The sequence below is a fragment of the Marinimicrobium hydrolyticum genome (assembly GCF_030848505.1).
GTDB lineage: Bacteria > Pseudomonadota > Gammaproteobacteria > Pseudomonadales > Cellvibrionaceae > JAVDDU01.
The window spans coordinates 173014-279928 of the sequence record NZ_JAVDDU010000005.1 but is presented as its reverse complement, the minus strand read 5'-3'; the positions used below and the strand labels follow the sequence as shown (position 1 = coordinate 279928).

The following is a 106915-nucleotide window of genomic DNA, read 5'->3' as shown; positions in this document are numbered from 1 at the left end:
TGAACAAACAGATTACCGCTTAGGCGCCGTAAACGGTAGGCGATCATTGATGTCTTTCAAGAAATCACCCGTGCTGTTCAGGCTGCGGATAATTTGTTCCATGGCACGGAACTGAGCTTCCTGGCGGGCTCGGAAGGCTTCGCTGCGTCGGTCTACCTTTTCCCTATCTTCGTCAACTTCCTTCAAGCTATCCCGAATATTACTTTCACGCTCGCTGAGCAGCCCAGAATTCCGCAGATAGGTGTCCATCATGGTCGCCATATTACTGCCGAAGCCGCCAGAAAAGTTCACTGTGGCTGTGGTGGCGCCCGGCGCGATCAGCATACTCAAACCTTCGGCCGGTGTTCCCACCGCGCCGCGCAAGACATTTCCGAAGCCGAACGCATCTTTGCCATTAATCGTGCCTTGAACATCCTTACCTACGACACCGTTGCCAACTTCAATACCCAATTCGGCCGCATCGGCGCCCACCGCCCTGAATGACACACGGCTTTCTCGGCCGTACATTCTCGATTCAAAGGTCAACTGCTGAGTATCTTGATCAAAAACAACATTCACGGCCGCATTAGCGCTTTTCAGATTGCTGTCCAAATTAATCAGCGTCTGCAACTCCGCTGCCAACTCCTCACCATTGTCGAACACTCGGCCTTCTGGAATCGAAATTTCAGCATCCTTTCCATTCACACGAATCGTAAAACTGTAATCTTTTCCTGTAGTGTCCAACGGGAACCCAGCCGTCACTGGGTTGGCTTGCAGGGCGCCCCGTGTGGCCTGCTGGGTAATTTCAACTTCGTAATTACCTGGCTGAGTCCGCCGACTATGGCCGGTGACTTCTACCCTAGAATTGTCCGACGATGTGGTGGGTACAAACAACCTGCGGACCATATCGAAGTTGTTGTCCATAGCCGCACGAAAATCTGTATTGCTACCGTTCTCTACGATCTCCAAGCTACCGTTAAGTTTGGTGCGAATGCCCAGGCTAGCCAATGTATTAAAGCCATCTTCAATGCCCGGCACGGCGCTACCCATCATGCCCCGAACGGTTTGCATTAGGTTTCGCGCCAAAGAGTCGTTGCGCAAAGCACCCTCGGTCCCCTCTTCTGAGTTAAACCCCGTGAGCTTGCTCATCTCTTTTTGAAAGATGTTGTACGCTTCCACAAAATTACGAATGGCTTCTTCCGCCGTGCTTCGGTCGGCGGTGATGTTGATATTGATTTCTTCGTTGGGATTGCTGTTGAAAATGTCAAACTCAACCCCATCGATCACGTCGGTAATGGTATTGCTGTCACGGGTTACTTGAAACCCGTTCAGAGTCATAATGGCGTCCAACCCTTGCTGATGTTGGGTCAGGTTTTGACTGTCAGTATTGAAGTTAAAAGCGGCTAGACCGGGCTCACCCGGTGTTTCCTCGGCGGTGATTTCCAGCTCATTGGTGGCGCCAGTGGGGCTAGTGAGCAACAACTGGTAACTGCCTTCCTTACCCACGATACTGGCCTGTACGCCGATGCCGGATTTGTTGATAGCATCCCGCAGACCCGCCAGGGTGTTGTTACTTGAATCAATATTGATGGTCGCACCGGTTTTGCTCGGATCGACCGTAAAACTTTCGTTTTCCCAGCCGCCTAAACGCAGTGTGAGGCTGCCCTCACCGATAGGGGCGTTCAGGCTTTCAAATGCTCCCGAACTCACTGAATGGGATTGAGCCACTTGCTCGATACGCAACCGGTAGTTGCCGGGTACTGAATCTGCCCCCAGCTTGGAAATGGCCATAAGGTTGGTGTTAGGGATAGCCGCCTGCTTGGCGTCAAACGTCTCCGGGTCGGCCAGTGGGCCTAGAGCGGTCTGCAGCTCGTCCATGGCGCTGCGCAGCATGCCAATACCGGAAATCTGCGCTTCCAGCCGCTCTTCTCGTGCGTCGAGGCGCTGGTCCTGGGGAGCTCGCTCCAGCTTCACCAGATCATCCACCAACTGGCGGGTGTTGATGCCGGAGGAATTGCCACCAATCTGGTTAAGTATATTTCCGACGCTATCGACCATGACGGACTCCAATGCTGGGTTTGCCTGCTACTGAGCTAGCGGCAGTTTCTGTATAAACTTTAGGCACACTTTTCAAACCATGGATTCCCGCTTGCGCGGGAATGACGATCAGCAAGTGTATGCCGTCCAGGCACTACTCAACCCTTGTCTTCCCCGCGTACGCGGGGATCCAGGAGTAGGCTCCCTCAGAGCCGCCGACCGAGCACCACAAAAAAAAGGGTGCCCACTGGGCACCCTTTCAAGAGGTTCGGCAAGCCAGCGTGCTGGTTGCCTTTAACTGCCAAACTAAGCCTGGCTACTAAAAAGCTGCACCGGTTCATTCACATTCAAGTTTCGAGCCAACTTCAGGAAGATTTCGTCAGGTATCTGCCGAATGACCTCCTTGGTTTGTCGATCCAAAACACGAACAACAGTGCTGCTCAGTTCTTCATCGTAGCTAAACTGCAGGTCCCGCTGGGTAGACTGAACATATTCGTTCATTTGCGCTACCGCAGAACGAAGGCTTTCGCGGATGTTCTCCAGAGCCTCCTTATTCTGAACTGCCGTACTGGGCTTAGCTGGAGCTGGTACCGGCGGCAAAGATTTGCCGCTTGCGCCGGCCCCGGATTTGGCAGATGAGGGTGAAGCCTGGGTGCTCGCGGTGTTGATCGCTGCACTGATGCTAGACACGTCACTCATAACCTAATCCTCTCAATGGAGATTCCGCCGGGGTTGCCCCCGGCGGAGTTCCGCTCCGTTATTACTGCAGCAACTGCAGTACTTGCTGGGGACGGGCGTTAGCCTGAGCCAGCATGGCCGAAGCCGCTTGTTGCAGTACTTGTGACCGGCTCAAGGCAGCCGTTTCAGCAGCAAAGTCGGCGTCCATGATCCGCGACTTAGCGGCAGACGTCTTCTCGCTGATGTTAGCCAAGTTAGAGACGGTGAAATCCAGGCGGTTGTTGATCGCACCCAGGTCAGCTCGAGTGTCGTTGATGGCGGTCAATGCACGGTCGATGGTGTCGATAGCGCGCTGAGCACCGGCTTGAGTGGAGATATCCAGATCGGCGATGGAGTTGCCCAAGGTGGCGGCGTCGTTGGTGACCAGAAGACCGGTATTTTCAGTGGTCGCTGCTCCACTCAAAGAGATTGACATTTCTTTGCCGTCAACTGAGTTAAGAACCAGGTTGTTATTGTCACCTACGGAAGCAACAACACCAGTCTCGGATGAGAGCTTGTTAATGGCTTCGGCAATTTTAGCGGCATGGTCGGCACCACTTGCTTGCGTCACATCTCCCGGATCGGTCCCGTCTTGCGTAGCCGTTGTATCAGCGACAGCGCCAATACTGACCCCGTTGATCACCAGGTCGCCTTCGGCGAAGCCCGCGAGAGTACTCGTGGTTCCATCACCAGCCGTGTCGGGGCCGTCGTTGATCATAAAGCCACTGATATCGCCGCCGCTTCGAGCATTAACACCAATCGCCTGTGCTGCGGCCACGTCATCGCCGTCATTCACCCCTTCGAACGCAATATCGACATTCTTAATGTTGCTGTCGGTGATGGTGAATACGAGTTGGGCTTCTTGTGTTGTACCAATTACTTGCTCGTTATTATCGGCGTCAAGTATTGGGTCACCGTCTCCGTCTACTAGTATTACGCTTCCGTCGATTCCAAGCGCACTCAACGCGGCGTCACCTGTCACGTTAATGCTACCGCCTTCGGCGTTGCTCAGAACCAAACGGCCACTGTCGTTAATTTCTGCTTTGATCTGGCCGCCGGTTTTGGCATTGATTTTGTCAACCAGCTCACTCATGCTACCGGTATTACCGATTTCGAAAGTTTGCGCCTGGCCATCTGGATCATTCAGTGTCAAGGTCACCACATCGGACCCGCGCAGCACGCCGTCACCTTCCGCACCAGCCGTCATTTCTGTAAAGGCACTAGCCTCCACGCCAGCGATATTACTGTTGATGATGGACAGGGCTTCGGCCAGGTTGTCTGCACCGCTAAGGTCACCGACAGACTGTCCGTTGATGGTCATAATAACCCCGTCTTCACCCACTTCTGGTTGCCCAGTTATGAGATTAAGCGCAGCCGCCAGCCCATCGGTAGCAGCCGCACCAATCACATCACCAGTGGTCATGCCACCAAGAGTCTTGGAGTCCATCGCACCCACTTCTACGCTGATCACCTGGTTGGACTCAGAGCCCACTTGCAGGTTGACCTGACCCAGAGTTCCGTCCAGCAGTTTTTGACCGTTGAAGGAGGTTGAGGTAGAGATGCGGTCCATCTCTGCAACCAGCTGAGCCACCTCGGCATTCAGAGTGGCGCGGTCGCCGTCTGAGTAGATGCCGTTAGCGGACTGAATGGCCAGTTCGCGCATACGCTGGAGGATGTTGGTGGTTTCCTGCAGAGCACCTTCGGCGGTTTGAATCATGGACACGCCGTCGTTGGCGTTACGGATCGCTTGATCCAAGCCACGGGTCTGTGAGGTCATACGGTTGGCAATGGCGAGGCCGGCGGCGTCGTCTTTTGCTGAGTTGATGCGGTTACCCGAAGACAGACGCTCAGTGGCCTGGTCCAGGGCGTTACCTGATTGCATCAGCTGACGCTGTGAATTCAGGGAGGCAACGTTGGTATTGATTACTAGAGACATAATGTTTCTCCTAATTTTTGTTCCTGTTCACAGGCCTTAGCAGCCGTGGGACAAGTCGGACACTGAAGCCTGGGAAAGCATGAGTGCCAGGTCTTCTGTAAAGCTTATCGACAGAAAACGGGTGGGCTTTAGAAAAAAAGTTGCTTAGGAGGGGAACTTGGGGGATATTTCTTATAAATCAGTAGGTTAGAGAGTCTCTGGATTCCCGCACTGCGGTCCGAAATAAATAATCGAATTAGCAGCTTCGTAAGCTGGCCCTCGGGCCGCGCAGGGTGAGTGTTCAGCAAACGTCGTGAACCCCTCCCTGGGGACTGCCTCAAAAGGTCCCTCTTTTGAGGCTTGCTGAACACTCACCCTGCACGCCCCTGGTAGTCTCAGACTACCGAGTTCTTTTCGCCTAGAGTGTCGTTTAGCAGAGCCGAAGGAAAGGATAGCCTGAGGCTTGAGACCCTCAGAGGCAGGAAGCCGACGCGGAGCGTACATGGACGACTCGCAGGGAAGCGAGGTGCCCCGAAGCGCCGGGAGCGCGTAGGGGCCTTATGTGCAGCGTGTCTCAAACCACCGGGTATCCGTTCCGTGCCGGTGATCAAAGTTAACAACAATCAAGGCCTTACTCAACGCCCTGCCTTACCCGCCTCATAAGCCTGAATGCCCTTCTCTGCCAATTGGCTTTCCTTGAGATCCGCACTGATCTGGGCTTTGCTCTGTTCCGCCAGCTCAACGATTTGATCATTCAGCTCTTGTATATCGGCAATGCCCTGGCGCAGCTCGTCAGCGCAGTCGGCTTTGGCCACGGCGATCAGAAACTGGCTCTCGGTCAGCACTGACAAGCCCGCTTCACGCTCGGCCAGACGCTCCTCGAAAGTGGCCCAGTCACCCGCGTGAGCCAGAGCCAAGAGCTCAACGGAGCGCTTGTGAAACTCGTGCAGCGGGGCCAGTAATGCCTCCACGTCATCGGGCATGTGAGTACACCTTATCGGGTTGTGCGGTTCACCAAATGGCTAGCAGGCTGTTGAATAACGTATTCTTACAACAGCCTGCTGGACCGCGATTACATATAGTTGAACAGTGACATACTGCTGACTTTCATAAAACTTTGCTGAGCGGCACTGAGCACAAAACTCTCCATGGCCAAGCGCGTGGACGCTTCGGCGTAATCCAGATCCTGTATGTCCGCTAGCACCTTCTCATTATGGAGTTTGGCATCCGCATTGAGTTCACGCGAACTTTCCAGTGTATTAAGCCGCGCGCCCACCTCGCCTTGTACCGAAATCACATTGGTTAAGGCATTGTCCAGGTTGGACAGCGTTTTCGCTACCACCTCGCTTAAAGCGTTCTTACTTTCTGGGTTGTCTTCCACATTGCGCATGGCATGACTCAGCCGTGACAAAGTGGTCAGCAAGCCTTGTTTGTCCGTGGTTTGAACATGAAACACGTCACCGGGCTGGGCTCGTTGGCCGTTGGTGGCAGTGGTGCCTTCGTTCTGCGTGGCAAAACCAAAAGCAGTATCTGTATCTGCTGTGCCGCTGGTGACGCTGATATCCAGACCCCGATCGGAGCTAAAGCCGAGTTCGCTGACGCTCACACCGAGGTTGGCCAGCTTGGCGCTGTTGGCGGCGGCACCGCTTCCTGGGACCGTTTCCACACTACTATTCAGCGCCGCAGCAAGCTCTGTGGCGTTGGTGACGTTGCGATCCAGCACCAGCGTTTCCGTTACACCACCCACCCGAACTCGGACGGTGGCGGGCGCTGCCGTAAAATCAACCGTTCCCACAACACCAAAATCAATAGTGGCAGGCTGAGCGGCCACGCCCGGCATGGGCTGGCCAGTGATATCAAATTGCATGCCGTGCAATTCAATGGTGTCACCGTGGCTGTATGGCTCATTGGCCATCAGCACTTTGCCGCTGGCGCGTTCGGTAATGGTGAAGTTGGCCTGGGGCGGATCCAGAGCTTCGTCAGCATTAAAGGTGATTTTTAGGTCCCGCGGATAAAACTGGTCAAACGCTTCCTGATCGATCACCTGCCCAACACTGATACCGGCCGGTGGATTCGCCCGATTGCTGCTACTGGGAAAGGTATCAAAGGTGTTGTGGCTGCTTTTAATATCCACAAACAGACGCTTACCGGAATCACTGACCGGCACTGTGACATTCTCAGAGGCCTGAAGGCGCAACTGACCTTCATCGCCGTGATACGAATAGTTGCCTCCACCATCAGCCACAAACGGTCGGGTACTGCCCTGGTGACCCGCAAAAATATACTGGCCGGAGCTGTTGCGAGTATTTTGTAGGTTAAGCAGCTCCTCAAGTCGGCTGTCCACCTCGGCGGCCAGTGCCTGGTAGTCATTCCTGGTCAGCACACCTGTGTTACCCGCTTGAACCGAAAGCTCCTTCATACGTTGCAGCAGGTTGACGATACCGTCAAGGGCCACTTCTTCCTGGTTGAGTGCGTGTTCGGCAGCACTGATGTTTTTATCAAATTGATCTGCGCGCGCCAATTCCTGGTTCAACCGCAGGATCTTTGTAGCTGCCACGGGATCGTCGGCAGGCGACAACACACGTTTGCCGGTGCTGATCTGCTCGTTGGTTCTGTTCACCGCCGACTGAGCATTGGTCATGCTAATGTTAGCGAGGTTATAAATTTGTGAGGTGGAAACGCGCATGGTTTGGCCTCTGTTTAAACCGCATTCAAGAGCGTGTCGAACAAATCCCGCGCCACGGAGATCATGCGCGAGTTAGCATTGTAAATCTGTTCGTACTTGATCATGTTGGCCGCTTCTTCATCCAGGTTCACGCCGGACACACTGTCGCGCAAACTTTGGGTTTGCTCCATCAGACTTTTGGCGGCCTGGGTATTTTTGCGCGCGGAGCCGCTTTGGGTGCCCACTTCTTCCACCAGCCGGCCATAGTCATCCCCGAAGCTCAGTTTACCGCCCATCACTTTGGCGGTTTCAAGGGCCGCCATATTCAGTGCGTTGCGGTTATCGTTGCTGGCATCCAGGTTGAAATCCACGGTAAAGGTATCGCCCGCTTGCGGCTGACCTTTAATAGCGATTTGGTAGCCCAAGTAGGAGGCCTGCGCAAACCCTACCGCACTGGAGTCGCCAAACAACTGGCTGCTTTCCGGCGCAGTGGTCATGTTCACGCCGTCCGCTAAAGTGACATCCACTCGTCCGCCCACGGTCACGGTAGACTGGTTGCCAGCGCCCGCACCCTCGAGGCGTACATTCGGGTTGCCGCTGCTGTCGTTGACATCCATGGAATTGGAGGCGTTGTTAGCCTGCAGGCGAATATCCAGATTTACCCCGGAAGACGCCACCAGTTGCAGCTCGGGCGCGCCGCTAACTTCACTGCCAGCGCTGACCGCTCGCAGGCCCAGCGCATTCAGGTTTTCGTTTTCACTGATTCGCTGTACCAGATAGTCGTTAAACGCTGCCGGGTCGGTTTGCGGATTAGGTACGCTGTTGCTGAGCACGCCATTTTGGTACTCGAGTAAATCTTCACCGTTAATGGTGATCTGAAACGGGCTGGAAAAATCTTCAGCACGAATGTTGGACAGAGTCGCACTGGTAAACGCCGTGGCGGAAACGCCCGGTACATTGGTCAACTGCTGGGCGATATGGGCAGCCGATGCGCCCGCGCTGGTATTGACCGCCTGAGTAGCCCGCTCCCCGGTATGGGGGTTTTGCCAGGAAAAACTCATTTGCTCGGCCGGGTACCCATTACTTTGAGCCGGCCCGCCCACGGCAACAGTTTGTGAAATTCTTCCATCAGGCAAGCCCATCAGCGGACCATTGCCAGCCACACGCCGCTCTCCCGGATCGGAGGCAAAAATGGCGTTGTCCCGCCCCGGAATAAAAATTTGCTCACGAATGGGCGGGTCCAACGGACGCGGATTGCTGGGATCAGAGTTGTCCAAAACCTCGTAGGTGGTGGGTGAGGTAAAACGCACAATAACCGGCGGCGATAGCTGACCCGCCTCGGCAAAGGCCGGCAAGAAATTTCCGTTCGCGTCGGTGAGGCTGAGTACCTGCCCCTGACTCACCGCACCGGTTCCCAAGTTACTGGATGTGGTGCCGGTACGCAGCGGTGCCGCCAGCGCCAGATCTTCGGTTCGGGTTAGTTGCGCCTGGATGTTTTGCGCACCATTGACTGTGGGGCGCAGAATAAAGCTGTCGCCACCCTGGAAGCTGCCACTTTGCATATGCAGAGTCAGCCCATCGAACTCGATGGTGGCAGGATAAGTTCCCGCAATAACACCTTCCTGAATCACCTGATCGTCGCCTAGGCGAGTGATGCGGTAATTGCTGGTGCCTGGAACAATCTGAAATTGGTAATCGCTGGTGGTCAGACGTGCTGTGTCAGTAATTTCCAAGGCCAGTTCCCGGTCATCCGGGCCGGCGTTTTGGCCGTGGACCACGCGCTGGCTCATAGCGGCGGGCGTGTTAATGTCCCGAAACATCAGGGCGCCGTATTCACCGTTGAGATCCAGGCCCTGTTGTTGGGCCAAGTTCATTTGATCCGCCAATACCAGCGCCAAGCGGCCGATATCGTTTAACGCCGGCGCTATGACATCCTGTTTGAAGTTCATCAAACCGCCCAGCTTGCCACCACTGACATCGTCAGAAATATTTCGCGTGCGACTGCCGGACGTCAAGTACAACTCGCCCTGCTCGCGCACTTCTACCCGGTTGGCGGTGTTGCCAAGCACCAGTGAATGGCCTTTACCCAGGAAGATGCTGACACTGCCATCGCCCTGCTTGACGGTTTCGATGCCCACCAGTTCAGCCAGCTCTCGAATGGCTTGATCACGCTGATCGAGAAGGTCATTGGGATTGCCGTGAGTGCCAGCGCTCTGCACTATGGCTTGGTTAAGTTTGGCAATGTCTCCAGCCAAACGATTGACGCTAGAGGAAACGGTCCTAAGCTCTGTGTCCACGCCGTTTTCGATGGCGGTAAAGCGGCTGTACAGTTCATTAAAGCGTACGCTTAAACTTTCCGCCTCGCTCAGCACCAATTGTCGAGCCGGTGTTGAAGAGGGATCGTCGGCGGCGTTTTGCAGTGCCGCGAAAAAGCGCTGCATACCAGCGGACAGACCGGTATTTTCATCGGCTAACAGCCGATCCAGTTTTCCAATATTGGTATTGAAGGCGTCCAGTTGGTGGAAAGCGGACGTGTCCATCACCAATTGCCGATTCACAAACTCATCGACAATGCGCTCAATCGAGCGTGTGGTTACCCCGGAGCCAATATACCCCGGCCCAATATTATTCGCGGGCCTGGCAACGTCCTCCACCCGCTGGCGGCTGTACCCCGGCGTGTTGGCGTTGGAGATATTGTGGCCCGTGGTGCGCAGGGCGTTTTGACTGGCCTGCAAACCGGAGATGGCGTTGGAAAGTAACCCGGACATACTGTGTACCTACTGGGCTTAATAAATCAGGCTTCGTTGTTAAGGTCATCCGCGCTAGCGTCGGAGGCCATACGTATGGCGTCGCTGTTTAGCAGACGCTTAATCTTATTGGCGTATTCCGGGTCCGTGGCATAACCCGCCTTCTGCAACTCTTCCGCGTAAGCGGCTGAATCTCCGCCCATTTCCAGCGCGCGTTGGTAACGGGGATTGTTTTGCAGGAAGACTATATAGTCGGCAAAGCTTTCAGCGTAGCTTTCGTAGCGACGAAAATCCGCCCGCTCCGGTGCTGCCAAACCATCGCGGTATTCCAGAGTGGAGACGTTAACGCTGTCTCCATCCCAGCGACGATCCGCTTTGATGTTGAACAAGTTGTGGCTGCTCTGCCCATCACCGGTATGGATAACGTGACGTCCCCAACCGGTTTCCAGTGCGGCTTGCGCCAACAACACATCGGCGTTGACATTCAGCGCTGCCGCCGCTTCTTCAGCGTAGGGCTTCAAGGCGGTAACAAACTCTTCCGGGGATTTAGCCATCCGGGTTTTACCACCGGTGGCGGCAGCTGGGCCGACCCAATCTCGCTGGAAGGGGTTACCCGCAGGAGCTTGGGCTTGAGACTCAGACTCAGGCGCATCAAGGTGGTGGCCGTAGGCTTGCAGCATCTGCTGATACAAGGCGTCAGCCAAACCCAGGCCACGGCCGGCGGTCATTTCCAAAGAGAGTTGCTGATCGAACATCTCCTGATGAAACTGGGTTTCACTGCTGTTCAGGAAATTGTCTTGCCCAAACACTTCATTGGCCGCGCGCATGTTCTTCAGCATTTGATGGATGAACATGGATTCAAACTGACGCGCAACTTCCCGCAGCGCTTCCGGATCGCGATCCCGCCCCATGGCGCGAATGGATTCCATGCCCTGCCCGTTCAAGTGGGTATCGCGCAGGTGTTGGACAGCCTGTGAGTTATCAATCGATTTCATCAGATCACCATTAGCTGAGCTTTGAGGGCGCCGGATTGCTGCAATGCTTCAAGAATGGCCATTAGATCCCCCGGAGACGCACCCACGTTATTCACTGAGCGTACGATGTCTTCCAGAGTCGAGCCGGGCGCAAACTTAAACATGGGGTTGGTTTCTTCAACGATTTCCACTTCCGAACCTGGGAGTATGGCTGTCTGACCTTCGCCAAAGGGCTGAGGCTGGACGGCGGCGTAGTCTTCAGAAATGGTCACGGTCAAACTGCCGTGCGTCACGGCAACAGGAGAGACACGCACATGCTGCCCCACTACGATGGTACCGGTGCGGGAATTGATAACCACTTTGGCCGCTTCCTCGCCAGGTTCAACTTCGATGTTTTCCAACAAGGAAATGAAGTCGACCCGGTGGGAAGGATCCTGAGGTGCGTCCACGGCGATGGAAACGGAGTCTTGAGCACGAGCGACGCCGGAGCCGAGCATTTCATTAATGGCTTGTGCCACGCGATTGGCGGTCGTGAAATCCGCCCGGTTAAGATTGAGTACAATCGGTGCGCCCGCGGCAAAGTTGTTTGGCACTTCACGCTCCACGGTAGCACCATTGGGAATGCGGCCAACGCTGGGAACATTTACGGTAATGCGCGATCCATCACGGCCTTGGGCACCAAAGCCACCGACGATCAGGTTACCTTGAGCCAAGGCGTAAACCTGACCGTCCGGCCCTTTGAGAGGTGCCATTAACAGGCTGCCTCCGCGGAGGCTCGTAGCATTGCTCACAGACGAAACCGTGATGTCGATGGTTTGACCCGGTTTGGCAAAAGCCGGCAGTTCCGCCTGAACCATAACGGCGGCCACGTTACGCATTTGCATGCGTGTGCCTTCGGGTACGGTGATACCAAACTGTTTAAGCATGTTATTGAAAGACTGAGTGGTAAACGGTGATTGGTTGGTCTGATCACCCGTGCCATCCAGCCCCACCACCAGGCCGTAGCCCACCAGTGCATTTGAGCGTACACCCGCGACTGTGGCGATGTCTTTGATGCGTTCCGCCTGCGCGAGCCCCGAGGCTACAACGAGGAAAAAGGCCAAGATTAAACGATGTGCGAACATAGTCGGTTCCCCGATTAAAAAGGCCAGTAAGCGCTGTTAAAGAAGCGGGACATCCAACCCATGGACTGGGAGTCCGCGAGCGTGCCGGTACCGCTGTAAGAGATCTGTGCATTGGCCAAACGCGTGGACGGCACGGTGTTGCTTTGGGAGATGTCGTCCGGTCGCACTATGCCGCTGATGCGAATAAATTCGTCACCGCGGTTAAGCGTCATCCACTTTTCCCCCCGCACCACCAGGGCGCCGTTGGGTAGCACTTCGGCCACAGTGACGGTGATATTGCCTTCCAATCGGTTGCTCTGATCGGCGCCTGCATCACCACTGAAATCGCGACTTTGGGACAGGTTGGTTTCCAAGGTATTACCGCGAAAGGTGGGCACACTGCCTAACAAGGGGCCAGCACCGAATTCCAGGCTGCTGTCTTTCTGAACCGACACTCCGGAACTCTTACTGGACACAGTGCGTTCACTCAGGGTTACCGTAATAATATCCCCAACGTTGTGAGCTTTTCGGTCGTTAAACAGTGCCATGCCGTAACTACCCTGATAGAGAGATCCGGGTGTGTTTTGTGGCAAAGAGGCCGCAGGCGAAATTGTCGGAGCGTAGTATGGATCGCCCGGCTTGGGGCGTTCGTAGGTGACGCAGGCCTGCATGCTGGCCGCCAAAAACACCAGTATTCCGAGTCTGAGTTTTGAGCCAAAAAGCCGTGAAAGTTGCATGCCGGTCACCTCACTGTGTTATAGGGTTTGGCTGATGTACTGCAGCATTTGATCCGCCGTGGAAACCACTTTGGAGTTCAGCTCGTACGCGCGCTGAGTGGAGATCATGTTGACCATCTCTTCCACAATATCCACGTTGGAATTTTCCAGGGCACCCTGCAGCAATTTACCCATCCCCTGTTGCGCTGGCGCACCTACTACGGGGTTGCCACTGGCCACAGTTTCCACGAACAAGTTGCCGCCTATGGCTTGTAGACCGGATGGGTTAACAAAGTCCGCCAGAATGATATCGCCCAACTGCTGCGGTTGAGGATCGCCGGCAAAATGGGCGTTCACTACGCCGTCCTGACTGATGGTGACCTGATTGGCGTCCTCGGGAATAACAATGCCCGGCTCAATCAGTAGGCCGTTGCTGGTCACCAACTCCCCTTGGCCGTTAATCTGCAATTGGCCGTTACGGGTGTAGCCGATGGTGCCGTCCGGCTGCAGCACCTGCAAAAAGCCACGGCCGTTGATCGCTACGTCCAATGGCTGATCGGTGATTTGCAAACTGCCTTCGGTAAATTGCTTTTGAGTAGACACCACACGTACACCGGTACCTAACTGCAAACCAGAAGGCAGCTCAGTGTCCTGAGTGGTTTGACCACCGGGCTGGCGCTGAATCTGATACAGCAGGTCTTCAAACTGTGCGCTATCGCGCTTGAAACCGACAGTGCCCACGTTGGCCAAGTTATTGGAAATCGTGGTCAGTTGTTTGTCCTGCGCACTGAGCCCGGTTTTGCTGACGTAGAGTGCTGCGTGCATGTGGGTAACCTCTGCTATCCTGTGTTCTTGTTAGGTCGTAGCGGCAAGGGTTGTCCGCTTCGGTCTTTTAAAGTTGGCGGTATTCGCTGCTGTTTCGCCTTTATTGACGGACTTTAGCCGCTTTCCGCTGGGCTACTATGACTACCTACGATATTTGCAAGAGCCGTGCCGAATGCTCTGAATTTTCTTTTACCGTGCTCATTAATTTCAGTTGCATCTCGTATTGCCGAGACAGACTGAGAATCTGGGTAAACTCGTGAATCGCATTCACGTTACTGCCTTCCAGGGATCCAGACACAACAGTCACCGCCGCGTCGGGAAAGGCGTCTCCGCCGACGATCTGACGAAATAAACCGTCCTCGCCTTTGGTCATGTTCTGCAAATCGGGATTGACCAGTTTGATTCGATCAATCTCCACCATCGCTTCCGGCCCCTGGCCTTGCGCGACTATGGACAGAGTGCCGTCGATGCCGATTTCCATTTTTTGTAGCGCCGGCAAGGCAATGGGACCATCGTTGCCCATTACCGCCAAACCAGCGCTGTTGCGCAGGATGCCGTTGGGGTCTATCGACAAGCTGCCGGCGCGGGTGTAGGCCTCGGTACCATCGGGGGCCTGTACGGCAATAAATCCATCGCCCTGAATGGCAATGTCGAGGTCCCTACCCGTCTGCTTCATGGGCCCGGGGCTAAAGTCGGTGGCCGGTGATTCGGTCAGAGCAAAGGCCCGCGTGGGATGACCATCGCCGTAGTAGACGGGCATGCTGCGCGCCTGAGCGAAGTCAGCCCGAAAGCCGTCAGTGCTCAGGTTCGCCATATTATTGGCGTGGTTGGTCTGGGCCATCATGTTGTGCTTGGCTCCAGTCATGGCAATGTAAAGTGCTTTGTCCATGGGCTACTCCGCGTGGTCAAGTGGGCATAAAGTTGCCGCTTAACAGGTGTACTGCAAGAGGGATGCCAAGAACAAAATAATGGGGTTCAGAGGTATTGGGTAGCTGGGGGGATGGGAGTAATTTGAAAGTGTCGGGAAAGGATATCTTGCGGGTTGAGACAGGTTGGCTGTAGTTCCGAGCGAGTCATGGAGGGGCTCGGTAAGGGGTACAGGGGTTCGAGACACGCGGTAAATACATCCCTGTAGCTTGTTTCGGGCATCCATGCCCTCTACAGTCCCGAACCCCTGTACCCCTCACCGAGCTTGAGCTTGGGATGCTGATTTTGAGTTCGTATGACGATGGACTTGGGTTGTACTTTTGTTTGAGGATGTAGCCAAGCTCAAACTGAGCGCCGCACTCGCAGTTACCGCTGAGCCGGGAGGGGAATCTAACTTCCGGGACTGTAGAGGGCAGGACGCCCGAAACAAGCTACAGGGATGTATTTACCGCGTGTCTCGGAAGTTAGATTCCCCTTCCGGCGGAGTAACCTTACAAAGCTCCAAGCTTGCCACGACTAAAAACAAAGCTTTGAAGTGTCAGTGAAGTCAATAACGCGAAGAACCACTGATCCGGGGCTTACCGCCCCGGATCAGTGATTTAACTAGCGAAGGTTAATAATAGTTTGAGTAGTCTGGTTAGCCGTCTCGATGGTTTTTGAGCTGGCCTGGAAGTTGCGCTGGGCAATGATCAGGTTCACCAACTGCTCCGACAAATCCACGTTGGACTCCTCAAGAGCACCCGCGGTGATGCTGCCCAGAGACGCCGTGCCAGGACCACCGATCACCGCTTCACCGGTGGCGGCGGTCTGCGCCCACATGGTATTACCCACCGGACGTAAACCTTCCACGTTATTGAAGTTTGCCAGCGCCACTTGCCCAAGCACCTGAGCCTCGCCATTGGTAAAGCGGGCAAAAATGATCCCGTCTTCAGCGATATCCAGGCCTGACAAGCGACCCGTGGTATAACCATTCTGACTTTGTGACTCGACACCGAACTGAGCGCCGAACTGAGTAGTGGAACTCAAGTCAATTTCAAAGTTTGAACTGGTGGGCGGATCCTGAACGGGTATCTGCCCACCTTGCAATACATTCAATGGGCCTAAAGCACCGGCGGCCGTACCATCCTCACTGCGCGGCCTCCAATTGGATACCAGCATAGAATCGGTCAATACCGTGTTCAAACTACCATCCCGATTAAAGTGTACATTGTACGACGCCATAGTCGGCTCAATGTTTTGCGGAGAGGGTAGCGTCGGATCCGGATCACCCACGTTCTGACCATCAACTTGCACGTACATCACCCAGTGATTCGGTGAAGTGGAAGCATCGCTCGGATCGTACGGCTGGCGAACAAAATACTGCTCCAGTGTGTGCGCATTACCCAGGCTATCGAAAACCGTAGACGTAGTAGCGTGGTTGTAAGTGCCCTGATCATTAGGGTCAAACGCGTTGATGGGCATGGGTGTAAAGCTGGCATCAGTCAAGGGCGCAAACAAGTTACCCACCTCCGGCGAGGCGCTGGCAACACTGTACCCTTCAGCCATCACCAGAGAAATATTACCACCGACAACGGCGGCATCGTTCCGGCTATTGACGGTCTGAGTACCCGTGCCGGAGCGCCCCGCCACCTCAATGTTACCGGCTGGTTGGCTGCCACTGAACCCAAAACGAAGGTCCGTGCCGACACGGGATACAATCTCCAGGTCGCCTGTTGTATTCACTTCAGCGGTTATGCTTGCCAGAGAAGAAGTACTGAGATTGTTAATCTCATTGGCGATGCCGTCCAAGGTAGTCGCGCTCAAGGTCACACCGTTAAGCGTCAAGTTGCCGTTACTGTTATCGAAGGATCCGGCCATGATGCGCGCCTCAGTGCGTGCAGAAGCGGTGATACCCCCGAGCGCGTTTAGCTCCGAGGCGGACTGAGCCGCAGAAGCACCGCGTTCACTGGTAAACGTGGAAGTACTGCCGTCGGGACCTTCGAATTCAATGGTTTGCGCCAGATAGCCGTTATCCACTGCTCGGATACCCGCCACGGAGGCAGGCGCTCCGGAGAGTGCATTGGATAAGTTGTTGGTACCCGTAACATTACTTAGATCAATATTGGAGCTAACACCCGTGGTTAGGTCTCGAAACTCCAGATTACCAGCATTCACAACGGCCTGAGCATTAATTGGAGCCGCCGCGCCGAAGATCGCACTGTTGATTAAGTTTGCAATATCTTGCATGGAGTTGGCAGTGGAACTGTCCAGCACCACGTTAACCGTACCGTTGCCAGAAGCGGGCGAGGAACCTGACAGAGTGATATCGAAACTGGTGGGATTAGTGCCGAAATTGATGGGCGTAGTGACTGCGCCGACGTTCATTGTGGTGGTGGTAGCCTCCCGCAAACCGAATTGTGGAACGCCGATAGCGGCACCATCGGTCTCAAAACTGGCCCCCACCGTCTCCAACACCGCTTCGTTGGCATTGAGATTAAAGCTGCCTTGAGTCAGAGTGGTTTGCCGAGGCGCCTGAGTGCTGACATCCACCCGCAGGTTGCTCAGAGTACCGCCAAGGTTGCCATTGGCATCGGCGGAAAACCCCTGCAGATTGGCGCCGGTATTACTGACAACGAAACCTTCGTTGTCAAGGCCAAAAGCACCAGCACGCGTATAGAGGCGATCACCTGCATCGCTAAGGACAAAGAAACCTTGGCCATTCACCGCTAAGTCCAAGTCATTGGAGGTGAAATTGCGGTTGCCCTGACTGAATTGCTGACGAATGGTTTGCAAGTTGACGCCGCTACCGGGACTGTTGCTACCGCTACCCAAAATGGAACCCGCGTATACATCACCAAATTCCGCCCGCGAGGATTTGAAACCCGTGGTGCTGGCATTGGCAATGTTATTACCGGTCACTTGCAGGTCGGTATTCGCGGCGCGTATGCCGCTAAGTGCAGTATTGAAAGGCATAACCCTATCCTCGCTGGTCAGTTACGGCACGAGGTGTGCCACAACAAATAAAATCAGTTAAATTGTTTTACGTCGGCGATATTAACGGCACCGATGCCTGCCAAATTCAGGGTCAACTTACCATCGGCCCCCATGGTCACACTGTTGACGTTGGCACTGAGCGCGGTTTGCATTTGCTGTTGTTCACCGTTTTGGTTGCCCATCACTTCAAACCGGTAATCGCCTGCTGGCATTGGTTGCTCCGCCCGCCACTTCAGAAGTTTTCCATTGACTTCCATATTTTGTCCGTCCCAACGGAAAACCATCTCTCCCCTGGGTTGGTCGCCTGCGGGCACCTGAGCGACCAACGAACCTTTGTCGTTGTAGATATTGATCGCCACCCCGCCTGTAGAGCTCTCAAGTAGAGCGCTGCCGGAGACAATGCCGCCTTCCATCAGCTTGGTGGTGTCCGTTTCCACTGAAACCGAAGTACCCACCAAAGACGAAGCCTGCAATGCCTGATTGGACATAAAATTGTTGGTAAAACCTTCGAAGTTTTTATTCAGCCGCTCCAAACCTTCCACGGAACTGAACTGCGCCAACTGGGCGACAAACTCGGTGTTATCTTGGGGTGACAGAGGATCCTGGTGATTCATTTGCGCGATCATCAGCTCCAGAAAAGCGGTTTGCCCCAAGCTGTTATCAGTCTTTTCCTTTTGGTTCTTTTGAGTGATATTCAGATGACTGAGTATACTGCTCACGGGTTTGTCATTATCAACCTGACTCACGGCTCAGCTCCTTTTTATTGGCCCAGGGTCAGCACGCGCTGAACCATTTGTTTGGCGGAATTCATGACCTCGACGTTCATTTGAAAGGAGCGTGAGGCGGAAATCATATTGGTCATTTCTTCCACCGGGTTAACGTTGGGGTAAAACACATAACCTTCTTCATTGGCCTGGGGATGATTGGGCTCGTAACGCGGCTGTAAAGGCGCATCGCTTTCAACAATACCCATTACCCGGACGCCGGCACTACTGCCGTTGTCGAAACCGGTATCAAAACCCGCGCCCATATGCCCGGCCTGCCGCCCTTCCATACCCAGCGCCATGGCCCGCTGCTGAATGCTGGCGAAGACGGCGTGGCGACCGCGATAGACTTGATCCGCACTGGAGCTGGCAGTCTGAGCGTTGGCGAGATTACTAGCGGTAGTATTAAGCCGAACGCTCTGGGCGTTCATGGCAGAACCGGCAACGTCAAAAATATTTCCAAGGGCCATGATGTCTACTCCGGGTCACGTAAGTTGGGGTTATTCACCGCGCAGGGCGCTCATCAGCCCTTTAAAACGGCTGTTCAAGAAGGTGAAACTCGCTTGCAGTTGCAGAGCGTTTTTCATGTATTCGCTGTGCTCCACCTGCTCTTCCACGGTGTTACCGTCGATGGAAGGCTGGTGCGGCGTCCGGTACAGAACTTCCGGACCTGTCTGGCCGGAAGCGCCCAGTGAGAGGTGGCGGGCATTGGTGGCACGCATGGTGAACGAGCTATTGGCCCCAGACTCATTGGCCAGTACTTGCCTAAAGTCCAGGTCACGGGCCTTAAAGTTTGGGGTATCGGCGTTGGCCAGGTTGTTGGCCAGTACCTCGGCACGCTTGCCGCGCAGCTTCAGAGCCGATTCGTGAATACCCAACGCTGATTCAAAAGAGATTGCCATTTGCTTTACGTCCATTCCGGTTTAACGGTGTTGTAGACATCAAAGCAAGCGCTGTGCCAGAAGTGGAAAATTGCTGCAGGCGACTGATTTAAAAGGAATTTCTTTAACTTAGAGAAGGAAAAGAGGCGTTTGAGGAGGGGATAAAAGCGGAAGCTGGAAGGCAAAGCGGCAAGGGTTTACCGCTACGATGGCAAGGCAAATAGAAAGGGAGAAGGGCCGCGGCAAGCGCCCTTCCCGTCTCCCTTTGCTCTTAAACTACCCGTACTGAGATTACATGCTCGACAGACTGGATCGCTGACAGAACCGCCTCCGAGGGCGGAACCTCTACATCAATGATGTTGTAGGCAATTTCACCGCGGCTTTTATTGACCATATCAATAACGTTCACTTTTTGATCGGCCAGAACCGAGAGTACATGGCCCAAAACGCCGGAGACGTTATCGTTGCAGAAGGTGATGCGCGCTCCCCGGTTGCCGTTGCGCTCCATGCTGACGGCCGGAAAGTTGACCGAGTTCTTCACGTTGCCGTTTTCCAGGTAGTCCATCAACTGGTCGGCGACCATCACCGCGCAGTTCTCTTCCGCCTCCAGAGTGCTGGCACCGATGTGCGGCATGGCGTACACATCCGATCGGTTGAGCAAGCAAGGCTCGGGAAAGTCGCAGATGTAGCGGCCCAGTTGGCCCTTGTCCAGACTCTCCACCACGGCGTGAGCGTCCACGATGGACTCACGAGCAAAGTTAAGCAGCACAGCACCGGTTTTTACGCCTTTGAGCGAGTCGCTGTTGATCATATGGCGAGTGGGTTCAATGGCCGGAACGTGAATGCTGATGTAGTCCGCGCGTGCCAGCAAAGCCTGCAGGTTTTCCATGCGGCCCACTTGGCTGGGCAAGCGCCAGGCCGCTTCAACAGACAGCGCTGGGTCAAACCCGACCACGTTCATACCCAGTGACAGAGCCATTTCCGCCACCAGTGAGCCGATAGCCCCCAGCCCTACTACGCCCAGGGTTTTACCCTGAAGTTCGCTGCCGGCGAATTTGGACTTTTGTTTCTCCAGCAGTTTACCCATGGCGTCGGCGTCGTCCATGTCCGTTAGAGTCTGTACATACTCCATGCCCGGCAAAATGCCCCGGCTACCCAGCAGCATGCCGGCCAGCACCAGCTCTTTCACCGCATTGGCGTTGGCGCCGGGAGCGTTAAACACGACCACGCCTTTTTTGGTGTACTCGTCTACAGGTACGTTGTTTACACCGGCACCGGCACGGGCTACGACGCATACCGATTCCGGCAGCGGCTCGCCGTGCAGCTTGTGGCTACGCAGAATGTAGGCGTCCGGTTGATTGATGTCGCTGGCGACTTCGTACTTATCACGGCCGAAGCGGTTCAGGCCTTTCACAGAAATTTGATTGTAGGTTTTTACTTTAAACATCTTGGAGTCCTTGCGTTCGTTGCGCCAGCCCGCCTTCAGTGAAGGCGAGCTATTCATTCATCACTCAGCGGTTTGCTCATAGGCCCAGGTCAGCCAGGGCACAAGGGCTTCCAGATCGGCCGCCTCAACGGTGGCACCGCACCAAATGCGCAGGCCCGGCGGTGCGTCCCGATAGGCGCCGATATCGTAGGCTACGCCTTCTTTATCCAGCAACTTGACCATGGCCTTCACCTGATCCGGGCTCGCCTTTAGGGTAAAGCACACGCTGGTGTTGGAGCGGGTCTCGGCGGTCTGAGGCAAAAATTCGATCCAGTCGTTTTCGTCGACGAATTTCTCCAGTACCGCCAGATTGGCTTCGGAGCGTGCGATAGCGGCATCCACACCGCCAATGGAGTCGATCCACTGCAGGGCGTCCAGATAGTCCGCCACACACAACATGGACGGAGTATTAATGGTTTCACCACGGAAAATGCCTTCAATTAGCTCGCCGCCCTTGGTCATACGGAACAGCTTCGGAAGCGGCCAAGGCGGCGTGTAGGATTCCAGGCGCTCTACCGCGCGCGGGCCCAGGATCAGCATGCCGTGGGCACCTTCACCGCCCAGGACTTTCTGCCAGCTGAACGTAACCACATCCAGCTTTTCCCAGGGCAGCTCCATGGCAAACACCGCGGAGGTGGCGTCGCAAATGGTCAAACCGGTGCGGTCATCGGCTATCCAGTCACCGTTGGGGACTTTTACGCCGGAGGTGGTGCCGTTCCAGGTAAACACCACGTCGTGGTCAAAATTAACTTTGCTCAGATCCGGCAGCAGGCCGTAGTCCGCTTCCAGAGCGGTGACGTCTTTCAATTTGAGCTGCTTGGTCACATCGGTCAGCCAGCCTTTACCGAAGGACTCCCATTGCAGTATGTCCACCGGGCGCTGGCCCAGCATGGACCATAGGGCCATTTCCACGGCGCCGGTATCCGAACCAGGCACGACACCAACGCGGTAACCTTCCGGCAGCTTGAGCAGGCGCGCGGTCTCGGAACAGGCGCGCCCAAGTGCGTCTTTGCCCACAGCGGAGCGGTGAGAGCGCCCCAGGGTGGCAATATCCAGCTGGCCCAGATCGTAACCGGGGCGCTTGCTGCAGGGACCGGAGGAGAAATTTGGATTACGGGGTTTGACCTGTGGTTGCATGGATTCCTCTGCTTTTGGAGACGTTAGGGGCGTACGCCTGGATACCGTATGCCGGTGGTTTAATCGCGGGCAGATTATGCCAGTAATGGCTTCGAACCACTAGCAGTGCGCTTCCAAGCACGAGCTGTATGCCGAAACCAACCGAAGAAACGAAAAAAGCCCTTCACACAGTGAAGGGCAAGAGGGAGACCTCGATGCATCAACCAGACATCGAGGGTGAGAGATCATTCCAGGAGCACTAAACTACCCCACAAAGCTGAAATAGTAAGGTTTATTGACAGCGCTGTCAATAGATTTTAAACTCCAACCTCAAGATTTAGGGGCGCGAAGCTCTCCTCACTTAAACGACACAAGGATTCCCATGAGCTCTATATTGGTTGCGGACATTGGCGGTACAAACGCGCGCTTTGGTTTGGTGGATATTGCCGGGACCAAACAGCCCAACCCCGACTACACAGCACAGTCACAAATAACGCTGCGGTGCGCCAACTACCCCACCATCGCCCAAATGATTCGGGCTTACGGTGAAGAGATCGGCACTCCCCTACCCGCGTTCGCCTGCCTGGCGATTGCTGGCCCCATCCAAAAAGGCCGCGTACGCATGACCAACCTCCAATGGGAATTTGGCATTGCCGAGTTGCAAAAAGAACTGGGGATGGATGCGCTGGATGTCATCAACGATTTCGCCGCCCTGGCCTACGCTATGCCGCACTTGACCGGCACTGAGCTGCATCAGTTTCACGCCGCTGAGGCGGACCCGGAAGCGCCCAAGCTGGCCTTAGGGCCCGGCACCGGGTTTGGCATGGCCGGTCTGGTACCCTGCGCCGGGCGCTGGAAAATCGTTGCCACCGAGGGCGGCCACACCAACTTTGCGCCCGGCACTCTCGAGGAAGTCGAGATTCTGAAATACCTGCTGGAGCGTCAGCCCCATGTGTCCGTGGAAAACCTGATTTCGGGCAATGGCTTGGTCACTTTGTACAAAGCACTGGCGGGCGTTTCCGGCCAAAAGGCCGAAGACTACAGCCCGGCCGATGTAAACCAGCACGGCCAGGCAGGCACGGACCCCTTGTGCCGCTCGGCGCTGGATACCTTTTGTGGGATTCTGGGTAGCGTGGCCGGCGATAAAGCCCTGTCTACCGGCGCGCGTGGCGGGGTTTATGTGGGCGGCGGCATTGTGCCCCGGTTGGTGAATTACATTCCGCAAACCACATTTTTGCAGCGCTACACAAACAAAGGGCCCATGACCGGTTATGTGCAGGGGATTCCTTTGAATGCGATCATCAAGGACACGGCCGCACTGGTAGGAACAGCGGCTTGGTTGTTGGACACGGTTCCCGCTCTGGCAGACTAACTCAGAGTTTTTAGTCGCATAAAAAAAGCGCCCTTGAGGCGCTTTTTTTGACCTTCTTAAAATGCTGCCCCTTTATTTCGGCGCCGGCCCTGTGGAGTCACGAAGAATTAAGCTCGAATCGAGATTGGACTGAGCTTGCACCTGCTTGCCCTGCACTTGGGTGAGAAGCAGCTCAGCAGCCATCTTGGCCATAGCCTGGATCGGCTGGCGCACGGTGGAAAGTGAAGGCCAAATTTGATGTGCCACGGGCGTATCGTCAAAACCGGCCACGGACACTTCGGCGGGAACATTCAACCCCATGCGGTGGGCGACCATCATGGCCCCCGCCGCCATATCATCGTTAGCGGCAAAAATGGCGGTGGGGCGCGGCGTCAAGGCGAGCAGTTTTTGAGCCGCCAGCTCTCCGGATTCGAAAGAGTTGTAACCTTGCTCCACCAAGTCCTCTACAACCTCAAGCCCTTGGTCCCGCAGAGCGTCACCATAACCTTCATAGCGGCAGGCAACCGCCCGGTGATCCGGGTGCCCGCTGATAAACCCTATGCGGCTGTGGCCCAAAGAGAGCAGTTGCTGGGTCATTTGGTAAGCGGCGTTTCGGTCGTTGGTTTCTACGTAGGGAGACAGGTGTTTATCGACCGTAGGAGCCAGACGTACAAAAGGCGTCCCGCTGGCGCTGAGCACCTCCAACACGGCAGCCATGTCGGACAAAGGTGGAGTCAGAATCAAACCATCAACCCGAGGCTGTCGAAGCAGATCAGCGACTTCCTCAGCCACATCCGGGTCGCGATGATTGCAGGGGTGAATCAGCAGGTCATAACCTTGCGCACGACTGGCCGCGAGCACACCATCCTGAACATCAATAACGTAGTTGGCGCTGGGGTTATCGTACAAAAGCCCAATAACGTAGGAGCGGTTGCCCGCTAAGCTGCGGGCGGAAAGGTTGGGACGGTAATCCAGTTCCGCCACGGCGCGCAGTACTTTATCGCGCGTGGAGGGGCGAACATTGGGCTCGTTGTTGACCACCCGTGACACGGTTTTTATGGACACGCCTGCCCGTTCCGCCACATGATCAATGGTTGCTTTGCCCACCGACGCACTCCCAACCGTTAAGGGGTTATTCCCAACAACTCGCGAATCCAGGCCACCAGCGCTTCATCACCGACCTCGGCGCTGATGTTTTCAGGCACCGAGCGCACATACCAGCGTACTTGCCAATCCAACACTTCTCCCGGAGCCAGTTGCGTTAGCGGCCCCTGCTGTTCAATTTCAATGTAGGTTTTGGCCGCGTTGGTGTATATCTCAATCTCCCCTTCTCCCGGCGCGTTCAGCTCGGCGGGCACATCGGGAAATTGCTTGATCAGGGCGACGCCCTCGTTGATGTAGGCAAGCCACCCTTCGGCCCCGTCGGTCATCAGCTTGTGGTCGCCGTCGATTCGCTCGGGCTCATAAAGATACCAAGTAATACCGTGGGAGCTTTGCGTCGGTAAGGGTTTAAATTGGCCGCTGATCGCCTTGGTGTCACCGGTAGGGAATAGCGCTAGGCCACTAGGCGGAACGCGGGTGATTTCCCAGGCCGCCACTGTGCGCTTCTCGCGGCTGCGATTATGGATCTGGTAGTCGATTACCAAGGCATCGGCATGGGTATCAAAACCGTAGGTTTTAACAAACTGGTAACCCGTCTCCGGTGCCACCCCACTGATGAGAGTCAGTGCATCGCCACTTAACTCCACTTCATACGGTTTGTGATCAAGCACCGGCTCGGGCGGCCAGCCCCAATCGCTTTGTGGGCTAGGCCACAGAACGTTGCCCCAATTAAGCCCTTCGTTACGATCGGTTTCCAGCAACACTTCCTGGCCCCGGTACTGAACCGATCCAATACGCCCACCCACCTCCGGCACAATCTCTAAGTCCAGATGACCGTGGCGAAGCCGATACTGATTTCCGTCGGATTGAATGGACATGGTGGTGCTTTCCTGTTGGAGCGGTTTCTGTTTTTCCCCCTGGGGTGCACATGCCACTAGGCACGTTACCGTCATCAGAACAATAAGCGGGGTCTGAGGAATGTTCATAGGTATTGGCGTATGCTCAATACAGCAGTGTGAATAATTTACGCTGATATTCCGCCGCCAAAGGATCCCCTTTGCCGAGGCTGGCCACTATGTCCATCAAGGCTTTTTTGCTTTGTCCCTCGGCGTGGTTCAGGTCTTTCTGCAGTATACCCATCAACAGCTCTAACGCTTGGCGATGATAGCCTTCCTGGTTCAGTTGCAATGCCAGTTTGTGGGCCAGTTCCAAATTGTCCGGATCCTGCTCCAGTTGTTTTTCGAGGGCTTCAATTTCTGGGGTTTTGGCGGCTTGTTTTTTCAGTTCCAGTTGCGCCAGTACTTGCTGGTACAGCGCGTCCTGATCCGCGAGTTTGATGGCGCCCAGTATTGGCTCAGCCTCTTCCACACGATTGAGTTCTATCAGAGCCTGAGCCAGTAGACAGCCAATTGCGGGAGTTTGCGCGGACTCCTCGTAAGCCTGACGCAATAGCGGCAAGGCGCCGGCAAAGTCTTGTTCCGCCATCAGAGCCTGCGCCTGGGCAAGGGTTTGTTCCCAAGCTTTCGGTAGGTATTTTTCCAATAGTTGACGGATTTGCGGCTCTGGTTGTGCGCCGGTAAAGCCGTCCAGAGGTTGGCCGTCTTTTATCAGCATGACGGTGGGCAGGCTGCGCACGCCAAATTGGCCTGCTAGTGGCTGCTGTTCGTCGGCGTTGATACGCGCGAGTAAAAATTGACCCTGAAACTCCGCTGCCAGTTTTTCCAAAATGGGCATGAGCGTTTTACAGGGGCCACACCAGTCAGCCCAGAAATCCACCACTACTAAGCGCTGGAAGGATTCGTCGATAATCATTTGCTGGGCGTTGTCCAAAGTGACATCAACGCTGTGCATGGGCAAGTTCTCCTCGTTGCCGTTGTGAGTAATTCGTTCCCGCCTGACCGTCGCTCCCACCTTGATAGAACGTGCTGGCGTTACCCGCATTACTAATCATTCTACCCCGTCATTCCCGCGAATGCTTACTGCTGTATGGAAAACAATAATCGAGCTGCCCTCTTCGTAAGCAAGCCCTCGGGCCGCGCAGGGTAAGTGTTCAGCAAACGTCGTAAACCCATCCATGGGGACTGCCTCAAAAGGTCCCTCTTTTGAGGCTTGCTGAACACTCACCCTGCACCCCCCGCCTTAGAATCACGCTACGGAGTTCTTTTCCTTCAACCACCCACCCAGTGTCGTCATTCCCGCGAAAGCGGGAATCCAAGGTAAGAATGCCTTAGTTGCGGCAACCGAGGTGATTCGCAGGAGGCTTTTCGAAACTCTCACAAGAGGGATCTTGCGGCCGGCGCTCCGGTGGGAGAGCCCCCATGGACGACTCGCAGGGAAGCGAGGAGTGTCCCGAAGCGCCGGGAGCGCGTAGGGACCTGGTTTACGGCGTTTTCGAAAAGCCTCCTGCGAAGCGCCTGGGATGGACCTTACGAAGTTCATCACCTACAACTACGTTCTGAGTTCGGGCCCCGCCTTCGCGGGGATGACGAGTCTTGAGGGCCTTATGTGGACCCCTACTTACTGTACTTCCGGCCGCATGTGCGGGAACAGTAGCACGTCACGAATGGAAGGCGCATCGGCCAACAGCATCACTAGCCGGTCGATGCCAATGCCCTCTCCCGCTGTGGGCGGCAAGCCGTATTCCAGTGCGCGTATGTAGTCTGCATCATAATGCATGGCTTCGTTGTCGCCGGCTTCTTTTTCCGCCACTTGTTCACGGAAGCGCTCTGCTTGGTCTTCCGCATCGTTGAGCTCGGAAAAGCCATTGGCGATTTCGCGGCCGCCGACGAAAAACTCGAAGCGTTCGGTCACTTCCGGGTTGCTGTCGCTGCGACGCGCCAGGGGCGAGACCTCTGTTGGGTATTCGGTAATGAACGTAGGCTGTTCCAGGCGCGCTTCCACCGTGGCTTCAAACAGTTCGATCTGTATTTTACCGACGCCCCAAGATTCTTTGACGGGAATGTTCATTTTCTCCGCCACTTTGCGTATGGATGCCAGATCGCTGATCTCACCCGCACTCAACTCCGGGTTGTATTCCAGAATTGCGTCGAACACGGACAGGCGACGGAAAGGCGCGCCGAAGTCGAATTCGGCACCCTGGTATTGAATCGTCGTGGTGCCTTTTACGGTTTGGCACAAGTCGCGCAGCATGCCTTCGGTCAGGTTCATCAGGTCCTGGTAATCAGCATAGGCCTGGTACCACTCCAGCATGGTGAACTCGGGGTTATGCCGAGTGGAGAGGCCTTCATTGCGGAAGTTGCGGTTGATTTCGTAGACCCGCTCAAAGCCGCCGACTACCAGGCGCTTGAGGTACAGCTCCGGCGCTATGCGCAGGTACATGTCGATGTCCAGGGCGTTGTGGTGGGTCACAAACGGGCGCGCCGTGGCGCCGCCGGGAATCACCTGCAGCATGGGTGTTTCCACTTCCATGAAGTCGCGGTTGTTTAAATACTGACGAATAAAGTCGATGCAGCGCGAGCGCAGGCGAAAGGTATCGCGTACCTCAGGATTTACAATCAAATCCACATAGCGCTGGCGGTAGCGTTGCTCTTGATCATTCAAGCCGTGGTATTTTTCTGGCAGCGGGCGCAAGGATTTGGTGAGCAACTGGTAGTGCTCCATTTTTACGTACAGGTCACCACGACCGGATTTATGCAGAGCTCCTTTGGCACCGACGATATCACCTACGTCCCACTGCCCCCAGGTGTCTTTAATAATTTTTTGGGTGTCTTTATCGGCGTACAGTTGAACGGTGCCGCTGACATCCTGCAACACCATAAACGGGCCTCGCTTGGCCATGATTCGACCGGCCACGCTGACTTTGTGATCCAGCGCTTCCAGCTCTTCCTTGGTTTTTTCACCGTGATCTTTTTGCAACACCTCGCAACTGTGCTCGCGGCGAAAATCGTTGGGGAAGGCATTGCCGTTTTCGCGAATGGCGGTCAACTTGCCGCGACGTTCGGCAATGAGTTTGTTCTCGTCCTGCTGGGCGTTCTGGTCGTTGCTCATGATCTCGGTTACCGGGTCAGGGTGTGGAAAACTACTGTAAATTAAGCGGCGTTACAGCCCCGCTTTCAGGCTGGCGACAATGAAAGGGTCCAAGGCGCCATCCAGCACTGGCTGGCAATTGCTGGTTTGCACGCCGGTGCGCAGGTCCTTGATGCGTTGGTCGTCCAGCACATAAGAGCGAATCTGACTGCCCCAGCCGATGTCGGCTTTGTTGTCTTCCATGGCCTGTTTTTCGGCGTTGCGTTTGAGCATTTCCTGCTCATACATCTTGGCGCGCAGCATGTTCATGGCGCGGTCGCGGTTCTGGTGTTGGGAGCGTTCACTCTGACAGCTCACCACAATCCCGGTGGGCACGTGGGTAATCCGCACGGCCGAGTCGGTCTTGTTGACGTGCTGACCGCCGGCGCCGCTGGCGCGGTAGGTGTCGGTGCGCAGATCGCCAGGGTTGATGTCGATGTCGATGTTTTCGTCCACTTCGGGAGCCACAAAGACTGAGCAGAAAGAGGTGTGACGGCGATTACCGGAGTCAAACGGAGATTTACGCACCAATCGGTGTACGCCAGTTTCCGTGCGCAACCAGCCAAAGGCGTATTCGCCCTCAAAGCGAATGGTCGCGCTTTTGATACCAGCAACGTCGCCTGGGGAGGCCTCTTCAAGGGTGGTTTTAAACCCCTTACTTTCACCCCAGCGCAGGTACATGCGCAGAACCATCTCCGCCCAGTCCTGGGCTTCGGTGCCGCCGGAGCCGGATTGGATATCCAGAAAAGCGTTGTTGGGGTCCATTTCGCCGGAGAACATGCGGCGGAATTCGAGGGTTTGCAGTTGACCGTCCAGGCGTTCGATTTCCGTGGCCACATCCGCCACGCTTTCCTCATCGCCCTCTTCGTTGGCCATGTCGAGCAATTCGCGGCAGTCGCTAACGCCGCTTTCCAGCTCATCGATGGTATTTACCACCATTTCCAAGGAGGCGCGTTCACGGCCCAGGGCTTGGGCGCGTTCGGGGTCTTCCCAGACGGAGGGTTCACCCAGCTCCAGTTCGACTTCGGTCAGACGCTCTTTCTTCTGAACGTAGTCAAAGATACCCCCTGAGCACCTGAGTACGCTCGGCTAAATCTTTGAGGCTATTCAACAGCGGATTAATTTCCATACTCACCCTTGGCCCGAGCGGGCCAGACAATTTACGAAGGCGCGCATTCTACCTCAGAAGCACCCTGAGCGGGAACCGATCCGCTCAGGGTTTGGTGTCCACCAGAGTGAAGCTCATGCCCGGTGCAGCGGCCTGTGCCAAGTCATCGATAATGGCGCATTCGGACTGCTGATCTCCCGGGCAACGCTGAGCCATGTCCAGCAAGGTGTCACGCATGCTGGTCAGGTTTTGCAGTTGCTCTTCCAGCTGCTCCACGTGGGACATGACCAGCGCTTTTACCTGGGCGCTCTGACGGCTCGGATCCCGGTACAAATCCAGCAACTCACGGCACTGCGCCAGACTAAACCCCACTTGGCGGGCGCGGCGCAAAAATCGCAACTGGCCCACATCTACGTCGCTGTAGTCACGGTAGTCGTTATCCTGCTGTCGCTTGGGAACAATCAGATCAACCGACTCATAGTATCGAATGGTTTTGCTGGGAAGCCCGCTCAGTGCGGACGCCTGTCCGATGTTCATGACCTGGCTCCTAAAATGGCAACTCTATTTAACGTTAAAGCTTACAGTAACTGTAAGGTCAAGGGGAGATAAACCCTACAAACGGCGTCCAAACCATCGAAATATAGATTGGCCCACAACACGAACAAAACTTCTTTTTAGTATATTTATCATATAGTTAAAAGATCTACTTGACAAACGTAATTAATAATACACAATAACTAACAGGCAACGCCCTACCCCCTGTTGCGGGCCATAGCGAACCATTGCCTGAAAAGTCGTAATAAGAACGGCGCGAAAGCGGCACACAAGCGCAAAAGATAAGCTGAACAGCAAAAGCTAGGGACCGTGACATGGAATATCTGACGATGACCCACCCGCAGTGGCAAACCATGTGGGACGAGCTCGCCAAAGACAAGCGTAACCAGGGAGACGCCGTGTGCGCCTACGCCGGTCACGCTTGGGAGTATATGGGCTCAACGACTGACCACCACCACTTCCGCCACGCCTGCCATCCCGGCACGGAAAAAGCCGAATACGCCTATATAGAGCGAGCCTGGGCCTGCGTCGCCTGGGCTTGAGGTAAGCTGCTGGCGGGCTCAGGAGCCCGCCGGAGGATGGGTTAAATACCCATATTTTTGAGGGTTTCCACCAGTTGCCGCATCACGATAGCGGTTTTGGGATGATCCACCGCCATCTCTTCCACCAATCTCTCCAACGTTTCCAGCGGTACGGGGTCCGGCTCATCCTCTGATCCGGCTGGATGTACATGCCGCTCCAGGTCGGCAAGCAGCTGCGCCTGCTGTGGGCTGACCTGATCGTCCCCATAAATATCGTGCAACTCGGAAATTAGATTCTGTATTTTTTCTTGTGGCATATGAAAAACCTCGCCTGTTACTCGGATGAATCATGAATTGCTGTTATCTTAAGGGCACCCTGACCTAAAGCATAGCACTGCAAGGAAACCACGGCGAAAATGCGCCGTTTTCTTGGCTGCGCATTACACGAACAATAAACCGCTGGCCAAACGCAGATCCAAGGAGTGAGGCATGGAGTTTTCGCGACGTGTCGCTTTCGTACAAAAGCGCCCCCCAGAGGCTGTATGCTTTCTGCTGGTTGGCGGCCTAGCCACCAGCATTCAATACACGCTATTGATAAGTCTGGTGGAGTTGTCGTTACTGGCGCCCGTGGCGGCCTCGCTCACCGGGTACATGACAGCGGCGCTGATCAACTACCTGCTTAATTACTATTTCACGTTTAGCAGCAGCGCCGATCACCGGGTCGCCATGGTGCGGTTTCTTGCTGTGGTCGGTGTTGGCCTCAGTGCCAACGGCGGCATCATGTACTTGGGTACTGAAGTTCTGCAGCTGCACTATTTAGCGGTGCAGCTAAGCGCAACTCTGGTGATCCTGATGTGGAACTTCCTGGCCCACAAGCTCTGGACCTACCAAAGCGAGCCAGTGACGGTCAGCGCCGAAGACGCCTAACCGGCTTCTCGCAACACCACCGCCGGCGGTGTGGTGACGACTCCACGGCAACTGATCGCACCCAGTGTCCCCACGCACACAGCGCCCAAAATCGGCCCGAGCACCCAGAACGTCGGGTGCGCACGCACTGGAATATCCAGCACCCAATACTGCAGATTCCACAGCAGGATTTCCGCCCCAATAACGCCGACCAGCCCTGCCAGAAAGCCAAGTATGGAAAACTCGGCCCAGATGCTGCCTATAACCAAACGGCGGGGGCTGCCCAGAGCGCGCAGTAATCCCGCTTCTCGTTTGCGCCCATCAATGCTGCTGGTCACGGCCGCAAACAGCACTAAACCGCCGCCCAACAGCGTCAACCAGAGCACCAATTGCACACCCTGGCTGACCTGATCCACGATGGAGCGGATTTGCTCGAAAACGCGATCCAGCTCAATCACCAGAATATTGGGGTAAGCCCGCAGCAACTCGTTAATGAGGGGTTTCTTGTCGTTGGGTAAATAGGCACTGGTGATGTAAGTCGCGGAAAAATCATCCAGAGCACCCGGCTCGAAGATAAAAAAGAAATTGGGATTCATGGACTGCCAATCAAGGCTTCGCAGGCTGGCCACTTCCACCTCAATGGGCAAACCACCCAGCGAGAACTCCAGTCGGGTACCGACGGAAAGCCCCAGCTGTTCAGCCAAACCCTCTTCCACCGAAACCCCAGGCAGCCCTGTCTCGGAGGACCACTCATCCCACCAGGCCCCGGCCTGAATCTCATTGTCGTCGCCCAGGGTGTCCGTCCAGGTCAGGTTGGCTTCCCGGTTCATACCCAGGCTGCGGTCCCGCTCCTCGCCATTAATGTGCGTCAGTCGCCCGAGTACCATTGGGTACAGAGGCTCCCGATCCACACCCTCCTGATCCAGGAAACTCTGCACGGCTTCCACGTTCTGCGGAGCAATATTGACCAGGAAGTGATTGGGCGCGTTCTCTGGCAGCTGCATACGCCAGTCTTCGATAAGCGAGGTACGCACCGCCGTCAGCGTCAACAGCAACATGATGGCGATAGAGAAAATCACCATTTGCACCAAACTCTGGCCGCGTTGACGCTGTAAGTTGGCGACCGCTAGGCGCCAGATGCTGCCGGCGTTAGTGCTCAGGCGCCGACTGAACTTGAGCAGTACAAAGCCGATGCCTGCCGACATGACCAGAATACCGGTCAGCGCTGCCATAACGCTCAAGGACAACCCAAGCTGACGGCTAAAGAGCGATACCAGCAAAAAGATGGCCGCGAGGGCCAGGACCACCTGAATCCACAGTTGAGTTTGGTTCACGGCCAACTCACGCCGCAGGATTTTTAACGGCGGCACCTGAGGCAGAAACCACAGGGCGGGCAAGGCAAAGAACATCAGGCACACCAGCCCGCTAAAAAAGCTCAATACGTAGGCGTAAATGGCCGGTGCAGCCAAGGCGACGTTAAAGAAAGATTGCAGGCTGCTGGCCACGCCGCGCTGAATACCTTCGCCGAGTACCAGCCCCACCAGGGAGGCGAGTGTGGCCAGGATCAGCAACTGCCCGGCGTAGAGCTGGCGAATGCGCCCTGCCCCTGCACCCAAGCTTTTCATCAACGCGACCTGATCCACGTGGCGGGCGGCGAATTGGCGCGCGGCCAAGCCAATGGCGACACCAGCCAGCAGGACACCCACTACCGCCGCCAACAATAAAAACCGTTCACCGGTTTCCAGCGTTTGCGCCAACTGGCGCTGAGAGGAATCGATATCGCGGATGCGATCATGGTCCGTGAGCCGCTCCTGAAGCCATTCGCGAAAGGCTGCCAAGTTGCCGGAGTCGTCCGAGGCCACCAACCACTGGTAATCGATCCGGCTGCCAGGCTGCACCACCTGGGTTTGCTCCAGGTCGGCCAAATTCATCAACACCCGGGCACCGGTCATGGCAAAACCACTCTCCCCCGGCTGACGCACTAAAATCCGGGTTGTGGTCAGGGTATGCTCCCCGACTTCGATGTCGTCCCCTAACTCGATGTTTAATAGGGGCAAAAGTCGGCCGTCCACCCAAACCTCTCCTGCGGGTGGTATGGAATCCGCCCGAACAGGCGGTTGCTGGGAATAGGCTTCGTGGCTGGTCTCCACGTAACCTCTCAGTGGATAGCCTTCAGCCACCGCGCGGATGGATGCCAGATGAAGCTCATCGCCGGAGAACACCATGGAGGAGAACTCCACCACCCGGGTTTGCTCTATTCCCCGGTTCTCGGCTTCTTCACTCCAGGCTTGTCTATGAGGCTGGGTGCCGCTGACAATTAGATCAGCGCCCAAAAAGGCATTGCTTTGCTGAACCAGGGTGGTATCGAGCCGATCCGCGAAAATCGCGATACCGCTGACCACCGCCACCGCCAGAACCAGTGCTACCGCCAGTAACTTAACTTCCCCACTGCGCCAATTGCGCCACAACAATCTCAGTGCCAACATTGAATCCATTTACCTCATAGCGCCGGAGACAGCTCGGCTTCGGGTTCCGCCAGGGCTCCGGCAACCAGCTCCACTCGGCGCTGGCAGCGTAGCGCCAGGCGCTCTTCGTGAGTAATCAGCACCAGGGTTGTGCCCTGCTCACGGTTTAATTCAAACAGTAAATCAATTACATGGGCGCCGGTATGCATATCGAGATTGCCGGTGGGCTCGTCCGCGAACAGAACTCGGGGTTCGCTGGCAAAGGCGCGGGCAATAGCCACTCGTTGCTGCTCCCCACCAGACAATTGTTGCGGGTAATGGCTCAAACGCTCGCTCAGCCCCACACGTGCCAGAAAATCGCTGGCTTTTTGTCGAGCATCTCCAGCGCCGTGCAACTCCAGGGGCAGCATTACGTTTTCAAGCGCGGTGAGTCCGGGCAGTAACTGAAAAGATTGAAACACAAAGCCGACATGATCAGCGCGCACCTTAGCCCGCCCTTCTTCATCCATCGCGGTGAGCTTGTGCCCGGCTAGAATCACCTCCCCAGAACTGGGCAGATCCAACCCGGCAAGGATTCCCAGCAAAGTGGATTTACCAGAACCCGACGGGCCGGTGATCGCTAAACTGTCGCCAGAACTAACACTGAGGGACACCTCGTGCAAAATAGATAGGGTTCCCTCGGCGCTGGCAACGTCCTTGCGGACAGCACGGGCCTCGACCACGGCTTGTGACATGTGTGACTCCTTTGAATTCAAGATGCACTGGCATCCTCAGGGGAAAGGGAAATGCTGTCAAAAGCATTGACAATTCTTTACTGTGTCCACATTCGGAAAATTCTTATAACCATCGCATCAGTTATCCGAGCGCTGGGCACGGATTGTATCCCAAAGGCAGGCAAAAACCTGTTTGCGGCAAGGAAATGAGCGCCAAAGGGAATAACGGTCTATAATTGACATCGATTTATACCCGCTTAATAATTGGCTGGCATTACGTCCATCGCAGGAGGCACGTGGTACACAGATAACAATAGAGCCAAGTCACTTGGCCCAAGAGGTTTCAGCATGAAAGAGAGCAGACCCACCTCGTTCGATATTGCCTATCGAGCAGGCGTTTCGCAATCGACTGTGTCCCGAGCACTACGCAACAGCCCACTGGTCAGCGAGGAGACTCGTTGCAAGATCCAGGAGATCGCGCTGGAACTGAACTACAAAGTCGACAAAAATGCCCGCAACCTGCGCGCGCGGAGCACCTGCACTATCGCGCTTCTATTGTGCGAAGATCACGGCACTGCCAATTCAGTCATTAATCCGTTTTTTCTGTCAATGCTAGGCAGCATCACCCGTGCTTGTGCCAATCAGGGTTACGACCTCCTGGTCTCGTTTCAACAAGCAAGTGAAGACTGGAACTCCGACTATGTTGATGCCAACCGAGCGGACGGCATCATTTTTCTCGGGTATGGCGACTACGTAACCTACGTTGAAAAGCTCAACCGGCTGACTGACGCTGGCGCTCAATACATTACCTGGGGGCCGGTGCTTCCTGGACAACCGGGCTTTTCAATCGGCTGCGACAATTTCAACAGCGCCTGCAAAGCCACCAAACACTTGATTAAGTTGGGCTATAGCAACATCGCCTTTATCGGAGACATCTCGGAGCACAGCCCGGAATTCAGTGCTCGCTACGAAGGCTACTGCAAGGCACTTAGGGCTGCAGGCATCGACGTTAACCCGCAGTTACAGGTAACCGCAGAAACTTTTGAAGACTCGGGTTATCAGGCGATAAAAATTCTGCAGGAGCGCGGAGTTGAGTATGACGCGGTGTTTGGTGCGAGTGATTTGATTGCTATCGGCTGCATGATGGCATTGGAGGAATTTGGCTATATCATTCCAGACGACATTGCCGTGATGGGCTTCGACGACATTCCCATGTCTGCCTATACCCACCCGCCCTTATCCACCGTACGCCAGGACACAAACAAAGCTGGAGAACTGCTGGTAGAGAACCTGTTGCAACTGGTCTCCGGGGAAGTGATTGAGTCAAAACTATTGCCTGCCGAGCTGATCGTGCGCGGCTCTTGCGGCGCCAAAAAAGGCGGCCGCAAGCAGAACCCCGCCGCTTAATCGCAGTTAACGAGGGCTAGCGGGAATTCGCAATGCTTCCAGTCGTTCGGCCAGCTCAGGGTTGTTAACCGGGCTATCAAAGGTTAATACGCGTACACCGTGGGCCGGCACTTCAAGTACAACAGTGGGGTCGGCGCGATCAACGTTGACCACAGCATTGCCTCCTAATTCTTCCCAGCGCCCACTGCTAATGAGTTCTTCAGCTCTCACCTCAGTAGGTTGGTCGCCCTTATTCAGCAACACCAACGCAGTCTCGGTAACGCCATCGACCTGATAGACGCGCAAAAACGACGCCGTATCACCGGCAAACTCTAAATTCACCTGTAAACCTTTTTGCAAGGCAATGGACTGCTGGCGAATGTGGGCGATATGGCGCAGCGCCTCCGCAATGGGATGCCCGTCCGCACGCGCAATGTTCTCTTCCCCGTAATAGTTTCTATTACCGTAATGTTCGGCTAAGCCTGACTGAAAGCCAATTTCAGAACCGTAATACACGACGGGAATACCGCGAGAGGTAAAGAGCCAGTTATTGGCGCTCATGTAACCACCCGTATCGGCGTTCAAACGACTCATATCGTGGTTATCGTAAAAAATCGCCAATTCGTATGGGTTTCGGTAAGGGCTGTTTTCCAGGTGCAGATAACCCAAAATCTCGGAGAAATCGCTGCCTGGGTTTTCAAAGACCTGGGTCATGTGCTGGCGACCGGGAAAGTCGATCACACTCACACCGCCGTTTTCCGGGTAAGTGTGTTCAGCAATTTCGGCCGCCTCAAAACTCCAACTCTCTCCAAACATAAAGAAGTCTGGATGCTCAGCGCGAATACGCCCGACAAACTCTTTCCAGAAGTGATGCGGTTGATGCTTGATGGTGTCGATGCGAAACGCTGCCGCGCCCTGGTCGATCCACTGCAAGTAGGCATTGACAAAGTAGTCCATTACTTCGGGGTTATCCGGGTCTAGGTTGGCCAGCTCGGCAATATCTTGCTCGGGCAGGAACCAACGCTGCAAAGGGTTATTGTCTGGGTCCAGATCATGGGGGTGAACATTGCCGTGATCAGCCAACAGCTCCCCATCGGGGCCGTATATCTGACCAAAGTTGCCGTGCGGCTCGGGCATGCCCCACGCGGGAGAACCGTGGTTGGCAACAATATCGAGCACCAGTTTCAAGCCATAATCCTCGTCCAAGGCTTGGGTAAGATCGGCGAATGTCAGATCATCTGATTCCAGGTGCTGATCGACCTTATAAAAGTTAACGCCCCAGTAGCCGTGATACCCGGTTTTCCCGCCATCACCACTGCCACCATAGGTGACTTTGTCACCACCACTGAAGGCTGCATTGGGGTTATCGACGATGGGCGTGACCCAAACCGACGTAAAACCCAAATCACGAATGTACTGGGCGTTATTAAGCAGGCCTTTAAAATCGCCCCCCATGTAGCCTATAAAGGCCTCTTTACCGTCCGGTCCCTCAAGGCGCCCTTCCCAACTGGGGTAAGCTCCGCCCTGATCCTCAAAATTGTTACTCGAATCCCCATCCACGAAACGGTCAGTCATTACGAAATAGATCGCTTCGCGAGCCCACGGCTCGCGCGTACCGTAATACTCCGCATCAGGGCTAACCGCTGCAGACTCTGTGCTGCGTTCGTTGGCGCAGCCGGTAACCATCACCGCTGTCAGTGGCAACAACGCAATACTTTTCCAAAGATTCATAATCGCTTACCTCACAGGAACGCTGCTGCGCCCTTCGCCGTCTGCTAAACCTAATGTACCTTCATCTTCAATAGAAGCTTCCGCACCCTCGTCTTCGACAAATTGGGTAGCAGCCGCTGCAAGAAAGAAACACACTCCCGCGAGCACCAGCACGTATATGGCCTGGCCACCAAAAAGATCGCGCACCAGCATCCCCAGAATACTCACGGCCAGAATCTGCGGAATCACGATAAAAAAGTTAAATATCCCCATAAATATACCCAACTTGTGGGCCGGCAGAGAGCAGGAAAGGATGGCGTAAGGCATCGACAGGATAGAGGCCCAGGCAATACCAACACCGACCATCGACAGCATGAGCCAAGCGGGGTCACGGATCAGTAAAAGCGAGATCATACCCAAGCCACCCATAGTCAAATTGACCATGTGGGTGTGTTTACGGGAGATCAGTTTAGCAACCACCGGGATTAGGAAGGCGGCCATCGCGGCGAAGATGTTGTAGGACGCAAAGAGTACGCCTACCCAGTCAGCACCTTCGTTATAAGCCAAAGAGGCCGTATCGCTGGTGCCGTAATGGTAACTCGTGATCGCCGGAGTGGCGTATATCCATAGGCAAAACAGACCAAACCACGAGAAAAACTGTACCACCGCCAGCTGCTTCATGGTCTTGGGCATGTGAAAAAAGTCATGCGTAAAATGATAAAAACCATTGTTTACCTTGCCGTTGCCTAGCATGTAAGCGCTGATCAACTGCAAGATGCCGAACACGCACACGCCGCCGGCAATAATCTGTAGCCGCCAGTCCAACTCAAAGCCTGCAATAACCGCCACCATAACCACACCGACGGCAAACCAAAGCTTGCCACCGCGAGCGTACTGGCTATGGGTTCGATTCTCCGCGAGAATTTCTACGGTGCGGCTTTTCTTCAGACTATCGTCGTAAGCGGCGAATGCCTGAATCTGCTCAGGGCTGTATTCTTTTGTGGTCATTACCGTCCAGAGCACAGCGAAAAAGAACACCCCAGCGCCCACATAGAACGCATACATGACCGAAGGCGGAATCACCCCCGCCGCCGCCGTATTGGCGACATCAAACCAGTTAGTCAGCATCCACGGCAAAGCTGAAGCCACCACCGAACCGATACCAATAAAGAAGCTTTGCATGGCGAAGCCTGCTGTGCGCTGCTTCTCCGGCAGCATGTCGCCGACAAACGCCCGAAATGGCTCCATTGACACATTAATGGACGCATCGAGAATCCAGAGCATCCCCGCCGCAACCCACAGGTAAGGCGAATGCGGCATAACGATCAACGCCAGGCTGGCTGCAATAGCGCCGTACAGAAAATAAGGCCGGCGACGGCCCAGGCCAGTCCAGGTTCGATCGCTAAAGTAGCCAATAATCGGTTGGACGATCAGTCCCGTCATTGGGGCCGCTAACCACAGGATGGGAAGTGTATCCACATCTGCGCCGAGGGTTTGAAATATTCGGCTGACATTCGAGTTCTGCAAGGCGAAGCCAAACTGGATGCCGAGAAAGCCAAAACTCATGTTCCAGATTTGCCAGAAGCTGAGCTGGGGTTTTTTTATCATGGTCAGGTACTGCCTGTTCAGCGGATGTAATGATTATTAACGACTAACAATAGTAGTCCAGCCCCCGTCGCACAAGGCATTGCATACGTATTCAGACATTTTTTCTCCCGCTCAGCCTGATGCATACGTATGCATCGGCGTTTTGGCAATGCATACGTATGCAGTCTATTGCGATGAGAGAAGTGCCAGGCGTATGTTAGATCAACAGTTAATTTATACAGGCTTCGGTATACCCAGGGACGAGGCAGCCTGAACAACAAACAATCACAATAGGTTTTCAGTACTATGCAAACTAACCCTTGGTGGCGCGGCGCCGTTATCTATCAGGTCTATCCCCGCAGTCTGATGGACAGCAACGGCGATGGCATCGGTGACTTGCCGGGCATTATCAGCAAGCTAGACTACATCGCCAGCCTGGGTGTTGATGCCGTATGGATCTCACCGTTTTTCAAGTCTCCGATGAAAGACTTTGGATACGACATCAGCGACTATCGCGACATCGATCCGATTTTCGGCACGCTTGACGACTTTGATCGCCTGATCGCTGAAGCACACGATCGCGATATTCGAATTATTATAGACCAGGTATTAAGCCATACCTCGGACCAGCATCCCTGGTTTGAACAGAGCCGTCAGTGTCGCAAGAATGACAAAGCAGATTGGTATGTCTGGGCCGATCCGGCGGAGGACGGCACCCCACCCAATAACTGGCTTTCCATCTTCGGCGGTGTTGCCTGGGAGTGGGAGCCGCGTCGTTGCCAATATTATTTGCACAATTTCTTAAAGAGTCAGCCTGACCTTAACTTCCATAACCCAGAAGTTCAAAACGAAATCCTGTCCGAGGTTGAATTTTGGCTCAAAAGAGGCGTGGACGGTTTCCGCTTGGACGCAATCAACTTTTGTTTTCACGATCAACAGTTGCGCAACAACCCCTCAAAACCAGAAGCTGAGCGCAAGGGTCGGGGTTTTACTACTGACAACCCTTACGCCTACCAACGCCACCTTTATGACAATACCCGGCCGGAAAACCTCAGCTTCCTGAAACGCTTGCGCCAGCTGATTGATAAGCACCCAGGGGTGGTAACTCTGGGCGAAATATCCTCTGAAGATTCTCTCAAAACCATGGCCGATTACACCGCTGGCAACGAACGCCTGCACATGGCTTACAGTTTTGAGTTATTGGCAGAAGATCTCTGCCCGCAGTACGTGCGCAACACGGTCTCGACTCTTGAATCAGGTCTCGGTGAGGGTTGGCCCTGCTGGGCAATCGGAAACCACGATGTGGTTCGAGTGATGAGTCGTTGGGGTAACACGCCCTATAACCCCGAACAGGCAAAAATGCTCAATGCGCTACAACTTTCACTGCGCGGTAGTGTATGCACCTACCAAGGTGAAGAACTTGGTTTGACCGAGGCCGAAATTCTTCAAGATCAACTTCAAGATCCTTACGGCATTGCCTTTTGGCCGCGGTTTAAAGGCCGGGACGGTTGCCGAACTCCAATGCCGTGGAAAAAATCTGCGCCACAAGCTGGATTTAGCGAAGCAGTTCACACTTGGCTGCCGATACCAGCGACACATAGAGCACTGGCCGTTGACCAGCAAGCTGAAAAACATGATTCAATACTGAATCACTACCGGTGCTTTGTTCGATGGCGCAAACAACAACCCGGACTGATTTTTGGTGACATAGATTTTGTGCACGCGGATAACAACATTCTTGTGTTTACGCGCACAACCGAGCACCAGAAATTATTGGTTGCGTTTAATTTTAGTCAAGAACCCGGGGCATATGACACGAACGATCAGCCAATTAAGCAGTTGCTGGACGGTCATGGCCTGGTACCGGGACAGTGGGATGGAAAGACCGTCACGCTTCCCGGATACGGTGCAGCATTTGCCCTGCTCCACTCACGTTAACCCAAAACGAAAGTTATAATAACCGACGAGGAAAGCTTATCATGATTAAAAGCAAACGATTGTTACTGCCATCAGCCATTGGCTGCATTATGGCCGGCGCTATGAGTGTACCGGCTGTTGCCCAAGACGACGGGCTAACGACCATGGAAGAAGTGGTTGTTACCGGTATTCGCCGCAGCCTAATGAACTCACTGAACATCAAACAGGAGTCCAGCTCAGTCGTTGAAGCGGTATCCGCGGAAGACATTGGCAAGCTGCCTGACACCAGTATTGCCGAGTCCTTGGCGCGCCTACCCGGCCTGGCCGGCGAGCGGGTCAATGGCCGTACCAGCGGTGTTTCTGTACGCGGCTTTAACGAAGACTATGTTGCCACCACCATGAATGGCCGCGAGCTGTTGGGTATTGGTGATAACCGGGGTGTTGAATACGACCTTTACCCTTCCGAAATTGTTACCAGCGCACTGGTTTACAAGTCACCCGACGCCAGTCTGATTAATCAGGGCCTGGGTGGCATCGTCGACCTGCGTACCCTACGCCCGCTCGACAACGAGCGTATTATCGCCATCAACGCCAATATCGAACAGAACGGCATGAGCTCCGCTAACCCGGACTTCAGCGATCGCGGACACCGCTTAGCGTTCACGTTCTCTGACACGTTTAACGATGGCACCATGGGTTTTGCCGTTACTCTGGCCACAATGGATTCTCCGAGCCAAGAGCAGCAGGTACGCATGTGGGGCTTTCCAGACGGTGACGAAGCTGGAGACTGGGCCGAACTGGGCGGCCCCCAGTTCGATGCGCATCCAGATGCTGAATATATCATGGGCGGCCACGACACTTACGTGCGTTCCGGCTCCATGCAGCGCGACACCCTGTCCTCCATCTTTCAGTGGGCACCAAACGACCGACTGACCATGACAGCTGACCTGCTCTATATCGACTTTAAAGAAGAAAAGGTCTTCCGCGGTCTTGAAGAAGGTGGGCCAGTATGGGGCGGCACCAATTTTGAAGTTTTCTCCGTAGAAGATGGTCTGGTAACCAGTGGCCAGTTTGATGGCTTCCACAGCGTAATCCGCAACGACGCGGAAGAAAAAACCGGTGACCTGACAGCGGTAGGCTTTAACGCCGAGTATCTTCTCAATAACGATTGGACGCTGACCTTAGATGCCGCGCGCAGCGAATCTACCAAGAGCTTTATCAACATGGAAAGCTACTCGGGTGTCGGTCGCGCACGCACACCAACTCAGGGGGATCCCGCTGCTCGTTCCTGGACTCACACCGGCGATGCCGGAATTATGTTCGGCCCCCATAACAGCGTTTCCATGCCCGATTACACCGATCCCAATGTCATTCGCTTAGCCGGTCCACAAAACTGGGGCGGAGCTATTGCGGATTTGGTTGGAACCGACAACGCCCAGGACGGGTTTATTAACCAGCCAATGTTTGATGAAGATTTAACGACTTTGCGCTTGAGTGCCGACGGTGACATTAACCTGGGCATCTTTAACCGTGCTGAAGTAGGCATTAACTACTCTGACCGCAGTAAGTCTAAGGTCAATTATGGTGCCTATCTGGTAGGCCCGGGCTTTACCGACAACCAGCCTCCCGAATCCCAAACCGACGTAACGGTTCCGGAGGAGTTCCGAGTGGGCAACACTGATTTGAGCTTTGTCGGATTGGGTGAAATGCTGGCCTACGATAGTGTCAGCCTTTATCAAAGCGGTTTTTATCGCGAAATCGATGCGACTCGGTACGAAGCCGATCGACTGGGCGATACTTGGACTGTGGACGAAAAAATTACCACTCTCTACGGTATGCTTGACTTCGAACACGGCTTCATTAGCGGTAACATCGGTTTGCAAGCGATTCACTCTGACCAGTGGGCCAGCGGTTTCGACACTCAAACCGAGCGAGTTGATGGTGTAGCCACAGTAGTAGCAACCCCAACCGAAGGTGGAGACGATTTCTGGAACTTCCTGCCCAGCTTAAACATGACCTTCGCTGTGACTGACAATCAGTACGTTCGCTTTGCTGCTTCACAAACCATGTCTCGCGCGCGCCTGGACGATATGCGGCCTAACACTACAATCGGCTTTGACTTTGACGACTCTGTGCGCCAGTCAACTGATCCCGAGCGCAGTGCCTGGAGCGGTACGTCCGGTAGCCCTGAACTGCGTCCCCTGCGCGCGTACCAAGCCGACCTGGGTTACGAGTGGTACTTTGCTGATGAGGGCGTACTCGCCGCAGGCGTCTTCTACAAAGACCTACGTAACTGGCACTTCACCCGCCAGGAGTTGACTGACTTCAGTGAGTACATCATCGAAGGCTATCACGACAACGGCATCGACGAGCTGCGCTCCACTCAGGGCTTCACTAGCCACATGGCCGAAGCTGGCTCTGGCAGCGTGAAAGGTCTTGAGCTACAAGCAAGCGTACCCTTCTACCTGTTCAGCGACATCCTCGATGGTTTTGGCTTTACCGCCAGCGCCACCTTCCTGGATGGAGAGATCACTGACGTAGACGAAGCTGGAGAAACAGTGACCGCGGATATCCCGGGGCTTTCTGAGCGTATCTATCAAGCAACTCTGTACTACGAGAAAAACGGCTTTGAGGCACGGATCAGCGGTCGCTATCGCGACAAATATGCCACCGAATTCTACGGCTTGAGTATGGCCCTCACTCCGACGACCGATCAAGGTGCGGAGATCTGGGATGCTCAAATTGGATACGACTTCGGAGCAGCTGGCCATACTCGCTTGGACGGCTTAAGTGTAACCCTGCAGGCTCAGAACCTGACCAACGAGAGCACCATCTCTGCGTCAGAAGAAGATTCCCGCCGGGTTAACACCTACCAAAGCTTTGGTGCAAACTACATGCTGGGTGTGAACTACCGGTTCTAAACCTAGGCTCTAGGAAGCCCCTGCTATGGTAACCCTGTAGCAGGGGCTTTTTTTTGCCAGGGATGGCATATATGCCGACAATGCAGGAGCAACTTGTCGGCGTTTGCCAGGGATGGCATATATGCAGACAATGCAAGAGCAACTTGTCGGCGCTTGCCAACGATGGCATATATGCCGAATGCAGGAGCAATTAATCGGTTTTCGCCAGGAGCAAACCCATGAACACCCAACAACCCATTAGGAAAGTCATAATTGTCGGTGGTGGTTCGTCCGGCTGGATGGCGGCCGCAATGCTCTGCCGCTTTCTCGGTCAGCAACTGGATATTACTCTGATTGAGTCCAGTGCTATCGGCACTGTCGGGGTAGGTGAAGCGACCATCCCACCAATACGCACGTTTAACAATGTCCTCGGCATTGACGAAAACGACTTTCTGCGACGCACTGGTGGCACGATTAAACTTGGTATTGAATTCGAAAACTGGGGCCAGTATGGCGACCGCTACATGCACGCCTTTGGAGATATTGGCCGCAATCTGGGGTTTACCAGTTTCCACCACTACTGGTTGCGTGGAAAAGAACACGGCATTGACGAAGATTACTGGCATTACTCATTAAACTATCGTGCGGCCAAGGATTATCGTTTTCAACCACTCGACACTATCCCGAACACGCCGCTCTGTGGTCTGGTGCACGCCTATCATTTTGATGCCGGACTCTATGCTCAACTTTTGCGCGAGTACAGTGAAGTCCGAGGAGTGAAGCGCATTGACGGGACCATTCAACAAGTTCATCAGCACCCAGACACAGGAGCCATTACCGGAGTTACGCTAGAGAATGAAAAACTCCTAGAAGCAGAGCTATTTATTGACTGCTCAGGCTTTCGCGGGCTACTGATCAACGAAACACTAAACGTCGACTTCGAAAACTGGTCTCATTGGCTACCTTGCAACCGGGCCCTGGCAGTCCCCAGCGAAACCGCCGTCAAAACCACCCCCTATACCCGAGCCATTGCCCATGAGGGCGGCTGGCAGTGGCGTATTCCTTTACAGCACCGCAACGGAAATGGACTCGTTTATTGCAGCAATCACCTATCGGACGATCAGGCCAGTGCATTACTGCTTGATAACTTGGATACCCCAGAACTGGGACAGCCTACGCCGATCCGTTTTACCACCGGCCGACGACAACAGCAATGGTGCAAAAATGTCATCGCTCTGGGCTTATCAAGTGGCTTTCTTGAACCGCTGGAGTCTACCAGCCTGCACTTAGTGCAGTCAGGCATCGTACGCTTGATAAAACACTTCCCGCATTGCGGTTTACAAACAGCAGCCATCGACGAGTACAACCGTCAGTCACAAGAGGAATTTGAAAAAATTCGTGATTTCATCATCCTTCACTACCACCTGAATCAAAAAGACGATAGCCCCTTTTGGCAAGAGTGCCGCGCAACAAAGAAACCGGATTCACTGCTACGCCGGATCGAACTTTTTCGCACCAGTGGTCTCGTGTTCCGGGAACAAGACGAGCTGTTTAGCGAATCCGCTTGGCAACAAGTATTTATTGGCCAAGGCCTAATACCTAACGACTACCATCCTCTCGCCAACGAACTGTCGACCTCTCAGCTTAAGGAGTTTCTCCAAAACCTAGGAACCACCTTTGAACGCACTACGGCCCAAATCACCGACCACGATTCTTACCTTAACCAACACGCAAAAACCGACTTATGAGATCTAAACACCTTATCCTGCCTTTAGGTCAGGGTAATCCTGAACAAATTGAAGTCGAGTAGATCTCGATATACAGCGATTCTACCAGGCCTGGTAGAATCTGATTCGAGCACAGTCCTACTGTCCGGAAACCATTTATTTTCCGCCTCGCATGTAATTGCGCCCGCTCGTCAGGCGATAATCATTGCTCTCAATCTATAGGTGTTGGTTAGTGCAAATGAACCTAACGAAACAGGTTTATAGTCTATTTTAGTTCGCTCTTCAGACCGCCTACCGAACAGGAATTTTCTCTCTTCCCGATGCATACGTATGCATCGCATGCATACGTATGCAAGCTATTGTTAGTTCAGCGTCATCACCCTAGTATGAACTCAACGTTGAATAAAAATGGCGACGTAAAAAAGGTACTCCCATGGTCCTTTATCGCAAGCATAAAACGTATCGAATTCCGGACAATTAAGTCCACTGGCGACGACTTGAGGCCGCGCCAAAACCAGTAACCTATCTACAACTCTCCGTGTGTATGTGTTGGGACTCCTCTGTCAGGAGGATTTTTTAGGCGCAGTTTACTGCGCCCTTTTTTTATCCCAAGAACGCAACTATTCCAAAACTGCATCCCTTACAAGAGAAAACCACCCCAAAGGAGCAATAATAATGAAGACTCTGTTACGCAATATAGGTATCGCTAGTTTAGCGAGCATGCTCAGTATTCACGTTAGCGCCAGCCATACGAATGAACCCGAAACCGTCGCCCTAGTTGGCAGCGTTCAAGAGGCGCTGGGTTGTCCCGGCGATTGGCAACCTGAGTGCAGTGACACTCTTCTGGAAAACACCGAGGGCGACATCTGGTTTGGTAGCTTTGACGTACCGGCCGGAGAGTACGAAATTAAGATTGCCATTAACGGCAGTTGGAACGAGAACTACGGGGCCGGCGGCGCACAAGACGGCCCGAACATACCTCTTGACGTCGAAGAAGATCAGGTAATCGATTTTTACTACGACCACGGCAACCACCGTTTGTACATCGGCGAGATGAGTGCCGGCGATTTGACCGCCGCTACTGCTCATTGGATCAGCGCCGACACCTTCGCCTGGGATGCCCCAGCCGAGGCCGACGTATCCTTGCATTACGCTGACGACGCCGGCATTTCCATCACACCCGAGAATACCGTCGATGGCAGCGAATCCATTTCATTGGCACTCACAGGCGATACGGTAAGCGGCGAACTGGCTGAACGCTTCCCTCACCTATCGAACCTGCCCACATTTACGCTGCCGGAAGCTGTTCACGAGCAGATTCCTTCACTGTTGAGACAGCAAATTGTTCTGGTGGCCACCAACGACGAAGATCAAGTAGTCGATGCCACCGGCTTGCAAATTCCCGGCGTGCTCGATGATGTCTTTGGCTACGATGGCGAGCTGGGTCCGGTGTACAACGACGCAGGCATTCACGCCAAAGTCTGGGCGCCAACGGCACGCTCGGTCAATCTGCAGGTCTTTGCCGACGGCCACCCGGAAACCAACCCGGTGGCCCACGCTATGACCCGCGATGACGACACGGGCGTCTGGTCCGTATCCGGCGGTGAGGGTTGGGACCGTATGTATTACTTGTACGAAGTGGAAGTCTATGTGCCACTGACCCAGCGTATTGAAACCACCATCAGCACAGACCCCTACACGGTGAGTGCCGCAACTGACGGCAAACGCAGCCAGTTTGTCAATCTGGCAGACGCCGACCTCAAACCTGAAGGCTGGGACGAGCTAGAGAAGCCGAGTCTGGAACGCATTGCCGATGCCATCATCTACGAAATCCACGTACGCGACTTCAGCGTTCACGATCCCGAGGTTCCAGAAGAGCATCGCGGTAAGTTCACCGCTTTTACCCTCGATGGCACCCACGGTGTTGAGCATTTGAAAAAATTGGTCGATGCGGGCATGACCCACATACACCTGCTACCCGTAAACGACTGTGCGACTATTCCCGAAGACCCGGAAGATCGTGTTGACGAGCGCGAACTCGGTTTGGATACCTACGGTCCGGCCAGTGAGCAACAACAGGCGATTATCTGGGAAATCCGCGACCAAAACGCTTTCAACTGGTGCTACGACCCACATCACTTCAATCTGCCCGAAGGTAGCTACTCTTCCGATCCAGACGGTGTAGCTCGCATCATCGAGTTCCGCCAGATGGTTCAGGCCCTGAATGCGTTAGGGCTGCGCGTAGTGGTTGACGTAGTGTATAACCACACTAATAGCGCCGGCCTCGGCGAGAAATCCGTCTTCGATAAAATCGTTCCCGGCTACTATCACCGCCTCGAAGGCTCTGGCGGTGTTGCCATGAGTACTTGCTGCCCTGGCACCGCGACAGAACACAGCATGATGGAGAAGTTTATGATCGACTCCATCGCTCTATGGGCTGAGGCGTACAAAGTTGACGGTTTCCGCTTTGATCTGATGGGTCACCACTCGCTCGACAATATGCGCAAAGTTCGTGAAGCACTCGACGGCATGACCGAAGAAGATCACGGCATTGACGGCGCGAAAGTGCTGCTCTACGGAGAAGGCTGGAACTTTGGTGAAGTCGCTGATAACGCCCGCTTTATCCAGGCCACTCAGAACAACATGGCCGGTGAAGATATTGCCGCGACCTTTAATGATCGGTTCCGCGACGCCATCCGAGGTGGCAGCCCGTTTGACAGCGGCGTCAACCATGTGCGCAACCAGGTTTTTGTCAACGGTTTGTACTTGGCGCCCAACCATGAAACAGGTGACGCAACCTTACAACAGCTGCTGCGCAATAAAGACTCTCTGCGAATAGGTTTGGCGGGTTCTCTGCGCGACTTCACCATTATGGATCACGAGGGCAACACCACAGAAGGCCGCAACGTCTTCCACCACGGCCAGGCCGGTTACGCCCACTCCCCGCTCGACGTAATCAACTACGCTGGCAAGCACGACAACGAAACCCTGTTCGACATCAATCAGTACAAGCTCCCCCTAGAAACCAGTATTGAAGATCGCGCGCGGGTGCAAGTTGTCGCCAACAGTCTGGTATTAATGGCTCAGGGCACACCCTTTATGCAGGCAGGCCAGGAGTTGCTGCGCTCCAAATCCATGGATCGTAACACCTACAACTCGGGTGATTGGTTCAACGTGCTCGACTTCACCTATGAAACCAATGGCTGGGGACGCGGCCTCCCGGTAGCCAACGAAAATGAAGCCAGCTGGGACGTCATTCGTCCACGCCTGGAAGACTCGGACTTGGCAGTCAGCAGCGCTGAAATTACCCACGCCTTTGACGCTACCACCGCTCTGCTACGCATCCGCGCCTCCTCGCCGCTGTTCAGCCTGGAAACGGCTGAACAAGTGATGGACGTGGTCAACTTCAACAACACAGGTGCCGAGCAAGTTCCCGGCCTGATCGTCATGAGTCTGACCGACGTGCTTGAGATTGATGCCAATTACGAGGAAATCGTTGTAGTTTTCAACGCAGCCACCGAAACCCAAAGCTTTGAGTGGACTGCCAACGATAACGCCTTCGAACTGCACCCGATTCAAGCCGCCTCGGGCGACAGCGCACTGGAAGACGTCCACTTTGATGGCAGCTTCAACGTACCGGCTCGCACTACCGCGGTGTTCGTCAGCACCGGCCCTGCCGAAGACAATGGCAACGGCGACGCCGATGGTAACGGCGATAGTGACCCAGCAACCCCCAGCCGCCGAAGCGGTAGCATCTCCGGATTTGGCGTGCTGATGCTGCTCATGATGTTTGGCGCACTAATGGTTAACCGTCAACAGCAACGGAGGCAGTAAACATGAAGACCTTGCACAAACTGTTACTACCGGTTGTGCTGGGCGCACTGGTGGGCTGCGGAAGCAGCTCGCCAGGCCGCGCTCCCACAGACGGGAATGGGAATGGCGACGACAATATTGGGAATGGCGATAGTAATGGCCATGACCCCGTTGCCGTGCTGAGTTGCGATACCCCCACCTATGAAACCGCCAAAAGCCTGCGTATTTATCAGGTGATGACCGAAGCCTTTATTAATGGCAACCCCTCCATTGGACACGGCGAAGGCTACGGCACCAGCCACCATATGGGCGACATTCAAGGCATTTCCGACAGCCTTGAATACATTGCCGATATGGGGTTTAACGCCATCTGGATGACCCCGATCTTCGACGCTGTGCCAATTCCCGGACAGGACATCTGGGCCGACCGCCTGGATGCCACCGGTTATTACGCCAGTAACTACTTCGCGATTGACCCCCGCTTCGGCACTTTGGATGAGGCGCGGGAAATGGTAGAGAAAGCGCACGAGCTGGGACTGTACGTGTTTTTTGACGGTGTCTTTGGTCACTTCAAACAAAACGCCCATGAATACCCCTCCATTAACGATCTGATCGTGAGTACGGAGGGAGAGCTGCGCTCCGGTGTTGGCCGCCAAGCCATTTACCCGGACGACTTGGAGTTCTTTAAGGAAGTCGCCACCTACTGGATCAAGGAGCTGAAGATCGACGGTTGGCGTCTCGACCAAGCCTACGAAGTACCGCTAGACGGCTGGCGAGCTATTCGCGCAGCGGTTGAGGAAGCGTCCGCGTCAGTTTCCTACACCAACGCCGATGGAGAAGCCGTCAACCCGCTGGGTTACATGGTCGCCGAAATCTGGAGCGGCGCTGATGAAATTGCCTCTGACGCCTATGGCCCGGAAGACGATCCGGCCCTGTGCTCAGCGTTCGACTTCCCTGTGCGCTACTCGCTGGTACAAACCCTTGCGGTTGAGGAAAGTGGCCAAAGCAACGCTACCGCCACTAACCTCAACGCCGGCATCGTCAGCGCCCATGGCCAATACCCAAGCCACGCAATTCCTAATGGCTTTATCGGCAACCACGACCTGGTACGCTTTGGCGACTTACTTCAGCGGGGCAACATTGCTGAACCTGAAGATGCGGACTATTGGCAGCGCCATAAGGCCGCCTTCAGCTTCCTAGCCTCCTACACTGGTCCGATTACACTCTACTATGGGGAAGAGATCGGCGATGAGGTGCCAGGATTTGCCGAGCAGGTTACCGACAACTGTGCCGCCCAGGGCCTGTGTGATGATCATGTGGCACGCAACAGCGGCAAAATCGAAGGTTTGCCCAGCGGCGTAGAGCACGACGTGTTTACCGCCAATGAGCAACAAGCTGATTTGCGCGACTACCTGCGCGACCTGATGCACATGCGGGCCAACAACCCGGCTCTCTATCGAGGGGAGCGCACTCAAGTGGCTGTACCTGCCGGCGCCTCCAGTGACTTGTATGCCGCACACAAAGCCGATGAAGATTCAGCCGTACTCTACCTGCTCAATGTCAGCGACGAACCCTTGGAGGTAACCTTTGACGCTTGTGCAATTGGCAGCAATGGCGCTCTTGCGGACCTGATGAGTGATGAGACCGTCGACGCCGATGACGAGAGCTACACGATTCAGATCCCTCCTCTCAGTGGTCGCTTCCTGAATATCGAGGCCCCCACGGAGCGCAACCCTGGCTGTGACTCGGGCAGCATTGTGGGCGAAGGTCCATTGGCTGCCTGTGACCTCCCCGATGCCGAAGGTAGTGGTCCACTGGATCAGACTCTGTATATTCGCGGGACTTACCCTGGCGGTAACGGCTTTGATGCGACACCGGGATACCGAGCATTCAGCTACAAAGGAGACAACCTGTATCAGGTCGTTGTTGACGAAGCCGAAGGCAGCTTTTCCTTTAAGTTTGCCAGCAGTACCTGGAGCCAAGAGTACGCCGTGGCGGGCAGCGCGCCGGTCATCCTAGGCACCGAGCAGCCTATGGCCATCGCCGCAGGGCCGGGCACCGAATCCTCAATTAGCCTTCCCGAGGCCGGCGACTACGTCTACAGCTTTGTGATCGAGGACAGTCTCGAAGAGGGCACCATGATGGTCAGCCGTTGTGCGGAATGACTGCTGATGGACGCGGTTAACCTTGGGGGCCTTTTTGGCCCCCTTTTTTTTTGACAATTCTTTACTCTCCGTGCCACCGCCCTAACCTGCCGGTGATGGGGCTCACTATGCTAAACTTTTCCTCTGGCGCTGAAGCCTTTCGCCCTCTCGTTAATGGAGACGCTGCTGTGGAACCCCTGAAACGTTGTCTGTTCCTGTGTTTTTCATTAGTACTGGCATTCAATACGTGGGCTTCGGAGAATGATCGGCCAGTCATCCTCGTGATGGGGGACAGCTTGAGCGCCGGCTACGGGATAGACTTGGATGAGGGCTGGGTCAGCCTGTTACAAGCCAGGCTCGATGACCACAATTACCGGCATAGAGTTGTCAATGCCAGCGTCAGTGGTGAAACCACTACGGGCGGTTTGGCACGGCTGCCAACCTTGCTGGAGCGACACCAACCCAGCTTGGTTATTTTGGAGTTGGGCGGCAACGATGGCTTGCGCGGCCACCCTATCAGTGCATTGCGCAACAACCTCAACGAAATGATTAAATTAAGTCAGGATGCGGGTGCCCAAGTTCTTTTGGTGGGCATGCAAATTCCGCCCAGTTACGGCCGCCGCTACGCGGACCAGTTCGCTGAAGTCTATCCCGCCCTGGCTGAGCAACACGAAATTCCGTTGGTAGGGTTTCTACTTGAAGGCGTAGCCACAGATCTAAACCTGATGCAGCGCGACGGCATTCACCCAAAAGCCGAGGCTCAACCGCGAATTTTGGAAAACGTCTGGCCAGATTTGCTGCCCCTGCTGCAGGAAACCGCGCAATTAGGCAGCGTCGTTAATCTTCGTCCACAACCATAAGAAAAACAACCCGATTGCGGCGCCCTTCTTCGTCCTGCGCATCGAACGGCAATACCAACTCTTCGATGCCAGCGTGGTCAAGATCCATTACTCTAGCGCGCGCGCCATCCCGCGGTAATGACATTGAGAACGTCGTGGGCCTGCGTTCGAAGAGCCCATCCTGAACAGGAGCATAAACAGCGAGCTCACTGCGCCCCTCACCAACCAATAGACTTTTTCGGCCGCTATTGTCGAAGCGCGCCACTTTTACCAATGGCAAATCGACTCGTCCTGAACCAATACTAACGTCCGCACTGGCCCGATGTCGGTAAGTCGGCTCTCTAGGGAAATTTCGCGACTCATCCATCATATAAAATTCAATGTCGAGACGAGCACTGCCGCGTAACAACGCGCGAATAATAGTACCCACACCAAACTGAGCGCTGGGCGTATAGAAATCTTTGCGGCCATTGCCGTTAATGTCTTCGAACACCGGCTCGAATTGAATGCCTGATGTCGCAATTCGTGTATCCGGCTCAGCGGCAAATTCAAGCCCAGCCTCTCCTTCCCTCCCGTAATGAATACGATAGGTATAATCCTGCTCAACGGCCGACGCAAAGGATTCTTCCCGAACCACCAGATCGGCCAAACCGTCGCCATCCAGATCCTGAAACTCGTGCATGCGGTAGATTCGTAGGCCTGCGAAATCGCGGCCGTCTCCCGCGCGGATATTAGCCTCGTGATCTGGCGAGATGCCAACCCCCGGGTCAATGACCATTGGATCCTCAGAGAAGGTGCCGTCCTCTCGCTGAAAAAACGCCAACAGCTTTCCGTCCCGCACAAAGACCACATCTGTTTTACCATTCAAACTCATATCCACCAGATAGGGTCGTCGCGGTGTAAACTGTGCATTGGTATCCGTAGTTCTGACCTGGGCATCAACATTCAGACGAAAAGATTCAAACTCTCCGTTTGCCTGTTGAATAATGAGGTGATAGAACTTAAAGTCAGGAATAAGAAGATCACTTAGTCCGGAGCCGGTAACATCCCGTGCAAAGTCTTTAAACCGCAAGCGTTGCCGGTCAGCTAACGGGTATATGGAACTGAATTCGACCAGTGCGCGATGTTGTTCGTGTTGCGGCGAAAAGGCTCGAAGCCCCTCCTGAGTGAGAAAGACCAGTTGCTCGTTTGCTTCGTCCGCGAGTTTCATCCGACCGAAAAACTGCGCATCCGAAGGGATCTCAACGGACAAATGCGAAAAGTCATCCAAACCAATTAACGATAACCAGCGGTTTTCAGCCGAGTGGCCAGAAACTGCAAGATACTCCCCTACCCGTTCGACATCTCCGTTAGCCGGATGCCCCAGGGAAATCGATGTAGTACTGAGCGTCTGCCCCATGGCGGAGGTTGCGATAAACCCGGCCAACAGGCACAGTTTTGGTAAAATCCTGCTCATAAGTCCCTATCGCTGCTGAAAAATAGTCATTTCGAGCAGTGTACCCTACTCTGCCATGCACACCTACCCGAGACGCCAGGGTTTACACAGGGTGATTGGCCGGCACCCAAAGTCACATTGCCACGGCTTCTAGTTTACTTATTGCTGGCCCGCCGCTTCATTCAGAAGCTGTTTAATGTCCTTTGGCAACTGTTGCCTGGCATCTTCCAACTCACCAGAGTCAATCGCTTCTGCTATGGTACCCAATACCGCGCGCGCGTGGACGGTCGCTGTATCCAAGTCCACACCTTCTCGATCACAGACGCGGCGCATAAATTCATCGAAGCCAAAGCGCTCTCCCTTGCCCGCACTTTCACCTTGTAAAAACTCTTCCAATCCCTGCGGCAACTGGGCTGCCAAGTGGTTCGGCTCATTGCCTCTCAAACGCTCCGCCAGCGTCACCAGGGTCGCCCTTGTCGCATTAAGGACGGCATCCTGAGACGATAAATTACCACTGTGCTGAACCTGATTGAGAAACTCGTGAAGTTGCATGATCACCTCCCTTTCGACACCTGTGGAACAAGTACATTCATCGCACAGCGCTCGCGACTTGGCGTGCACTCGGATGCCCGTGCACTTGGACAGCGCTCGGCAGGCTGGATCTCCCCGCCCGACTCAATTGACGCGTTTGGGATCCAAACCGTGCCCACCCACAAACGCCAGACATAAAAAAAGCGGCACCGAAGTGCCGCTTTTTTTAACCGTTCGGGGTTTGCATTGCGCGAACCCCTAGGCGGTTTAGTCCTGCCGATAGTGATCAGTAACCTCAGTCTCGGACAGATCGTCACTACGAACGTAGGTACGCACCAGAGTGTAGCCGCTGTTCGCATTACCGGCGATGTCATGAACCGCGCCAGGTGCAACACGCAGAATTTCCACGGAACGCTCGTACTCGTCCAGGCTGTAGGGCAGTACGCGCATACCTTCGGATTCCAACGAACTCTGCAGTTCGTCGAAGTCGGTGCCTGCACCTTCGCGGAACTCATACACTACCGTGGTGGTTCTGGGCCCTACGGGCGTACCACGCCATGCAAAATGCGCTTGCTCCAGATCCTCGCCAGTGTAAAGAACGACAGGACGCGGGTCATTCGGTGCATCTCCTGGCAACAAGTAGTGAGAGTAAGCGGGCAGAACTCTGGCCGAACCCGGACGAGATCGGTCGTCGTTTTGGGTCAGCTGACTCAGAGTAGAAGCGGACAGATCGGTTGGTTCAGTCCAGAACTCATCCACACCATTAATGGCCAACTGCGTCAAAGACTCCACTCGGTGTGAAATTCTGAAATGACGATGATCCACATTGAGTGTGACGCTGCCCAACAGTGCCGGACTCACTCCACTCAATGCCCACTGCGCTGCAGCTCCATAAGCGTGGTCATCCACGTTAACACCATCAGCATCGGCGGCATCAATCCACGGTGCGTTGCTGGCACTACTGTTATTGCCTTCGTCGTGATAAAAGTTCAGCAAAGCTGTGATGCTGTGACAAACACCGCTTGGGCCGGTAAAGACGTAGTGCGTGTCGGTGTCATCATCAAACACCACTTCGTCATCACCCAAGTCAATAGTGTTGACGCTCAGAGCCAAGGGAATACCGTCCTCGTAATGATCAGAGTTCAGGCTGAAAAGATTGCCCGCGTCGTTGGCCACAGTCATACACAGGCCGGTACTCAAAGGCGGCAGAATATTCACCTGCTCGTATTCTACGTAGTCAGCGTCATCCAGCGCTTGATCGATTCCGTCAATAGTAATGCCATTCCAACCCGTGCGAATTCTGCCCAGGGTTTCATTGGCAAGATCATCAAATGAGGGAATGGCAATGGCGCTGCTCAGCTCAACTTCAATGAACGTATCGCCAGCGGCAGCTACTACTTCCACGACGTCAATCGCTTCGTCGTCTCCATTGGGCAACAATACTGAAATACTTGCGCCACTTTCGTCGGCCAACTCACGAATCTGTTCGCTCACATCCAGCACAAACTCTGTACCGGACACATCCACTTGGTCATCGTTTGAGGAAACAATAAAACGCGGGCTGACAGTGTCGGTAACAGGACCTACCACTTCGCTGTAATCACTTTCAATGCCGTCAGCATTAACAGCAGTTACCTTGAAGTAAACGGCCATGGGGTTACCGTTGCTGGAGTTCAGCTCCGCCGCGGTGCTGTAGCGCGCCGTGGTGATCTCATCCTCTTCCCAGTAGCCGGGCAGATAACTGGTCACGTCCGGATTCAATTCTACGCGCTGGGTGTACACGCGATAGGCTCGAGCATGGTCTACCGGCGCCCATTGAAGAACGATTTCGTCCACACTGTCCACCGCCGAATACACCAAAGCGGGCTCAGGAACTTCAGGGCTTCCATCACCACGTGTGGTGAACTCAACGCGCGGGTTGGCGATGGTATTGTTACTACCCCAGTTGTTTAGCCGAGCCTGACGATTGGCACTGTCAACCAGCTTGTTTGCGCCCTCGGCGCCGCTGATATCTACCGTGTAGCGTGCGGCGTCAGCCAAGTTTCTCAAGCTCACAACCAGAACGGTGTAGTCACTTTCCCAGTGCAGCGTGTAGTTGGGGCCGGGCTCATCATCACTTGGACGCAGAGCGCCGTGATCAAGTTTGGTGCCGTCGTAAGTCACTTCAACATCCGCGTACAGCCCTTGAATAGCGGAGCTGGAAGGATCAAGTGCAGTGGCGTAGTTGTTGGCACGAACTGGGCGATTGAATGTGTAGCGAACCTCTACGGTGCCGTCAGACAGAGACAGGTCACTGTAGTTTTCCGGCGTCACACTGCGGAGAATCGGACCTTGGTTCTCCAGCAACTCTAACTGCAGTGCGTTCGAACGAAGACCGCCTGCTGAATGCCCATCCAGCAAAGTGAAGCGAAGCTCCTGGCCATCTCTCTGCGGAGCGCTAAAACTGCTTGAGCTGTAGTACTCATCGCCGTAGTCGTCCTCATAGAACGCCCGCAAAGTGAGACCCACCCCAGCTTCAATGTTTGCAAAGGAGAAGTTACCGTTTTCGTCGGTTTGTGTTTCGGCCACGACGCGGTTACTGCGCGCGGTGCTGGCAGTTTGCTCAAGATACACCGTAACGCCGGCAACGGGGGCGTGAGGCTCAAGATTGAGTTGATTCAAGGCACCAACCACGCGACCCGAAACACGAGTGGACAGTTTACCCACCTGCATATCGTGCGCGGATACCAAGCCGGAAATCACCTGATGAAAGGTACCCTGCTGGAAATTCTCGCCCGCCATTTCCTGAGCTTCAATGGGCGTGAAACGGCCGAAAGTAACTTCAGCGGTATCGTAGTAAAAATCTGGATAAGGGTAGTCGGAACCGGAACTGGCCTCACGGAGGTCAATACTTACCTGGTAAACCTCGTTGCCACCACCATCAGACGTAGGCGTGGTTACAGGAACGTCTTCAATAACGTACTGACCGTGCTCGTTGGTTTCTGTTGAACGCAAACCGATGCTGATCACAGCACCTTCAATGGGATTTCCGGTAACGCGGTCACGCAAAACACCCTGAATTACACCGGTAATCTGGCGCTCGGATTCCACTTCGTGAACGGGATTGGTTACTGTCTGGGCATTGGAGTTTGATGTAGAGGTTGACGTTGATTCATCCCCTTCCACCAAACAACCACTAAGACCAAATGTAACGGCGATTATTGACGTGCTCAACAGTGAGCGGCGAAATCCGCGCACACTAGCAAGACTGGATAAGCGCATAGCAAGTTCTCCATTTTTCTTTTCAGAATTGTCCGTCTTCCCCATCTATACAACCCGTTTTACGAATGAAACAGCTAGGCGGGATAGCGGTCCGGCGGCGATATTAGCAACGGCAAATACAAACGACAAGGTAAAATTTTTTGCCATTTTATTAGCAAGATAAAAACAAAATTTATTTTTTTTCTAAAAAAAAGGCACAGAAAACCCATCAGAATTTTTATCAAAATTCTTGAGTTATATGAGCAACATTATCGGATTTGGAATACAGGATTCTGGTTAACTCCACTTAACATGTTCAATAGGAGCTAAGAATGGAAATCGAGTAAACCAAGAAAAATATTAGAAAGGCGGAGGGCGATCCAACCAGACATTTAAATAGGTGCAGGAAGAAGGGAAAATCGTATCCATAGTTTTACTAATCCATGTGTTCGCTGTTGTAACGGTTGTCGTTATTTTTATGTGGAACGCGGATTGGGTATCCGCAGCAAGCACAAGTACCGTCGAACCAGGTGCCAGCGGCGGCAATTAAAAACCAATTGTAAAGTTTTGTACAGAGCGAAATTAGCGCCATTCCAAAAATGTGAACCAGTTCACATACAAAATTTTCAACGTACCTCCCCCTTGCCTCGGAAGAGTTAGCACGAAGTACTCAATCTGGAGCAACTCAAAGTCAGTGCAAACAGGACCACCGGGACCAAGATTCCAAAGGCCCATTTTCACCAAATTAAACTAACAAAATGTTCGCGCTACCATGGTTGTTATTTGTTTGGGCGACAGAGGTTTTCCCCACTTACAAAATAAAATTGACTACCAGAATTGATTAAAACATTTAAGAATTCGAACGGATATTAAGACAGTGATCGCGCTATCATGGCGCAACTATTGGCTGTAATTTTTGAAGTGATCAAGCGTGGAGGGTTACAACTATGCAGCGTTGGGGGAGAAACATTCCAAATATTCCACGATCAACTGCACACTGGCCCGGCCACGAAATTCGTTCACGTCGAGACGGTAAGCCAGTCGAACCCTTTGTGCTTGGGGATTAGGCCATTGGGTGAGATCGACGTTGAAGGCGATGGCGTCCACCACTTGCTGGCCTTTGGGATCTTGGGACAGGGTCATTTTTAGATGTTTTTCGCCCACGAGCTTTTGCTGTAGCACGAAAAACTCGCCATCGAACATGGGTTCTGGAAAGTGTTGACCCCAGGGCCCCCCATCACGCAACTGTTCTGCGACGGGCAGGCAGAGTTCATTGGGAGCAAGGCCACCGTCAGTGACCAAAACAGCTTCTAGGTCGTCGATCTTGAGTTGCCGGCGCACTTCCGCATCAAAGGCTTGCTTGAAATCGTCTAGGCGATGACTGTCCAGACTCATGCCGGCAGCCATGGCGTGACCGCCAAACTTTTGCAACAAGTCGGGATGACGCGCCGCGACTGCATCCAATGCATCACGGATATGTAAGCCAGCAATGGAACGGGCGGAGCCTTTAACTTGCCCATTGCCCGCATCGGCAAACACAATCACCGGGCGATGCAGGCGGTCTTTAATACGAGAGGCGAGTATGCCAATGACACCTTGATGCCATCCAGGATCGTAAAGGCAAAGGCCCCAGGGTAGTTCGTCGCCCTCCCCCACGTCGAGTTTTTCCAGCATGGTTAAAGCTTCCTGCTGCATGCCACTCTCAATGGATTTTCGATCCTGATTCAGATCGTCCAACGCCAGAGCCATTTCTCTGGCCAGTGACTCGCTGTCGCAGAGCAGGCATTGAATACCCAGGGACATATCATCCAGACGACCGGCGGCATTCAACCGTGGTCCCAGTGCAAACCCCAGATCCGAAGCGACGATGCGATAGGGTTTTCGCCCGGCGATTTCCAGCATCGCCAGAATACCCGGCCGGGCCATGCCTGCGCGGATGCGCTTTAATCCTTGAGCGACGAGTATTCGGTTGTTGTAATCCAGAGGCACCACATCAGCGACGGTACCCAAGGCAACCAAATCCAGAAAGTTGGCCATTTTTGGTTCAGGCAAGTGCGGCCCAAACCAATCCCGCGCACGCAGCTCCGCACGCAGAGCGTTCATCACGTAAAAAATGACGCCCACACCCGCGAGATTTTTACTGGGAAATTCACAGCCGGGCTGATTGGGATTAACAATGGCATCGGCTTCGGGCAACTGCTCTGCAGGCAGGTGGTGATCGGTCACCACCACGGCTATGCCCAACGCTTTCGCCGCCCTGACGCCTTCAATACTTGATATGCCATTATCGACGGTAACAATCACATCCGGCGCCATGGCGGAGGCCACTTGCACGATCTCCGGTGTGAGGCCATAACCGTATTCGAAACGGTTGGGCACCAAAAAATCCACCGACTGCAGTCCCATGGCCCGCAAAGCGGAAACCGCCAAGGCGCAACTGGTCGCGCCGTCGGCATCAAAGTCGCCCAGAATCAAAATATTCGCACCGGCCTCAACCGCATCCGCCAACAATTCCACAGCCGCCGCGAGCCCCTTTAATTCGGGTTTGTGCAGGTGTGCCAGACGGTGCTCCAGCTCCTCCGCTCGCCCGACACCTCGACAGCGGTAAATACGCTCCAGCAGTGGGGGAAGATCAGCGCTCAGAGGTTCAGAAGCGATAGATTCGCGGCGACGAATAGTTTTTTGCATGGCAGGGAAACTTTCACAAGAAAACAATTGAAAGCAGACCAATTAGCATTGGCCGCCAAAGGCTAGAACGATACTCTCAGCACCTGAAACAACGCGGGATTCAAGTTCCCGCGCCCTTCCACTCTAATCGCTTCAGATAACGGGACGCTGGCCTGGCGAATCCTACTGCGGGACACGCTGTGAATACATCCCTGTAAGCTCGACGTCGGCATCCTGCCTCCGACGGTCCCGCAGCAGGCTTCGCCAGGCCAGCTTAGTGTCACCCAACGAGCTTTTAAGCCCTATCTTGAGTTAAGAGCGAATACGCTGCTGCATGAAGGACTGTACCGCGCTCAGGTCCTGAGGCAACACCTCAAACCGTTCCTCACGCTCAAACAAATCGTTCATATGGTGAGGCAACTGCGGATCGGTTTCCTGGCCGGCTTTGCGTACCGCTTCCGGGAATTTCGCCGGATGTGCCGTGGCCAGACAAATCATAGGAATATCCTGCCGGCGGCGAGTCGCACGCGCAGCACGAATTCCGATCGCCGTGTGAGGATCCACCAGATACTCGCAGGTTTCGAACAGTTCATTGATGGTAGCCAGGGTTTCGTCATCGTCCAGCTTGTAGCTGCTGAACAATTCTCGCGCTTTACTCAAGGCGCTCTCGTCAAGATTCATAGAGCCCGACTTGAAGTCTTCCATCAAGTTGCGAATGGCGTCGCCATCGCGATCGTACAAATCAAACAACATACGCTCAAAGTTGCTGGACACCATGATGTCCATACTGGGCGACAAGGTATGCACCAATTGATGTTTGCTGTGATCATTGTCACTTAGGCAGCGATGCAGAATATCGTTGCTATTAGTACCAATCACCAGTTGATCGATGGGCAGACCCATGCGCTTGGCCAGATAACCGGCGAATATGTCCCCAAAATTCCCCGTAGGCACAGAGAACGACACCGGCCGCGCTGGCGAACCCAGGGCCAAACCGGCGTAAAAGTAGTAAACGATCTGAGCCATAATGCGGGCCCAGTTGATGGAGTTCACCGCAACCAACTGACGGCCTTCGGGCAGGAAGGATTGATCACCAAAACTGGCTTTAACCATGTTCTGGCAATCGTCGAAATTACCTTCCAGCGCAATATTGTGCACATTGTCCGCGATCACCGTCGTCATTTGCCGGCGTTGCACGTCGGATACTCGGTTGTGCGGGTGCAAAATAAACGTGTCTATGTTGTCGCAATTGCGGCAGCCTTCAATGGCGGCTGAGCCGGTATCGCCAGAAGTCGCGCCCATCACCACCACTTTTTGATTGCGCTTTTCCAGCAGGTGATCCAGCAAGTGCCCCAGGAACTGTAGCGCGAAATCTTTAAAGGCCAGGGTGGGCCCTTGAAACAATTCCAACACCCACTCGTTGTGCCCAGTTTGCACCAGTGGTGCAATGGCTTGATGGCGGAATTTGCTGTACGACTCGGCGATAATCGTTTTCAGTTCTGCATCGGGCACAGCCCCATCCACGAACGGCGCCATAATTTTAAACGCCAGTTCTTCATAGGACAGTGCACTCCAGGAAGCGATTTCTTCCTGACTGAAGTGCGGCAGAGTTTCCGGCACATAAAGACCGCCGTCGGGTGCCAGCCCAGTAAGAACCACGTCTTCAAAGGACAGTGCTGGCGCTTGTCCACGGGTGCTGATGTATTTCACGCGCTTACCTGTTTGTAAAGGTTAATCGGTACACTTACTTGAGCGGTTCCACACGAATACGGGTGATGGGACCGGTAATAGAACTCAGTGATTCAATCTTAATGATCGCTTCCACCAACTGTTTTTCCACGGCGCGATTGGTCAAGAGAATCAGTGGCACAATCTCCTGCTCGTCTTTGGCCTCTTTTTGAATCAAGGCTTCAATACTGATGCCGGAGTCGCTAAGAATCTGAGCAACTTGAGACAGAACGCCTGGTTTGTCCAAAGCGGACATGCGCAAGTAGTAAGCCGTTTCCACGTCTTCAATAGCGAGGATCGCTTTGTCGCGCAGGTTTTCCTGCTGAAAACCCAAATAGGGAACCCGGTGTTCTGGACTGGCAGTCAAAGTCCGAGCCACATCAATGATGTCCGCCAATACCGCTGAAGCGGTCGGCTCAGCACCGGCGCCAGCGCCGTAGTAAAGCGTGGGGCCAACCGCGTCGCCCTTCACCAGGATGGCATTCATAACGCCATCGACGTTCGCCAACAGACGGCTTTTGGGAATCAGCGTCGGGTGAACGCGCAATTCAATACCTTCGGGCCCACGCCGGGCGATACCCAGGTGTTTAATTCCGTAGCCCAGCTCCTGAGCGTAAACCACATCCTGAGGCGATATCCGGCTGATACCTTCGGTAAAGACTTTGTCGAATTGCAGCGGAATGCCGAACGCGATAGAAGCGAGAATCACCAGTTTGTGCGCCGCGTCTATGCCTTCAACGTCAAACGTGGGATCCGCTTCGGCATAGCCCAGCTCCTGAGCTTCTTCCAAAACTTCCGAGAAGCCACGGCCCTTATCGCGCATTTCCGTCAGAATGAAATTACCGGTGCCATTGATGATGCCGGCCAGCCATTCGATATTGTTGGCGGATAAGCCTTCGCGGATTGCCTTAATAATGGGGATGCCGCCGGCCACGGCCGCCTCAAACGCTACGGTCACACCTTTTTCATTGGCGGCCGCAAAGATTTCATTGCCATGCTCAGCAATCAGTGCCTTGTTGGCAGTGACCACGTGTTTGCCATTGGCGATGGCCCTGAGAATTAGCTCGCGGGCCGAATCAATACCGCCGATCAGCTCCACCAGAATATCGATTTCGGGGTTGTCCGCCACCTCAAAAATGTCGTTGGTGACGTTCAGACCATCCAGACTGCAATTGACGTCGTTGCGCCGTGTGGCCACCTGGGCGATAACCATTTCGCTTCCGGCCCGGGCGTTAATCACGCGGCTGTTGCGGGTCAACACATTTACGGTGCCGCTACCTACGGTGCCGAGTCCGCATATACCAATTTTTACCGGTTTCAAACGTCAATCTCCAATGTGAGTGTGTCATGCTGTCGCCGCAACCCAAGCGGGAGTGCGGCGACGCAAAAGACGGCAACCTTACTGAGCCAACCTGAGAGTGTCAATAAGCGCCAAAATCAGTCCAATTCCAACATGCGGGCTAAATCAGCGGGGGGCAGATAGCCCGCCACTAGACGACCATCGGGCATCAACAACGCCGGAGTACCGGAAACGCCAAGATCTGCTCCCAGCCGGAAGTGTTTGGCCACCGGGTGATCGTCGCAGGACTTCCCAGGAACGGGCTGCATATGCTTTAAACGATCCATGGTGCCTTGCTGATCGTCGGCACACCAGGCGGTAACCAGCTTTTCGCCAGAACTGCTGTTGACCCCGGCACGGGGGTAAGCCAGGTAACGAATTTCGATGCCCAGGTCCCGATAACCGGGTAGCTCCCGGCCTCCGTCACGGTAGGCTTCAATTTGTTGGTGCAACCGGCGGCAGTAACCACAATCCACGTCGGTGAATACATAGACCACCGCTTTGGTCTCACCTTCTGGTTTAAAGTCAATGGATTCCGAAGGATCAAGCGCGGCCAGTGCCTCTTGGCGCTTCTCTACCAGATAGGGATCTTCGACCCGGCTGAAGCCACCGGGACCAATGGCCAGCAGATCGCCCGCGATCATCATGTCACCTTTGGGAGTGACATACAGTATCGGGCCGCCGACCACCTGCACTTGATACAACCCTTCAATGGGAGAAGGCCTGACCTCGCCGAGGTTCAAATCTGGCCGCGCCTCCAATAGGCGCTCGCGAATCACTTCCGGCGCCTGACCAGAGTTTTGCTGCCCCTCGGATTTTTGCTCTGCACAGGCCACATTCAACATCAGCAATCCCAGCAGCGCGATGATCGATTTATTCAACATACAATTTCACCAACTAGTTTCAGAACGGATTACGGATCTGGGAAAGGATACCCAGCGAAACGCCAACTATCCTTTTCCTGCCTTTCAATTTTGCTAGCCCCGCGGATGATGCTGAGCGTGCTGTTCTTTCATTCGAGCGCGCGCCACGTGGGTGTAAATCTGGGTGGTGGATAGGTCGCTGTGCCCAAGCAGTAACTGTACCACACGTAAATCGGCCCCGTGATTTAGCAGGTGGGTAGCGAAGGCGTGACGCAGCGTGTGCGGCGACAGTGGTTTATCAATGCCCGCCACCTGAGCCCAGTGTTTGATCCGATACCAGAATGTTTGCCGAGTCATGGGCTGAGCACGCAAGCTGGGGAACAGAACCTCTTCCGGTCTATTGTTCAGCAGTACCGGCCTGGCCTCACGTAAATACCGCTCCAGCCAATCGCTGGCCTCCTGCCCCAAGGGGATCAACCGCTCCTTGCTGCCCTTACCCATCACACGAATGACACCCTGTCGCAGGTTGAGTTGCGAAAGCGTCAATCCCACCAATTCTGACACTCGTAAGCCGCAGGCATAAAGGACTTCCAGCATGGTTCTATCCCTAAGGCCCAGCGGGTCATCCAACTCAGGCGCTGCCAGCAATTTTTCGACGTCCGCTTCGGTAAGCGATTTCGGCAGTGCCCGAGGCAGCTTTGGGTTATCCACCGAAGCGATGGGATTTTCCGTCAGCACCCCTTCGCGCAGCTGGAACCTATAGAAGCCTCGCGCACAGGATAAAAACCGTGCCGTGGATCGGCTCGAAAAATTCTTCTCATAGCGATGCGCCAGATACCCCAGAAACTGGCCATGGGAAACTTGAATGAGTCCGCTCCCCTGCCCCACCAACCAATTGGCATAGGCTTCCAGATCCCGCCGGTATGAACTGAGCGTGTTTTCGCTCAAGCCTTTCTCCATCCAGGCGGCGTCCAGATAACGCTCCAGGATAAGGGATTCTTCGGGTGGCAAGGTGGCGGCAGTCATGGCGCTCAGTATAGCGCGAATGGCGCTCTAAAAGACCGAGTTTATAGACTTCCAGCGTTGGACGAAGTGCCACAGGTCACCACCTACAAAAAAGCCGGAGCAGTTTCCCGCCCCGGCTTTTTTACTGAACTGTACGCTAGTCTGGAAAGGATGCCCCGCGCGCAGGGCATCCTTTCCTTCAGTGCAGCTAACAATCTGCAGTAACGCTTAGCCCAATTTTTCTTTAATACGAGCAGCTCGACCAGTCAGATCGCGCAAGTAGTACAGCTTGGCCTGACGCACGTCGCCGCGACGCTTGATCTGGATGCTGTCCACTTGACGACTGTGAGTCTGGAAAGTCCGCTCAACGCCGACACCGTGGGAGATCTTGCGCACGGTAAAGGCAGAGTGCAAACCGCGGTTGCGGCGGGCGATAACAACACCCTCATAGGCCTGCAGGCGCTCGCGATTGCCCTCGGTTACTTTTACCTGTACGACAACGGTGTCGCCAGGGGCAAAGTCGGGGACGTCTTGTTTCAGTTGCTCGTTTTCCAGCTCCTGAATGATTTTATTGGTCATGGTCATTCTCCTGAGAGTCTGTAGCTTCACAGCTAGAGTTAGTCGTTGGACCGATCCGCGCCTCGAAAGAAGTTAACGGTTTCTGGTCATGATCAAGGTCCCGACGAAAGTCCGTCAGCAGCACCTGCTGCTCCTTGGTTAAAGATTTTGCTTGCAGTAAATCTGGCCGTTTCAGCCAGGTCCGCCCTAACGCCTGTTGTAGGCGCCAGCGCCGAATTCGTTCATGGTCTCCAGACAACAGCACGTCCGGGACCGGCCTGCCCTCGAATACTTCGGGGCGGGTATAGTGCGGGCAATCCAGCAAGCCCTCGGCAAAAGAATCTTGCTCCGCTGACTGAGCGTGCCCCAGTGCACCAGGAATCTGCCGGACTACCGCGTCGATCATTACCATCGCGGGTAGTTCACCACCACTGAGCACGTAATCTCCGATGGACCATTCCTGGTCGATCACGGTCTCCAGCAGCCGTTCATCAATACCTTCGTAACGCCCCGCCACCAGCACCATATTGGAGTAGGTACTCAGTTGGCTTACCCCTTCCTGAGTCAGGGGCCGCCCCTGCGGCGACAGGTAAACCACCGTGGCTTCCTCGCCAGCCCAAGCCTTGGCCGCCGCAATGGCATCGCGCAAAGGCTCGACCTTCATCAACATGCCGGGCCCACCACCGTAGGGCCGATCATCCACGGTGCGGTGCTTATCGCGCGTAAAATCGCGCGGATTCCAGCATTGCAGGGCAACCAGGCCCTGACTCACCGCGCGTCCGGTAACGCCATAATCAGTTACCGCACGAAACATCTCGGGAAAGAGGCTGACCACCGCCAATCTCAGCGGCTGCTTATCGGCTGCCTGTGGCTGATCCACGCCGCCGCCCCCTTCCAATCTTGTTCATTCGCTGGGCCGAAATCAAAACTCCGGATCCCAGTCCACCTCTATCATGCCCTCTGCCAGATCCACCCTTAGCACATAGTGCTCCGGCACGTAGGGAATCAACCGTTCCCGCTCGTCAACACTCTGCGCATCGGGCGCCACTACGAGTACGTCGTTGGCGCCGGTTTCCATCAGCTTGGAAACACACCCCAAGTCCTGACTCTGCCCCTGGTATCGACTGATGACTCGCAGCCCTTGCAGTTGATGCCAGTAGTAGTCACCGGCGTCGAGAGCCGGCAATTGCGCCCGCTCTACGGCAATGACTTGGCCCGTATAATGGGCGGCCAAATCTCGGTCATCAACGCCCTTCAGATGGATAACGTATCCCTTGCCCTGGGGGCGGGAGGCGTCAATCTCTACCTGTTTTACGCCGTGGGGCGTTTTTAGCCACCAGGGGTGATAGGCAAACAGGTTGTCAGCGGGTTGGGTAAAAGACTGGACTTTGAGCCAGCCTTTTATCCCGTACACGCCGGCAATACGCCCAACATCTATCAGTTTGGAGTCACTGCCCGGCATGTTAAAAGCGGCCTTAAGCTGCTTTGCCTTCCGGTGACTGCTCTTTGCGGCCAGTTTTGACCAGGTCAGCAACACGCTCACTCAGCTGCGCACCTTGACCAACCCAGTAGTCAATGCGGTCCAGATCCAAGCGCAGACGCTCTTCCTGGCCACGGGCGATGGGGTTGTAGAAGCCCACGCGCTCGATAAAACGACCATTGCGAGCACTGCGGCTGTCGGTGACGGACAGGTGGTAAAACGGACGCTTCTTGGAGCCGCCACGAGCCAAACGAATAGTTACCATTGAGGACTTTCCTGTATTTTCCCAGTTTGGCACCGACGGAATTGGCCGGCACCCATGAAATTTTAAATCCACACCCACATAGGGCGCGAAAGGCGCAGTATTTTAAGGGATAGAGTGAGCTTTGTATAGCCTTTCCTGACTCTGAGCCAGGGCGCGTTAGGTCATATCCGCAAAGCGGTTGGGCAGTTCCAGGCTAATCTCCTGCTCAAAGCCGGGCACATTGATCGACTTGTCGCTCAATGTGAGGTCCGCCTCGTCAATCAAGCCTTCGCCAAACTGATAAATGGTGTCAAAGCGACCCTGGAGCGCGCCAGCGTCGTAAGCGGCCGCGCGCGCGCGTACCGACTCCCGCCGCTCGACATACGAATTGACGGCGCTCTCGCCGTGACGCTTGCGCATCATTCGATCCACTACTCTGGGCGCCAGCACGCTGGCGGTGGCGTTATTGCCGCCAAAACCCTTGGAATTGAGAAAAACCACATCCAGAGGATTGTCTCGGCGATCCAGGTCAGCGAGCGGAATTTGCAGTCGCTCACCCAACACATCATCCGCAACCCGATCAATGGTCTTAATACCCGGTATCCAACCATGCTTGAATACCCCGAGCGAGGTGATCAGTTGTTCACCACTGGCTGGAGACAGAGAGTGCCCCACAAAGGCTTTTACGGCGGAAACAGGCCAGTTTTCAATGCCGAACACCCGCGCCACCCGGTCGAATATTTCCGATTCGCTGACTCGGTTCTGAGGCGTACTGGAGCCATGCGCCTGCACCATGGAGCGTTCACGTATGCCTTCATCGCCCACAATGGCCCGAGCCGAGGCGACCGCTTTGGCCATAGTGATGTAGTTACCCGGCCCCGGTGCGGAGATGGATTTTTTGAAACCATCAGCATTAATGAAAACATCGTTCACTGCGCCGTGAATATCCGCACCCAGTTCCAAGGCCAGAGCATCATCCATTAGCACCACATAGGTGCTGGCTTCCGCGATGGTAAACCCACAGTTTTCCCCGAAAGGCCGGCTGGAGCGACGCAGGTCGGTAGTGTCGCCACCATCGATTTTCTTCAGCTTATCTTCCTGGGCCAGCGCACCCATGGTGGCGTAGCCATCAATAATTTCGGAGGTTATCGGCGCTTCCGCGTTGCCCACAATAGCCACCCGACAGCGGCCATTGACTATGTCCTCCACGGCCGCACTCAAGTTATAGAGGAAAGAGGCGCAAGCACCGGCAATAGCGCCGGTATGACCCACGCTGCCAATGATATAGGCGTTAACAAAATCCGCCGGCATGCTGTTCAAGCCCAGAGGACACTGTTTGGTGGAAACCCTACTGCCTTTTAGACGCGACTGCAGCAAACCGCCAAAACCCGCCTCGTCCATTTGACTCATGACATTACTGGCGTACACGCTCACCTGATCAGGGCGGATTGAACTGGCAATCTCCGCCCAGGGAATACCCACAGATTGCACGGCGTCGGACGCGCCGATAACCGCCAACTGCAGAGCGCGAGGATGAAAACGAGAGTTGTACAGAGCGCCGGGGTCGAAACCGGCGGGCAATTGACCAGCGGATTTCACCGCCAAATCGCGGTAACTATCCAGCTTTACCGCCAATGGACCGGCAACGGTTACTTGCACCCGTCGATTATCCAGTTCCACTACCTTCCAATCCGCGGGCAGCGGCTCGGGCACTTCCCGCTCATCCATTTCAAATCGAAGTGGCTCCGCATCTCCGGCCAGCACGGCGGACTTTTGCCAGGGCACCGCATCCACATCAAAAAAACCGGCTTCAATGCGGCGTATCAAAGTCCCGTCGAGCACCTGTTGACCAAAACGAGCTTCTATATCGACGAGGCTACACGCTTGGTCGTCACTGTCCCGATAGGCGCCTTCGGTATAGGTCACTAAGCCCATCATCACCGCTAGGCCCGCCAGGGTCTCCTGCCGCTCAGCGTCGGGCAGGCTTTCCAGCACCATGCGCCTGTAAGCGTGGTGGCCAGACGCACGGCCAGCAGCGTTGAAACCGCCAAAGCCCACGATCACCGGTAATGCGGACATAGGTAACTCCAGATGTAAAATCGCCGAATAGGACGTCGTAGAGTTTATGGCCAAGGCCGAACCTTGTCATGGACAATTTGGCCAAAAAATATGGTATTTTGGCCACATGCTTCGCCCCTTACGAATTGGAGACAAAGATCGTGAACCAGGCCCTGCCCACCAAGGTTCGAATCACTTTTTTGTTGAGCGACAACATGCTCGCCACGAGCGCCACCTTGCCCATGGAAATGTTGCTCACCGCAGAGAGTGCGGGAGGCATCGTCAATCGAAAAAGTGCGCATAAAACCCGTATTGAATTGCGTACCGCCGGCATTGAAGGGGCGCCGGTCAACACCCGTGCAGGATTGACCTGGACGCCGGAACTGACTCTGGAAGAAACCGAATCCAGCGATATTGTGTATATCCCAGGCTTGTGGCGCAATCCGAGGCCTGTGGTACGGCGCCACCCGGAGGTGCTGCATTGGTTACGGAAGCAGCATGAGAATGGTGCTCTGATCAGTGCTGTGGGCACGGGCGTATGTTACCTGGCCGAGGCTGGCCTTCTGGACGGCAAGGCGGCCACCACCCATTGGCACTACTTTGACCAGTTCCACAAGGACTACCCTCTGGTACAGCTAAAGCGCCAATACTTTATTACTCAAGCCGGCAATCTTTACTGCGCCGCCAGCGTTAACTCCCTGGCGGATTTAACGGTGCACTTTATCCAGCGTCTTTACGACAAAACCATCGCCAGCCATGTGGAGCGACACTTCTCTCATGAAATACGACGCTCCTATGAAAGCACCGGTTACTTCGAGCAGGCACGCAGCCGGCACCCGGATGAGGACATTATTCAAGTGCAAATATGGCTGCAGGACAACTACCCGAGAGACGTTGTCCTGAGCCAGGTGGCGGAACGCTTCGGCCTGAGTGTGCGCACGCTGAACCGACGTTTTAAAGCCGCGACTGGCCAAACCCCTATTCAGTATTTGCAGGAAACGCGCATTACCAACGCGCGCGGTTTGTTAAAAACCAGTAATCTTTCCATTAACGAAATTGCGGATAAGGTGGGCTATCAAGACACCGGGTATTTTAACGCCCTGTTCAAAAAACTATTGGCCACCACACCGGCGGAGTACCGGGCCACCGTGCGAGCCAAACTATTCAGTGCAGAGTGAATAAACAAAGCGGACAAAAAAATGCGCTGGCCGGGGTTAGGAGCCAACGCTAAAGAACGCTAAAAATAGGAGGGGCGAGCCCACCCGAGCGGGCGGCTCGCCAGAGGTCTGTTACGCGGCTGCCGTGTCCTTATCAGCGCGCGGGACTTGTTTGATATCCGCTGATTTTTTGGAGCCTTCGTGCTCCAGAGAATCTTGAATTTCAATAGTCCGGGGCTTCATGGCCTCTGGAATTTCACGCACCAGGTCCACATGCAAAAGGCCATTTTCAAAGGTGGCACCCTGGACTTTTACATAGTCCGCCAGTTGGAAATGCCGCTCGAAGTTGCGCGCAGCTATCCCTTGGTGCAAGTAGGTGCGCCGCTCGTCGTCGGCTCGCTTGTTGGCGGACACGGTTAAATTGTTTTGGTTGACCTCAATGTTCAATTCTGAACGATCGAAACCCGCTACGGCCATGGAAATCCGGTACTGATCTTCCCCGGTTAATTCAATATTGTAGGGCGGGTAGCTGGGCTGATTCTGATCGGCGCGGCTCAGGCTGTCGAGCATCGACGCCATACGGTCAAAGCCAATGGCTGAACGGTACAGTGGAGAAAAGTCAAAATTACGCATCGCTATATCCTCTTGCTTGAGCAATATATTGGTGACCCATCACAATGATCGGGTCGTTAGTGGTTTCTCACCGCAGGGGAAGTGCCAAGCATTGGCGCCACCCCGCTGCGGCGCGTACCCCTCCAAAGAGCGGGTACAACACTTAAGTAGGGGCGAGGAAAACTATTTCAAGCGTGAGCGAGAAAAATTTATCGGGAAGTGCGCCGAGACGTGTGCAGAACGTCCTCCAGGGCCGGCCCCAGCTCCGGGAATTCATATTCATAGCCGTGAGCGGGTGCCACTTCCGGCAGCACTCTTTGCCCGGCCAGCAACAGCTCGTCGGCCAGCTCGCCCATCAACAGACGCAAGCCAAAACCTGGTACTGGTAAAAGCGACGGGCGATGAAGGGTCTTGGCCAGGGTTCGAGTAAAAACGCGATTGGTCACTGGATTGGGCGCGGTGCCATTGACGGGGCCTACCAAGGACGAGTTGGATAAACACAACAGGATGATTCCAATGAGATCGCGCCGATGAATCCATGACATCCACTGGCGACCGTCACCCAAGCGCCCCCCCACGCCAAACTTGAAGGCCGGCAGCATGGCTTGGAGTGCGCCGCCATCAGGCCCCAGCACCACACCCGTGCGGATCCGGCACACACGGGTACCTCGATCGGTAAAACGCTCAGCGGCCGCCTCCCAGTCGCGGCACAGATGGGATGAAAAGCTATCGTCACTCAAATTGCTGCCTTCGGTAATCGGCCTGTCTCCCTGGTTTCCATACACGCCGATGCCACTGCCATTAACCAGCACTTCAGGGAAGTCACCCACGCGCTGAAAGTATTCAAAAAGTGCCTCGGTGGTGCCAATTCGGCTGCGCCGTATCTCCGCCTTGAGGCGCTCGTTCCAGCGCCGGGCGGCCAGCGGTTCTCCGGCTAAATTGATCACGCCACCAAACGTGGCGTCCCCCAGGTCATCGAGCTTGGTCACGAGTTCAACCTGTTCGCCTAGGCGTTTTCTGGCTTTGGAGGGATCGCGTGTCAAGGCGGTGAGTGGGTGGCCCAGCTCCTGCAGTCGTGCACACAGTGGCGTACCAATAAAACCCGTGGCACCCGTCACCAGTATGCGGGGATTGCTAACGAGCCCAGCCATGAGAATCTCCTTACGTTGACTCCATTTAACTCCGTTGCTAGGGAACCAGCAAATCCGAAGTGCTACACTTACTATGCCACAAACAGATGAGGAGTACCTATGCCCGGTTATGGCACAGTCTTGGTCGCGCTGGATTTGACGGAGGAATCAGAAACCGTATTGCGTCACGCACGCAGGCTCTGCGCTGAGGACTTCAGCGGGCTGCACCTGGTCCACGTGGCCGAACATCCGGTGACCGGTTACGGCAACATGACCGGCAAGAACCATCGGGTTAGCGAACTCCAAGTGCGCCAGCAAATATTTCCGCGTCTAAAAGCGCTGGGAGAAGATCTGACCACCGATCAACTGCATATTGCTTTTGGCGATCCCGCCGACGAGGTCAACTTGCTGGCGGAGAAGCTGGGGGCCGACGTTATTGTGACGGGCAGCCACGGTGAACGAGGGATTCGGCGCCTGCTCGGCTCCACCGCCAGTAGTATTGCCCACCACGCTAACTGCGATGTATTGACGGTTCGCATCTCAGGATAAGCCCCAGACACAAAAAAGGCCCGAACGCATCAACGTTCGGGCCTTTTTGTTACTGACTTTTAACTTCCTTCTACACCGGCGTCGCGCTAGCCATTAAGCACTCGCAGAAGCACCTTTTTTGGCGTACTTGTCTACCAGCATATTCAGATTCGGCAAGGACTGGAGGTGGCTAAAAATGAGCTCCAGACCGTCCTTCTTGAACAAGTCCAATACATCTTCGTCTTTCAACGCTTTCAAGCGCTCGCGGTTGACCACGTAGAAGCCAGTAAGGCTGAAACCTTCCTCGTCACTGCCCTCTTTGGCCTTGATGTTGGCTTCCATAGGATCGAGAAGGTTGAGGTCTGCCAGCTTCTTGCAGAACACGCTGGTAAGCTCAGCGCGGTGCTGGTAATCCCTGAGGAATTCCATAGTCTGCTTCAGCTCTTCGGTCTGCTCGCCCTGATCGTTAAACAGACGACGACCTTCAGTGCCGTCCTTACTCCAACCCTCATAGGTGTCGTCAATGCACAGAGTCAGATTTTCGTTTTGACCGGCGTTGGCGAATACGAAGGGATAACGACGGACGAAACCCGGCACAAATTTCAGTGCCATACGCTTGTTCTCGTCCAGCATCAGGTTCTCGCCTCTTTTTAGCCCGACCACTGCCAGAGGTACGAAATCGCCATCTTGTGCGGTTTTAGCGAAAATCACCGGGAGTTCACGAGCCACTTGCACGATCTCGCTGGAGACCAGGGGCACGGAATTGATTTCGCTCACGAAACTGTGATCTTTGATTTCAACACTCCAGTTGCGGTGTGTCTCACTGGAGAGCGGCAGAATTTCGTTGTAAATCAGAAGTTGTTTTGACACGAGTTTACCTCATTGTTATTAGCGGGCGACTCTGGCCCCGAGCTAAGCAAAGTGCGGATACTAGCATCTTCTTTAGGGCCTTCACCAGTACACAGGCGTAAACCAGCCTGCCTAAAAGACATGTCCTATTTCAAAATGAAGAAAAAATACAGGTAAGATCAAAGGCGCCACTGTATGGGCACCTCAAACGGGTGGTGTCGTGCAGGGAAAAGAGAAAATGGTCGGAACGACAGGATTTGAACCTGTGACCCCCACACCCCCAGTGTGGTGCGCTACCAAACTGCGCTACGCTCCGATTTTGATGCTGTGACTCGCCTTATCGCATGGGGCCTTGGGGAGGGCTCCGGTCACAGGGATGGGCATAATACCTCAAATTTTCAGGATTGCAAGGGCCGCACGGGGGCTCGCATTAGCGAACTTTCAGGACCTCAAGCACCTGCTCCAACTCGGCAATCATTTGACTCACCAATTGCCCAAATTGGCTGGCGTCTTGCTGGGCGCCCTCGCCCTCCATCTGCTGGCGAGCGCCGCCGATAGTAAACCCCTGATCGTACAGTAGGGCTCGAATCTGGCGGATGGTCAGTACATCCTGACGCTGATAGTAGCGCCGGTTGCCCCGTCTTTTGACCGGCTTCAACTGGGGAAACTCCTGCTCCCAGTAGCGCAGCACATGGGGTTTCACCGCGCAAAGTTCACTCACTTCGCCTATGGTGAAATACCGCTTGCCGGGAATGACCGGCAATTCGTCGTTATGGCTTGGTTCCAGCATGGGCTTCTACTTTGGCCTTTAGTTTTTGTCCTGGACGGAAGGTCACCACACGGCGTGCGCTGATGGGGATTTCCTCCCCGGTTTTGGGGTTACGCCCCGGCCGCTGGCTTTTATCGCGCAGATCAAAGTTGCCGAAACCGGATAACTTTACCTGTTCGTTATTTTCCAGCGAGCGCCGAATTTCCTCAAAAAACAGCTCGACCAATTCCTTGGCTTCCCGTTTATTCAAACCAAGCTCTTCGTAGAGCTTTTCGGCTAAATCCGCTTTTGTAAGTGCCCCGCCCGACATATTATTCGTTCCCTATCTGAGGGTGGCATCAAAGTCTGACTGTAGATGTTGAACCACCAAGTCCACAGCAGCGTTGATTTCATCCTCGGTAAGAGTGCGCGATGGATGTTGAAAGGTCAAGCCCAGCGCGACACTTTTTCTATGTGGATCAATACCTTTGCCCATGTATAGGTCAAACACCTTTAAGTCTATAAGGTGCTCACCGGCGTGTTTTTCGACGCATTTCAGTACCTGATCGGCAGCAGTTTCCCGCGCCAACAGGAGTGCCAAATCCCGCCTGATGGCCGGGAATCGGGACAGGGGCTTGAACGCGGGCAAACGCGCTTCCAGGAGCGCCCACTGAGCCACCTCGAACACGTACACCGGTCGGGGGATATCCAGCGCTTGCTGGAGCTGCGGATGCACCGCACCCACAAAACCGGCCAAACGATCGCCCCGGTACACCGCGGCGCACTGGCCTGGATGCAGAGCCGGGTGGCTTGCAGCTTGGAAACGGAACTCGCCCTCGGCCCCCGTCATAGCCAGCAGGGCTTCCAAATCGCCTTTGATATCGTAAAAATCCGCCGGATCTTGAGAGTTGGCCCACTCCTCGGGTTGCCGGTTGCCGTAAATCAAACCGGCCAGCATGGGCTCCTGCTCCAGTTCGTCTCCGCGCAAGATAAAGCGCAGTCCAGACTCAAACAACCGCACCCGCTCCTGCTGGCGATTGAGGTTGTGCTGGAGCGTCTTAACCAGCCCCGGCAGCAAACTGGTACGCATCGCCCCCATATCCGCGCTGATGGGGTTCTTCAGGGTTACGGGGTCGTTATCGGGATCAAACTGACGATTGAGTTCCGGCTCGATAAAGCTGTAGGTCACCGCTTCCTGGTAGCCCCGAGCGACCAGTTGGCGGCGCAGAGCGGGCAGACCTAGTTGACGTTCAGCGTGAGCCGGTACCGGCAGCGGCGCGGCCAAGCTGCGCGTGGGCAGGCGGTTGTAGCCGTAAATGCGGGCCAGCTCTTCCAGTAGATCCACTTCCAAAGCGAGATCGAAGCGGTAGCTGGGCACACCAAATACCCAGGCGTCCGGGCGGCGCTCTTCGAGCGTAAGACCCAAGCCCAGCAACATGGCTTCTATGTCTTCATCGGCGATCTCTAAGCCGAGCGCCGCGCTAATACGTCCCCGGCGCAGTGTCACCTGCCGTGCTTGCGGCAAGTGCTCGTCATTCTTGGCTTCTACCAAGGGACCGGCCTCGCCGCCGACGATCTCCAGCAGCAGCACCGTGGCGCGCTCCATGGCATCCAGCTGCAGTTGGTAATCCACACCACGCTCGAACCGGTGAGAGGAGTCCGTGTGCAGCCCATAGCTCCGTGCGCGCCCCGCAATGGCGAGCGGATGGAAGAAGGCACTCTCCAGCAAAATGTTTTGGGTAGCACCGGTAACGGCGCTGTGTTTGCCGCCCATGATACCGGCCACGGCCAGCGCCTGTTTGGCATCGGCGATTACCAGGGTGTCGGCGTTGAGGGTCAGCTCCTGACCGTCCAGCAGAACCACCTGTTCACCCTGTTCCGCCATGCGAACGTCAATACCGCCTTCCAGCTTTGCCAAGTCGAAAGCATGCATGGGCTGGCCCAACTCCAGGAGTACGTAGTTGGTGACATCCACTACGGCATCAATGGGCCGCAAACCCGAGCGGCGCAGTTTTTCCTGCAACCAGAGCGGGCTTGGACGGCTGATATCGATGTTACGAATGACCCGGCCCACATAGCGGCTGCACGCTTCAGGAGCATTCAACACCACCGGCAAACTTTCCGCGGCCGTTACGGGCACTGGCGCTATGGCCGGGGGTGTGACTTCGCAGCGGTTCAGTACTGCCACTTCTCGGGCCAACCCCTTGATGCTCAGGCAATCGCTGCGATTGGGCGTCAAGTCCACTTCGATAATCTGATCATTCAGCTGCAGGTAATCCCGCAAATCCGTTCCCACAGGCGCGTCGGCGGGCAACTCCCAAAGGCCGTCGTCATCGTCTCCCGCCTGCAGCTCTGTCTGAGCGCACAGCATACCGAGCGATTCCACTCCGCGCAGTTTGGCTTTTTTAATCTTGAAGTCGCCCGGCAACTGTGCGCCCACCAGGGCGAACGGAATTTTGATACCCGCACGTGCGTTGGGTGCACCGCAAACTACCTGGCGCACGCCTTCGGAATCACCAGCTACCTGGCAAACGCGCAGCTTGTCGGCATCTGGGTGCGGCTCGACGGAGAGAATTTCACCCACGACCACACCGTTAAAATTGCCCGCAACCGCTTCGACGGCATCCACTTCCAGGCCGGCCATGGTGATCTGGGCGACCAGTTCATCCGTGCTTAGGTTGGGCTTCACCCATTCGCGCAACCAGGCTTCACTTAGTTTCATAGTCAGTCTCTAGAAATCGCTAGAATATTTGTCTTATCGATACCGGTCTCCGCCGCCGTGCAAAAACGCAAGCGCCGGAGAGACTTAGAATTGCTGCAGGAACCGCAAGTCGTTTTCAAAAAACAACCGCAGATCGTTCACGCCATAGCGCAGCATGGCCATGCGCTCTACTCCCAACCCAAAAGCAAAGCCGGTGTAGATCTCGCTGTCTACGCCGCTGGCTTCCAGTACATTGGGGTGCACCATGCCGCAGCCCATGATTTCCAGCCAACCGGTGTGCTTGCACACTCGGCAACCTTTGCCGCCGCAGTGGGTGCAGCCGATGTCCACTTCCGCCGAAGGTTCGGTAAACGGGAAGTAAGATGGCCGAAAGCGCACGGGAACGTCCGCCTCAAAGAACGACTTCAGAAATTCATCCACCGTGCCTTTGAGATCGGCGAAGCTAATGCCTTTATCCACCACCAACCCTTCGATCTGATGGAACATGGGTGTGTGGGTCAAATCCGAATCACAGCGGTACACGCGCCCGGGACAGATAATGCGAATGGGTGGTTGAGTATTTTCCATCACCCGCACTTGCACTGGTGACGTGTGGGTACGCAATACGAACGCTTGATCGCCCTTGGCAAAGGCGCTGTCATTCACGTAAAAGGTATCGTGCATGGCTCGGGCGGGATGGTGAGCCGGGATATTGAGCGCTTCAAAGTTGTGGTAGTCATCCTCCACTTCCGGGCCCACTTCCACTCGGTATCCTGCGGCCGCGAATATGGATTCTATGCGCTCCAAAGTGCGGGTAACGGGGTGCAGGCCGCCGCTTTGACGTTCGCCCCGGCCGGGCAGAGTCACATCGATGGTTTCTTCCGCCAGACGAGCGTCGATGGCGGCTTTTTCCAGGCTTGTTTTGCGGGCGCTGATAGCGTCCTGAACCTGGTCTTTGGCGTGATTGATTTTGGCACCAGCGGCGGGTCGCTCTTCAGGCGAGAGCTTACCCAGGCTTTTCATTTGGGCGCTGATGCTGCCTTTCTTGCCTAGGTATTCCACCCGCACCCGATCCAGTGCCTGAAGGTCTTCAGCGTCTTGTACGAGTTTGAGCGCCTCTTCGGTGAGCGCAGTAAGATTTTCCATCAGTTATTCCACAAATGGTGGTTTCTAATAGTTGGAGCAGCCAAGAGAGGGTGCCCTGCATTTTGGGACCCTCGGAGGCAGGAAGCCGACGCGGAGCGTACAGGGACGTATGTACAGCGTGTCCCAAAGTGCAGGGCACCCTCTCCCAGCTGCTTCATATAGCCGTAAACTAAAAAGGGAGAGGCCTCGCAGCCCCTCCCTTTCATCGCACTTGTTGGGGGCTCTTAACTAACCCCTAACCCGTTATTGACGATTAAGCAGCCAGAGCTGATTTAGCCTGTGCAACAACGGCCGCAAATGCGTTTTTGTCGTGAACCGCCAGATCGGCCAGAACGCGACGGTCCAGAACGATGTTGGCTTTCTTCAAGCCCGCGATTAGCTGACTGTAAGTCAGGCCTTCAGCGCGGGATTGAGCGTTAATACGCGTGATCCACAGAGCACGGAAATTACGCTTCTTATTGCGACGATCGCGATAAGCGTATTGACCGGCTTTGATAACAGCCTGCTTGGCTACCCGAAATACCCGCGAACGGGCGCCGTAATAACCTTTAGCAGCCTTAAGAACTTTTTTATGACGACGACGCGCCTGCACTCCACGTTTTACACGAGCCATGTTTCTCTCCTCTCAAAAATTGAATTTTTCGACGCGACTCAGTCGTGGCGAAGCATACGTTTAACCGCCGGAACATCCGCATCGTTGAGGACGCTGGTGCCGCGCAACTGACGCTTACGCTTGGTGGTCATTTTTGTGAGGATGTGGCTCTTGTTGGCGTGCTTGTGCTTATAGCCTGCGCCAGTCTTCTTGAAGCGCTTGGCGGCGCCACTGTGTACTTTAGCTTTTGTTGCCATGGGAAAAACTCCGCATTAATAATAGATAATCCAGTAACAAGGCAGCTAAAAGCCCGGCTACTTTCGCTTTTTAGGGGCGATCACCATAATGAGCTGCCGGCCTTCCATTTTTGGCTGTTGCTCTACAGTGCCCAGCTCCTCCAGGTCCTTTTCGATACGGTGCATAACATCCATACCCAGTTCCTGGTGAGCCATTTCCCGGCCGCGGAATCGCAGTGATACCTTGGCCTTGTCCCCGTTCTCAAGGAAACGTATCAGGTTGCGTAGTTTGACCTGATAATCTCCAGTCTCCGTCCCTGGTCTAAATTTCATTTCTTTAATCTGCTGCTGCTTCTGCTTCTTCTTGGCAGCGGCTTTGGTCTTCTTGATCTCAAACAGATGCTTGCCATAGTCCATGATCTTACAGACTATGGGGTCACTATCGGGCGATATCTCCACCAAATCCAGGTCGGCGGCCTGGGCCGTCTTCAGAGCCTCTTCCAGCGGGACTATGCCCACTTGCTCTCCATCGGCTCCTACCAGCCTGACTTCTCCGGCTTCTATCTGATCGTTAATCCGGGCTTTCTTGGACTTTCCTTTAGCGGTTGGTCGTTTGATAGTTGTCTTCTCCATTCTGTTTAAAGATACAAGCAGAGGCCCTAGCGCTCCACCCGGCCCCGTCGTTTGACGTCAGCAGCCAGATGTTCCGCAAAGGCTTCGATACTCATGACACCCAATTCCTCACCTGAGCGCGTACGCACCGCCAGGGCGTCGGATTCCATTTCCTTGTCTCCAATAACCAGGAGATAGGGGATCCGCTGAATTGTATGCTCGCGGATTTTAAAGCCGATCTTCTCGTTTCTCAAGTCCGAAATGACCCTAAAGCCTTTATCGGTGAGGGTTTTTTCAACTTTTCGAGCATATTCGGCCTGATTGTCGGTAATATTGAGCACCACCGCCTGTTCGGGCGCCAACCAAGCGGGGAAGGCGCCTTCGTAATGTTCTATCAAAATACCGATAAAACGCTCAAATGAGCCCAGTATGGCCCGGTGCAACATAACCGGCACCTGACGAGAGCCATCCTCGGCCACATATTGGGCGCCCAGCCGGCCCGGCATGGAGAAATCCACCTGAATAGTGCCGCACTGCCAAACGCGGCCGATGCAGTCTTTCAGGGAGAATTCGATCTTCGGGCCGTAGAAAGCGCCTTCTCCCGGGAGCAGTGTCCACTCCAGCCCCTTGGCGTCCAGCGCTTCGGCCAGCGCCTTCTCGGACTTATCCCAGACCTCGTCACTGCCCACGCGTTGCTCGGGGCGTGTGGAGAGGCGGATAATCAGATCTTCGAAACCAAAGTCCGCGTAAACCTGGTACAGCAGGTCGGTGAACTGAGACACCTCTTCCTGAATCTTGTCTTCGGCGCAGAAAATATGCGCATCGTCCTGCACAAAGCCGCGTACTCGCATCAAGCCCTGCAGAGTTCCGGAGGCCTCGTTACGGTGACAGCTCCCGAATTCGGCCAGGCGCAGCGGCAGATCCCGGTAGCTTTTCAAACCCTGGTTGAATACCTGTACATGACACGGGCAGTTCATGGGTTTAACGGCATAATCCCGGGATTCCGACTCGACGGTAAACATGTTGTCGCGGAATTTGTCCCAGTGGCCGGAACGCTCCCACAGGGTGCGATCAACGATTTGCGGTGTGCGGATTTCCTGGTAGCCATTGGCGCGCTGCACCTGACGCATATACTCTTCCAGCGCCGTATACACAGACCAACCCCGGGGGTGCCAAAACACCATGCCCGGCGCCTCTTCCTGGATATGGAACAAGTCGTATTTTTTAGCCAGTTTGCGGTGGTCACGCTTTTCCGCCTCTTCCAGGCGGTGCAAGTAGGCTTTCAGCTCTTTCTTGCTACCCCAGGCGGTGCCGTAAATCCGCTGAAGCATTTCATTGTTAGAGTCGCCGCGCCAGTAAGCGCCGGCCACTTTCATCAACTTGAAGTATTTCAGTTTGCCGGTAGACGGCACATGGGGGCCGCGGCACAGATCTTCAAAATCGCCCTGACGGTACAGAGACAAGGCTTCGTCAGCCGGAATGTCTTCAATAATTTGTGCTTTGTACTCTTCGCCCAAATCGCGAAAGTACTTAACGGCTTCATCGCGCGGCAATACGCGGCGGGCCACAGGCAGGTCGGCCTGGGCCAGTTCGGCCATTTTCTTTTCGATCGCTTCCAGATCTTCGGGCGTAAACGGCCGGCTGTAGGCGAAGTCGTAGTAGAAACCGTCCTCAATCACTGGGCCAATGGTGACCTGAGCTTCGGGGAACAGCTCCTTCACAGCCTGGGCCAACAGGTGTGCGGTAGAGTGGCGAATCACCTCAAGACCTTCTGGGGACTTTTCGGTGATAATGGCCACTTCCGCGTCACGGTCTATGGTGTAGCTGGTATCAACTTCCTTACCATCGACAGTGCCGGCCACAGCGGCTTTCGCCAGGCCCGGGCCAATGTCGGCGGCTAGATCAAAAATGGAAATCGGCTGGGGAAATTCGCGTTTGGAACCGTCGGGAAGACTAATCGTGGGCATGAGCGATCCTGTTTCAGTGGTGACCCCTACCAAAGGCCACTTGATTGACTATCTCCGGCCAGATGGCCGGAACTGCGTAAAGGCGGGCAGTATATAAAACCTGGCGCCAGTACGCCACCGAGCGCCGCAACAAAGAGGAAAAGACGTGAGCAAGTATTGGCTGTTTAAATCCGAGCCGGATGTGTACGGGATTGACGATCTAAGCAAGGAGCGGCAAGGCATTGGCCGCTGGGACGGTATTCGCAATTACCAGGCTCGCAATTTTCTGCGTGACCAAGTCCAGGTGGGTGATGAGGTCTTTGTATATCACAGCCAATGCAAGGTGCCGGGAGTGGCCGGCATAGCGCGAGTGGTCAAGAACGCCTACCCGGACCCAGCGCAGTTTGATCCAGAGAGTGATTACTTCGATCCGAAAGCCAGCCCCGACCAGCCTCGCTGGTACGCCGTGGATGTTCAGTTCGTGGACAAGTTTGCCCAGGTAGTACCGCTCAAAGCCCTGAAGCAGGAAACGGCATTGGAAGATATGGTGTTGTTGAAACAGGGGCGTCTGTCGGTGCAACCGGTCAAAGCATCTGAATGGCAGCACATTGTAAAGCTCGCCCAGCGACAATCGCCTTAATGGGTGTCATTCCCGCGCAGGCGAACTGGTGTCCGGAATAAATAATCGAATTAACAACTTCGTAAGCTAGCCCTCGGGCCGCGCAGGGTGAGTGTTTCAGCAAACGTCGTAAACCCCTCCCTGGGGACTGCCTCAAAAGGTCCCTCTTTTGAGGCTTGCTGAAACACTCACCCTGCACGGCCCCCTTGCATCAGGCCATCGAGCTCTTTTTCAATTCCCCACCCCATAGCTGGGATCGGCCTCAAAAGCTGGATCCCCGCACTCGCGGGAATGACGAGGACGTTCTGATTTAGGGACGAGGAGGATGTAGTGTGTGAGTGCATGGCCGTGAGTCGACACCCTGGGTATGCTATCAACTACTACACTTACTGATCGGCCAGCATGTGTACGGTGCGATCCAAGTTCTGCTCTTCATGATCCACAAATTTGAACTCATTCCAGGCAATACGCAGAGTGTCATTGTGGTGTAGGCGCCGTCGGCCACTGATTTTCTGGCCGTTCACAAAGGTCCCGTTGGTGCTGTGCAGGTCTTCCAGGTAATACTCCCGGAACTGCGGAAAATCAGCATTGGTCTCGGCAATAATACGCGCGTGGCGCGCACTGACCGCACCGTCATCCAGTTGTATATCGCTGCCCGGATGGCGGCCCAAGTGCAAACTGCCCTGAGGCACGTCGAATTTATTGGCGACGACGTCATCGATCAATTGTATTAGCTGTGCCATATTTCACCTTTTTTTTGGATTCAGAAGTCGCGCTCAATTGCCTTGCTGAGCGCCCGCGCCATATCCGTCGCACTGGCGTAACGACTCTCCGGTTCCTTTTGCAGAGCTTTGTTGATTATACGAGTGGCACTGCGAGGCAGTTGTGGACGCAGGTCACGAATATTTTTATGCCGCCCTTGCACGATCTGGTAGCTGAGCTCGGCGATGTTCTCACCACGGAACGGGAGCGCCCCACTCAAAAGCTGATAAAAGGTCACTCCTAAACTGAAAATATCGCTCTGTTCTCCCGCTCGCAAACCGCGTAATTGCTCAGGAGACATATAGAGGGGGCTACCAAAAATCTCTCCCGTTTGGGTCCGGGCGCTGCTGGCGATTCGAGCGATACCGAAGTCAGTCACGGTAACTTGATTTTGCTCCGGCCGATACAGAATATTGCCGGGCTTGATGTCCCGGTGCACCACCTCCTGGCTGTGGGCGTAAGCGAGGGCTTCGGCCACCTGCAAAGCCACCTCGTAAACTTTGCGGATGGGCAATAACTTCTCTGGAGCTGCAAATTGACTCAGGGGCTCACCCTGAACGTAATCCATCACGATATAGGCCAGCTCCGGTTCTTCGCCCACATCATAAACGGCGACGATGCCCGGGTGGCGCAAGCGCCCCGCCGCTTCCGCTTCTCGGAAAAAGCGCGCCTTCACTGCTTCGCGCTCGGCGCTATCGAAGTGAGCATAATTCAAAGTTTTAATGGCCAATGGGCGCGCAATGTGAGGATCGTGAGCCAGGTAAACGATCCCCATGGCCCCTCTTCCCAACTCCCGCTCAATTTCGTAGCGGCCCAAGCGCGTTGGCGTGGGGGGAATATCCAGTACCAGCGTTTGCGCCATATCCCGCGCTTCCGGTGCCTTGGGCGGCTTCTGCAAACTGGCTAACCGTTGCTCCACATCCCGGTAACGCCGGCGCCGCTGCTGAAGCAGAGCGTACACGCGGCGCGCATCGGCGACTCGCCGCTGCTCTTCATGCTGACGCGCTTGCTGGTACAAATCGGTCAGTACTTCCGGTGAAATCGGGCAAGCCGCCAAAGCCGTACTGGCTCCTATCCAGTCGCCCTGCTGCATTTTAAGTGCGCCCAGTTCCCGGCTGGTGGACTGATAACGGCGTTGCCAAACACCCTGGCAATACCAACAACCGACCAACAGCAGCCCCAACCACAGGTATTGTGCACTGAGCCCCAAAGGCAACCAGTAATTGCGGGCAATCGCGGCTCCTAATTGGGCTGCCATCAGCACCACAAACACCAGTAAGGACGACAACAGTGCAACGCTCAGCCGTAACTTCGGAATCAGAAGACACACGAATGCGGTCAGCAAAAGCGCCAGAACTGAATGAGCGGGATCAAACCACCAGGGGGTTTGGGGGCTCGTCACCCAACTGGGCGACGCGGATTCTGCTTCTAAAAACTTCGGCAGCTCTCCTACTTGTGTCCACCAAAGTGTTGGCGCTGAGGATGTAGCCTGACTCCAGGCGAAGTAAACCGGATCGTCGGCCAGGGTGACCGTCAGAGAAGCCAGGGTGCCGTCGAGCCATTGCAGGGCTGGATAGGAAGGCGGCGCCACAACCAGCCACAGCCCCAGCAGTAATGCCAGAGTGCGCAGATTCAATAGGCTGATGAGCCGTTCGAGCAGTGCTGTCATGGCGGGCCGTAGTTATTGCGATCGAGCCTGATCCAAAAATTACTCGGCGGTGTAATAAACGCCGGGAATCCAGCTCTTCTTTATTTTAAGGGTTTTTTGCAGCGCGTCGGACAAGTTGTCCAGAAACTGCAGATCGTGAGTGCCAATAACGACGGTATCGTCCACACCAATGACGCGGTTCGACACCCGCTGACCGTTCACAAACACGCCATTGGTGCTGTCCAGATCCCGGATCTGGTAGCCCTCGGCGGTTTTCTCAATCACCGCATGGTGGCCGCTAACCGTGGCATCGTCGATCACAAGCTGATTATCCGAGCTGCGCCCGATCGTCAGGCTGTCGGCGAGCTCATAATGACAAATGCTGGCCCCGTTGAGCTGATGGTGGATATACGGCATGGCGTGGCCTCCCTGGTGATGGCACTCCAATCAGCTTAGCACAACCTTCACGCCAGCAGTGTGACGCCTGTCTCCTCTCGATTCCTGAACGGAAGGACACTGTCAGGCGACCCGCTTCACCGGTTATTCGTTGCTTCGGCGCATTTATACCTCAAATGAAAATGGTGATATAGTCTTCTTTTCCTCAAGGAAATCTATTGAACTGGGCTAGAGTCAAGGAGGAACCTCGCTTGAAAACCTCTCTCTTTACGCTGATGGCGCTTATTTCCACAACCTTTTCTGTCGCCAATGCAAGTGATCAACAAGTTACCGAAATTGCCTTGGTGGTCTCAAACTGTCAGCTAGAGCAAGGGGCAGTGCTTGTAGACTGCATCTCGTCCGACTGGCGATTTCCCAGCTACTTTGAAATGCCGTTGGATGGCTCTCCCGGGCGGGAGGTATTAGCCACTGAAGACTATCACCATTTCATCCAGGCGCGACTGATACAGGATAGCCAGAGCGATCGGGACACCGTGCTGGACGTTCGCTATTCGGATAAACCCGCCAACGCACTGTTCCGTTCCGCCCCTTCGGAGCTGCAAGGATATCCTGCAGATATGCGAGCATTCCGTTCGGGTCACCTGGAGTTCGATATCAAAGTGCTGGATTGGGGCAAGGCTTCTGATATCGCCATCAGCATTGAATGCGGCTGGCCCTGTAGCACAAGCCATATTCCCCTGCACATTGATGAAGTGGGCACTTGGAAGAGCTTCGCGTTTTCAGCGCAAGAGTTGGTCAACAAAGGGCTCAACCTCAGCCGCTTAAGCAGTGCGGTCAATTTCATCCCTACATGGGACAATCAGCAAGGCATCCACTACCAACTGGCAAACCTGCGATGGGTCACAGGTGAGATAGATAATTCCCTACCTTATGCGCCTCCAGATTATTGGTCCAACGTGGCCACGCAAGACTTAGACTTTATCTACCAATTGGCGCGCGACAATCACCCGGGTGCCATTGACGAGCAAAACCCCGCTTTCCGTGAATACATGGAAACCGGCTACCAAACTGCCCGAGCAATGGCGGAAGCGGCCAAAACCGAGGCCGACTATCAGACTGCCATCAGCTATTACATGGCTGGTTTTGCGGACGAGCATTTCTATGTGAGCTTTACGGGTCTTTCATTTGAGCCCCCCCTCTGGCCCGGAATGGACATCAACATGCTGGGCAGTCAATACCTGGTAAACACAGTGACGCCGAGCGGCTGGCCGGTGGCATTGCCGGAGCCGGGCTCGGAGCTCATCAGTTGCGACGGGCGAGAGGTCGAAGCCCTGATAGACGAAGACGTACTCCACTATCGCTTTCGCGACAATTCAGTCAGAGCCGCAAGAGCTCGCTATGCGCCGGAACTGTTTCGTGTGGGCGGATTGGGGAATCGAACCCCCTATAAGGAGTGTGTTTTTGCCCACCAGGGTCGGAAAACCACCTATCAAATGCATTGGTCTGCGGCACCGTCGGGCGCCAGTAATTCCGCAAGAGCGCAGCACCGAGAAGCCTATCCGGCCTCGGCAATGATTGAAGAAATCGAAAGTGGCGTTTACTGGGTCTACTTACCCACATTTCTAATTGATTCCGAGGATGACGTCGCCGAATTCGAGCAAATACTGGCTGCTTTGAAAAACCTTCCTGAACCACGCACCTTGGTTATGGATGTCAGGTTTAATGGTGGTGGAAGTAGCCGATGGGCGTTCGACATTCTTAGGTCGCTTTACGGCTCCATGTCCATGGTGAATCTTTCTTTGGAAGCTGGCGGTCAATATCATTATTCTGAATTTCGCCTGAGCGACCAGAATCTTCAATATGCAAAACACCACTTGGCTCGCATCAACCCTTCAACAGCAAACGCTATAGCAAGGTCCGGTAGGCAGGGAAAAACCTGGCATACTGAGCAAAACAGCTTCGGTTTTGCTGGACGCCTGGCCGGGTTCTTCGGCCGACTTTTCAGCCTGAGTTCCGATACCCAGATCGTGTTTCTAACGAGCCACTCCTGCGCCAGCGCTTGTTTGGACTTTGCGGACATGGTGCGCTTGCTCCCCAACGCCACACACCTGGGCGAAGAAACCGGCGTTGACTCTCTGTATATCGACGTCAACCTCGACTACCCGGCGATACTGCCGAGCAATTTGGGGCAAGTAATCTACCCCATGAAAGTCTGGCGCAAGCGCTTCCGCGACCATAATGAGTCTTATGTGCCGGACATCCTCTATGACGGGGATATCTTCGATACGGAAACGGTAAAAGAATGGGTTTTAACAGTGATCTGATGGTGGGCACCTTAGGCTGCCAAGAGACAGCCTAAGGTGCCAAAGATTGGCGCTTCTATTCCCACTCAATTGTTGCAGGGGGTTTGCTGGACACGTCGTAGGTGACGCGGGAGACGCCGGAGATTTCGTTGATGATGCGGTTGGAGACTTTTTCCAACAGCTCGTACGGCAGGTGCGCCCAGCGGGCGGTCATGAAGTCGATGGTTTCCACCGCGCGCAGGGCGATGACCCATTCGTAGCGTCGGCCGTCGCCCACCACGCCAACGGATTTTACCGGTAGGAACACGGCGAACGCCTGGCTGGTTTTGTGGTACCACTCGGCAGCGCGCAGCTCTTCGATAAAGATGGCGTCCGCTTCGCGCAGTATGTCCGCGTATTCTTTCTTTACTTCGCCCAGGATGCGTACACCCAAACCGGGGCCCGGGAAGGGATGGCGGTAGACCATGTCGTAAGGCAGGCCCAGTTCCAGACCAATGGCCCGAACCTCGTCTTTGAACAGCTCCCGCAGAGGCTCGACCAGGGACATGGCCATCTCTTCCGGCAGGCCGCCCACATTGTGGTGGGATTTAATCACATGGGCCTTGCCGGTTTTTCCAGCAGCGGACTCAATAACGTCTGGATAGATGGTGCCCTGGGCCAACCATTTTACGTCGGTCAGGCGCACCGCTTCGGCATCAAAGACATCGATAAACGTATTGCCAATGGCTTTACGTTTCAGCTCCGGGTCGTTCAGACCTTCCAGCTTGTTCAGGAATTGAGCCTCAGCGTCCACGCGAATCACTTTGACGCCCATATGTTTGGCGAACATGTCCATGACTTGATCGCCTTCGTTTTTACGCAGCAGGCCGTTGTCCACGAACACGCACGTTAGTTGATCGCCGATGGCTTTATGCAGCAAGGCGGCAACTACTGAGGAATCTACACCACCGGACAAACCCAGCAATACCTTATCGGTACCCACTTGAGCGCGCACTTTTTGAATGGCGTCTTCAACGATGTTGGCGGGCGTCCAGAGCACGTCGCAACCGCACAGTTCGTAAATGAAGTGCTCCAGAATTCGTTTACCCTGCAGCGTGTGAGTCACCTCGGGATGAAACTGCAGGCCGTACATTTTTTTCTCTTCACAGTACATGCCGGCGATCGGGCAAGATGGCGTGGAAGCCATGACTTCAAAGCCGGGCGGCAAACTGATGACCTTGTCGCCGTGGCTCATCCATACATCCAGCAGGGAGCCGCCGTCGTGATCCACATGGTCGGTAATGTCGTGCAATAGCGTACTCTGCCCCAAGACTTTCACTTGCGCGTAGCCGAATTCCTGAATGGCGGAGCCCTGGACTGAACCCCCGAGCTGTTCGGCCATGGTCTGCATGCCATAGCAGATACCCAGCACCGGCACGCCCAAGGTGAACACCAGCTCCGGCGCTCTGGGAGAACCGGCCACGGTTACCGATTCAGGCCCGCCTGCCAAAATAATCCCCTGGGGAGCAAAATCTCGAATTTCATCCTCAGTAATATCGAAAGCTCGCACTTCCGAATAAACGCCGACTTCACGCACGCGGCGTGCGATCAACTGAGTGTATTGAGAGCCGAAATCCAGAATCAGAATACGCTGGGCATGAATGTCTTGGGTCATGAGAGGTCCAGTGGCGAAAGCAAAAATATGCGGGAGGAAAACTTGATCAGCCGCGAACGCGGCTGATCACTGTCTGTTAACTTAGCGACCATTGACTGGGTAGTTGGGCGCTTCTTTGGTAATTTGCACATCGTGAACATGGCTTTCACCCATGCCCGCCGAAGTGACCCGAACAAACTGAGGACGCGTGCGCATTTCCTCAATATTTTGACAACCGGTGTAACCCATGGCGGCACGCAAACCACCCATCATCTGATGCACGATGACATTAAGCGGGCCCTTGTAAGGTACACGGCCTTCGATGCCCTCGGGGACCAATTTCTCGGCACCGGCACTGGCGTCCTGAAAGTAGCGATCGCTAGAGCCCTGGGTTTGCGCCATGGCACCCAGCGAGCCCATGCCACGGTAGGATTTATAGGTCCGCCCTTGAAACAGCTCTACTTCGCCAGGAGCCTCTTCGGTGCCGGCAAACATGGAGCCCATCATCACCGTATCCGCGCCCGCAACAATGGCTTTGGCCAAGTCGCCGGAGAAGCGCACACCACCATCGGCAATCACCGGAACATCCGTGCCCTTCAACGCGGCCACGACATTCGCGATGGCGGAAATTTGCGGCACACCCACGCCACTGACAATGCGCGTGGTACAGATGGAACCGGGGCCTATGCCCACTTTTACCGCGTCCGCGCCCGCTTCCATCAATGCCAATGCCGCGTCGGCGGTGGCGATATTACCGCCCACCACCTGAACGTCCGGGTGGCTGGCCTTGATGGCGCGCACACGCTCGAGCACGTTTTTGGAGTGGCCATGGGCGGTATCGACAACCAGCAGGTCAACACCAGCCTCAACCAGAGCCGCGACCCGATCATCCGTATCCTGGCTGGTGCCAACACTGGCGCCAACTCTCAGTCGACCCTCGGGGTCTTTACAGGCGTTCGGGTATTTCTCGGCCTTATTGATGTCCTTTACGGTGATCAAACCGCGTAGTTCAAACTTATCGTTCACCACCAGCACTTTTTCAATGCGGTGTTTGTGCAGCAAGCTACGCACTTCATCGTTGGCGGCGCCCTCGGGAACCGTTACCAGTTTTTCTTTGGGGGTCATAATGCTGGAGACCCGAGCGCTGAGATTGGACTCAAAGCGCACATCACGACCGGTCACAATACCAACCAGGTCGCCCTTCTCCATAACGGGCACTCCAGAAATATTGTGCTGTTTGGTGAGCGCCAAAAGGTCACTGATGGAGGCATCGGCCTCAATGGTAATCGGGTCTTTAACGACACCCGCCTCGAATTTTTTAACCGCTCTGACCTGGGCTGCCTGCTGCTCTATGCCCATGCTTTTATGGATGACCCCGATACCGCCCTCCTGAGCCATGGCAATAGCCAGGCGCGCTTCGGTGACCGTATCCATAGCCGCAGAGATCAACGGGATGTTCAATTGAATCGCGCGCGTGAGCCGGGTTTTCAAGGACACGTCTTTCGGGGTAACATCGGAATATCCGGGTACCAACAAAACATCGTCGAACGTGAGGGCTTCTTCAGCGATTCGCAGCATACATCCAACCTTATCTTGAGTTGATTTAACCCCGCGGTGCAATCTGAGACGCAAGTGCAGGGTCTAAAGTAAACCGGCAATTATACCGTCTGAAGCCTCCTGGGTAAACCAAAATACGCCTTGTCAAGGGTGTCGGGCACCTGCTCATGCGACTCGAAGCGTTAGTAGTTTTTACATAGCTTTTACATAGCCTGCTAGAATGGCGCCATGACAAATCCCCTCATCTCCGGCGGCCCCGAGCGAAACGTGCTCTCGGTCAGTCAGCTTAATCGCCGCTCCAAGCAATTGCTGGAAACGCACTTTCCCCTTGTCTGGGTCGAAGGGGAAGTTTCCAATTTGTCCCGGCCCTCCTCCGGCCACTGGTACTTCACCCTGAAGGACGACCAAGCCCAGGTCCGCTGCGCCATGTTCCGCAATCGCAACCAACTGGTGCGCTTTAACCCTGCTCAAGGGCAGCAGCTGCTGTTGCGTGCACGGGTTAGCCTCTATGAAGGCCGCGGTGACTACCAATTGATTGCCGAGCACATGGAGGAAGCGGGTTTTGGCGCCCTGCAGAGAGCCTTTGAGGAACTCAAACAGCGCCTGTCCCAGGAAGGACTGTTTGAGCAGGAGCGTAAGCGCCCCCTACCCTCACTGCCAAAACATATTGCCGTGATCAGCTCCGCCACAGGCGCGGCGATTCGCGACATCTTGTCGGTGCTGGAGCGGCGTTTCCCGAGCGTCCCGGTGGCGCTGATTCCCGTGCCCGTACAAGGCAAAGAGGCGGCGCCCGCGATTGTGCGCGCGCTGGAACTGGCCAACCGCGCCGACATGTTCGATGTGGTGATCCTCACCCGCGGCGGTGGCTCGCTGGAAGACTTATGGCCTTTTAATGAAGAATCGGTGGCCAGAGCCATTTACGCCTCCGGCGTTCCGGTGGTCAGTGCCGTGGGGCACGAAGTGGACTTTAGTATTGCGGATTTCGTGGCGGACGTGCGAGCGCCGACGCCCTCCGCCGCTGCGGAACTGGTGGTGCCGGACGTATTGGAATACCAAGCCCGGTTCAGCAACTGCCTGGGCCGATTGCAGCAGATTGTACGGCGGCGGATTGCAGACGACCGAGCTAAGCTTGACCACATTCGCCGCCGGTTGCGCCACCCTGGGGAACGTTTGCAGCAACAGAGCCAGCGACTGGACGGGCTGGAAGCGCGACTCACTCGGTGCGTTAAAGTACAACTGGAGCGCAAACATCAACATTTGAGCAACCTGATCGCCCGGCAACGAGCCTTACAGCCCGGCGCTCGCCTGCAACAGTTACGGCGGCAGCTGAGTCAACTGGAAACTCAGCTCAACCGGCAGATCCACCTGCAACTGCAACAGCGTCAGCAGAGATTTAAAGAGGCGGCTCGGTTATTGAATAGCGTTAGCCCGCTCAAAACCTTGGAGCGTGGTTACGCCATTGCGACGGATACCAATGGGCAGGTCTTACACAGCAGCCGGCAGGTTCAACCGGGTGATACGGTGAGATCTCGGCTCGCCGAAGGGGTAGTTGTCAGCACGGTAACTGGCACCGAAGATTAGCAGGCTCTTTATTGGCTTGTTAATCGCTAACGATCGCTGTGCCCCAAATCCTTATCCGGTGACACTTGATCACGCACCAGCTGTTTGATCTCTTTGGCTTCTGGAAAACGCCCTTCGCGCTTGCGCGAATAAATCAGCTGCTCATCGCAAAGAATATCAAACACACCGCCAGTACCGGGCACCAGGGCCACTTCTCCCAAATCACTTTCGAACGTACTCAACAACTCCTGGGCGAGCCAAGCGGCACGCAATAGCCAGCGGCATTGTAAGCAATAGTGAATTTCCACACGGGGAGCTTTGGTATTGGACACGGCATTCTCTCTACAACTTGAGCGCCACTAAGTAGGGCGCGTTTATAAAGGGTGGGTAGTGAAATTGTACCAACCTCGGCTCAGTGCGCCCAGCGATTGGGGGCATTGCATAGCGCCGGGACTCTGTTATATTGGCACCTCTTGTCGGGGCGCCTTGGCGAGGTTGAAAAACCTTGTTCGGAGGCTGAGATCGGTACGGCCGAACCCGTTGAACCTGATCAGGTTGGTGCCTGCGGAGGGAACAAGGTCAGCAGTCGATCCCTGCCCCTCGTTTGTCCCCACCGATACCTGGTCCATCCACACAGTGAGGAACAGGTGAAGTCCGAATCGCAAAACTCTTTCGCCATTGCCGGTGCCGGTCTACTCGGTCGCTTACTCGCCTGGCAATTACTCCGCCAGGGCCACAAGGTCACGCTGTATGACGCGGGCGCATTAACGTCACCAAACTGTGCAGCCTGGACCGCGGCGGGCATGATCTCGCCACTGAGCGAAGCGGTGGTGTCTGACCGAAATGTGTATGAAATGGGTCTGTACGCCCTGCAAATCTGGCCGCGCTGGTTGCAAGAGTTAGGCAAAGACGATGCCGCACTCTATGAGGGCCGTGGCAGCCTGGTAGTCGCCCATCCACAGGATTTGAGTGAACTGCAGCAATTCGCTCAAGACTTGGAGTACGTCCTACCAGAGGCCAGCAATTACCGCCACGTGGCAGGCCCCGAAATTCATGACCTCGAACCGGATCTGAGTTCGTCCTTCCAACAAGGCCTTCTGTTGGAGGACGAAGCTCACCTGGATAATCGCACTCTATTGTTACGCCTGGCATCGGAAATTCGCCGTCTCGGCGCTCATTGCATTGAGCATTGCCCGGTTGAGGTGTCCGCCGGTGCCGTCATCAGTGCGCGTGGTGAAGAACGATTTGACTGGGTGTTAGACTGTCGGGGCACTGGTGCAAAAGACCGTCTTACTGAGCTGCGTGGCGTGCGCGGCGAAACGCTGCATGTTCAGACCAACGAAGTACGTCTGCACCGACCGGTTCGCTTAATGCACCCGCGTTATCAGCTTTACATCGTGCCCAAACCGGAGCAACGCTTCATCATTGGTGCCACGCAAATTGAAAGTGAAGATCGCTCACCCATGTCTCTGCAATCGTCGCTTGAACTGGGTAGCGCGCTGTACACAATCGCACCGGCGTTCGCGGAAGCCCGCATACTGGAACAAGGGGTCAACTTGCGTCCGGCCTTTATGGACAACCAGCCACACATTACCCGAACGGAAGGACTGATCAGCGCCAACGGATTATTCCGCCATGGCTATTTGCTGGCGCCGGCTGTCGTTACTCAGGTATTGGCGGAACTGGGTTTATCCGCACCGTCACCGTTCGCCCATTTACTGACACCATCGTTGGGAGAATCCCAGTTATGATCCATCTGAGTTTGAACAACGAGCCCGTCCAGGTCGAAGCGGACACTCTGTTAAGCGAAGCCCTGAACGCCTGGGGTTATGGCGATGCAAAAATTGCCGTGGCCATCAATGGTGAGTTCGTGCCCAGAACACAATACACCATCCAACCCTTACACGACGGCGATCAACTCGATGTGGTCAAGCCGGTTGGAGGAGGTTGATATGAACGATCTACAAAATGATAACTTAACCCTGTACGGGGAAAGCTTTACCAGCCGGTTTTTACTGGGCACGGCGCTGTACAATTCTCCGGAAATTATGCGCTCGTCTATCGAGGCATCCCGGTGCGAAATTGTCACGCTCGGCTTGCGCCGACAAAATCCGGGCAACCGTGATGGCGATGCCATTTGGCGGTACATTCAGGAGAGTGGTTGTCGACTGCTACCCAATACGGCTGGTTGTAAATCGGTAAAGGAAGCGGTGACCCTGGCCGAAATGTCTCGGGAAATGTTCGATACGCCCTGGGTAAAACTGGAAGTCATTGGCGACGATTACAACCTCCAGCCAGATCCCTTTGGGTTGGTGGAAGCATCCGAAAACTTGATCAAAAAAGGCTTCAAGGTTCTGCCCTACTGCACCGACGATTTAATTCTCTGTCAGCGTTTACTGGATGTGGGCTGCGAAGTGCTGATGCCGTGGGGCTCACCCATCGGCACTGGCCAAGGGTTGCTCAATCGCTACAATCTGAACACCTTGCGGGAGAGAATCAAAAACGTACCGTTAATTATTGATGCAGGCCTGGGCGCTCCTTCTCAAGCGGCGGAAGCCATGGAAATGGGCTTTGACGGCATACTGCTCAACAGTGCGGTAGCCAAAGCCCAGAACCCACCCTTGATGGCTGAGGCGTTTGCCGATGCCATCGACGCCGGTCGCAAAGCCTTCCGGGCCGGGTTGATGCAAAAGCGACAAACGGCCAGCCCCAGCACACCAACGGTTGGCCAACCTTTTTGGCACCAGTAACGGTTTTATGCGCTCAGCAACAGACTCCACATGGGCACGGTGAACAGCGAAAGAAGTAAGCCATAGCCGATCAGGCTGGACACCAACCGCGGTGCCAGCCCGTGACTAATCGCCAGAATACCGGCGGAGATCATGGCGGGCATGGCCGCTTGCAACACCACCGTGTGTGCGGCCAGCGTATCCAGCCCCAACAACCAAAACATACCGAACACTAGGGCTGGTATCAGCACCAACTTTAAGGATAAACCGGTCGCCATAGGAACCAGCGCATGACGTTCTAGGCGCAACTGCCACTGCAGCCCCACCGCTACCATCACCACAGGCGCAAGGCTCAAGGCTATACGGCCGGTCGCCGTCAACCACCATTCAGGAAACTGCCAGGGGCTGATCACCGCCAGCATGGCGATGCAAAACGCCACGAAAGGCGGAAATGTCACTATGGTTTTAGCCACTTTCTGCCACGCCGCGTGCTGATCGCTATACCATGCCGCCACCAAGACGCCGTAGGTATTAAGCGCAATTACAGTTCCAAACTGATCATAGAGTATGGCGTAAGGTAGGGCTTCGGCGCCGAGCAGCGCTTCAATCAGTGGGATCCCGACAAAGGACGTGTTGCCCAGGGGAATGATGAGCATCATGGCGCCGGTGACTGAACGCGACCAACGCAACCAAGTGGCGGCGCTCCACACCAAAAATGCCGTCACGCCCATCACCACCCAGGTGGAGATAACCGGCAACAGCGCTTCCCGATCCAGGCTGAGCTTGGGAATCTCTGTCAGCACCATGGCCGGTAAGGCGATGTAAATGATATAGAAGTTAAGCGCACTGGCAGCGTTCGCCGGCACCTGCCGTGAGCGCTGCAGGGCTAGACCGAGCGCTAGGCAGACTACAATAAACACCAAACTGCTCATCGCACCTCCTGGTGGTTAGACACACTGAACATGACCATACATCCTGTCATTCCTGTGAAGACGCACCGCTGTGGGGAACATGTAATCAAGTAAGTAGCTTCGTAAGCTAGCCCTCGGGCCGCGCAGGGTGAGTGTTCAGCAAACGTCGTGGCCCCAGTCCCTGCGCGCTCCCGGCGCTACGGGACACTCCTCGCTTCCCTGCGAGTCGTCCATGGGGACTGCCTCACCGGAGCGCCGGCCGAAAGGTCCCTCTTTTGAGGCTTGCTGAACACTCACCCTGCACGCCCCTTGTAGTCTCAGAGTACCGAGCTCTTTTCCCCCAACCCTTCCCTGATTGTCGTCATTGCAGCGACGGTGGGGAGCCCAAGAGAAGAATGACCTAGTTGCGGCGAGGGAGGCGATTCGCAGGAGGCTTTTCGAAACTCTCACAAGAGGGATCTTGTGGGAGAGCCCCCGGGGATGGGTTTACGGCGTTTTCGAAAAGCCTCCTGCGAATTGCCCGGGATTGCCTTACGAAGTACACCACCTTCACCTAAGTTTTCGAGTATCTGACGGTAAAATTTGCTGCTGAGACTGCGTAATTTGTTGGAATTTAGGTGCTCCCCTCAAATTGTTCCGGGCAGCAGCGCGCTATTTCTTCGACGGCCGACTGGTGCGATTACGCCTGGGCGATTGCTTGTCGGATTTCTTTTTGATGCCCGAGAAAGGATTCTCGCTGGATTTAAATTCAATGCGCACCGGTGTGCCCTGCAAGTCCAGAACCCGGCGAAAAGTTTTCTCCAAATAACGCACGTAATGGTTGGGCACTGCTGCGGTTTGGTTACCGTGAATAACGATAATCGGCGGGTTGTGTCCACCGGGGTGCGCATAGCGCAATTTGATGCGCCGGCCATTGATCATGGGCGGTTGATGATCTTTGACAGCGTCCTGCAAGACACGCGTCAGGAAATTGGTAGAGAACTTATCCGTGGCCGAAGCGTAGGCCTTTTCGATCGATTCATACAAGTGCCCGACGCCAGTGCCATGCAAAGCGGATATAAAATGGATCTCGGCAAAATCGACGAAACGCAAGCGCCGTTCAATTTCGCTGCGTACGTACTGTTTGTGGCCGTCTTCCAGACCGTCCCACTTGTTCAAAGCTACCACCAGCGCTCGGCCCGCATCAAGCACAGTCCCCATCAAATGTAGGTCCTGATCCACCACGCCTTCGCTGGCATCCATCACCAGAATTACCACATTGGCGTCGTCGATGGCTTGCAGGGTTTTGACAATGGAAAACTTTTCGATGGATTGGGATACGTTCTTACGCCGACGCACGCCCGCGGTGTCGATCAAGGTGTAAGGTTTGTCGAACCGCTCGTAGTTGATGTACACACTGTCGCGTGTGGTGCCGGGCTCGTCATAGACTACGACCCGGTCTTCGCCCAACAGTCGATTGACTAAGGTGGACTTGCCCACGTTGGGCCGGCCCACCAAAGCGATTTTAATACCCCTTGCTTCAACAGCCGGCGCGGGCTCTTCATCTTCTGGCACTTCGCCGAGCACCTCGGCCATCATGGATTTAACGCCGCGCCCGTGAGTGGCGGTAGTGGCGAAAATCTCTCCCAGCCCCAATTCGTAGAACGGCGCCAGGGCCACATCCGGATCCATGCCATCAATTTTGTTGGCCACCAGATAGACTTTTTTATGCTGCGTACGCAGATGTTTAGCAATCATATGGTCCGCGGCGGTCACGCCTTCGCGACTGTCCAGTATAAACAGCACGGTATCCGCCTCGCGAATCGCTTGCAGCGACTGCCCGGCCATAACCGTATCAATTCCTTCTTCTTCCCCACTGATGCCGCCAGTATCAATCACCATAAAGGAGCGCCCTTCGATGGTCCCCTTGCCGTATTTGCGATCACGGGTCAGGCCGGCGTAATTAGCCACCAGAGCTTCCCGGCTGCGGGTGAGCTGGTTAAACAGGGTGGACTTTCCGACATTTGGGCGCCCTACAAGGGCGATAATTGGCATCATAAGGCTTTAATCAGTCTAGAGTTGGTGCAGCTTCGGGGGCGCAGCATAGTGGATTGATGGGATTTTTCCCAGTAAATTAACGCAAAAAGCCAGCCACGGGAAGAATCCCATGACTGGCCTTAAACCGACTCTCGAAGCTAGCAGCCAGTTTTAGTCCGCTATTCGGAAGGCTTGCAGGCGGCCTCTATCGCCATACACGTAGAGAATGTCTCCATCGCTCTTCATGCTGCCGCTGACACCACGGCGATTTACCCGCCGCCGGGCCACGAACTCGCCATCGCTTTGGTTCATCACGTGCAGATAACCTTTGAAATCAGCAACGGCGACATAATCACCCAGCACCTGTGGACCGTTGATGTACCGGCGTAGCATCTGGTCGTTTTGCCACAAAATTTCACCCGATGTGGAACGGTAAGCGGTCACGCGACTGTTCGCCTCGGATACAAACAGCGTACGCCCGGCGATGGCCAAATCTTGATGCGTGGAGGTGTCCGCCGCCCATAAGGGGCGGCCGTTGCTGCGGTTCAGTGCCACGACTCGCCCTTGGTAGGACGCGGCGTAAATAACCGTCTCGTGCAACAAGGGAGACGCGCTGATATCCACCATCCGGTCCAGCTCTGAGCGACCTTGCGGCAAAGCCACACGGTATTCCCACTGAATCAAACCGTTGCGAGTGTTGAACGCAATCACTTTACCATTGGCAAAGCCAGCAACCACCATAGAACCAGTGAACAGCGGCTGACCACTGCCTCGGAGAGTCAAAATGGGAGCCGGTGTCTCGTAGCGCCACCGATTCTCGCCCGTTTTAGCGTCCATGGCGAACAGTTTGCCGTCAATGGTCTGCGCGACAACCGTGGCACCGTCAGTGTTCGGCACTGATACCACTTCGCTGGTCAGGTTGGTACGCCAGAGCTCTTCGCCATCTTCGCTGGACAGAGCAACTACTTCACCCTGACGAGTACCAAATAAGACCAGGCCGTTACTGACGCCAACGCCACCGGTAATTTCGTAGCCAGTTCTCTGGCGCCACTGCCGCGCGCCATTAAAGCGGTTGAACGCTTGTACCCTGCCCCGAGCGTCCGCCGCATAAATTACGTCGCCATCGATCGCGGGCTGCAGTTGCACAACCCCCTTTCCGGTGCCAACGCCGACATTTCTTCGCCACACAGATTCCAAATTAATCGTGGGTTCAAATTCCACTAGGTCCATCGGACGGGTGGCATCGTCTTTGGTAAACAGGGCACAACCAGACACCAAAAGCGCACACAGAATGAGCGTGCAATACTTCATGAAGCGTTCTCCTCGAGCGCCGAACCGGCTGTGGCGGGCGTCGCTAAATTATCGAGTTTCATTTCCAACAGTGCGGCGCGGTTTTGCGCAGCTTGATCAAGGCCTTCCAGGGCCCGTTGGTATGCGGCACGTGCGCCGTCAATGTTGCCTTGGCGCAGTAGGATGTCACCGCGCGCTTCGTCGTACTTGGAGGCGATGCTTTCTGACGGCCTGCCTTCCTCTAACAGACGCAATGCTTCGTCGTATGCCGATTGCGCGGTTAGCACACGGGCCAGACGAACGCGCGCCAGCTCGGAAACCGGACCACGGGACGCTTGGGTCAGGACCCATTCCAGCTCATTGGCCGCCGTCTCTAGATCTTCTTCATCAATGGCGGCTTTGGCTCGCAGAAACGCTGCGTTAAAGGCGTATTGGCTGTTGCGGCTGGTTTGCTTGATCTCCTCGACCAAACCAGTAGCTGGTTCGCCGGCGTCAACACTGTCGAGCAGCGCTTCGTACTGGGCGGAGGCGGTATGTGCTTGTGCCAAGCGTTGGTCCTGCCAAGCGTTCCAGCCAAAATAGCCACCCACGGACAGCACCACGGCCGTGACTACCCACTTGCCGTTTTCTTTCCACCAGCGCTTGAGCGCCTCTAGTTGTTCTTCTTCGGTCAAATGATCGCTCACATCGGGCTCCTGTTAATGTCAGTATTATATTGATTACGGCTGTAATTCAGCGCGCAAATATTCGATGGCCTCACTGGCCGAAAGTGTTTGCTGGGGTTTGTCTTCTCGCAGCATTTTAATGGTTACCGAGCCGTTACGGGCCTCGTCTTCTCCCAGTATCAGCGCCACTTGAGCCTGGCTTTTGTCGGCTTTTTTCAATTGGCTTTTAAAACTGCCACCGCCACAGTGAGTCAACAAACTGACTCCCGGCAGAGCGTCACGCAATTGCTCGGCGAGCTGCAGTGCCTGGGACTGTACTTCTCCAACCGCTGCCAAATAAATCTGAGCTTGCTGCCCCAGCCCCGGCGGTGAAATTTCCGCGGCTTGAAGCATCAATACCAGTCGCTCAAGGCCAATGCCGAAGCCAATGGCGGGGGTGGATTTTCCACCCAATTGTTCCACCAGGCCATCGTAGCGCCCACCAGCGCAAACCGTGCCTTGGGCACCCAGTTTATCAGTCACCCATTCAAACGCGGTCTTCCCGTAATAATCCAACCCACGAACGAGCCGGGGGTTGACGGTGTAGTTTACGCCGTTGGCATCCAGCAGTGCTTGCAGTTGCTCAAAGTGTTCCCGTGATTCGGGATCCAGATAATCCGTCAGTACGGGAGCGTCTTTCAAGAGTGCTTGCGTAGCGCTATTCTTGCTATCCAAAATCCGCAGTGGATTGGTGCCCAAACGGCGCTGGCTGTCTTCATCCAGCTGTTCTCGATACTGCTCCAGGTAGGCCACCAAGGCTTCCCGATAAGTTTTTCTCGCTTCGGTGCTACCGAGCGAATTCAGCTCCAGGTGCACCCAATCGCCCAACCCCAGGTCGCGCAGAATACGCGCGCTCAGCAACAGTATTTCCGCGTCCACGTCCGGCCCGGTCAGCCCAAACACTTCCACACCAATTTGGTGAAACTGCCGGTAACGGCCTTTCTGCGGCCGTTCGTGGCGGAACATGGGGCCCATGTACCACAGGCGCTGTGTCTGGTTGTACAACAGGCCGTGCTCTTCGCAGGCGCGTACGCAGCTGGCGGTACCTTCGGGGCGCAGGGTGATGCTGTCTCCGTTGCGATCTTCGAAGGTGTACATTTCTTTTTCGACGATATCGGTCACTTCGCCAATGGAGCGTTTGAACAGATCGGTCGATTCCAGTACTGGAAAGCGGATTTCCCGATAACCGTAGCGACGCAGTATGTCGGTGACGGTTTTTTCCAGATACTGCCAGTACGGAGACTCATCTGGCAGTAAATCGTTCATTCCTCGGATGGCTTGAATCTTTTTCAAAGAACTCTCTCGTTTTTTCTCATTTTCTTGTGTTTTGGGTTCGGTGATGACTATGAGCTCTGTTCAAACAGTCTACGGCTATTCAGAGCCCAGGCAGTGGGGCGAATCTAGTTTTGAAAACGCGGTGAATACATCCCTGTAGCTCCTGCACTTCATCCCTGAAGTGAAGGTTTCAAAACTAGATTCGCCCCACTGCCTTCTGTGCCATTAAGACAGCCTGGCTAGCGTTTAGCCGCTATCTATTAGTTAGTGAGTGAGTAGTGGGGTCTATGTTTAACCAAAGCCGTGAACCGCCAGCAACCACTCGGCCGGTAGGGGGTGGGTACTTTTGAAACCCTCGCTTCATGGATGAAGCGGGGGAGCTACAGGGATGTATTCACCGCGTTTTCAAAAGTACCCACCCCCTACCGGCCGTTTCCACCTAGAGGCACCGGGCTCTCAAAACTCACCCTCAAACCCGAATAATCGTATTGGCTTCTTCCGCCGCCAATCGTGCTTTTTTCTGTTCGGCTTTTTCCCGGATCAAACGCTCCAGATCATCCACTAAGGTCGCATTGCCTAGCTTCTGGCTCGGAGCGCCGTCAATATACAGCAAATTGTGCGGCGAACCGCCCGCCAAGCCTAGATCGGCCTCTTTCGCCTCTCCGGGACCATTAACCACACAACCGATAACGGCCACATCCAGAGGAACGGTAATATCCTCTACCCGCTGCTCCAGCTCGTTCATGGTCTGGATCACATCGAAGTTTTGGCGGGAGCAGCTGGGGCAGGCAATAAAGTTCACCCCCTTACTGCGCAGCTTCAGGCTTTTTAGCAAATCCCAGCCGACTTTGACCTCTTCTACTGGGTCAGCCGCCAATGAGATGCGCACTGTATCACCTATACCGTCCAGTAGCAGCGCCCCTAGGCCTACCGCTGACTTGACAGTTCCCGCCCGCAGGCCGCCCGCTTCGGTAATACCCAGGTGCAAAGGCTGCTCGATTTGGGTCGCCAGCTTGCGGTAAGCGGCCACGGCCATAAAGACGTCGGAGGCCTTAACGCTGACTTTGAAGTCTTGGAAGTTCAGCTGATCCAGGATTTCCACATGACGCAATGCTGACTCCACCAGAGCATCGGGAGTTGGCTCGCCGTATTTCTTTTGTAGATCTTTTTCCAGAGAACCGGCGTTGACACCGATGCGGATGGGGATACCCAAGTCGCGCGCCTTGTCCACCACGGCACGAATGCGCTTTTCCCGGCCGATATTACCCGGGTTGATACGCAAGCAGTCTACGCCCAAGTCGGCTACGCGCAGCGCAATGCGGTAGTCAAAATGAATATCGGCCACCAGGGGCACTTGTACCTGTCGGCGAATTTCGCCAAACGCTTCGGCGGCGTCCATGGAGGGCACCGACACGCGCACTATGTCCGCGCCCGCCAATTGCAGACGCTGAATCTGGCCCACTGTCGCGGCCACGTCGGTCGTTTCCGTATTGGTCATGCTTTGCACGGAGATGGGCGCATCTCCGCCGACCGGCACATTTCCGACCATTATTTGTCGGGACTTGCGCCGCTTAATTGGCGTTTCGCAATGCATAAATGACAGCCCGTGTTATTGGCCCACCGACACGGTCATTAACCGGGTACCGGCGGGAACGTCCAAGTCGAATGCCGCGCCGTTCAATGACAGTTGTACGGCGGGAGCATTACCCATTTTTACTTCAAAAGGCGCTCGCCCCTGCAGGCTCAATTCCCGGCCTGGCTGAACCAAATCAGTCACCAATACATCGCCTTGGGCGTCTGTGACTACCAACCAACACTCGTCAATAAACGAGAGTTGCAGACTATCGAGCGGATCTGTTTCCAACACTTCAGTTTCGGCCAGAAAGGTCACGTCGCTCACTGGCGCGGCGTTCACTTCTTCCGGCAAAGCGACTTCAGCTTCCGGCTCCATTAGCTCGGCCGTCTCTGTGAAGGCTGCTGGAGTGGAACTCGCTGCTCCTGACGAGGCGACCAGCTCTGCCTCTACCACGCTTTCACTGGTCAAAGTCTCGCTTTCACCGTCGTTGCCCAGGAACCAGATCGAGAGTATCCATAGGCCCGCCAGAAGCGCCAATATGCAAACGGCAAAGTGCCATAAAGGACGGCCTGGAGCGGCAGGAACGGTGTTTTGCAGCGAATTACCTGAATCTTCTTCGGCAAACCCGGCCTCCTGACGAGCTCGCCCGTAGGCTGCCAGAAGTGACTCCACATCCAGGTTAAGCAACTTGGCGTAGATTCGAAGGTAGCCTCGCGTGAAGGTGTCCGAGTGCATTTTGGAAAAGTCGTCGCTTTCCAGAGCGCGGACATTGTGCAATGTCATACGCGTCTCAGCAACCACATCATCCAACGCCAAGCCGGCTTTTTCTCTCGCTTGTCGAAGTATGGTCCCTGGGGACTGGTACGGATGATCTACTTCCGGATTACTTGGGTCAGTTGTCATTGGAACCTCAGTCGTTCGTCATCCGCCGGTATTCCAGCAACTCATTGGAATAGGGAAAGCGGTTTCTAAGTGCCAACGCGTAACTGGCCTCTTGGTCCTTGTTGCCAAAAATGCGCTCGATTCGAATGCCCAGCAGAAGTGATCGCGCTGTGTGCCGGGAAAGCTCCCCGTACTGATCCAAGAAGCGCTTAGCCTGAGCATAGTCCTGTTCATTAAAATAAATTTCCGCGAGCTCCAAAAGCACAGGAGCCGACCGCCGATTCAGCGTGTGGGCGTGCTCAAAGGCCGCCTTGGCCCGCTCAGGTTTATCCAGCTCCAAGGCCGTACGGCCCAAACTCAGAAGCGCACGGTCGCGATGTTCATAATCCAGGTCTCGGGATACACGCTCGAATTGGGTGAACGCCTCTTCATAGCGTTCCTGCCGGAAGAGAAAAGCCCCGTAGTTGTTACGCGCCTGACTGAAGCCGGGATCACGACGCAATACCCAGCGAAAGCGATCCTCAGCCAGTTCCGGCTCGCCTTCCAGTTGGTAGAGCATCGCCATGGCGGCGTTGGCAGGAACCGAGTTGCGCTCCAAATCGAAGGCCCGGCGCAAATGGTGGCGGGCCGCCTCGCGGTTACCGGTTTCTATATAAGCCATAGCCAGTTGGACGTAAGACTCCATGGCTTTTTCCTGATCCACTTGCGGCCCGGAGCGCTGGCTAACACAGGCGCTCAAGCCCAATACCAGGAGTAAAAACAAACCCCGGCGGATGAGGGTTAAAGGGGTGTTGTGCATCAGTGCGCCTCCACGTTCTTATCAATTATAGTTCAGAGACTATTTTGACGGTTTCCACCGCCTCGTTAGCGTCAAAGCGTGTGCGATACCTTTCACTTCTCTTAGTGATGTCCTTAACCGTACCGGCCAGTTGTCCACAGGCGGCCTCAATATCCTCACCGCGGGTGGTGCGCACGGTGGTGATAAAGCCTTCCTGCATCAGAATGTCCTGGAAACGGCGCAAGGCGTTGTTGCTCACGCGCTTGTAATTAGACAGCTTGAACGGGTTGAACGGAATCAGGTTGATTTTGACTGGTACGTCACGGAGGAGTTCCGCCAGTTCCTTTGCGTGCCAGGGGCGGTCATTGACCTGATCGATCAAGGTGTATTCGATGGTGATTCTTCGGTGGGTATCCGGACAAGCAGCAATATAACGCTGGGCGGAATCCAGGAGCATCGCAATGGGGTATTTTTTATTGATGGGCACCAACTCGCTGCGCAAGGCATCATTGGGCGCATGCAGAGATATGGCCAGGCAGGCATCGGTGTACTGGCTGAGGCGATCCAAGGCCGGCACCACGCCCGAGGTGCTCAAGGTTACTCGCCGCTTGGAGATGCCATAAGCATTGTCGTGCATCATCAAATTCATGGCATCGACAACATTGTCGAAGTTGAGCAAAGGCTCGCCCATGCCCATCAGGACCACATTGGTCACCCGGCGACGCGCCCCGGGCTGGAGCTGGTCGAAGGATTTGGCGGCGATCCACACCTGACCAATGATCTCGGCTGCGGTCAGATCTCGGTCAAAGCCCTGTTTCCCAGTTGCACAGAAGCTACAGTCCAGTGAGCAGCCCACCTGGGAGGAGACACACAGGGTGCCGCGATCCCCTTCCGGGATAAACACGGTTTCCACCACGCTGCCGCCGGAGACCCGGATCAGGAACTTGCGAGTACCGTCAGTGGAATCCAGCTGTTGAATCACCTCGGGAGCGCGAATTTCGGCGCACTCTTTCAGCTTGGCGCGCAGATCTTTGCTGATATTGGTCATATCATCAAAGTTTTCCGCCCCCAATTGGTGGATCCACTTGAGCACCTGGGTGGCGCGGAAGCTTTTCTCCCCGATGGAGGCGAAGTAGTCCACCAGTTTGGCCTCCGGCAACCCCAACAAATTGACCTTGGGACTGTCCTGGGCGGTGGACCCGCTGCACGCTGTTGCTACCATGGTGATACCTGTTTAAAACTCAGCCCTAGCGGGCCAAAATCTCGTTTGCTTCGAAGAAGAAAGCCACTTCACGAGCCGCCGATTCAGGAGAATCGGAACCGTGTACCGCATTTTCGCCCACGCTTTCAGCGAAATCCGCCCGCAAAGTGCCTGGTTCGGCGTCGGCCGGATTGGTGGCGCCCATCAGTTGACGATTCAAGGCGATGGCGTTTTCACCCGCCAACACCTGAACACAGACCGGCCCGGAGGTCATAAAGTCCACCAGGCCGGTGAAAAAAGGCCGCTCCCGATGTTCAGCATAGAAGCCTTCTGCCTGTTCGCGACTCAATTGCAGCATTTTCAGCGCCACAATTTTCAAACCGGTCTGCTCAAAACGCGAAAGAATCGCCCCAATGTGGTTCTTACTCACTGCGTCGGGCTTGATAATCGACAGAGTCTGTTCAACGGCCATTAGATACCACTCCATTAGATAATAATGCGACCCGGCCCCCATTAGCGTCCCAGAAGCCGACAAATGCGGCGATTATACGCAGTTTAGCAGCGGTTTTATACGGTTTTCGGGGTCTGCGGAGGTGCTCAGGCCGGGCTAGGCTTCGCTTTGGGCGATGGTCTGGATCCGCTGCACCATGGCGCGCAATCCATTACCGCGGGTCGGGCTCAAATGCTTGATCAGATTAAGCTGGTCAAAATAGCCTTCAATATCGAAATCCAGGACTTCCCGGGCCGGCTTGCCATTGTAGGCCGCCAAAACCACACCCAGAAGGCCACGTACAATAAAGGCGTCACTGTCAGCGTGGAAAAAAAGCCGGCCGTCCCGTTGCTCATGGACTAGCCACACCTGGCTCTGACAGCCCCGGACCAGATTGGCTTCGGTGCGATGCTCCTCAGGCAGGGGTTCCAGCTCCTTGCCCAGGTCAATAATGTACTTGTAGCGGTCTTCCCAGGTGTCAAAGAAACCCAGGGTTTCAATAATATCGTCGGGGGTAATGTCTGTACCAAATTGGGACATGGGGCTTCCAGGATTCGCTGTGTTGTATTTCAGGTTTTTTAAAAGA

Annotated in this window: 88 protein-coding genes, 1 tRNA gene and 1 riboswitch (1 of these 90 cut by a window edge); of the genes, 18 read left to right on the top strand and 71 right to left on the bottom strand. The window is 54.9% G+C overall.

Going from position 1 to position 106915, the window contains the following annotated elements; translation table 11 throughout:
- Positions 1-12: 12 nt before the first annotated feature.
- The 17 genes from fliD to RBH33_RS11505 all read right to left on the bottom strand — a co-directional run bounded on the left by fliD (position 13) and on the right by RBH33_RS11505 (position 21846).
- The gene (gene fliD, locus RBH33_RS11585) at positions 13-2037 is read right to left on the bottom strand and encodes a flagellar filament capping protein FliD (RefSeq protein WP_306732350.1); all 2025 of its coding nucleotides are present in this window, start codon (positions 2035-2037) and stop codon (positions 13-15) included.
- Positions 2038-2322: 285 nt separating this feature from the next.
- Complete coding sequence (locus RBH33_RS11580) at positions 2323-2715, bottom strand: flagellar protein FlaG (protein ID WP_306732349.1); 393 nt, start codon at positions 2713-2715, stop codon at positions 2323-2325.
- 61 nt (positions 2716-2776) lie between these two features.
- A complete protein-coding gene (locus tag RBH33_RS11575; RefSeq protein ID WP_306732348.1) occupies positions 2777-4669 on the bottom strand; it encodes a flagellin N-terminal helical domain-containing protein in 1893 nt (630 codons plus the stop codon).
- A gap of 614 nt (positions 4670-5283) precedes the next feature.
- Positions 5284-5631 (bottom strand): flagellar protein FliT, encoded by a 348-nt coding sequence (locus RBH33_RS11570; protein ID WP_306732347.1) that lies wholly within the window; start codon positions 5629-5631, stop codon positions 5284-5286.
- An 89-nt stretch (positions 5632-5720) separates the two neighbouring features.
- Positions 5721-7334: a flagellar hook-associated protein FlgL gene (flgL, locus tag RBH33_RS11565; protein ID WP_306732346.1), complete on the bottom strand. Its 1614-nt coding sequence runs from the start codon at positions 7332-7334 to the stop codon at positions 5721-5723.
- Between the two features lie 14 nt (positions 7335-7348).
- On the bottom strand, positions 7349-10081 hold the full coding sequence (flgK, locus tag RBH33_RS11560) for a flagellar hook-associated protein FlgK (protein WP_306732345.1): 2733 nt from the start codon (positions 10079-10081) through the stop codon (positions 7349-7351).
- 26 nt (positions 10082-10107) lie between these two features.
- Positions 10108-11055: a flagellar assembly peptidoglycan hydrolase FlgJ gene (gene flgJ, locus RBH33_RS11555; RefSeq protein ID WP_306732344.1), complete on the bottom strand. Its 948-nt coding sequence runs from the start codon at positions 11053-11055 to the stop codon at positions 10108-10110.
- Positions 11055-12158, bottom strand: a complete 1104-nt coding sequence (locus RBH33_RS11550) for a flagellar basal body P-ring protein FlgI (protein ID WP_306732343.1) — start codon at positions 12156-12158, stop codon at positions 11055-11057. Before RBH33_RS11550 ends, flgJ begins: the two co-directional genes overlap by 1 nt.
- A 14-nt stretch (positions 12159-12172) precedes the next feature.
- Complete coding sequence (gene flgH / locus RBH33_RS11545) at positions 12173-12874, bottom strand: flagellar basal body L-ring protein FlgH (RefSeq protein ID WP_306732342.1); 702 nt, start codon at positions 12872-12874, stop codon at positions 12173-12175.
- Positions 12875-12892: 18 nt separating this feature from the next.
- Positions 12893-13678, bottom strand: coding sequence for a flagellar basal-body rod protein FlgG (gene flgG, locus RBH33_RS11540; protein WP_306732341.1), 786 nt, complete (start codon positions 13676-13678; stop codon positions 12893-12895).
- A gap of 145 nt (positions 13679-13823) precedes the next feature.
- Positions 13824-14567, bottom strand: coding sequence for a flagellar basal-body rod protein FlgF (gene flgF / locus RBH33_RS11535; protein ID WP_306732340.1), 744 nt, complete (start codon positions 14565-14567; stop codon positions 13824-13826).
- 641 nt (positions 14568-15208) lie between these two features.
- Entirely contained in the window at positions 15209-17557 is a 2349-nt protein-coding gene (locus RBH33_RS11530; protein ID WP_306732339.1) for a flagellar hook-basal body complex protein, read from the bottom strand.
- Positions 17558-17610: 53 nt separating this feature from the next.
- The gene (locus tag RBH33_RS11525) at positions 17611-18324 is read right to left on the bottom strand and encodes a flagellar hook assembly protein FlgD (RefSeq protein ID WP_373568260.1); all 714 of its coding nucleotides are present in this window, start codon (positions 18322-18324) and stop codon (positions 17611-17613) included.
- Between the two features lie 14 nt (positions 18325-18338).
- On the bottom strand, positions 18339-18812 hold the full coding sequence (flgC, locus tag RBH33_RS11520) for a flagellar basal body rod protein FlgC (protein ID WP_306732338.1): 474 nt from the start codon (positions 18810-18812) through the stop codon (positions 18339-18341).
- A 30-nt stretch (positions 18813-18842) separates the two neighbouring features.
- The gene (gene flgB / locus RBH33_RS11515) at positions 18843-19244 is read right to left on the bottom strand and encodes a flagellar basal body rod protein FlgB (protein WP_306732337.1); all 402 of its coding nucleotides are present in this window, start codon (positions 19242-19244) and stop codon (positions 18843-18845) included.
- A 250-nt stretch (positions 19245-19494) separates the two neighbouring features.
- Positions 19495-20670 carry a phosphoglycerate dehydrogenase gene (locus RBH33_RS11510; protein ID WP_306732355.1) on the bottom strand — a complete coding sequence of 392 codons (1176 nt, stop codon included), beginning with the start codon at positions 20668-20670 and terminating at the stop codon, positions 19495-19497.
- 60 nt (positions 20671-20730) lie between these two features.
- Positions 20731-21846, bottom strand: coding sequence for a phosphoserine transaminase (locus RBH33_RS11505; RefSeq protein WP_306732336.1), 1116 nt, complete (start codon positions 21844-21846; stop codon positions 20731-20733).
- 361 nt (positions 21847-22207) lie between these two features.
- Here RBH33_RS11505 and glk point away from each other — a divergent pair, with 361 nt between their 5' ends.
- On the top strand, positions 22208-23197 hold the full coding sequence (gene glk / locus RBH33_RS11500; protein ID WP_306732335.1) for a glucokinase: 990 nt from the start codon (positions 22208-22210) through the stop codon (positions 23195-23197).
- A gap of 72 nt (positions 23198-23269) precedes the next feature.
- On the opposite strand, the gene RBH33_RS11495 is transcribed toward glk, so the two are convergent.
- From RBH33_RS11495 to cueR, 6 genes are all read right to left on the bottom strand, one after another.
- On the bottom strand, positions 23270-24283 hold the full coding sequence (locus tag RBH33_RS11495; RefSeq protein ID WP_306732334.1) for a LacI family DNA-binding transcriptional regulator: 1014 nt from the start codon (positions 24281-24283) through the stop codon (positions 23270-23272).
- A gap of 17 nt (positions 24284-24300) precedes the next feature.
- Positions 24301-25155: a DUF4380 domain-containing protein gene (locus RBH33_RS11490; RefSeq protein ID WP_306732333.1), complete on the bottom strand. Its 855-nt coding sequence runs from the start codon at positions 25153-25155 to the stop codon at positions 24301-24303.
- Positions 25156-25279: 124 nt separating this feature from the next.
- Complete coding sequence (gene trxA / locus RBH33_RS11485) at positions 25280-26128, bottom strand: thioredoxin (protein ID WP_306732332.1); 849 nt, start codon at positions 26126-26128, stop codon at positions 25280-25282.
- Between the two features lie 666 nt (positions 26129-26794).
- Positions 26795-28285 carry a lysine--tRNA ligase gene (gene lysS / locus RBH33_RS11480; protein WP_306732331.1) on the bottom strand — a complete coding sequence of 497 codons (1491 nt, stop codon included), beginning with the start codon at positions 28283-28285 and terminating at the stop codon, positions 26795-26797.
- A 51-nt stretch (positions 28286-28336) separates the two neighbouring features.
- Positions 28337-29432, bottom strand: a protein-coding gene (prfB, locus tag RBH33_RS11475; protein ID WP_306732330.1) for a peptide chain release factor 2 whose coding sequence is annotated in 2 segments (ribosomal slippage) — positions 28337-29359 and positions 29361-29432 — 1095 coding nt in all. Because the reading frame shifts where the segments join, the coding sequence is not laid out codon by codon here.
- An 84-nt stretch (positions 29433-29516) separates the two neighbouring features.
- A complete protein-coding gene (gene cueR / locus RBH33_RS11470; protein ID WP_306732329.1) occupies positions 29517-29948 on the bottom strand; it encodes a Cu(I)-responsive transcriptional regulator in 432 nt (143 codons plus the stop codon).
- Between the two features lie 332 nt (positions 29949-30280).
- Here cueR and RBH33_RS11465 point away from each other — a divergent pair, with 332 nt between their 5' ends.
- Positions 30281-30508, top strand: a complete 228-nt coding sequence (locus tag RBH33_RS11465; protein WP_306732328.1) for a 4-diphosphocytidyl-2C-methyl-D-erythritol kinase — start codon at positions 30281-30283, stop codon at positions 30506-30508.
- 41 nt (positions 30509-30549) lie between these two features.
- Here the strand turns inward: RBH33_RS11465 and RBH33_RS11460 are convergent, their stop codons facing one another.
- The gene (locus RBH33_RS11460) at positions 30550-30804 is read right to left on the bottom strand and encodes a DUF4404 family protein (RefSeq protein ID WP_306732327.1); all 255 of its coding nucleotides are present in this window, start codon (positions 30802-30804) and stop codon (positions 30550-30552) included.
- A gap of 172 nt (positions 30805-30976) precedes the next feature.
- Here RBH33_RS11460 and RBH33_RS11455 point away from each other — a divergent pair, with 172 nt between their 5' ends.
- Entirely contained in the window at positions 30977-31414 is a 438-nt protein-coding gene (locus RBH33_RS11455; protein WP_306732326.1) for a GtrA family protein, read from the top strand.
- Here RBH33_RS11455 and RBH33_RS11450 read toward each other — a convergent pair.
- Positions 31411-33879, bottom strand: coding sequence for an ABC transporter permease (locus RBH33_RS11450; RefSeq protein WP_306732325.1), 2469 nt, complete (start codon positions 33877-33879; stop codon positions 31411-31413). The two genes, RBH33_RS11455 and RBH33_RS11450, sit on opposite strands and share 4 nt — an antisense overlap.
- Positions 33880-33893: 14 nt before the next feature.
- Positions 33894-34592 (bottom strand): ABC transporter ATP-binding protein, encoded by a 699-nt coding sequence (locus RBH33_RS11445; protein ID WP_306732324.1) that lies wholly within the window; start codon positions 34590-34592, stop codon positions 33894-33896.
- A 327-nt stretch (positions 34593-34919) separates the two neighbouring features.
- On the opposite strand from RBH33_RS11445, the gene RBH33_RS11440 reads away from it, so the two are divergent.
- Complete coding sequence (locus RBH33_RS11440) at positions 34920-35978, top strand: LacI family DNA-binding transcriptional regulator (RefSeq protein ID WP_306732323.1); 1059 nt, start codon at positions 34920-34922, stop codon at positions 35976-35978.
- Between the two features lie 6 nt (positions 35979-35984).
- Here the strand turns inward: RBH33_RS11440 and RBH33_RS11435 are convergent, their stop codons facing one another.
- Complete coding sequence (locus RBH33_RS11435; RefSeq protein ID WP_306732322.1) at positions 35985-37688, bottom strand: alpha-amylase family glycosyl hydrolase; 1704 nt, start codon at positions 37686-37688, stop codon at positions 35985-35987.
- A gap of 6 nt (positions 37689-37694) precedes the next feature.
- A complete protein-coding gene (locus RBH33_RS11430) occupies positions 37695-39275 on the bottom strand; it encodes an MFS transporter (protein ID WP_306732321.1) in 1581 nt (526 codons plus the stop codon).
- Between the two features lie 285 nt (positions 39276-39560).
- Between RBH33_RS11430 and RBH33_RS11425 the strand changes: the two genes are divergently transcribed.
- The 6 genes from RBH33_RS11425 to RBH33_RS11400 all read left to right on the top strand — a co-directional run bounded on the left by RBH33_RS11425 (position 39561) and on the right by RBH33_RS11400 (position 52615).
- Positions 39561-41192 (top strand): alpha-glucosidase family protein, encoded by a 1632-nt coding sequence (locus RBH33_RS11425; protein WP_306732320.1) that lies wholly within the window; start codon positions 39561-39563, stop codon positions 41190-41192.
- A 41-nt stretch (positions 41193-41233) separates the two neighbouring features.
- Complete coding sequence (locus RBH33_RS11420; RefSeq protein ID WP_306732319.1) at positions 41234-44092, top strand: TonB-dependent receptor; 2859 nt, start codon at positions 41234-41236, stop codon at positions 44090-44092.
- Positions 44093-44310: 218 nt separating this feature from the next.
- Positions 44311-45819 (top strand): tryptophan halogenase family protein, encoded by a 1509-nt coding sequence (locus RBH33_RS11415; protein WP_306732318.1) that lies wholly within the window; start codon positions 44311-44313, stop codon positions 45817-45819.
- Between the two features lie 654 nt (positions 45820-46473).
- Positions 46474-49632: a pullulanase-type alpha-1,6-glucosidase gene (gene pulA, locus RBH33_RS11410; RefSeq protein WP_306732317.1), complete on the top strand. Its 3159-nt coding sequence runs from the start codon at positions 46474-46476 to the stop codon at positions 49630-49632.
- Positions 49633-49634: 2 nt separating this feature from the next.
- Complete coding sequence (locus RBH33_RS11405; protein ID WP_306732316.1) at positions 49635-51776, top strand: alpha-amylase family glycosyl hydrolase; 2142 nt, start codon at positions 49635-49637, stop codon at positions 51774-51776.
- A gap of 107 nt (positions 51777-51883) precedes the next feature.
- Positions 51884-52615, top strand: a complete 732-nt coding sequence (locus RBH33_RS11400; protein WP_306732315.1) for an arylesterase — start codon at positions 51884-51886, stop codon at positions 52613-52615.
- Here the strand turns inward: RBH33_RS11400 and RBH33_RS11395 are convergent.
- From RBH33_RS11395 to RBH33_RS11335, 13 genes are all read right to left on the bottom strand, one after another.
- Complete coding sequence (locus RBH33_RS11395; protein WP_306732314.1) at positions 52593-54050, bottom strand: FG-GAP repeat domain-containing protein; 1458 nt, start codon at positions 54048-54050, stop codon at positions 52593-52595. The two genes, RBH33_RS11400 and RBH33_RS11395, sit on opposite strands and share 23 nt — an antisense overlap.
- Before the next feature lie 138 nt (positions 54051-54188).
- Positions 54189-54581, bottom strand: coding sequence for a DUF2267 domain-containing protein (locus RBH33_RS11390; RefSeq protein WP_306732313.1), 393 nt, complete (start codon positions 54579-54581; stop codon positions 54189-54191).
- 246 nt (positions 54582-54827) lie between these two features.
- Complete coding sequence (locus RBH33_RS11385; protein ID WP_306732312.1) at positions 54828-57821, bottom strand: fibronectin type III domain-containing protein; 2994 nt, start codon at positions 57819-57821, stop codon at positions 54828-54830.
- Positions 57822-58745: 924 nt separating this feature from the next.
- Positions 58746-60488: a single-stranded-DNA-specific exonuclease RecJ gene (gene recJ, locus RBH33_RS11380; protein WP_306732311.1), complete on the bottom strand. Its 1743-nt coding sequence runs from the start codon at positions 60486-60488 to the stop codon at positions 58746-58748.
- A gap of 291 nt (positions 60489-60779) precedes the next feature.
- Positions 60780-62177 carry a threonine synthase gene (gene thrC / locus RBH33_RS11375; RefSeq protein ID WP_306732310.1) on the bottom strand — a complete coding sequence of 466 codons (1398 nt, stop codon included), beginning with the start codon at positions 62175-62177 and terminating at the stop codon, positions 60780-60782.
- A 34-nt stretch (positions 62178-62211) separates the two neighbouring features.
- Positions 62212-63516: a homoserine dehydrogenase gene (locus tag RBH33_RS11370; RefSeq protein ID WP_306732309.1), complete on the bottom strand. Its 1305-nt coding sequence runs from the start codon at positions 63514-63516 to the stop codon at positions 62212-62214.
- A 116-nt stretch (positions 63517-63632) separates the two neighbouring features.
- On the bottom strand, positions 63633-64418 hold the full coding sequence (locus tag RBH33_RS11365; protein ID WP_306732308.1) for a DsbC family protein: 786 nt from the start codon (positions 64416-64418) through the stop codon (positions 63633-63635).
- Between the two features lie 93 nt (positions 64419-64511).
- The gene (gene xerD / locus RBH33_RS11360) at positions 64512-65423 is read right to left on the bottom strand and encodes a site-specific tyrosine recombinase XerD (protein ID WP_306732307.1); all 912 of its coding nucleotides are present in this window, start codon (positions 65421-65423) and stop codon (positions 64512-64514) included.
- 207 nt (positions 65424-65630) lie between these two features.
- Positions 65631-65987, bottom strand: a complete 357-nt coding sequence (rplS, locus tag RBH33_RS11355) for a 50S ribosomal protein L19 (RefSeq protein WP_473752979.1) — start codon at positions 65985-65987, stop codon at positions 65631-65633.
- The gene (trmD, locus tag RBH33_RS11350; protein ID WP_306732354.1) at positions 65971-66807 is read right to left on the bottom strand and encodes a tRNA (guanosine(37)-N1)-methyltransferase TrmD; all 837 of its coding nucleotides are present in this window, start codon (positions 66805-66807) and stop codon (positions 65971-65973) included. Before trmD ends, rplS begins: the two co-directional genes overlap by 17 nt.
- 75 nt (positions 66808-66882) lie before the next feature.
- On the bottom strand, positions 66883-67422 hold the full coding sequence (rimM, locus tag RBH33_RS11345) for a ribosome maturation factor RimM (protein WP_306732305.1): 540 nt from the start codon (positions 67420-67422) through the stop codon (positions 66883-66885).
- A 13-nt stretch (positions 67423-67435) separates the two neighbouring features.
- The gene (rpsP, locus tag RBH33_RS11340; RefSeq protein ID WP_306732304.1) at positions 67436-67705 is read right to left on the bottom strand and encodes a 30S ribosomal protein S16; all 270 of its coding nucleotides are present in this window, start codon (positions 67703-67705) and stop codon (positions 67436-67438) included.
- A gap of 156 nt (positions 67706-67861) precedes the next feature.
- Positions 67862-69763 carry a beta-ketoacyl synthase gene (locus RBH33_RS11335; protein WP_306732303.1) on the bottom strand — a complete coding sequence of 634 codons (1902 nt, stop codon included), beginning with the start codon at positions 69761-69763 and terminating at the stop codon, positions 67862-67864.
- A gap of 194 nt (positions 69764-69957) precedes the next feature.
- On the opposite strand from RBH33_RS11335, the gene RBH33_RS11330 reads away from it, so the two are divergent.
- Positions 69958-70920 carry a GlxA family transcriptional regulator gene (locus RBH33_RS11330; protein WP_373568261.1) on the top strand — a complete coding sequence of 321 codons (963 nt, stop codon included), beginning with the start codon at positions 69958-69960 and terminating at the stop codon, positions 70918-70920.
- A gap of 111 nt (positions 70921-71031) precedes the next feature.
- Here RBH33_RS11330 and RBH33_RS11325 read toward each other — a convergent pair whose 3' ends face one another.
- On the bottom strand, positions 71032-71532 hold the full coding sequence (locus tag RBH33_RS11325) for an Hsp20 family protein (protein ID WP_306732301.1): 501 nt from the start codon (positions 71530-71532) through the stop codon (positions 71032-71034).
- A 188-nt stretch (positions 71533-71720) separates the two neighbouring features.
- Positions 71721-72662 (bottom strand): TIGR01777 family oxidoreductase, encoded by a 942-nt coding sequence (locus RBH33_RS11320; protein WP_306732300.1) that lies wholly within the window; start codon positions 72660-72662, stop codon positions 71721-71723.
- A gap of 99 nt (positions 72663-72761) precedes the next feature.
- On the opposite strand from RBH33_RS11320, the gene RBH33_RS11315 reads away from it, so the two are divergent.
- A complete protein-coding gene (locus RBH33_RS11315) occupies positions 72762-73190 on the top strand; it encodes a universal stress protein (protein WP_306732299.1) in 429 nt (142 codons plus the stop codon).
- Positions 73191-73283: 93 nt separating this feature from the next.
- Here the strand turns inward: RBH33_RS11315 and RBH33_RS11310 are convergent, their stop codons facing one another.
- From RBH33_RS11310 to thrS, 10 genes are all read right to left on the bottom strand, one after another.
- Positions 73284-74039, bottom strand: coding sequence for a SapC family protein (locus tag RBH33_RS11310; protein ID WP_306732298.1), 756 nt, complete (start codon positions 74037-74039; stop codon positions 73284-73286).
- Between the two features lie 218 nt (positions 74040-74257).
- Positions 74258-74334 (bottom strand) — tRNA-Pro (locus RBH33_RS11305).
- Positions 74335-74448: 114 nt separating this feature from the next.
- On the bottom strand, positions 74449-74808 hold the full coding sequence (locus tag RBH33_RS11300; RefSeq protein ID WP_306732297.1) for a MerR family transcriptional regulator: 360 nt from the start codon (positions 74806-74808) through the stop codon (positions 74449-74451).
- Positions 74789-75097, bottom strand: a complete 309-nt coding sequence (gene ihfA / locus RBH33_RS11295; RefSeq protein WP_306732296.1) for an integration host factor subunit alpha — start codon at positions 75095-75097, stop codon at positions 74789-74791. Before ihfA ends, RBH33_RS11300 begins: the two co-directional genes overlap by 20 nt.
- Before the next feature lie 12 nt (positions 75098-75109).
- The gene (gene pheT / locus RBH33_RS11290) at positions 75110-77488 is read right to left on the bottom strand and encodes a phenylalanine--tRNA ligase subunit beta (RefSeq protein ID WP_306732295.1); all 2379 of its coding nucleotides are present in this window, start codon (positions 77486-77488) and stop codon (positions 75110-75112) included.
- Between the two features lie 84 nt (positions 77489-77572).
- Positions 77573-78613 (bottom strand): phenylalanine--tRNA ligase subunit alpha, encoded by a 1041-nt coding sequence (pheS, locus tag RBH33_RS11285; RefSeq protein ID WP_306732294.1) that lies wholly within the window; start codon positions 78611-78613, stop codon positions 77573-77575.
- Between the two features lie 253 nt (positions 78614-78866).
- Positions 78867-79226, bottom strand: coding sequence for a 50S ribosomal protein L20 (rplT, locus tag RBH33_RS11280; protein WP_306732293.1), 360 nt, complete (start codon positions 79224-79226; stop codon positions 78867-78869).
- Positions 79227-79264: 38 nt separating this feature from the next.
- Positions 79265-79462 (bottom strand): 50S ribosomal protein L35, encoded by a 198-nt coding sequence (gene rpmI, locus RBH33_RS11275; RefSeq protein ID WP_306732292.1) that lies wholly within the window; start codon positions 79460-79462, stop codon positions 79265-79267.
- 57 nt (positions 79463-79519) lie between these two features.
- Entirely contained in the window at positions 79520-80074 is a 555-nt protein-coding gene (gene infC / locus RBH33_RS11270; protein ID WP_306732291.1) for a translation initiation factor IF-3, read from the bottom strand.
- A gap of 26 nt (positions 80075-80100) precedes the next feature.
- A complete protein-coding gene (gene thrS / locus RBH33_RS11265; RefSeq protein ID WP_306732290.1) occupies positions 80101-82020 on the bottom strand; it encodes a threonine--tRNA ligase in 1920 nt (639 codons plus the stop codon).
- A 145-nt stretch (positions 82021-82165) separates the two neighbouring features.
- Here thrS and RBH33_RS11260 point away from each other — a divergent pair, with 145 nt between their 5' ends.
- A complete protein-coding gene (locus RBH33_RS11260; RefSeq protein WP_306732289.1) occupies positions 82166-82639 on the top strand; it encodes an EVE domain-containing protein in 474 nt (157 codons plus the stop codon).
- 365 nt (positions 82640-83004) lie between these two features.
- On the opposite strand, the gene RBH33_RS11255 is transcribed toward RBH33_RS11260, so the two are convergent.
- From RBH33_RS11255 to RBH33_RS11245, 3 genes are read right to left on the bottom strand one after another with little or no spacing between them, the layout of a single operon-like run.
- Positions 83005-83361 carry an FHA domain-containing protein gene (locus RBH33_RS11255; RefSeq protein ID WP_306732288.1) on the bottom strand — a complete coding sequence of 119 codons (357 nt, stop codon included), beginning with the start codon at positions 83359-83361 and terminating at the stop codon, positions 83005-83007.
- Between the two features lie 20 nt (positions 83362-83381).
- Positions 83382-85049 (bottom strand): serine/threonine-protein kinase, encoded by a 1668-nt coding sequence (locus tag RBH33_RS11250; RefSeq protein WP_306732287.1) that lies wholly within the window; start codon positions 85047-85049, stop codon positions 83382-83384.
- A gap of 39 nt (positions 85050-85088) precedes the next feature.
- Positions 85089-85445, bottom strand: coding sequence for an FHA domain-containing protein (locus RBH33_RS11245; protein WP_306732286.1), 357 nt, complete (start codon positions 85443-85445; stop codon positions 85089-85091).
- A 230-nt stretch (positions 85446-85675) separates the two neighbouring features.
- On the opposite strand from RBH33_RS11245, the gene RBH33_RS11240 reads away from it, so the two are divergent.
- The gene (locus RBH33_RS11240) at positions 85676-87748 is read left to right on the top strand and encodes a S41 family peptidase (protein ID WP_306732285.1); all 2073 of its coding nucleotides are present in this window, start codon (positions 85676-85678) and stop codon (positions 87746-87748) included.
- Between the two features lie 55 nt (positions 87749-87803).
- Here the strand turns inward: RBH33_RS11240 and guaA are convergent, their stop codons facing one another.
- Both guaA and guaB read right to left on the bottom strand, forming a co-directional pair.
- On the bottom strand, positions 87804-89381 hold the full coding sequence (gene guaA, locus RBH33_RS11235; RefSeq protein ID WP_306732284.1) for a glutamine-hydrolyzing GMP synthase: 1578 nt from the start codon (positions 89379-89381) through the stop codon (positions 87804-87806).
- 81 nt (positions 89382-89462) lie between these two features.
- Positions 89463-90938 (bottom strand): IMP dehydrogenase, encoded by a 1476-nt coding sequence (guaB, locus tag RBH33_RS11230; RefSeq protein WP_306732283.1) that lies wholly within the window; start codon positions 90936-90938, stop codon positions 89463-89465.
- 207 nt (positions 90939-91145) lie between these two features.
- Between guaB and xseA the strand changes: the two genes are divergently transcribed.
- On the top strand, positions 91146-92498 hold the full coding sequence (gene xseA / locus RBH33_RS11225) for an exodeoxyribonuclease VII large subunit (RefSeq protein ID WP_306732282.1): 1353 nt from the start codon (positions 91146-91148) through the stop codon (positions 92496-92498).
- A 26-nt stretch (positions 92499-92524) separates the two neighbouring features.
- Here the strand turns inward: xseA and RBH33_RS11220 are convergent, their stop codons facing one another.
- Entirely contained in the window at positions 92525-92809 is a 285-nt protein-coding gene (locus RBH33_RS11220; RefSeq protein ID WP_306732281.1) for an Rdx family protein, read from the bottom strand.
- Between the two features lie 135 nt (positions 92810-92944).
- Positions 92945-93067: riboswitch (TPP riboswitch) on the top strand.
- A 57-nt stretch (positions 93068-93124) separates the two neighbouring features.
- Here RBH33_RS11220 and thiO point away from each other — a divergent pair.
- From thiO to RBH33_RS11205, 3 genes are read left to right on the top strand one after another with little or no spacing between them, the layout of a single operon-like run.
- Complete coding sequence (gene thiO / locus RBH33_RS11215) at positions 93125-94228, top strand: glycine oxidase ThiO (RefSeq protein WP_306732280.1); 1104 nt, start codon at positions 93125-93127, stop codon at positions 94226-94228.
- Positions 94225-94428: a sulfur carrier protein ThiS gene (gene thiS / locus RBH33_RS11210; protein ID WP_306732279.1), complete on the top strand. Its 204-nt coding sequence runs from the start codon at positions 94225-94227 to the stop codon at positions 94426-94428. Before thiO ends, thiS begins: the two co-directional genes overlap by 4 nt.
- Before the next feature lies 1 nt (position 94429).
- Positions 94430-95227, top strand: a complete 798-nt coding sequence (locus RBH33_RS11205; protein ID WP_306732278.1) for a thiazole synthase — start codon at positions 94430-94432, stop codon at positions 95225-95227.
- A gap of 5 nt (positions 95228-95232) precedes the next feature.
- Here RBH33_RS11205 and RBH33_RS11200 read toward each other — a convergent pair whose 3' ends face one another.
- From RBH33_RS11200 to sufT, 12 genes are all read right to left on the bottom strand, one after another.
- The gene (locus RBH33_RS11200) at positions 95233-96138 is read right to left on the bottom strand and encodes an AEC family transporter (protein WP_306732277.1); all 906 of its coding nucleotides are present in this window, start codon (positions 96136-96138) and stop codon (positions 95233-95235) included.
- A 630-nt stretch (positions 96139-96768) separates the two neighbouring features.
- Entirely contained in the window at positions 96769-98154 is a 1386-nt protein-coding gene (der, locus tag RBH33_RS11195) for a ribosome biogenesis GTPase Der (RefSeq protein ID WP_306732276.1), read from the bottom strand.
- A 150-nt stretch (positions 98155-98304) separates the two neighbouring features.
- Complete coding sequence (gene bamB, locus RBH33_RS11190; RefSeq protein WP_306732275.1) at positions 98305-99444, bottom strand: outer membrane protein assembly factor BamB; 1140 nt, start codon at positions 99442-99444, stop codon at positions 98305-98307.
- Positions 99441-100109 carry a YfgM family protein gene (locus RBH33_RS11185; RefSeq protein ID WP_306732274.1) on the bottom strand — a complete coding sequence of 223 codons (669 nt, stop codon included), beginning with the start codon at positions 100107-100109 and terminating at the stop codon, positions 99441-99443. Before RBH33_RS11185 ends, bamB begins: the two co-directional genes overlap by 4 nt.
- Before the next feature lie 33 nt (positions 100110-100142).
- Positions 100143-101420, bottom strand: a complete 1278-nt coding sequence (hisS, locus tag RBH33_RS11180) for a histidine--tRNA ligase (protein ID WP_306732273.1) — start codon at positions 101418-101420, stop codon at positions 100143-100145.
- 451 nt (positions 101421-101871) lie between these two features.
- Positions 101872-102996 carry a flavodoxin-dependent (E)-4-hydroxy-3-methylbut-2-enyl-diphosphate synthase gene (gene ispG / locus RBH33_RS11175; protein ID WP_306732272.1) on the bottom strand — a complete coding sequence of 375 codons (1125 nt, stop codon included), beginning with the start codon at positions 102994-102996 and terminating at the stop codon, positions 101872-101874.
- Between the two features lie 15 nt (positions 102997-103011).
- Positions 103012-103881 carry a RodZ domain-containing protein gene (locus tag RBH33_RS11170; protein ID WP_306732271.1) on the bottom strand — a complete coding sequence of 290 codons (870 nt, stop codon included), beginning with the start codon at positions 103879-103881 and terminating at the stop codon, positions 103012-103014.
- 7 nt (positions 103882-103888) lie between these two features.
- A complete protein-coding gene (gene pilW / locus RBH33_RS11165; protein WP_306732270.1) occupies positions 103889-104659 on the bottom strand; it encodes a type IV pilus biogenesis/stability protein PilW in 771 nt (256 codons plus the stop codon).
- A gap of 25 nt (positions 104660-104684) precedes the next feature.
- The gene (rlmN, locus tag RBH33_RS11160) at positions 104685-105860 is read right to left on the bottom strand and encodes a dual-specificity RNA methyltransferase RlmN (protein ID WP_306732269.1); all 1176 of its coding nucleotides are present in this window, start codon (positions 105858-105860) and stop codon (positions 104685-104687) included.
- 25 nt (positions 105861-105885) lie between these two features.
- Positions 105886-106311: a nucleoside-diphosphate kinase gene (gene ndk / locus RBH33_RS11155; RefSeq protein WP_306732268.1), complete on the bottom strand. Its 426-nt coding sequence runs from the start codon at positions 106309-106311 to the stop codon at positions 105886-105888.
- 135 nt (positions 106312-106446) lie between these two features.
- Positions 106447-106869 carry a SufE family protein gene (locus tag RBH33_RS11150; protein WP_306732267.1) on the bottom strand — a complete coding sequence of 141 codons (423 nt, stop codon included), beginning with the start codon at positions 106867-106869 and terminating at the stop codon, positions 106447-106449.
- Between the two features lie 38 nt (positions 106870-106907).
- Positions 106908-106915: the final stretch of a putative Fe-S cluster assembly protein SufT gene (gene sufT, locus RBH33_RS11145; protein WP_306732266.1), read on the bottom strand. 535 nt of this gene lie beyond the right edge of the window; the window shows 8 of its 543 coding nt (coding positions 536-543); the start codon falls outside the window, past its right edge; its stop codon occupies positions 106908-106910.

Excerpts from the sequence above, each read along its gene's own strand:
- fliD (WP_306732350.1), bottom strand. The coding sequence starts at position 2,037 with ATGGTCGATAGCGTCGGAAATATACTTAACCAGATTGGTGGCAATTCC.
- RBH33_RS11580 (WP_306732349.1), bottom strand. The coding sequence starts at position 2,715 with ATGAGTGACGTGTCTAGCATCAGTGCAGCGATCAACACCGCGAGCACC.
- RBH33_RS11575 (WP_306732348.1), bottom strand. The coding sequence starts at position 4,669 with ATGTCTCTAGTAATCAATACCAACGTTGCCTCCCTGAATTCACAGCGT.
- RBH33_RS11570 (WP_306732347.1), bottom strand. The coding sequence starts at position 5,631 with ATGCCCGATGACGTGGAGGCATTACTGGCCCCGCTGCACGAGTTTCAC.
- flgL (WP_306732346.1), bottom strand. The coding sequence starts at position 7,334 with ATGCGCGTTTCCACCTCACAAATTTATAACCTCGCTAACATTAGCATG.
- flgK (WP_306732345.1), bottom strand. The coding sequence starts at position 10,081 with ATGTCCGGGTTACTTTCCAACGCCATCTCCGGTTTGCAGGCCAGTCAA.
- flgJ (WP_306732344.1), bottom strand. The coding sequence starts at position 11,055 with ATGAAATCGATTGATAACTCACAGGCTGTCCAACACCTGCGCGATACC.
- RBH33_RS11550 (WP_306732343.1), bottom strand. The coding sequence starts at position 12,158 with ATGTTCGCACATCGTTTAATCTTGGCCTTTTTCCTCGTTGTAGCCTCG.
- flgH (WP_306732342.1), bottom strand. The coding sequence starts at position 12,874 with ATGCAACTTTCACGGCTTTTTGGCTCAAAACTCAGACTCGGAATACTG.
- flgG (WP_306732341.1), bottom strand. The coding sequence starts at position 13,678 with ATGCACGCAGCACTCTACGTCAGCAAAACCGGGCTCAGTGCGCAGGAC.
- flgF (WP_306732340.1), bottom strand. The coding sequence starts at position 14,567 with ATGGACAAAGCACTTTACATTGCCATGACTGGAGCCAAGCACAACATG.
- RBH33_RS11530 (WP_306732339.1), bottom strand. The coding sequence starts at position 17,557 with ATGCCTTTCAATACTGCACTTAGCGGCATACGCGCCGCGAATACCGAC.
- flgC (WP_306732338.1), bottom strand. The coding sequence starts at position 18,812 with ATGGCCCTTGGAAATATTTTTGACGTTGCCGGTTCTGCCATGAACGCC.
- flgB (WP_306732337.1), bottom strand. The coding sequence starts at position 19,244 with ATGGCAATCTCTTTTGAATCAGCGTTGGGTATTCACGAATCGGCTCTG.
- RBH33_RS11510 (WP_306732355.1), bottom strand. The coding sequence starts at position 20,670 with ATGTTTAAAGTAAAAACCTACAATCAAATTTCTGTGAAAGGCCTGAAC.
- RBH33_RS11505 (WP_306732336.1), bottom strand. The coding sequence starts at position 21,846 with ATGCAACCACAGGTCAAACCCCGTAATCCAAATTTCTCCTCCGGTCCC.
- glk (WP_306732335.1), top strand. The coding sequence starts at position 22,208 with ATGAGCTCTATATTGGTTGCGGACATTGGCGGTACAAACGCGCGCTTT.
- RBH33_RS11490 (WP_306732333.1), bottom strand. The coding sequence starts at position 25,155 with ATGTCCATTCAATCCGACGGAAATCAGTATCGGCTTCGCCACGGTCAT.
- trxA (WP_306732332.1), bottom strand. The coding sequence starts at position 26,128 with ATGCACAGCGTTGATGTCACTTTGGACAACGCCCAGCAAATGATTATC.
- lysS (WP_306732331.1), bottom strand. The coding sequence starts at position 28,285 with ATGAGCAACGACCAGAACGCCCAGCAGGACGAGAACAAACTCATTGCC.
- cueR (WP_306732329.1), bottom strand. The coding sequence starts at position 29,948 with ATGAACATCGGACAGGCGTCCGCACTGAGCGGGCTTCCCAGCAAAACC.
- RBH33_RS11465 (WP_306732328.1), top strand. The coding sequence starts at position 30,281 with ATGGAATATCTGACGATGACCCACCCGCAGTGGCAAACCATGTGGGAC.
- RBH33_RS11460 (WP_306732327.1), bottom strand. The coding sequence starts at position 30,804 with ATGCCACAAGAAAAAATACAGAATCTAATTTCCGAGTTGCACGATATT.
- RBH33_RS11455 (WP_306732326.1), top strand. The coding sequence starts at position 30,977 with ATGGAGTTTTCGCGACGTGTCGCTTTCGTACAAAAGCGCCCCCCAGAG.
- RBH33_RS11450 (WP_306732325.1), bottom strand. The coding sequence starts at position 33,879 with ATGTTGGCACTGAGATTGTTGTGGCGCAATTGGCGCAGTGGGGAAGTT.
- RBH33_RS11445 (WP_306732324.1), bottom strand. The coding sequence starts at position 34,592 with ATGTCACAAGCCGTGGTCGAGGCCCGTGCTGTCCGCAAGGACGTTGCC.
- RBH33_RS11440 (WP_306732323.1), top strand. The coding sequence starts at position 34,920 with ATGAAAGAGAGCAGACCCACCTCGTTCGATATTGCCTATCGAGCAGGC.
- RBH33_RS11435 (WP_306732322.1), bottom strand. The coding sequence starts at position 37,688 with ATGAATCTTTGGAAAAGTATTGCGTTGTTGCCACTGACAGCGGTGATG.
- RBH33_RS11430 (WP_306732321.1), bottom strand. The coding sequence starts at position 39,275 with ATGATAAAAAAACCCCAGCTCAGCTTCTGGCAAATCTGGAACATGAGT.
- RBH33_RS11425 (WP_306732320.1), top strand. The coding sequence starts at position 39,561 with ATGCAAACTAACCCTTGGTGGCGCGGCGCCGTTATCTATCAGGTCTAT.
- RBH33_RS11420 (WP_306732319.1), top strand. The coding sequence starts at position 41,234 with ATGATTAAAAGCAAACGATTGTTACTGCCATCAGCCATTGGCTGCATT.
- RBH33_RS11415 (WP_306732318.1), top strand. The coding sequence starts at position 44,311 with ATGAACACCCAACAACCCATTAGGAAAGTCATAATTGTCGGTGGTGGT.
- pulA (WP_306732317.1), top strand. The coding sequence starts at position 46,474 with ATGAAGACTCTGTTACGCAATATAGGTATCGCTAGTTTAGCGAGCATG.
- RBH33_RS11405 (WP_306732316.1), top strand. The coding sequence starts at position 49,635 with ATGAAGACCTTGCACAAACTGTTACTACCGGTTGTGCTGGGCGCACTG.
- RBH33_RS11400 (WP_306732315.1), top strand. The coding sequence starts at position 51,884 with ATGCTAAACTTTTCCTCTGGCGCTGAAGCCTTTCGCCCTCTCGTTAAT.
- RBH33_RS11395 (WP_306732314.1), bottom strand. The coding sequence starts at position 54,050 with ATGAGCAGGATTTTACCAAAACTGTGCCTGTTGGCCGGGTTTATCGCA.
- RBH33_RS11390 (WP_306732313.1), bottom strand. The coding sequence starts at position 54,581 with ATGCAACTTCACGAGTTTCTCAATCAGGTTCAGCACAGTGGTAATTTA.
- RBH33_RS11385 (WP_306732312.1), bottom strand. The coding sequence starts at position 57,821 with ATGCGCTTATCCAGTCTTGCTAGTGTGCGCGGATTTCGCCGCTCACTG.
- recJ (WP_306732311.1), bottom strand. The coding sequence starts at position 60,488 with ATGCAAAAAACTATTCGTCGCCGCGAATCTATCGCTTCTGAACCTCTG.
- RBH33_RS11365 (WP_306732308.1), bottom strand. The coding sequence starts at position 64,418 with ATGTTGAATAAATCGATCATCGCGCTGCTGGGATTGCTGATGTTGAAT.
- xerD (WP_306732307.1), bottom strand. The coding sequence starts at position 65,423 with ATGACTGCCGCCACCTTGCCACCCGAAGAATCCCTTATCCTGGAGCGT.
- rplS (WP_473752979.1), bottom strand. The coding sequence starts at position 65,987 with ATGACCATGACCAATAAAATCATTCAGGAGCTGGAAAACGAGCAACTG.
- rimM (WP_306732305.1), bottom strand. The coding sequence starts at position 67,422 with ATGCCGGGCAGTGACTCCAAACTGATAGATGTTGGGCGTATTGCCGGC.
- rpsP (WP_306732304.1), bottom strand. The coding sequence starts at position 67,705 with ATGGTAACTATTCGTTTGGCTCGTGGCGGCTCCAAGAAGCGTCCGTTT.
- RBH33_RS11335 (WP_306732303.1), bottom strand. The coding sequence starts at position 69,763 with ATGTCCGCATTACCGGTGATCGTGGGCTTTGGCGGTTTCAACGCTGCT.
- RBH33_RS11330 (WP_373568261.1), top strand. The coding sequence starts at position 69,958 with ATGCTCGCCACGAGCGCCACCTTGCCCATGGAAATGTTGCTCACCGCA.
- RBH33_RS11325 (WP_306732301.1), bottom strand. The coding sequence starts at position 71,532 with ATGCGTAATTTTGACTTTTCTCCACTGTACCGTTCAGCCATTGGCTTT.
- RBH33_RS11320 (WP_306732300.1), bottom strand. The coding sequence starts at position 72,662 with ATGGCTGGGCTCGTTAGCAATCCCCGCATACTGGTGACGGGTGCCACG.
- RBH33_RS11315 (WP_306732299.1), top strand. The coding sequence starts at position 72,762 with ATGCCCGGTTATGGCACAGTCTTGGTCGCGCTGGATTTGACGGAGGAA.
- RBH33_RS11300 (WP_306732297.1), bottom strand. The coding sequence starts at position 74,808 with ATGCTGGAACCAAGCCATAACGACGAATTGCCGGTCATTCCCGGCAAG.
- ihfA (WP_306732296.1), bottom strand. The coding sequence starts at position 75,097 with ATGTCGGGCGGGGCACTTACAAAAGCGGATTTAGCCGAAAAGCTCTAC.
- pheT (WP_306732295.1), bottom strand. The coding sequence starts at position 77,488 with ATGAAACTAAGTGAAGCCTGGTTGCGCGAATGGGTGAAGCCCAACCTA.
- pheS (WP_306732294.1), bottom strand. The coding sequence starts at position 78,613 with ATGGAAAATCTTACTGCGCTCACCGAAGAGGCGCTCAAACTCGTACAA.
- rplT (WP_306732293.1), bottom strand. The coding sequence starts at position 79,226 with ATGGCTCGTGTAAAACGTGGAGTGCAGGCGCGTCGTCGTCATAAAAAA.
- rpmI (WP_306732292.1), bottom strand. The coding sequence starts at position 79,462 with ATGGCAACAAAAGCTAAAGTACACAGTGGCGCCGCCAAGCGCTTCAAG.
- infC (WP_306732291.1), bottom strand. The coding sequence starts at position 80,074 with ATGGAGAAGACAACTATCAAACGACCAACCGCTAAAGGAAAGTCCAAG.
- thrS (WP_306732290.1), bottom strand. The coding sequence starts at position 82,020 with ATGCCCACGATTAGTCTTCCCGACGGTTCCAAACGCGAATTTCCCCAG.
- RBH33_RS11255 (WP_306732288.1), bottom strand. The coding sequence starts at position 83,361 with ATGGCACAGCTAATACAATTGATCGATGACGTCGTCGCCAATAAATTC.
- RBH33_RS11250 (WP_306732287.1), bottom strand. The coding sequence starts at position 85,049 with ATGACAGCACTGCTCGAACGGCTCATCAGCCTATTGAATCTGCGCACT.
- RBH33_RS11245 (WP_306732286.1), bottom strand. The coding sequence starts at position 85,445 with ATGCCGTATATCCACCATCAGCTCAACGGGGCCAGCATTTGTCATTAT.
- guaA (WP_306732284.1), bottom strand. The coding sequence starts at position 89,381 with ATGACCCAAGACATTCATGCCCAGCGTATTCTGATTCTGGATTTCGGC.
- guaB (WP_306732283.1), bottom strand. The coding sequence starts at position 90,938 with ATGCTGCGAATCGCTGAAGAAGCCCTCACGTTCGACGATGTTTTGTTG.
- xseA (WP_306732282.1), top strand. The coding sequence starts at position 91,146 with ATGACAAATCCCCTCATCTCCGGCGGCCCCGAGCGAAACGTGCTCTCG.
- thiS (WP_306732279.1), top strand. The coding sequence starts at position 94,225 with ATGATCCATCTGAGTTTGAACAACGAGCCCGTCCAGGTCGAAGCGGAC.
- RBH33_RS11205 (WP_306732278.1), top strand. The coding sequence starts at position 94,430 with ATGAACGATCTACAAAATGATAACTTAACCCTGTACGGGGAAAGCTTT.
- RBH33_RS11200 (WP_306732277.1), bottom strand. The coding sequence starts at position 96,138 with ATGAGCAGTTTGGTGTTTATTGTAGTCTGCCTAGCGCTCGGTCTAGCC.
- der (WP_306732276.1), bottom strand. The coding sequence starts at position 98,154 with ATGATGCCAATTATCGCCCTTGTAGGGCGCCCAAATGTCGGAAAGTCC.
- bamB (WP_306732275.1), bottom strand. The coding sequence starts at position 99,444 with ATGAAGTATTGCACGCTCATTCTGTGTGCGCTTTTGGTGTCTGGTTGT.
- ispG (WP_306732272.1), bottom strand. The coding sequence starts at position 102,996 with ATGCATTGCGAAACGCCAATTAAGCGGCGCAAGTCCCGACAAATAATG.
- RBH33_RS11170 (WP_306732271.1), bottom strand. The coding sequence starts at position 103,881 with ATGACAACTGACCCAAGTAATCCGGAAGTAGATCATCCGTACCAGTCC.
- pilW (WP_306732270.1), bottom strand. The coding sequence starts at position 104,659 with ATGCACAACACCCCTTTAACCCTCATCCGCCGGGGTTTGTTTTTACTC.
- rlmN (WP_306732269.1), bottom strand. The coding sequence starts at position 105,860 with ATGGTAGCAACAGCGTGCAGCGGGTCCACCGCCCAGGACAGTCCCAAG.
- ndk (WP_306732268.1), bottom strand. The coding sequence starts at position 106,311 with ATGGCCGTTGAACAGACTCTGTCGATTATCAAGCCCGACGCAGTGAGT.
- RBH33_RS11150 (WP_306732267.1), bottom strand. The coding sequence starts at position 106,869 with ATGTCCCAATTTGGTACAGACATTACCCCCGACGATATTATTGAAACC.